Annotated in this window: 80 protein-coding genes; 41 read left to right on the top strand and 39 right to left on the bottom strand. The window is 60.1% G+C overall.

Features of this window, described 5'->3' with window-relative positions:
* The first annotated feature begins 83 nt into the window (after nucleotides 1–83).
* Entirely contained in the window at nucleotides 84–1,160 is a 1,077-nt protein-coding gene (locus tag ORL50_RS10900) for an RHS repeat-associated core domain-containing protein (RefSeq protein WP_266013956.1), read from the top strand.
* 102 nt (nucleotides 1,161–1,262) lie between these two features.
* Entirely contained in the window at nucleotides 1,263–2,339 is a 1,077-nt protein-coding gene (locus ORL50_RS10895) for an RHS repeat-associated core domain-containing protein (protein ID WP_266013953.1), read from the top strand.
* Nucleotides 2,340–2,400: 61 nt separating this feature from the next.
* On the opposite strand, the gene ORL50_RS10890 is transcribed toward ORL50_RS10895, so the two are convergent.
* Nucleotides 2,401–3,294 (bottom strand): LysR substrate-binding domain-containing protein, encoded by an 894-nt coding sequence (locus ORL50_RS10890; RefSeq protein WP_266013950.1) that lies wholly within the window; start codon nucleotides 3,292–3,294, stop codon nucleotides 2,401–2,403.
* Nucleotides 3,295–3,412: 118 nt separating this feature from the next.
* On the opposite strand from ORL50_RS10890, the gene ORL50_RS10885 reads away from it, so the two are divergent.
* The 5 genes from ORL50_RS10885 (at nucleotide 3,413) to ORL50_RS10865 (ending at nucleotide 9,208) form a co-directional block, all read left to right on the top strand.
* Nucleotides 3,413–3,877: a (2Fe-2S)-binding protein gene (locus ORL50_RS10885; protein WP_266013947.1), complete on the top strand. Its 465-nt coding sequence runs from the start codon at nucleotides 3,413–3,415 to the stop codon at nucleotides 3,875–3,877.
* Nucleotides 3,877–6,081 (top strand): xanthine dehydrogenase family protein molybdopterin-binding subunit, encoded by a 2,205-nt coding sequence (locus tag ORL50_RS10880; protein ID WP_266013944.1) that lies wholly within the window; start codon nucleotides 3,877–3,879, stop codon nucleotides 6,079–6,081. Before ORL50_RS10885 ends, ORL50_RS10880 begins: the two co-directional genes overlap by 1 nt.
* Nucleotides 6,082–6,087: 6 nt before the next feature.
* On the top strand, nucleotides 6,088–6,981 hold the full coding sequence (locus ORL50_RS10875; protein ID WP_266013940.1) for a LysR substrate-binding domain-containing protein: 894 nt from the start codon (nucleotides 6,088–6,090) through the stop codon (nucleotides 6,979–6,981).
* 286 nt (nucleotides 6,982–7,267) lie between these two features.
* Nucleotides 7,268–8,764, top strand: coding sequence for a helix-turn-helix transcriptional regulator (locus tag ORL50_RS10870; protein ID WP_266013937.1), 1,497 nt, complete (start codon nucleotides 7,268–7,270; stop codon nucleotides 8,762–8,764).
* Nucleotides 8,765–8,959: 195 nt separating this feature from the next.
* On the top strand, nucleotides 8,960–9,208 hold the full coding sequence (locus ORL50_RS10865) for a DUF1652 domain-containing protein (protein ID WP_266013934.1): 249 nt from the start codon (nucleotides 8,960–8,962) through the stop codon (nucleotides 9,206–9,208).
* Between the two features lie 510 nt (nucleotides 9,209–9,718).
* Here ORL50_RS10865 and ORL50_RS10860 read toward each other — a convergent pair.
* The 4 genes from ORL50_RS10860 to ORL50_RS10845 all read right to left on the bottom strand — a co-directional run bounded on the left by ORL50_RS10860 (nucleotide 9,719) and on the right by ORL50_RS10845 (nucleotide 13,418).
* The gene (locus ORL50_RS10860) at nucleotides 9,719–10,486 is read right to left on the bottom strand and encodes an SDR family oxidoreductase (RefSeq protein WP_247287849.1); all 768 of its coding nucleotides are present in this window, start codon (nucleotides 10,484–10,486) and stop codon (nucleotides 9,719–9,721) included.
* A 43-nt stretch (nucleotides 10,487–10,529) separates the two neighbouring features.
* On the bottom strand, nucleotides 10,530–11,597 hold the full coding sequence (locus tag ORL50_RS10855) for a phosphotransferase family protein (RefSeq protein WP_266013927.1): 1,068 nt from the start codon (nucleotides 11,595–11,597) through the stop codon (nucleotides 10,530–10,532).
* Between the two features lie 143 nt (nucleotides 11,598–11,740).
* Nucleotides 11,741–12,706: a 2-hydroxyacid dehydrogenase gene (locus ORL50_RS10850; protein ID WP_266013925.1), complete on the bottom strand. Its 966-nt coding sequence runs from the start codon at nucleotides 12,704–12,706 to the stop codon at nucleotides 11,741–11,743.
* Between the two features lie 127 nt (nucleotides 12,707–12,833).
* Nucleotides 12,834–13,418 carry a TetR/AcrR family transcriptional regulator gene (locus ORL50_RS10845; RefSeq protein ID WP_266013923.1) on the bottom strand — a complete coding sequence of 195 codons (585 nt, stop codon included), beginning with the start codon at nucleotides 13,416–13,418 and terminating at the stop codon, nucleotides 12,834–12,836.
* A gap of 260 nt (nucleotides 13,419–13,678) precedes the next feature.
* Here ORL50_RS10845 and ORL50_RS10840 point away from each other — a divergent pair, with 260 nt between their 5' ends.
* Nucleotides 13,679–14,959, top strand: coding sequence for a serine/threonine transporter (locus tag ORL50_RS10840; protein WP_266013921.1), 1,281 nt, complete (start codon nucleotides 13,679–13,681; stop codon nucleotides 14,957–14,959).
* Nucleotides 14,960–15,120: 161 nt separating this feature from the next.
* On the opposite strand, the gene acnB is transcribed toward ORL50_RS10840, so the two are convergent.
* Nucleotides 15,121–17,730 (bottom strand): bifunctional aconitate hydratase 2/2-methylisocitrate dehydratase, encoded by a 2,610-nt coding sequence (gene acnB, locus ORL50_RS10835; protein WP_266013981.1) that lies wholly within the window; start codon nucleotides 17,728–17,730, stop codon nucleotides 15,121–15,123.
* Between the two features lie 408 nt (nucleotides 17,731–18,138).
* Between acnB and ORL50_RS10830 the strand changes: the two genes are divergently transcribed.
* Nucleotides 18,139–18,609, top strand: coding sequence for a DUF1289 domain-containing protein (locus ORL50_RS10830; protein ID WP_010459705.1), 471 nt, complete (start codon nucleotides 18,139–18,141; stop codon nucleotides 18,607–18,609).
* Between the two features lie 107 nt (nucleotides 18,610–18,716).
* Here the strand turns inward: ORL50_RS10830 and ORL50_RS10825 are convergent, their stop codons facing one another.
* The gene (locus ORL50_RS10825) at nucleotides 18,717–19,580 is read right to left on the bottom strand and encodes a universal stress protein (RefSeq protein ID WP_266013906.1); all 864 of its coding nucleotides are present in this window, start codon (nucleotides 19,578–19,580) and stop codon (nucleotides 18,717–18,719) included.
* Between the two features lie 160 nt (nucleotides 19,581–19,740).
* Here ORL50_RS10825 and ORL50_RS10820 point away from each other — a divergent pair, with 160 nt between their 5' ends.
* On the top strand, nucleotides 19,741–20,349 hold the full coding sequence (locus ORL50_RS10820; protein ID WP_266013903.1) for a MiaE family protein: 609 nt from the start codon (nucleotides 19,741–19,743) through the stop codon (nucleotides 20,347–20,349).
* A gap of 350 nt (nucleotides 20,350–20,699) precedes the next feature.
* Here ORL50_RS10820 and ORL50_RS10815 read toward each other — a convergent pair whose 3' ends face one another.
* Nucleotides 20,700–21,317 carry a DNA-3-methyladenine glycosylase family protein gene (locus ORL50_RS10815; RefSeq protein WP_266013900.1) on the bottom strand — a complete coding sequence of 206 codons (618 nt, stop codon included), beginning with the start codon at nucleotides 21,315–21,317 and terminating at the stop codon, nucleotides 20,700–20,702.
* Between the two features lie 5 nt (nucleotides 21,318–21,322).
* Nucleotides 21,323–22,426 (bottom strand): bifunctional transcriptional activator/DNA repair enzyme AdaA, encoded by a 1,104-nt coding sequence (locus ORL50_RS10810; RefSeq protein WP_266013898.1) that lies wholly within the window; start codon nucleotides 22,424–22,426, stop codon nucleotides 21,323–21,325.
* A 149-nt stretch (nucleotides 22,427–22,575) separates the two neighbouring features.
* On the opposite strand from ORL50_RS10810, the gene ORL50_RS10805 reads away from it, so the two are divergent.
* Nucleotides 22,576–23,163, top strand: a complete 588-nt coding sequence (locus tag ORL50_RS10805; protein ID WP_266013896.1) for a LysE family translocator — start codon at nucleotides 22,576–22,578, stop codon at nucleotides 23,161–23,163.
* On the opposite strand, the gene ORL50_RS10800 is transcribed toward ORL50_RS10805, so the two are convergent.
* Nucleotides 23,145–23,987: a helix-turn-helix transcriptional regulator gene (locus ORL50_RS10800; RefSeq protein WP_266013893.1), complete on the bottom strand. Its 843-nt coding sequence runs from the start codon at nucleotides 23,985–23,987 to the stop codon at nucleotides 23,145–23,147. The two genes, ORL50_RS10805 and ORL50_RS10800, sit on opposite strands and share 19 nt — an antisense overlap.
* Before the next feature lie 223 nt (nucleotides 23,988–24,210).
* Between ORL50_RS10800 and ORL50_RS10795 the strand changes: the two genes are divergently transcribed.
* The 6 genes from ORL50_RS10795 (at nucleotide 24,211) to ORL50_RS10770 (ending at nucleotide 29,614) form a co-directional block, all read left to right on the top strand.
* A complete protein-coding gene (locus ORL50_RS10795; protein ID WP_266013890.1) occupies nucleotides 24,211–24,459 on the top strand; it encodes a transmembrane sensor/regulator PpyR in 249 nt (82 codons plus the stop codon).
* Nucleotides 24,459–25,613 carry an NnrS family protein gene (locus ORL50_RS10790; RefSeq protein WP_266013887.1) on the top strand — a complete coding sequence of 385 codons (1,155 nt, stop codon included), beginning with the start codon at nucleotides 24,459–24,461 and terminating at the stop codon, nucleotides 25,611–25,613. Before ORL50_RS10795 ends, ORL50_RS10790 begins: the two co-directional genes overlap by 1 nt.
* A 99-nt stretch (nucleotides 25,614–25,712) precedes the next feature.
* On the top strand, nucleotides 25,713–26,168 hold the full coding sequence (locus tag ORL50_RS10785; RefSeq protein WP_008038243.1) for a (2Fe-2S)-binding protein: 456 nt from the start codon (nucleotides 25,713–25,715) through the stop codon (nucleotides 26,166–26,168).
* A 20-nt stretch (nucleotides 26,169–26,188) separates the two neighbouring features.
* Nucleotides 26,189–28,357 carry a xanthine dehydrogenase family protein molybdopterin-binding subunit gene (locus ORL50_RS10780; RefSeq protein ID WP_266013880.1) on the top strand — a complete coding sequence of 723 codons (2,169 nt, stop codon included), beginning with the start codon at nucleotides 26,189–26,191 and terminating at the stop codon, nucleotides 28,355–28,357.
* Between the two features lies 1 nt (nucleotide 28,358).
* Nucleotides 28,359–28,937 carry a hypothetical protein gene (locus ORL50_RS10775; RefSeq protein WP_266013877.1) on the top strand — a complete coding sequence of 193 codons (579 nt, stop codon included), beginning with the start codon at nucleotides 28,359–28,361 and terminating at the stop codon, nucleotides 28,935–28,937.
* 74 nt (nucleotides 28,938–29,011) lie between these two features.
* On the top strand, nucleotides 29,012–29,614 hold the full coding sequence (locus ORL50_RS10770) for a GGDEF domain-containing protein (protein WP_266013874.1): 603 nt from the start codon (nucleotides 29,012–29,014) through the stop codon (nucleotides 29,612–29,614).
* Nucleotides 29,615–29,668: 54 nt separating this feature from the next.
* Here the strand turns inward: ORL50_RS10770 and fabI are convergent, their stop codons facing one another.
* From fabI to gloB, 8 genes are all read right to left on the bottom strand, one after another.
* On the bottom strand, nucleotides 29,669–30,463 hold the full coding sequence (gene fabI / locus ORL50_RS10765; RefSeq protein WP_266013871.1) for an enoyl-ACP reductase FabI: 795 nt from the start codon (nucleotides 30,461–30,463) through the stop codon (nucleotides 29,669–29,671).
* Nucleotides 30,464–30,484: 21 nt separating this feature from the next.
* A complete protein-coding gene (locus tag ORL50_RS10760; RefSeq protein WP_266013868.1) occupies nucleotides 30,485–32,095 on the bottom strand; it encodes an ABC transporter ATP-binding protein in 1,611 nt (536 codons plus the stop codon).
* A 1-nt stretch (nucleotide 32,096) separates the two neighbouring features.
* The gene (locus ORL50_RS10755; protein ID WP_045061610.1) at nucleotides 32,097–33,116 is read right to left on the bottom strand and encodes an ABC transporter permease; all 1,020 of its coding nucleotides are present in this window, start codon (nucleotides 33,114–33,116) and stop codon (nucleotides 32,097–32,099) included.
* 1 nt (nucleotide 33,117) lies between these two features.
* On the bottom strand, nucleotides 33,118–34,191 hold the full coding sequence (locus ORL50_RS10750; protein WP_266013865.1) for a microcin C ABC transporter permease YejB: 1,074 nt from the start codon (nucleotides 34,189–34,191) through the stop codon (nucleotides 33,118–33,120).
* Nucleotides 34,192–34,195: 4 nt separating this feature from the next.
* Nucleotides 34,196–36,037 carry an extracellular solute-binding protein gene (locus tag ORL50_RS10745; protein WP_266013863.1) on the bottom strand — a complete coding sequence of 614 codons (1,842 nt, stop codon included), beginning with the start codon at nucleotides 36,035–36,037 and terminating at the stop codon, nucleotides 34,196–34,198.
* On the bottom strand, nucleotides 36,034–37,866 hold the full coding sequence (locus ORL50_RS10740; protein ID WP_266013861.1) for an extracellular solute-binding protein: 1,833 nt from the start codon (nucleotides 37,864–37,866) through the stop codon (nucleotides 36,034–36,036). The genes ORL50_RS10745 and ORL50_RS10740 overlap by 4 nt, the downstream gene beginning before the upstream one ends.
* Before the next feature lie 277 nt (nucleotides 37,867–38,143).
* Nucleotides 38,144–39,577, bottom strand: coding sequence for a transglycosylase SLT domain-containing protein (locus ORL50_RS10735; RefSeq protein WP_266013859.1), 1,434 nt, complete (start codon nucleotides 39,575–39,577; stop codon nucleotides 38,144–38,146).
* Between the two features lie 99 nt (nucleotides 39,578–39,676).
* Nucleotides 39,677–40,444: a hydroxyacylglutathione hydrolase gene (gene gloB, locus ORL50_RS10730; RefSeq protein WP_266013857.1), complete on the bottom strand. Its 768-nt coding sequence runs from the start codon at nucleotides 40,442–40,444 to the stop codon at nucleotides 39,677–39,679.
* Between the two features lie 65 nt (nucleotides 40,445–40,509).
* Between gloB and ORL50_RS10725 the strand changes: the two genes are divergently transcribed.
* The 5 genes from ORL50_RS10725 (at nucleotide 40,510) to ORL50_RS10705 (ending at nucleotide 45,674) form a co-directional block, all read left to right on the top strand.
* Complete coding sequence (locus tag ORL50_RS10725) at nucleotides 40,510–41,268, top strand: class I SAM-dependent methyltransferase (protein WP_266013855.1); 759 nt, start codon at nucleotides 40,510–40,512, stop codon at nucleotides 41,266–41,268.
* Between the two features lie 90 nt (nucleotides 41,269–41,358).
* Nucleotides 41,359–41,811 carry a ribonuclease HI gene (rnhA, locus tag ORL50_RS10720; RefSeq protein WP_008028618.1) on the top strand — a complete coding sequence of 151 codons (453 nt, stop codon included), beginning with the start codon at nucleotides 41,359–41,361 and terminating at the stop codon, nucleotides 41,809–41,811.
* A 58-nt stretch (nucleotides 41,812–41,869) separates the two neighbouring features.
* Complete coding sequence (gene dnaQ / locus ORL50_RS10715; protein WP_266013842.1) at nucleotides 41,870–42,628, top strand: DNA polymerase III subunit epsilon; 759 nt, start codon at nucleotides 41,870–41,872, stop codon at nucleotides 42,626–42,628.
* 161 nt (nucleotides 42,629–42,789) lie between these two features.
* Nucleotides 42,790–45,045, top strand: coding sequence for an Orn/Lys/Arg family decarboxylase (locus tag ORL50_RS10710; protein WP_266013840.1), 2,256 nt, complete (start codon nucleotides 42,790–42,792; stop codon nucleotides 45,043–45,045).
* 14 nt (nucleotides 45,046–45,059) lie between these two features.
* The gene (locus ORL50_RS10705; RefSeq protein ID WP_266013837.1) at nucleotides 45,060–45,674 is read left to right on the top strand and encodes a GNAT family N-acetyltransferase; all 615 of its coding nucleotides are present in this window, start codon (nucleotides 45,060–45,062) and stop codon (nucleotides 45,672–45,674) included.
* Here ORL50_RS10705 and ORL50_RS10700 read toward each other — a convergent pair.
* Nucleotides 45,640–46,533: a LysR substrate-binding domain-containing protein gene (locus ORL50_RS10700; protein ID WP_266013834.1), complete on the bottom strand. Its 894-nt coding sequence runs from the start codon at nucleotides 46,531–46,533 to the stop codon at nucleotides 45,640–45,642. The genes ORL50_RS10705 and ORL50_RS10700 overlap by 35 nt on opposite strands.
* Nucleotides 46,534–46,621: 88 nt before the next feature.
* A complete protein-coding gene (locus ORL50_RS10695; protein ID WP_140679053.1) occupies nucleotides 46,622–46,882 on the bottom strand; it encodes a hypothetical protein in 261 nt (86 codons plus the stop codon).
* A 175-nt stretch (nucleotides 46,883–47,057) separates the two neighbouring features.
* On the opposite strand from ORL50_RS10695, the gene ORL50_RS10690 reads away from it, so the two are divergent.
* On the top strand, nucleotides 47,058–47,618 hold the full coding sequence (locus ORL50_RS10690; RefSeq protein ID WP_266013825.1) for an NADPH-dependent FMN reductase: 561 nt from the start codon (nucleotides 47,058–47,060) through the stop codon (nucleotides 47,616–47,618).
* 216 nt (nucleotides 47,619–47,834) lie between these two features.
* Nucleotides 47,835–49,118 (top strand): arsenic transporter, encoded by a 1,284-nt coding sequence (locus tag ORL50_RS10685; protein ID WP_266013822.1) that lies wholly within the window; start codon nucleotides 47,835–47,837, stop codon nucleotides 49,116–49,118.
* Between the two features lie 115 nt (nucleotides 49,119–49,233).
* Here the strand turns inward: ORL50_RS10685 and ORL50_RS10680 are convergent, their stop codons facing one another.
* A complete protein-coding gene (locus ORL50_RS10680; RefSeq protein ID WP_266013819.1) occupies nucleotides 49,234–50,184 on the bottom strand; it encodes a DUF1853 family protein in 951 nt (316 codons plus the stop codon).
* Between the two features lie 111 nt (nucleotides 50,185–50,295).
* Here ORL50_RS10680 and ORL50_RS10675 point away from each other — a divergent pair, with 111 nt between their 5' ends.
* The 8 genes from ORL50_RS10675 (at nucleotide 50,296) to ORL50_RS10640 (ending at nucleotide 60,630) form a co-directional block, all read left to right on the top strand.
* A complete protein-coding gene (locus ORL50_RS10675) occupies nucleotides 50,296–51,186 on the top strand; it encodes an NAD(+) kinase (RefSeq protein ID WP_162436772.1) in 891 nt (296 codons plus the stop codon).
* On the top strand, nucleotides 51,183–52,157 hold the full coding sequence (locus ORL50_RS10670; RefSeq protein WP_416236018.1) for a metallophosphoesterase: 975 nt from the start codon (nucleotides 51,183–51,185) through the stop codon (nucleotides 52,155–52,157). The genes ORL50_RS10675 and ORL50_RS10670 overlap by 4 nt, the downstream gene beginning before the upstream one ends.
* A complete protein-coding gene (locus ORL50_RS10665) occupies nucleotides 52,154–53,023 on the top strand; it encodes a rhomboid family intramembrane serine protease (RefSeq protein WP_266013804.1) in 870 nt (289 codons plus the stop codon). Before ORL50_RS10670 ends, ORL50_RS10665 begins: the two co-directional genes overlap by 4 nt.
* A gap of 34 nt (nucleotides 53,024–53,057) precedes the next feature.
* Nucleotides 53,058–53,318, top strand: coding sequence for a YeaC family protein (locus tag ORL50_RS10660; RefSeq protein WP_122839673.1), 261 nt, complete (start codon nucleotides 53,058–53,060; stop codon nucleotides 53,316–53,318).
* The gene (locus ORL50_RS10655; protein ID WP_266013799.1) at nucleotides 53,315–54,145 is read left to right on the top strand and encodes a DUF2797 domain-containing protein; all 831 of its coding nucleotides are present in this window, start codon (nucleotides 53,315–53,317) and stop codon (nucleotides 54,143–54,145) included. Before ORL50_RS10660 ends, ORL50_RS10655 begins: the two co-directional genes overlap by 4 nt.
* Nucleotides 54,146–54,155: 10 nt before the next feature.
* Nucleotides 54,156–56,813, top strand: a complete 2,658-nt coding sequence (pepN, locus tag ORL50_RS10650) for an aminopeptidase N (protein WP_266013796.1) — start codon at nucleotides 54,156–54,158, stop codon at nucleotides 56,811–56,813.
* Between the two features lie 363 nt (nucleotides 56,814–57,176).
* Nucleotides 57,177–58,229, top strand: a complete 1,053-nt coding sequence (locus ORL50_RS10645) for a WD40/YVTN/BNR-like repeat-containing protein (protein WP_266013793.1) — start codon at nucleotides 57,177–57,179, stop codon at nucleotides 58,227–58,229.
* A gap of 25 nt (nucleotides 58,230–58,254) precedes the next feature.
* Nucleotides 58,255–60,630 carry an efflux RND transporter permease subunit gene (locus ORL50_RS10640; protein ID WP_416236017.1) on the top strand — a complete coding sequence of 792 codons (2,376 nt, stop codon included), beginning with the start codon at nucleotides 58,255–58,257 and terminating at the stop codon, nucleotides 60,628–60,630.
* 183 nt (nucleotides 60,631–60,813) lie between these two features.
* Here the strand turns inward: ORL50_RS10640 and ORL50_RS10635 are convergent, their stop codons facing one another.
* Together ORL50_RS10635 and ORL50_RS10630 are read right to left on the bottom strand one after the other, a co-directional pair.
* Nucleotides 60,814–61,533, bottom strand: a complete 720-nt coding sequence (locus ORL50_RS10635) for a FadR/GntR family transcriptional regulator (protein WP_266013787.1) — start codon at nucleotides 61,531–61,533, stop codon at nucleotides 60,814–60,816.
* Nucleotides 61,534–61,702: 169 nt separating this feature from the next.
* A complete protein-coding gene (locus ORL50_RS10630; RefSeq protein WP_266013784.1) occupies nucleotides 61,703–63,439 on the bottom strand; it encodes an IlvD/Edd family dehydratase in 1,737 nt (578 codons plus the stop codon).
* Nucleotides 63,440–63,632: 193 nt separating this feature from the next.
* Between ORL50_RS10630 and ORL50_RS10625 the strand changes: the two genes are divergently transcribed.
* From ORL50_RS10625 to ORL50_RS10590, 8 genes are all read left to right on the top strand, one after another.
* Nucleotides 63,633–64,955, top strand: a complete 1,323-nt coding sequence (locus tag ORL50_RS10625; protein ID WP_266013780.1) for an MFS transporter — start codon at nucleotides 63,633–63,635, stop codon at nucleotides 64,953–64,955.
* A gap of 159 nt (nucleotides 64,956–65,114) precedes the next feature.
* Nucleotides 65,115–66,107: an AraD1 family protein gene (gene araD1 / locus ORL50_RS10620; protein ID WP_266013777.1), complete on the top strand. Its 993-nt coding sequence runs from the start codon at nucleotides 65,115–65,117 to the stop codon at nucleotides 66,105–66,107.
* Nucleotides 66,108–66,117: 10 nt separating this feature from the next.
* Nucleotides 66,118–67,698, top strand: a complete 1,581-nt coding sequence (locus ORL50_RS10615) for an aldehyde dehydrogenase (NADP(+)) (RefSeq protein WP_266013774.1) — start codon at nucleotides 66,118–66,120, stop codon at nucleotides 67,696–67,698.
* Nucleotides 67,699–67,822: 124 nt separating this feature from the next.
* Entirely contained in the window at nucleotides 67,823–68,119 is a 297-nt protein-coding gene (locus tag ORL50_RS10610) for a DUF5629 family protein (protein WP_266013978.1), read from the top strand.
* Nucleotides 68,106–69,281 carry a lactonase family protein gene (locus ORL50_RS10605; RefSeq protein WP_266013771.1) on the top strand — a complete coding sequence of 392 codons (1,176 nt, stop codon included), beginning with the start codon at nucleotides 68,106–68,108 and terminating at the stop codon, nucleotides 69,279–69,281. The genes ORL50_RS10610 and ORL50_RS10605 overlap by 14 nt, the downstream gene beginning before the upstream one ends.
* Before the next feature lie 156 nt (nucleotides 69,282–69,437).
* Nucleotides 69,438–69,617: a hypothetical protein gene (locus ORL50_RS10600; protein WP_266013768.1), complete on the top strand. Its 180-nt coding sequence runs from the start codon at nucleotides 69,438–69,440 to the stop codon at nucleotides 69,615–69,617.
* Between the two features lie 256 nt (nucleotides 69,618–69,873).
* A complete protein-coding gene (locus ORL50_RS10595) occupies nucleotides 69,874–70,086 on the top strand; it encodes a hypothetical protein (RefSeq protein WP_266013765.1) in 213 nt (70 codons plus the stop codon).
* A complete protein-coding gene (locus ORL50_RS10590) occupies nucleotides 70,083–70,340 on the top strand; it encodes a hypothetical protein (protein ID WP_266013762.1) in 258 nt (85 codons plus the stop codon). The genes ORL50_RS10595 and ORL50_RS10590 overlap by 4 nt, the downstream gene beginning before the upstream one ends.
* Before the next feature lie 159 nt (nucleotides 70,341–70,499).
* Here ORL50_RS10590 and ORL50_RS10585 read toward each other — a convergent pair whose 3' ends face one another.
* The 12 genes from ORL50_RS10585 to ORL50_RS10530 all read right to left on the bottom strand — a co-directional run bounded on the left by ORL50_RS10585 (nucleotide 70,500) and on the right by ORL50_RS10530 (nucleotide 87,212).
* Entirely contained in the window at nucleotides 70,500–71,096 is a 597-nt protein-coding gene (locus tag ORL50_RS10585; protein ID WP_266013759.1) for a glutathione S-transferase, read from the bottom strand.
* Nucleotides 71,093–74,734, bottom strand: coding sequence for an AAA family ATPase (locus ORL50_RS10580; protein WP_266013756.1), 3,642 nt, complete (start codon nucleotides 74,732–74,734; stop codon nucleotides 71,093–71,095). Before ORL50_RS10580 ends, ORL50_RS10585 begins: the two co-directional genes overlap by 4 nt.
* Nucleotides 74,731–75,975, bottom strand: a complete 1,245-nt coding sequence (locus tag ORL50_RS10575; protein WP_266013753.1) for an exonuclease SbcCD subunit D C-terminal domain-containing protein — start codon at nucleotides 75,973–75,975, stop codon at nucleotides 74,731–74,733. Before ORL50_RS10575 ends, ORL50_RS10580 begins: the two co-directional genes overlap by 4 nt.
* 356 nt (nucleotides 75,976–76,331) lie before the next feature.
* The gene (locus ORL50_RS10570; RefSeq protein WP_266013750.1) at nucleotides 76,332–77,972 is read right to left on the bottom strand and encodes a BatD family protein; all 1,641 of its coding nucleotides are present in this window, start codon (nucleotides 77,970–77,972) and stop codon (nucleotides 76,332–76,334) included.
* A complete protein-coding gene (locus tag ORL50_RS10565) occupies nucleotides 77,969–79,720 on the bottom strand; it encodes a VWA domain-containing protein (RefSeq protein ID WP_266013747.1) in 1,752 nt (583 codons plus the stop codon). The genes ORL50_RS10570 and ORL50_RS10565 overlap by 4 nt, the downstream gene beginning before the upstream one ends.
* The gene (locus ORL50_RS10560; protein ID WP_266013744.1) at nucleotides 79,717–80,796 is read right to left on the bottom strand and encodes a vWA domain-containing protein; all 1,080 of its coding nucleotides are present in this window, start codon (nucleotides 80,794–80,796) and stop codon (nucleotides 79,717–79,719) included. Before ORL50_RS10560 ends, ORL50_RS10565 begins: the two co-directional genes overlap by 4 nt.
* Entirely contained in the window at nucleotides 80,789–81,283 is a 495-nt protein-coding gene (locus ORL50_RS10555; protein WP_266013741.1) for a DUF4381 domain-containing protein, read from the bottom strand. The genes ORL50_RS10560 and ORL50_RS10555 overlap by 8 nt, the downstream gene beginning before the upstream one ends.
* Complete coding sequence (locus ORL50_RS10550) at nucleotides 81,280–82,224, bottom strand: DUF58 domain-containing protein (RefSeq protein ID WP_266013738.1); 945 nt, start codon at nucleotides 82,222–82,224, stop codon at nucleotides 81,280–81,282. The genes ORL50_RS10555 and ORL50_RS10550 overlap by 4 nt, the downstream gene beginning before the upstream one ends.
* Nucleotides 82,225–82,229: 5 nt before the next feature.
* Entirely contained in the window at nucleotides 82,230–83,189 is a 960-nt protein-coding gene (locus tag ORL50_RS10545; protein WP_122839725.1) for an AAA family ATPase, read from the bottom strand.
* 171 nt (nucleotides 83,190–83,360) lie between these two features.
* On the bottom strand, nucleotides 83,361–85,076 hold the full coding sequence (locus ORL50_RS10540; protein ID WP_266013731.1) for an ATP-binding cassette domain-containing protein: 1,716 nt from the start codon (nucleotides 85,074–85,076) through the stop codon (nucleotides 83,361–83,363).
* A 33-nt stretch (nucleotides 85,077–85,109) separates the two neighbouring features.
* Nucleotides 85,110–86,285, bottom strand: coding sequence for a YcaO-like family protein (locus ORL50_RS10535; protein ID WP_266013729.1), 1,176 nt, complete (start codon nucleotides 86,283–86,285; stop codon nucleotides 85,110–85,112).
* A gap of 573 nt (nucleotides 86,286–86,858) precedes the next feature.
* On the bottom strand, nucleotides 86,859–87,212 hold the full coding sequence (locus ORL50_RS10530; RefSeq protein ID WP_266013726.1) for a hypothetical protein: 354 nt from the start codon (nucleotides 87,210–87,212) through the stop codon (nucleotides 86,859–86,861).
* Between the two features lie 503 nt (nucleotides 87,213–87,715).
* Here ORL50_RS10530 and ORL50_RS10525 point away from each other — a divergent pair.
* On the top strand, nucleotides 87,716–92,617 hold the full coding sequence (locus tag ORL50_RS10525; RefSeq protein WP_266013724.1) for an NAD-glutamate dehydrogenase: 4,902 nt from the start codon (nucleotides 87,716–87,718) through the stop codon (nucleotides 92,615–92,617).
* A gap of 179 nt (nucleotides 92,618–92,796) precedes the next feature.
* On the opposite strand, the gene ORL50_RS10520 is transcribed toward ORL50_RS10525, so the two are convergent.
* The 4 genes from ORL50_RS10520 to pdxR form a co-directional block, all read right to left on the bottom strand.
* Nucleotides 92,797–93,507 (bottom strand): ATPase, encoded by a 711-nt coding sequence (locus ORL50_RS10520; protein ID WP_266013721.1) that lies wholly within the window; start codon nucleotides 93,505–93,507, stop codon nucleotides 92,797–92,799.
* 225 nt (nucleotides 93,508–93,732) lie between these two features.
* A complete protein-coding gene (locus tag ORL50_RS10515) occupies nucleotides 93,733–94,152 on the bottom strand; it encodes a cupin domain-containing protein (protein ID WP_266013718.1) in 420 nt (139 codons plus the stop codon).
* Between the two features lie 98 nt (nucleotides 94,153–94,250).
* On the bottom strand, nucleotides 94,251–94,544 hold the full coding sequence (locus tag ORL50_RS10510) for a putative quinol monooxygenase (protein WP_266013716.1): 294 nt from the start codon (nucleotides 94,542–94,544) through the stop codon (nucleotides 94,251–94,253).
* Nucleotides 94,545–94,668: 124 nt separating this feature from the next.
* Nucleotides 94,669–96,102: a MocR-like pyridoxine biosynthesis transcription factor PdxR gene (gene pdxR / locus ORL50_RS10505; protein WP_266013714.1), complete on the bottom strand. Its 1,434-nt coding sequence runs from the start codon at nucleotides 96,100–96,102 to the stop codon at nucleotides 94,669–94,671.
* Nucleotides 96,103–96,308 lie beyond the last annotated feature (206 nt).

Here is a 96,308-nt window from a genome sequence, read left to right as displayed (position 1 = left end):
TTGTACTAACAGATCTGATAGTTACCGGTTCTAGTGACCCGGTCGATACTCAAGCTCCCAGACCTTGACGCTCGGAGCCACCGATGTCTACTCAGCAACAGCACCTCCTTTGCCACTATGGCTACGATCCATTGGATCGTTTGATCAATCACACCCAGCCTGATACGCCCAGTCTTCAACGGCTTTACTGCAAAAGCCGGTTGTCCACCGAGATCCAGGGGGCGATACAGCATTCGATGTTCCAGCATGACGACCGCCTGTTGGCGCAGCAACGAAGTGAGGCTGATAAACACGCCAACGCGCTGCTGGCAACCGATCAGCAACGCTCGGTACTGAATGCCCTAGATGGAGGTACTGCGCCACAGACCATCGCTTATTCACCCTACGGTCATCGCCATGGCGAAAGTGGTTTGAGCTGTTTGTTGGGCTTTAATGGTGAACGACCAGACCCCGTGACCGGGCATTATCATTTGGGTAATGGATATCGGCAGTACAACCCGGTGTTGATGAGATTCAACAGCCCGGATAGCTGGAGTCCGTTTGGCGACGGTGGTTTAAATGCGTATGCCTATTGCGAAGGGGATCCGACAAACTGGGGTGATGAGACCGGGCGAGGTCGAGTCCCTGTCTTGAGAAACGTTGTGCCAAAGCGTTCGGTAGTGGGGATTTCCAGTAAATCAAAAGCAATTTCTAAAAATGTTGCGGTAAGCGAATCTACACCCGTTACTGCGAATGCCGTGGATGGAATGAAAAGAATAAGTAAAGAAGATAAATATGCACAAAAAATAGCTTATAGGAGAAATCTCACAGCGACTGCAAAAACGATTAAAAAAAATGAAGCTCTAGGACTAGATATCGATCAATATAACGTTAGCACTCCTCCAAAAAACTTTGATGGAAGTGTGGCTGCTTACAATCTGGCGCGAGAAGGGTATGGGTTTGAACTGTACCCAGATCCAAAGATATGGCACGGATGGAAAAATCCGGCGGGTAAAGTGATTTTAGATGTGGCTCACTTTGATGCGACGATAGCTTACACAAGGAGATATGCAATGCTCATACGCAGTAGCTATCATGACGTTCATAGGGTGCAGATTTTGCGAGCTAAGTATATAAAAAACTTCACAGAAATTGACTTGATGGCTGTTCGCCGTCAGTAGAGGTTGAACCGAAAGCCGCTGAACCTATCAGATCTGATAGTTCCAGGTTCGAGTGACCCGGTCGATACTCAGGCTCCCAGACCTTGACGCTCGGAGCCACCGATGTCTACTCAGCAACAGCACCTCCTTTGCCACTATGGTTACGATCCATTGGATCGTTTGATCTATCACACCCAGCCGGATACGCCCAGTCTTCAAAGATTTTACTGTAAAAGCCGTTATGCCAGCGAGATTCAGGGGCCGATACAGCATTCGATTTTCCAGCATCACGGCCAGCTGTTGGCGCAGCACCGAAGTGAGGCTGATAAACACGCCAACGCGCTGCTGGCAACCGATCAGCAACGCTCGGTACTGAATGCCCTGGATGGAAGTACTGCGCCACAGACCATCGCTTATTCACCCTACGGTCATCGCCATGGCGAAAGTGGTTTGAGCTGTTTGTTGGGCTTTAATGGTGAACGACCAGACCCCGTGACCGGGCATTATCATTTGGGCAATGGATATCGGCAGTACAACCCGGTATTGATGAGATTCAACAGTCCGGACAGCTGGAGTCCGTTTGGCGACGGTGGTTTAAATGCGTATGCCTATTGCGAAGGGGATCCGACAAACTGGGGTGATGAGACCGGTCGTGGTCGAGTTCCTCTCTTGAGAAACGTTGTGCCAAAGCGTTCGGTAGTGGGGATTTCCAGTAAATCAAAAGCAATTTCTAAAACGGTTGCAACAAGTGATGAAGCACCAGTTAATAATATACTAGATGAAACGAGTCTAACAAATAAGCGAAGGATATATGCGCAGCAGAGTCTTTATAGGGCGGATCTTCGCAGAAAAGCAAAAGCGATTAAAGAAAATGAAGCATTACAGTCAATGAAAGGAAAGTACAATGTTAGCAGTCATATAAAAGACCTTGATGAAAGTGAAAAAGCTTACAGTATGGCGCAGCAAGTATATGAATTTAAGCGGTACCCGGATCCAAATATTCAACACGTATGGGAAGATTCGAACGGTAACGTTCTTTTAGATGTAGCCCATTTTGATGCGACAATATCTCGTTTTCTAAATTATTCAAGAAAAGTAAACCATGATATCTATTCACTTTATAGAGTGCGGATTTTGCGGGCTGAGTATATAAAAAAATTCACGAAGATCGATCTAATGGCTATTCGCCAGCAGCCGTAGCGGTTGAATTCGATCCATCACCTGAGTCCAACCGATAAGCAGTTGCCCCCTCATGGGGGCATCAAATGTTTTGAGTGTGTAAAGCCAATTGCTTGATCACCTCAACCACAGGCGCCACCCGTTCGCCATGCCCGACCGGCCACACCGCATACAGGTTGTAATGCGCCGGGATCTGCGCCGCGTTCAGCTCCACCAGCCGGCCCGCACGCAACGCATCCGCGGCCAACAACCCGCGCACAAGCCCTGCACCGACGCCAGCTTCGGCGGCCGCAATCAGGTTCGCGGCGTTATCGAAAATCACTCGTGCCGCTGGCTCGGTCGGGGTCATTCCGGCAGCGTCCAGCCACGGAATCCATGACCTGCGCGTGTACCCCAGCAACGGTAATTCCAGCACCTGCGCCGGTGTAATCGGCACCTGCAGGCCATGCCGTTGCAGCAGCGCCGGCGATGCCACGGCCATGACCCGGTCACCACAGATCTGCGTCATCTCGCAGTCTTCCCAATCGCCATAGCCATAGCGCAGCGCCAGGTCCACGCGCTCGAACGAGGTGCGATCCGAGCGCGGCATCGACAGCAGCACTACTTCATGCCCTGGCAGTAAATCAAGCAGCTCGGGCAAGCGTGGATTGAGCCAGCTCTGGGCCAGTTCGCTGTCCACGTCAATCGTCAGCCGTTGCGCCACGCTGCGGTTTTTGACCGAGGACAACGCCCGGTCGATCTGGGCCAGCCCATCGGACAACACGCTGGCGAACAGCTGCCCGGCGTCGGTCAGGTTGCTGCCGCCGCCTTCGCGCACGAACAGCGGCTGGCCGATGAAGTCTTCCAAGGAACGGATCTGCTGGCTGATGGCGCTGTGCGTCAGATCGAGCTTACGCGCCGCGCTGGAGAAGCTGCCGCTGCGCGCCGCCTGGATGAAGGCACTCATGGACTGCACCGAAGGGTATCGCTTGTACATGCTGTTAGTCCTACTGACAGAACATGGCAGAAATCGTCGCTGGCCCGATTGGCCTCCTGTTCCCACTATTCGATCACCAGGCCTGCACAAAGACGGGCCGCTCTTTTGGAGCCTGACAATGATCGAATTCACGGTAAACGGCGAACGACACGAGCTGGTAGAGCCTTCGCCCTCCATGCCCTTGTTATGGGTGTTGCGTGACCACTTGAAACTGACCGGCACCAAGTTCGGCTGTGGCATGGGCCTGTGCGGCGCCTGCACGGTGCACCTGGACGGGGTCGCAGTGCGTTCCTGCCAGTTGCCGGTCGCCGCTGCGGCGGGGCACAGCATCACCACCATCGAAGGCTTGTCACCCACCGAGCAGCATCCGCTGCAACTGGCCTGGGTTGCCGAAGATGTCCCGCAATGCGGCTACTGTCAATCCGGCCAGATCATGTCAGCGGCGGCGCTGCTCAACACCGGGGCGGCGGTGACCGATGAGTCGATCCGTAATGCGATGTCCGGCAACCTGTGCCGCTGCGGCACATACGGGCGCATCAACAAGGCGATCAAGCGCGCGGCGAATGCGCCGAAGGAGGCGTGATGACCAGCACTCGGATCGAACTGCCGCGCCGGCAGTTTCTCAAGCACTCCGCCACCGTTGCCGCAGGATTGGCCGTTGCGTTCTACCTACCCGCCGGCATGAGCGCCACTGACCCGAAAGCTCCGGCGCAGGCCGCGGCTTTCGAGCCGAATGCCTGGGTGCGGGTGTTACCCGATGGCACGGTGAAACTGGTGGTGCACAAACACGATTCCGGGACCGGCACCCAGACCGCGCTGGCCACCTGCGTAGCGGAGGAGCTCGACGTCAACCCGATGACCGTACAGGTGATCACCCCGGAGAATCCATTCTTCGAGACCTACATTCATCCAGTGTGGAAAGTCTTCTCCACCGGCGGCAGCACCAGTGTGTCGCTGGAATACGAGCGCCTGCGCATGGCCGGAGCGACTGCACGGGCGTTGTTGATCACGGCGGCGGCGCGGCAGTGGAAAGTCAGCCCTGACAGCTGCACCACCGAGGAAGGCCATGTCATCCACCGCGCCAGTCAGCGCAGCCTGGGTTACGGCGAACTGGTTAGCGTCGCAGCGCACCTGCCGGCGCCCACGGCGGTCAAACTCAAGGACCCGGCACAGTTCAAGTACATCGGCAAACTGCGCCATAAACGCGATGCCGCAGCCAAGGTGTGCGGGCGTTTCAAATACAGCATCGATGTGCAAATGCCCGACCTGCTGGTGGCGGTGATCCTGCGTACTCCCGTGGTCGGGGCGAAGGTCTTGCAGGTCGATTCGACCGCAGCGATGCAGGTGCCGGGGGTGCGCAAGGTGATCGCGATACCCGGTCGTCCCGACGTCCTGGGCGGCAACCAGGAGGGTGTCGCGGTGTTGGCCGACACCTGCTGGGCCGCACAGCAGGGCCGCGCGCTGCTGGAAGTGCAGTGGAGTGACTCGCCCCTTGGGGGCTTCGACAGCGAACAATTGTTCGCCGCCCAGGCAGCGGCCATCACCGATAAAACTGCGCAGCGGGTGACCGCGATGCAGGCCGGCGATGTCAACGCGCAATGGCCCATGGCGGCGCAGCTGCTGGAAGCCGATTACCAAATGCCCTACAAGGTCCAGAACCCATTGGAACCGGTGTGCATCACCGCCCAGGTCAAGGACAACGCCATCACCTATTGGGGCGGCGTGCAGGTGCCGTCGTCGGCATTGGAGGCAGCGCAAGCGGTGTGTCGCATCGCCAAGGATAAGGTCACCATCAACGAGATGGTTTCCGGCGGCAGCTTCGGCGCACGGGAGGCCAAGTACTGGTTGTTCGAAGTGGCGTACCTGGCGCAGCAGGCCAAGGTCCCGGTGAAGCTGATGAACAGCCGCGAAGATGAAATGCGCTCGTTGTTCATGCACCCGGCCACGTTGCACAGGGCCAAAGGCGCCCTCGACGCCCAAGGTCGGCTGACTGCCCTGAGGCTCGAAGCAGTGTCGCCAGCTTCACCGGAGCAATGGGAACCTGGCTATTTTGAACGACCGGACCACATGGACTACAGCACCACCGAAGCGATTACCGCGTGGGACTTTGCTTATCGTGCGGCGAACCTGGATCTGGTCTGGGTCAAACACGAAAGCCAGGTGCCCAGTGGCTGGTATCGCTCGGTGAGTTTCATCCCAAACGTGTTTGCGGTGGAAAGCTTTATGGACGAGCTTGCACGGCGAGCCCGGCAGGATCCCCTGGCCTTCAGGCTTGCGCACATGCACGAGCGACCGCGCCACGTCGCGGTGCTGAAAAGTGCGGCCGAGCGTGCGGGCTGGGGTCAGCCATTACCGCCAGGCACGGCGCTGGGGATCGCCACCAACCAGGGCTACACCAGCTTTATCGCAGTGGTGGCGCGGGTGGCCCAGAAGGACGGAGTCGTCCAGGTGCAGAAGCTCACCTGCGTGGTCGATTGTGGCCTGGCAGTCTCGCCCGGTGGCGTCGAGGAACAAATCTACGGCGGCCTGATGTGGGGGCTTGGTCACGCGCTGTTCGACCGCATGGACATCAAGCAGGGCAGGGTGATGCAGAGCAACTTCCATGATTACCGCGTGCCGCGCATGTCGGACATGCCGGAGATCGACATCCTGGTGCTCGACGGCGAGCCGGGCAAACCGGGCGGAGTCGGTGAGCTGGGTAGCCCGTCGGTGGCCCCGGCCATTGCCAACGCACTGTTCAGCCTGACGGGCGTGCGTCAGCGCTCGACGCCACTGACCCTCGGGTAAACCGCCATGGACTTGCGCTTGCTGCGTTACTTCATGGCCTTGGCCGAAGAGCTGCATTTCGGCCGGGCCGCCACCCGCTTGCACATTTGCCAGCCGCCACTGAGCCAGCAGATTCGCTTGCTGGAGGAGGAGCTCGGGACACCTTTGTTCGAGCGCAGCCACCATCGGGTCGAGCTGACGGCGGCGGGGCAGATGCTCAAGGAGCAGGCACCACTGGTCTTCGAGCAACTGAACCGCGCGCTGGACCTGACTCGCCAGACCGGTCGCGGACAGTTGGGTGAGCTGGAGATCGGCATGATCAGCTCGGTGATGGTGGGCGTACTGCCGCGCGCCCTGCATCTATTTCGTGAGCGTTACCCGCAGGTGTCCTGGCGCTTGCATGAGATGACGCCGGCGGCGCAGGTCAAGGCGCTGAAGGAGAAGCGTATCGACGCCTGCGTGTTCCGGGTCGGATATGACGATCCGCAGTTGCGCAACGAGTTGTTGATTTATGAGCCGATCCGGGTGGTGATGCCGGTCGATCACCCGTTGGCGGCAAAACAGATTCTGGCGCCGGCGGATCTCGCGCCCGAACCGTTTGTGGCGCTGGAGCTCAAGCAATCGAGGTTTGCCGACTTTCTCTATCAGTGCTGCATCCAGGCCGGCTTCACCCCGCAGATCCGCCAGCAGGTGATCGAAGTACAGACCCTGCTCAGCCTGGTCCGCGCAGGTTTCGGGGTGGCCTTGCTGCCCGCATCGATCGAACAGCTGGCACCGGCCGGGCTGGTGTTTCGTCGGTTGAGCCCGGCATTGCCGGAGGTGCCGTTGTACGCCACCTACCGCGCCGACGACGAATCGCCGGTGCTGAAACTGTTCCTCGATACGCTGCGCGAGTTGGTGGTGAAAGGCACACCCGAGTAGCAACCTGTGGGAGCAAGGCTTGCCCGCGATGAGGCACCGCCGTACATCTGGAAGAAATGCGATGTATTCATCGCGGGCAAGCCTTGCTCCCACAACTTTCGGCAGAGATCAGCCACTGCGGTGTGCCAGGACGACCGAGGACACAGGCTTACGACGACTGCGTCGCCGAACGCAGGCTTCGCCAGCTGCTACAAAGGACTGGGCGCTCCTGCACTTACGCAGGTGGCTGCGGTCGACATCTTCACAGAGCACCGCGGGTTGGTGCGGATATATCAGTGGAGATCCAATGAGCCAGGACGTCCTGACCACCGAAACCAATCGCCGCCATCTCCAGCAAATCATCGCTGGCCTGTCCGATGGGGTGATTTTGCTGGAGCTAGACCAGACCATCCTCTGGGCGAACGAAGCCGCACTGTCCATGCATGGCGTCGAGCAACTGAGTGACCTGGGTGCCAATGCCCGGGAGTACGCCAAACGCTTCGCCCTGCGTTACCGCAACAACCACCCGGTCGTGTTCGAAAACTACCCCATCAGCCGAGTAGGCCGCGGCGAGACCTTCAGTGACGTGCTGGTCGAGGTGACCCCCACCGGCGATGAGGAGCGCACCTGGGTGCACAATGTGCGTAGCCGGGTCCTGACCAACAGCCGCGGTGATCCTGAATCGCTGGTGCTGATCATGGACGACGTCACCGAATGGGCCAGCGCCGAACAGCGCTTCGAAAAAACCTTTAACGCCAACCCGGCCCCGGCGGTCATCTGCCGTCTGAGCGATCTGCGCTACATCAAGGTCAATGCAGGCTTTCTGGAAATGACCGGTTATACCCGGGATCAGGTGATCGGTGCGTCGACCTACGAGCTGGACATCCTCGAAGGCGTTGAACGCAGGGACTTGGCCATCGAGCGCCTGCGCGAACACGCCACTATTCCGCAAATGCAGGCTGAGCTGAAATTGCCGGAGGGCGGCAGCAAGCAGGTGATCGTCGCTGGCCAGCCGCTGGAGTTCAACGAAGAAGACTGCATGCTGTTTTCCTTCGTCGACATCGAGCCCCGACACAAGGCCGAGGTCGCGTTGCGCCAGAGTGAGGAACGGTTTGCCAAGGCGTTTCGTCTGTCGCCCGTGCCCATCCTGGTGTGTGGCGCTGCCGACCAGGTCGTGATGGATGTCAACGAAGCCTTCCTCGACACTTTTGCCTATCCGAGTGAAGAAGTACTCGGCAAAACCGTTGCCGAAATTGGTTTTATTCATGACAAGGGCGCACAGACTCGTCTGTTTGCCGCCCTGGAAAAATCCGCAAGGCTGGACCGCGTCGACGTCGGCATGCGCAAGAAGAGCGCTGAACTGCTCGACTGCGCCGTCTCCGCCGATACCGTGAACATCCAGGATCATCCGTCCTACTTGCTGGTGATGATGGACATTACCGAACGCAAGCGCACCGAACTGGAGCTGGTGGCAGCGATCGAGGAAGTCATGAAGGACGCCTCGTGGTTCAGTCGGACGCTGATTGAAAAGCTCGCCAACGTGAAGAGCGTCAATTCGCCGAAATTGCCCAGTGTTTCATTTGCCGAGCTCACCGCCCGGGAACGCGATGTCCTGGGCCTGATCTGTGAGGGGCTGGCGGACAAGGAAATCGCTTCACGATTAAAGCTGGCCCCCAACACGGTGCGCAACCACGTCTCGACCATCTATTCCAAGCTGGACGTGCACAGCCGCAGCGAGGCGATTGTCTGGGCGCGCGAGCGTGGTTTGTTCTCCGGAGAATGGCGTACCAAGGGACAGCGCTAGGGGTGCAAATGCACTAGGCGATCCGGTGCAAATGGATGTGTCTGGCGACACGTCCTGTTCGTAGTCTGGGACGGTGCGAAACAGGTCTGGAACCGGCCTGTGGTGTCCTTTCGATATATCTCAAGGAACAGCAACATTGATAGTGAAAACATCGACATATCGATCCATTTTGCGCCAGCGCCAAGGTGAATCCCTATGATTTCTCTCGTGCAATTGCGTACTCAGCTGGAGCGCAGTTTTCCTCCGCTGGCCTGTGACTGCAGCTTGACCGGCGACAATTCGCTCACGGTGAAGCTGTATCACCCGACGTCAGGGCAGGTCGACCTGGTGGTAAGCGGGCTGAGCGTGGTCAATCTGCGCACACCCGATGCGGTGGCGGCATTGGTCGAAGAGCTGCGTTATGAGCTCGAGAGTAACAATCTGCGGCAGTTGGGCCCTTTATAGGGATACGTGGCCGTTTACTGGCATTGGCCGCAGGCTAGGCTATAAGAAATGCGAAGGTATTATTTTCTGTAACCGGTCCGCGGCTTCGCGGAGTTGTCGTCAGGTTGCCGAAAGTGTCGATTACTTACCGCAGGTCAGCCTATGAACAGTCTTGGGAAACGTGTTTTTTCGCCGCTGTCGCTTGCCCTTTGCGCACTGATCCTTGGCGGTTGCGCCAGCCCGCCACCGCCGCCACCTCCACCCGCTCCGCCGCCCCTTGAACGTACGTGCGAAACGATAGAGAGCACCGATGTGCAGGGGGAAGTGCGCGGTGAGAACGGACAGGTTACCCGGGTGACCGAGCTGACTCGGTGCGTGACCCAATAACCCGACCCTCGATGCGGGTGTACGCGGGATTTGGCTTACCACATACCCGTAGGAGCCCGGCTCGCCGGCGATGGCGATCTTGAGGGCCTCATCGCTGGCAAGCCAGGCTCCTACAGGAATGGGGGGGTACGCGGCCAGGTCTGGTCAGGACAAGAAACCGCCGTCCACATTCAGCGACACACCCGTGGTGTAGCTCGACGCGTCACTCGCCAGGTACAGCACCGCACCCGCCATTTCACTCGGGTCGGCTACACGCTTGAGCGGAATCTGCTGCAGCGCGGTCTTGAGGATCGCATCGTTTTTCACCAGTGCCGAGGCAAACTTGGTGTCGGTCAGCCCTGGCAGCAGGGCGTTGCAGCGGATGCCGAACTGCGCACATTCCTTGGCGAACACCTTGGTCATGTTGATCACCGCAGCCTTGGTCACCGAGTAGATGCCCTGGAACACACCCGGGGAAATGCCGTTGATCGATGCCACGTTGATGATGCTGCCGCCGCCGTTCTCGCGCATCAGCTTGCCCGCTTCCACCGACATGAAGAAGTAGCCACGGATGTTAACGTCCACGGTTTTCTGGAATGCCCCAAGGTCGGTGTCCAGGACGTTGCAGAACTGCGGGTTGGTCGCGGCGTTGTTGACCAGGATATCGAGACGACCGAACTGTTCCTTGATGCCGGCGAATACCTGGCTGATCTGTTCCATTTCGCCGATGTGACAGGCGATCGCCGTGGCCTTGCCGCCGTCGGCAATAATGGCGTCGGCGACGTGCTGGCAGCCTTCGAGTTTGCGGCTCGACACGATCACGTGGGCGCCTTGCTGGGCCAGGAGTTTGGCAATGGCTTCACCGATACCGCGGCTGGCGCCGGAGACGAAGGCGATTTTTCCATCGAGGTCGAACAACTGAGTCTTGGACATGGGATTCCCTTATAAAGAGTCTTGTTATTGGGCCAGGGCGCAATCAGAGGCTGGATTTGGCAATCACCTGCAGGCTCATTTGCTCCAGCAGTTTGTTCATGTGGATGAACTGTGCGAAGCGCTTGTCCTGGGTCTGGCCATGGAAGAAGCGGTAGTAGATCTGTTGCACGATGCCGGCCAGGCGGAACAGGCCGTAGGTGTAGTAGAAGTCGAAATTGTCGATCTGCAGGCCGGCTCGCTCGGCGTAGTAGTCGACAAATTCACGCCGGGTAAGCATGCCGGGGGCATGACTCGGCTGGCGGCGCATCAGTTGTACGGGCGGCGGATCGCCGGCTTCGATCCAGTAGGCGAGGGTGTTGCCCAGGTCCATCAGCGGGTCGCCGAGGGTGGTGAGCTCCCAGTCCAGCACGCCGATGATCTGCATCGGATTGTTCGGGTCGAGGATCACGTTGTCGAAGCGATAGTCGTTGTGCACGATGCTTGAGGTCGGGTGATCAGCTGGCATCTTGTCGTTGAGCCAGGCCTTCACCGCTTCCCATTTTGGTGCGTCCGGGGTCAGGGCTTTTTCATACCGATCGCTCCAGCCGCGAATCTGCCGCGCCACATAACCTTCTGGTTTACCCAGGTCACCCAGGCCGCAAGCCTGGTAATCGACTCGATGCAGCTCGACGAATTTGTCGATGAAGCTTTTGCACAGGGCCTCGGTCCTGGCTGAATCCAGTCCCAGTTCCGCCGGTAACTCGGAACGCAGGATGATGCCCTTGACCCGCTCCATCACATAGAACTCGGCGCCTATCACCGATTCGTCGACGCAATGCACATAAGCCTTGGGGCAGTACGGAAAACCGTCGCGCAGTTGATTGAGGATGCGAAACTCGCGCCCCATGTCGTGGGCGGACTTGGCCTTATGGCCAAACGGCGGGCGCCGCAGGACGAACTCCTGCCCGGGGTATTCCAGCAGGTAAGTGAGGTTGGAGGCGCCACCGGGGAACTGGCTGATGGTGGGCAGGCCACTCAGGCCCGGAATGTGGGCCTTGAGGTAAGGATCGATCAGGCTGGCATCGAGTTCTTCGCCGCTGCGAATAGGTGTGGATTGGTCAGTAAGCGCCATGCTTATCCCTTCTGCTTATTCTGGAGGCCTGAAACTATTGGCTAATCTAATCCGCACTCCTGACGCCCACAACCACGAACCGCCCTTATAGGTGAGCGTGTTGCCGGGCAATCATTGTTTTTGATACACCTGTTTGAATTGTCTCAAAGCACCGCAATGCTCAGGCCGCTGGGCAGGTTGATGGGCGTCAGCACCGGCTCGCCGGAGAAAAATGCCACCAGGTTGCGCCCGACCAGCTCCACCGTGCCTTGGGTCGCTTCCGGGGACAGCCCGGCGACATGTGGGGTGAGGATCACGTTGGCCAGGGACTTGAGCGCATCGGGGACCCGGGGTTCGGCGTCGAATACATCCAGCGCAGCCCCGGCAATCCTGCGTTGCTCAAGCGCGCTGATGAGGTCGGCCGTGGCGACCACACTGGCCCTGGCGATATTGACGAGAAAACCATTGGCGCCCAGGGCATCGAGCACCTGCCGGTTGATCAGATGCCGGGTGCCGATTCCTCCTGGCGTCGCGACGACTAGAAAGTCGCAGTCACGGGCCAGCTCGGTCGGCGTCGAGCAAAAGTCGTAGGGCACATCCTTGCGGTTCTGGCGGTTGTGATAGCTGATGGTCATGTCGAAGCCATTGGACGCGCGCTTGGCGATAGCCATGCCGACGGCGCCGAGGCCGAGGATGCCCAAGCGTTTTCCCGCAAGCGACGGACGCATGACCTTGGGCCACTCGCCCCGACGCACGGCGGCGTCGCAGCGCGGGATGTCGCGGACCAGCGCCAGCAACATCGCCATGGCATGGTCGGCCACCGAAGACGCATTCACCCCGGCACCGTTGGTGACAGTGATGCCGCGGTCGGCCGCTGCCTGCAGGTCGACGTGTTCGTAGCCGGCGCCAATCACGCAAATGATCTTCAGGGCGGGCAGGGCGTTGATTTCATCGGCATACAGGCCCAGCGGACCGCGCGTCAGCACGGCGTCGATCTGCGCGCCATGACGGCTGATGGCGGCGGAGCGTTCGGCAGGGGTAGGGGCCAGAATCAGGTGAAAGCCCTGTTGTTCGAGAATGGGAAGGTAGTCATTGATGGTTTCGACCAGTACCAGAACGGTTGCGGGCATGCTTGGCTCCTTTGGGCATCATGAAGTCGGGGGCTCGAACGTCGCTTGAGGCTGCGGGCGCCGGGACACTTTGGTTTGACCGAAGGTCACGGTCCTTCATTGATCATAGCGGAGCGTCAGGGGAAGGCTATGACGTTGTGAGAAAGGATGTGGCCGCCTGCAGGATTTCATCCGACAGCGGATCGCCGCGAGTTGCACGGGCCAGCGTCAGGGCGCCGACCATGAGCGAATATTGCATCAGTGCCTGTTGGCGTTTTTGCTCATCATCACTGCCATCGACCAGCGTCACGAGGGTCTCGAGCAGGGACTCGAGGCCTTCGATGAAGGTGGCGCGCACGGGACTCTCAACGGGTTCGTGGCACATGTCGCCGACGAACGCCGCGACCGGGCAGCTGTCCCCCGGATTGTCGCGGCTGGCGGCAGACAGGTAGGGCTCGATCACTGCCCGGCGTGCGGCAGTCTTGTCGGGCTGGGCGGCCATGCGCTCTTGCCAGCGCAGCAGCGACTGTGCAAACGCCCGGCCGCTGGCTTCTTGCGCCAGGGCCTCCCTGGATTCGAAATGCCCGTAGAACCCGCCATGGGTGAGGCCCGCCGCTGCCATTACGTCGATCACGCTGACCCCATGCAAACCGCGCTCGCGCAACAGGTGGGTGGCGGCTTCCACGATTATTTCGCGATTGAGTTCGGCTTGCTTGCGGGAAACTCGGGGCATGGGCGGCTCGCACGGTTAAGGCGGTAGACTTAGGGCAAAATACATGACGGCAGAACTTTAAATATAGTGTTTCAAGCCGTTGAGGGCGAGGAATATCCGTCCAAGCGTCTGATCCGCACCACCGCTCCTCAGCTAAGTCTTTGCTTCTGTTCATTAATCCCGGACAATCGCGCCCCTGTTTCGGCCAGGGCGCTGCCTGTCGGGTTTTTCCGACTCGCCCTGACCGGGTAGCAACTGACCGGAATGCGGAGATCCACCGGATGAATGATCAGGCCAATAGCGTCAACGAGCGCTATGTAGCGGCGAAACCCACCAGCCTTGAAGGCTGGAATCGCCATGACACCACCTGGATGCTGGGCCTGTTCGGCACGGCGATCGGTGCCGGCACACTGTTTTTGCCGATCAACGCGGGGCTGGGCGGCTTCTGGCCGCTGCTGATTCTTGCGGTATTGGCATTCCCCATGACCTTCTACGCGCACCGTGGCCTGACCCGCTTCGTATTGTCCGGGCGCGAAGGCGCCGACATCACCGAGGTGGTTGAAGAGCATTTCGGGATCAAGGCTGGCGCGCTGATCACCTTGCTGTACTTCTTCGCAATCTTTCCGATCCTGCTGATCTACAGTGTGGCGCTGACCAACACCGTGGGCAGTTTCCTCGAGCATCAACTGCACATCATGCCGCCACCGCGCGCGGTACTGTCGCTGGTGCTGATTCTCGGTCTGCTGGCGGTCGTGCGTTGCGGCGAACAGGTGATCGTCAAGGCGATGAGCCTGATGGTGTATCCGTTCATCGTCGCGCTGCTGTTCCTGGCGGTGTTCCTGATTCCGCACTGGAATGGCGGCATCCTTGCGACCGCCACCACAGTGCCGGCGCCTTCGGCACTGCTGCATACCCTATGGCTGGCCATTCCGGTGATGGTGTTCTCGTTCAATCACTCGCCGATCATCTCGGCTTTTGCGGTCGATCAGAAACGCCGCTACGGTGAACACGCCGAAGAGCGCAGCTCGCAGATCCTGTCCCGCGCGCATGCCTTGATGGTGCTGATGGTGCTGTTCTTCGTGTTCAGCTGCGTGCTGACGCTGTCGCCGGCACAATTGGCCGAAGCCAAGGCGCAGAATCTGTCGATCCTGTCGTACCTGGCCAACCATTTCAGCAATCCGACCATCGCCTTTGCTGCGCCACTGATTGCCTTCGTGGCGATCTCCAAGTCGTTCCTGGGCCATTACATCGGCGCGAGTGAAGGGCTCAAGGGGCTGATCGTCAAGAGCGGCAAGCGTCCGGCGCCCAAGACCCTGGACCGTATGACGGCGGCATTCATGCTGGTGGTCTGCTGGATTGTGGCCACGTGGAACCCGAGCATCCTGGGGATGATCGAGACCCTCGGCGGGCCGATCATTGCAGCGATTCTGTTCCTGATGCCGATGTACGCGATTCGCAAGGTGCCGGCAATGGCGCGCTATCGTGGGCAGGCGTCGAACGTGTTTGTGACAGCGGTGGGCCTGGTGGCTATTTCGGCGTTGATCTATTCGTTGAGTGCCTGACAAGCAAGGTCAAAAGATCGCAGCCTCGTTTCTCTCGACAGCTCCTACAGAGATTTGCGCGCACGGGTAGGAGCTGCCGAAGGCTGCGATCTTTTGATTTCAGGGCATAAAAAAACGCCGCTCATCTCACGATGGGCGGCGTTTTTTATTGCGTTGCAACGTTAGGCTTGAACGACCGGGATGTTGGCGTTCGCTGCAGCTTCACGGAACTCGGCGATCTGGTCGAAGGACAGGTAGCGGTAAACATCAGCCGCCATGCTGTCGATCTTGCCAGCGTATTCCATGTACTCCTCGACGGTCGGCAGGCGACCCAGGATGGAAGCAACGGACGCCAACTCAGCCGAAGCCAGGTAAACGTTCGCGCCGTCACCCAGACGGTTCGGGAAGTTACGGGTCGAAGTCGACACAACAGTCGAATTTGGCTCTACACGTGCCTGGTTACCCATGCACAGCGAGCAGCCCGGCATTTCCATGCGTGCGCCAGCCTTGCCGTAGATGCCGTAGTAGCCTTCTTCGGTCAGTTGGTGGGCGTCCATCTTGGTCGGCGGCGACAGCCACAGGCGAGTTGGCAGCTGACCCTTGACCTGATCCAGCAGCTTGCCGGCAGCGCGGAAGTGACCGATGTTGGTCATGCACGAACCGATGAACACTTCGTCGATCTTCTCGCCAGCAACGCTGGACAGCAGACGGGCGTCATCCGGATCGTTTGGCGCGCAGAGCACAGGCTCCTTGATGTCGGCCAGGTCGATCTCGATGATTTCAGCGTATTCGGCGTCAGCATCGGCAACCATCAGCTCAGGGTTGGCAACCCAGGCTTCCATCGCTTGAGCGCGACGTTCCAGGGTACGCGCATCGCCGTAGCCTTCGCCGATCATCCAGCGCAGCAGGGTGATGTTGGAGTTCAGGTACTCGGTGATCGACTCTTTCGACAGCTTGATGGTGCAACCGGCAGCCGAACGTTCGGCCGAGGCGTCGGACAGCTCGAAAGCCTGTTCGATGCTCAGGTCGTCGAGGCCTTCGATTTCCAGGATGCGGCCGGAGAAAGCGTTCTTCTTGCCTTTCTTTTCAACGGTCAGCAGGCCAGCCTGGATCGCGAAATAAGGAATGGCGTGAACCAGGTCACGCAGGGTGACGCCTGGTTGCATTTTGCCTTTGAAGCGCACCAGGATCGATTCCGGCATGTCCAGCGGCATGACGCCGGTGGCAGCGGCGAACGCTACCAGGCCAGAACCGGCCGGGAACGAAATGCCCATTGGGAAACGGGTGTGCGAGTCACCACCGGTACCGACGGTGTCCGGCAGCAACATGCGGTTCAGCCAGCTGTGGATGATGCCGTCGCCCGGACGCAGGGAAACGCCGCCGCGGGTCATGATGAAGTCTGGCAGGGTGTGGTGGGTGGTCACGTCGATCGGCTTTGGATAGGCCGCGGTGTGGCAGAAGGACTGCATCACCAGATCGGTCGAGAAGCCCAGGCACGCCAGGTCTTTGAGTTCATCACGGGTCATTGGACCGGTGGTGTCCTGGGAGCCGACGGTGGTCATCTTCGGTTCGCAGTAAGTACCTGGACGAACGCCTTTGCCTTCTGGCAGGCCGCAGGCCTTGCCGACCATTTTCTGTGCCAGGGTGAAACCCTTGCCGGTGTCGACAGGTGCTTCAGGCAGTTTGAACAGGTCGGTTGGGCCCAGGCCCAGCTCGGCACGCGCCTTGTCGGTCAGGCCGCGACCGATGATCAGCGGGATACGGCCGCCGGCGCGAACTTCGTCCAACAGTACCGGAGTCTTCATTTCGAAGGTGGTCAGGACTTCGTCAGTGCCGTGCTTGCAGACTTTGCCAGCATGCGGATACAGGTCGATCACGTCGCCCATGTGCATGTTGGTGACGTCGAATTCGATTGGCAGTGCGCCGGCATCTTCCATGGTGTTGTAGAAGATCGGAGCGATCTTGCTGCCGAAGCAGAAACCGCCAGCACGCTTGTTCGGAACATAAGGAACGTCGTCGCCGAAGAACCACAGTACCGAGTTGGTAGCGGATTTACGCGAAGAACCGGTACCGACCACGTCACCGACGTAGGCGATCGGGAAGCCTTGACCGCGCATTTCTTCGATCTGCTTCATCGGGCCGGTAACACCCTGGACGTCCGGCACGATGCCGTCGCGGGCCATTTTCAGCATGGCGAGGGCGTGCAGCGGGATGTCTGGGCGCGACCACGCGTCCGGAGCAGGGGACAGGTCGTCGGTGTTGGTTTCGCCGGTAACCTTGAACACGCGCAGGCTGATCTTGTCGGCCAGGGTCGGACGGTTGCGGAACCACTCGCCGTCAGCCCAGGACTGGATCACGCCTTTGGCGTGTTCGTTGCCGTTACGGGCTTTTTCCGCGACGTCGTGGAACGCATCGAACATCAGCAGGGTGTGCTTGAGTTGGGCGGCAGCGACAGGGGCCAGTTCGGCGCTGTCGAGCAGGTCGACCAGGGTCACGATGTTGTAGCCGCCTTGCATGGTGCCGAGCAGTTCAACAGCGCGCTTCTTGTCGATCAGGGGGGAAGTGGCTTCGCCCTTGGCAAGGGCAGACAGGAAACCGGCTTTTACATAGGCCGCTTCGTCCACGCCTGGTGGAATGCGATTGGTGATCAGGTCAACGAGGAAAGCTTCTTCGCCAGCCGGGGGATTCTTCAGCAGCTCGACCAGGCCTGCAGTTTGTTCGGCGTTTAGCGGCTGGGGAACGATACCCAGTGCTGCACGCTCTTCGATATGTTTGCGGTAGGCTTCAAGCACAGTTATTACCCTCATCAGTGGTCCCAAATGGGTGTCCGGGACGCTCATCCCGAAATTGCCGTACTCATGCGCTGCGTGGCGTTGTGGGCCGCTTAGCCAGAATTACCGACAATTCCTTACAGAAGCTGCTTTCAAAGTTTTACGCCTGCAGAACGGGGAGCTGATGAGGGTTGGCGTTAGGCTTTTCCCCGCTGGAAAAACCCTTCGCCAACACCGCTCTGAAGGAACGACTGTGCTCGTGACGCTTTGAAAACAGCTTCTAACGGACATTGGCGCCTTAAAAGGCTGGCTGATTCTACGGCAAAAAAAAATTAAAGGTAAGTTGGCTCGGGAACTTTGAGGGGTGATGAATGTTAGACAAAGGGCTAACATGCCGACCTGTTCTGCTTTCCCGTGTTCTTCTTACCTATGCCCAATCAGACCATCAAGACCCCTTGCGTCGGCCTCTGCTCCACTGTTTACGGTGATCTGGTGTGCCGTGGCTGCAAGCGTTTCCACCACGAAGTGATCAACTGGAACGGTTACAACGAGGAGGAGAAACGCGCAGTGTGGCTGCGTCTGGAGCAGCTGTTGTCCCAGGTGATGGCCAGCAAACTGGAGATTTTCGACCCCCAGCGCCTGCGCCTGCAGCTGGAACAGCGCAAGATTCGCTTCGTGCCGCACCAGTCGGAATATTGCTGGGCCTATCAGCTGATCGCCCGGGGCGCCCGAGTGATCAACAACCTGGAGGCCTACGGAATGGTGCTGATGCCGGAATTTCGCGACTGGAACCTGCCGGAACTGCGCGATGCGATTGATCGGGAGTTCTTTTTGCTGTCGGAGGCGCATTACCAGCGCTACATCGCGCCCGGTTTCCTGAAGGACGCCTTCGGCGGCTAAGCCGGAAAAGCATCGCGTGCAAGCCTTGCTCCCACAATGATCTTCAGCGAACGCAATGTGGGAGCAAGGCTTGCCCGCGATGGCAATCGTCCAGGCGCTGCTAAGGCTCAGTGATGGGACACCATCTCCTCCAGATGATCCTCAATCTCCCGCGGCTTGAGCACCAGTACATCACTCTCAAGCGAGTCCAGCACCACCTCGGCGGTGTTGCCGATCAACGCCCCGGATAACCCCGACCGCGCTACCGTGCCAATCACGGTGACTGCCGCGTGCAGCTTGTGCGCCATGAACGGTATGAGCACATCCGCCGGTCCTTCCTCGATATGCAGGCGATCGTCCTCGATCTCGAACTCGGCCTGGAATGCCCGGCACTGTTCGCGATAGCGCGCCTCGATGGTTTCGCTGAGCTGAAACGTCGGGTCCGCCGACGACAGCATGGGTGACGGATGGGCGCTGATCACATGCAGGCGGGCCTTGGCCAGGCTGGCGATGTCGTAGCCATAATCAATGATGGTGGCATGCAGGTGCCGGTGTTCAAGATCGGTATTGCCGACATCAATCGCCGCGAGCACTACCCCGTCCTTCCACGGGTTGGCGGTTTTAACCAGCAGCACCGGGGTAGGGCAGTGACGCAGCAGTTTCCAGTCTGCCGGCGTCAGCAGGGCTTTTTTCAGTGGGCTGTCGGGGAAATGTTGCTTGATCACCAGGCCGCACCCTTCAGCCTGCTGCACTTCGATGATGGTTTCATGCAGGCTCTCATTCCACGCCTGCTCGGTGGTGACGCTGTAGCCATCCTCCAGCAATGCCGCCTTGAGCACCCCGAGCATGCCGCCATGATCGTGCTTGCGGTCGCACACCAGCAGGTGCAGGTGCGCTTGGGTCACGCCCGCAATCAATTTGGCGCGTTTGAGTGCCAGGCTTTCCGAGTGCTCAGGCTCGATGACCACCAGGATGCTGCGAATGGCTTGCATGATCGGGATCTCCGCGAAAGGAAAAATACTGCGTTGGACAACTATAGTTGCTGCCCGCGTATCCGGGACTTGATGCATATCAACGGTAAGCGACTGGTGGTCTGGCGGCAGGCCGGTATAATCGGCGCCCTTCGTTTTGTACCTTCTATCCGTGAGCCCCATGATCCTTCCCGAAATTCACGAGTTCCTCGGCTGCCGCACCCCCGACGGCTGGGTTCAAGCCGCGCTGGCCGATCAGGAAACCCTGTTGATCGACCACAAGAACTGCGAATTCAAGGCGGCCAGCACAGCGTTGAGTCTGATCGCCAAGTATCACTCCCACGTCGACTTGATCAACCTGATGTCGCGCCTGGCCCGGGAAGAGCTGGTGCACCACGAGCAGGTCATGCGCCTGATGAAAAAGCGCAAGATCGAGTTGCGTCAACTGTCCGCCGGGCGTTATGCCTCGGGTTTGCGCAAGGTGGTGCGCAGCCATGAACCGGTGAAACTGGTGGACACCCTGGTGGTGGGGGCTTTCATCGAAGCGCGCAGCTGCGAACGGTTTGAAGCCCTGGTGCCACATCTGGACGAGGAGCTGGGCAAGTTCTATTTCGGCCTGCTGAAAAGCGAAGCGCGGCATTTCCAGGGTTATCTGAAACTGGCTTACCAGTATGGGGATGCCAAGGATGTTGCACAGGTGATCGACCGAGTGCGGACTGCGGAGCAAGAGCTGATCGAATCGCCGGATGTGGAATTCCGCTTTCACAGCGGCGTGCCGGCTAGCTTATAGACCTGGGCGCAGTTAGACCGCCATCGCGAGCAGGCTCACTCCTACAGGATTTGTGCCTGACGCCGAACTCCTGTTGGAGTGAGCCTGCGATGGCGTCCGCAAAATCGCCATCGCCGGCAAGCCAGGCTCATACGGAGTTGCGCCGTACCCAAATCCCGCCTACACCCGAATCCGTGTAGGAGTGAGCCTGCTCGCGATGAGGGCAGCACCACCGAATACCTCAAAGCTTCAGTCAGTGCGTTTCGACCGGCACCAATATCGCGTCGCCAGTGGCGACCAACTTCAATTGATCACCGATCTGCGCAAACAATTCGGGCTGCGGGCTTGCCTGCGATCAACGATGACGCGGTCTACCTGGCAGGCACTCGCCACAGATACCACGATGCCACGGTCCGGTATGGACTCCACGCCAAGCCAATCTCGATCATCTGCTTGCGGGTCGGTTGCAATTCAAGCCGCTTCAACCGCCGGTATCCCTCACGCACGCCAAAATCATCGGCGGGCAGGATATCCGGTTTTTCCAGGCCATAGATCAGCAGCATCTCGACCGTCCAGCGGCCGACTCCGCGCAAGGTGATCAGGCGCTCAATCAGTTCCTCGTCGTCCATCGTCATTGCGGTGGCGTAATCCGGCACCACGCCACTCAATGCGGCGTGGGCAATGCCCTGAATGGTCGAGATCTTGCTGGCTGAAAAACCACAGCTGCGCAGCGCATCGAACTCAGTGGCGATGATCTGCTGCGGACGCGGAAAAGTCCCCGAGGGAAACAGCGCCAATAACCGCCCGATGATCGCGTCACCGGCCCTGGCATGCAGTTGCTGATAGGCGATCGAACGCACCAGCGATTCATAGGGATCGCGCGCCGGATGCGGCTGATGCAGGCAAGGGCCGATGGCATCGATATGTTGACGCCAGTCGTCGTCGATACCGGCGAGAAATTCGGTGGCAGCGGTCCAGTTTTCGTGCATCGCCCTCATGCCTCTTCGCGTGTCATGCCCGGCAGGCTTAACTGGCTGAGCTGCAGTGCGGCGTTCTCCAGGCGCAGCAGGAACGCCTTGCGCGGTTGACCGCCGCCATAGCCGGTCAACGAGCCATCGGCGCCAATCACCCGGTGGCAAGGCACTACGATCGACACCCGGTTACGTCCGTTGGCCAAGCCAACAGCGCGGCTGGCGCCGGCTTTGCCCAGGGTTGCGGCAATGGCGCCGTAAGTACTGGTCTGGCCGTAGGGGATCTTGACCAGCTCGGCCCACACTTGGCGGAAAAATTCACTGCCTGGCAAATGCAGCGCCACCTTGAATTCGCACAGCGTGCCGGCGAAATAGTGCGCCAGTTCGGCTTCGATCTGGCGCAAGTGCGCGTTATGCCCAGGGGCTACTGCGTAACCGTAACGGTTTTGCAGGGATTCGACCTCCCGGGTCAGCGCCGGTCGGTCAAGAAACTCAAGCAGCACCAGCCCGCGCCGCTCGGCCATGGCGATCATCGGTCCCAGTGGCGTCGTCAACCGGGTGAAGAGCAGCGGCTCGCTGTTGGCCGCTCGGCCTGGGGTGATGTTGAATGACTTTTGAAAAGCCTCGCGAAAGCCGCTCAAAGACTCGTAACCCGAATCGAACGCGGCGTTGTCGATGGATTCCCCCTGCCGGATACCGCCGAGCGCCATGCCCAGGCGACGAGTGCGCAGCCAGGCGTGGAAGGTCATGCCGAAATGCTGTTTGAACCAGCGCCGCAGCTTCAGCGGCTCGATGCCTTCAGCTTGCAGCTGCGCGTCGGACCATTGCCGATCCGGGGTAGCGTCCACCGCAGTCAGCAGCTGTTGCACCCAGTCCGGCGCAATGGCAGCGGCGTCCAGTGGCTTGCAGCGCAGACAGGCACGGTAGCCTGCCGACAGGCATTCATCGGCATGGGCGAAGAACTCGACATTCTCCGGTTTCGGTTTGCGTGCCGTGCAACTGGGGCGACAAAAGATCCCGGTGGTCTTGACCGCAGTGAAGAACACGCCTTCATAGGCCGTGTCACGTTCAAGCATGGCGCGGACCATCTCGTTGTGTGGCGGTAGCGATGTGTTTTGTAGGTTCATGGAGTGAGCATAGGGCGCGCCGGGCGGCTGCTCCACCGGTAAATCGACAAAGAATTCGTTCGTACCGGGCGTGAGGGGTGTTTTGTTCAATACTCGCTGGCAGCGCTTTTTTACTCTGGGGCTAATTCAACCGAGTGAAGAGGTTTGCGATGAGTCTGCTTGTTTCCATGGCCGCGTTTGCGCTGGTGGCTTCGATCACCCCGGGACCGGTAAATATTGTGGCCTTGAGTTCCGGTGCGCAATTTGGCCTGCTCGCCAGTCAGCGTCATGTGCTGGGCGCGACGCTGGGTTTTGTGTTGTTGCTGGTGTTGATGGGGCTGGGTTTGCACGAGGTGCTGCAGCAATGGCCGGCTTTGACGCAAGTGGTGCAGATGGCGGGCGTAGCTTTCCTATTGTTCATGGCGTGGAAGCTGGCCACTGACGATGGTCGACTGGATGCCAGTAATTGCGCCCGCGCGCCCTCGATGCTCTACGGAGCGGTTATGCAGTGGCTCAATCCGAAAGCCTGGCTGGCCTGCGTGGCTGGCATGGGGGCGTTTGTCGCTGATGGTGAGGCGCGTCTGGTCTGGCAATTTGCGGCGGTGTATCTGGTGGTTTGTTATCTGTCGGTCGGGTGCTGGGCCTATGCCGGGACGTTTCTGCGCGGGTATTTGAATAACCCGCGAGGCATGCGTTTGTTCAATCGGGGAATGGCTGCGTTGTTGGCGGTGAGTGCCGGTTATCTGTTGTTGCCTTGATACTGGCCAGGGGTCGCGGCCAGATGTTGTTTAAATGCCCGCTGAAAATGCGCCTGGTCGGCAAATCCCGCTTCAAGCGCGACATCGGCAATCAGCTGGCCTTTGCGCAGGCGGTCCTGGGCGAACTGGATCCGGCGATTGATCAGGAAGGAGTGCGGCGTCATGCCGTAATGCTGCTTGAAGGCGCGGATCAGATAGGACGGCGATAACTGAGCGGCCGCGCATATCTCATCCAGCTTGAGCAGTTGAGTGCAGTTGTCGCTAATGAAATCGGCTGCCCGCTCCAGTTTGAAATTGGGTTCACGCACTGGTTGGCCTGCCGGGTTCAGCCGCAACTGCAGCTCGCTGAAAAATTCGATCAGAGCGCTGTGCTTTTGCAGGTTGTCCTGTTGGGTGTCGAGCAACAACTCGTACAACCCGACCAGCCCCTCAAACAGTTTGGCATCGCTTGAATGCGTCAGGCCAAAGCGGCGGAACGCCAGGTTCGGGCTGAAGCCCAATTGGTGCTGCAGGTCGGTGAGCCAGGCGGTATCGACATAAAACATCAGGTACGACCAGGGCTGGTTGTCGATCGGATTACAGGCGTGCACATCGCCAGGATTCATCAACACCACGGTCCCGACGCTGACCTCGAACTGCGCCTGTTCGTGGAGATAGGTGCTGCGCCCGGCTGTGATTGCGCCAATCGAAAAATGCTCGTGGGAATGGCGCGAGTAACACACCTCGCGGCCGTCGGCGATGGAGCGCGCCTCGATAAAGGGCAGGGCGTCGTCGCGCCAGAATTGAGGGGCTTGAGCGGCATTCCTGGCAGCTGCGCGTTTCATGTTCGAATCCTTGGCAGGTCAGCCTACGAGTTTAATGTCTCATGCAAATAAGGCCGACAATTTTTATGCAGTCCTTTCGACTATTCTTCGAGTCATAATGACCTATCGGTAAATTGTCATTATGACCCGATCAGCCGTAGCCTATTGATTTTCAAAGCGGGAAAAACTGGCACGACCCTTGATACATCCCCGGTACCCAGAACAACTTCAGGAGTACCGGAAAATGTTCACTTTCTTCAGCAATCCACACAATGTCCTGCACTTGTCGAGCCGAATCCTCGGCGCCGGCCTGGCCCTGTTGCTGGCCGGCATCTATGGCGCTTATCTGTACCACGGGCCCTTGCCAATCCCGGTCCTCGTGTTGATGCATGCCATGACCATTGTTGGACCCACCTTGTTGAAAATTGGCTACGTCATGCGCCTGTTGTCCCAGCATCGCCTGGGTCAGCGCCTGGCGGCGGTAGCTGCTTGATGCGCCCACAGACCTCGGCACCGCTGTTCAGCCTCGGGTTTCGCCCGTTTTTTCTCGGTGGCGCCGTTTTTGCGACCATTGCCGTCGCGGTCTGGGCCTTGTGGCTGTATGGCCGGCTGCCCGGGGCCCAGCCCGTGGGCGGGATGTTGGCCTGGCATCGGCATGAGATGCCGTTCGGCTTCGCCTCGGCAATTATCGCCGGATTCCTGCTGACCGCGGTGCCCAACTGGACCGGTCGCCCAGGCCTGCACGGTTGGCCCCTGATCGGCCTGGTTCTGGTGTGGCTGCTGGCGCGACTGGCGTGGTTGATACCGCTTTTGTCCCCACTGTTGGTCATTCTTCAGATTCCCTTCCTGCCATTGCTGGCCTGGTTCATCGGCCTGGACCTGGTGAAGGCTGGCAAGCGCGACAACTATCCGATCCTGCTGGTGATCGCGCTGCTGGCAGGCTGCCAATGGATGACGTTGGCAGGCATGTCGACTGACAACATCGAACTGCAACGGCGCGGAGCATTGGCTGCACTGTGGCTGGTCGGGGCACTGATGACTGTGATTGGCGGACGTGTAATTCCGTTCTTCATCCAGCGTGGTTTGAATCGTCCGCCGGTGCCGGTGACCAGCCCCTGGCCCACTCGCGTCCTGCTCGTTGCAGGGTTGCTTGCCGCCCTGTCATACGCTGCTGGCCTGAACGACCAGCCCAGGCCCTGGCTGGCAGGCCTGTTCCTGCTGATCACGGGTTTGCATCTGCTGCGCCTTTGGCGCTGGCATGATCGGGGTATCTGGCGGGTGCCGTTGCTCTGGTCGTTGTACCTGGCCTATGCCTGGCTGCTAGTCGCTGCAGCCGCCATGCTGCTGTGGCATGCCGGTGTGCTGGCGCAGCAGAGTCTTGCCAGCCATTCCCTGGCAGTCGGGGGTATCGGCGGATTGATCCTGGCGATGATTGCGCGAGTCAGCCTGGGGCATACGGGGCGTGCGCTCAAACCTGCAAAAAGCATTGTTGCAGGGTTTGCCCTGTTGATGGTTGCGGGCGTCTGCCGCGTGCTGGTCGTACCGTTTTCCGTCAACGGCCTTGGCCTGTCAGCGCTGTTCTGGTGCGCGGCCTTCATGCTGTTTCTGCTCAGCTACACCGGCATATTGTTGCGGGCCAGGGTTTAGCTCAGTGGCATGACCGGTGGTCGATGCGCCGGTCTCGCGCGCTATTTTGCGCTTAGCTGTAGGGATAACCCGAGTGCGCTGACACTGAGGAAATCCGCGATGCTGACGCTGAACATCAATGGCAAGGACCAGGCCCTGGATGTCCCTGCAGACATGCCGTTGCTCTGGGTGCTGCGGGACGTCGCGCACCTGACAGGCACCAAATTCGGCTGTGGCATGGCGCAATGCGGCGCCTGTACCGTGCACGTCGACGGCGCGCCGCTGCGCTCCTGCATTACCCCCGCCACAGCGGTGGCCCACGGGCAGAAGATCCTCACCATCGAAGGCTTGTCCACTGACGGCTCCCATCCGGTGCAGCAAGCCTGGGCCGAACTCGATGTGGTCCAGTGCGGCTACTGTCAGTCCGGGCAGATAATGTCTGCTGCGGCCCTGCTGGCAAAAATCCCCAAGCCCACCGACAGCGATATCGACCAGGCGCTGTCCGGCAATATCTGCCGCTGTGGCACCTATCCGCGAATCCGCGCGGCAGTCAAACGTGCAGCCGACATTGGTTGATGAACTGGGGAGGGCAGGACATGAACGGTAACCACACGCTGTCCCGTCGCGGGTTTCTCAAGGGCAGTGCCATGCTGGGTGGCGGGCTGGTGGTGGCATTTGTCATTCCTGGCGCGCATCGCTTCGCCATGGGCGCGGAAAATCAGGGCAACGTGTTCGCTCCAAATGCGTTCTTGCGAATCGGCAATGACAACAGGGTTACCGTGCTGCTCGGTCACTCGGAAATGGGCCAGGGCATCTGGACCGGCCTGACCATGTTGATCGCCGAGGAGCTGGACGCCGACTGGTCGAAAATCCTGGTCGAGCATTCCCCGGCGTCGGCCGCCGATTACGGCTTGGCCGGCTTTGGCGGGATGCAGATCACCGGCGGCTCGACCTCGACCTGGATGGAATTCGATCGCTACCGCCAAGCGGGTGCGGCGGCGCGCTTGATGCTGATTGACGCGGCGGCCAAGCGATTTAACGTCGCGCCTTCGACGATCCGTACCGAATCGGGCGTGGTCATTGCCGGTGACAGCCAGGCCACTTACGGCGAGCTGGCCGATGAGGCCGGCAAGTTGCCGGTGCCGGACCCCGCTTCGATCAAACTCAAGGAACCCAAGGACTGGAAACTGATCGGCAAGCCCACCAAGCGCCTGGATACACCTGAGAAAATCACTGGCCGGGCCCGATTCGGTATGGACGTGCAGTTCGAGGGCCTGATGACGGCCATGGTGGCGCGGGCGCCGGTGTTCGGTGGCAGCGTCAAATCTTTCGAGGGCGCCGAGGCGCTGGCGATACCGGGCGTGCATAAGGTGGTGCAGGTGCCCAGCGGAGTCGCGGTCATCGCCGAGCACTATTGGGCGGCGAAGCTGGGGCGCGATGCGCTGAAGATCGATTGGGACCTGGGGCCCCACACCGGCTTGGACAGCCAGCAGCTGCTGGAGAGTTTCCGCAAACTGGCGGCGACCCCCGGCTTGCCCGCCAGCAAAGCCGGGGATGCCAAGGGCAGCTTGACCAAGGCGACGAAAACCATCGATGTCGAGTACAGCGTGCCCTACCTGGCCCACGCGCCGATGGAACCGCTCAATTGCACAGTTAAAATCACCCAGGACAAGTGCGAGATCTGGACCGGTACGCAGTTCCAGACCCTGGACCAGATGATCGCCGGGAAAATCACCGGGCTGAAGCCCGAGCAGGTCGAGATTCATACCGAGTTCCTCGGGGGTGGCTTTGGCCGAAGGGCCAATCCGACTTCGGATTTTGTCGCTGAGGCGGTCGAGGTGGCGAAGGCGGCAGGCTCGCCGGTGAAGACCGTGTGGTCCCGCGAAGACGATATCCGTGGCGGCTATTACCGTTCGGCATTCCTGCATCAGGCGCGCATCGGCCTGGACTCGCAAGGGTTGCCCATGGCCTGGCAGCATGTGCTGGTCGGCCAGTCGATCATGGCCGATACCATGCTTGCGGCGAGCATGGTCAAGGACGGCATCGACAAGACCTCTGTCGAAGGCGTGGCGGACAGTCCTTATCTGGCGAACCTGGCCAACCATCAGGTTGAACTGCACTCGCCCAAGACCGGGATCAATGTGCTGTGGTTGCGCTCAGTCGGGCATACCCATACCGGGTTTGTCATGGAGTCGCTGATCGACGAACTGGCCGAAGCGGCGGACAAGGATCCGGTGGAATATCGACGAGCCCTGCTCAAGGACCATCCGCGGCATCTTGGCGTGCTGAACCTGGCGGTGGAAAAAGCCAACTGGAACGCGCCGCTGCCGGATGGCCACGCTCTGGGAGTGGCAGTGCACGAGTCATTCGGCAGTTATGTCGCCCAGGTAGCTGAGGTGTCCCAGGACAATCTGGCAATTCGTGTGCATCGGGTGGTCTGCGCAGTGGACTGCGGGATTGCGGTCAACCCGCAGAGCATCGCGGCGCAGATGGAGTCCTGTATCGCCTTCGGCCTGGGCTTCGCCTTGCACAGCAAGCTGACCTTCAAGAACGGCAAGGTGCAGCAATCCAATTACCACGACTACCAGGTGCTGCGGCTCAATGAAATGCCCAGGGTGGAAGTGCATATCGTGCCCAGTACCGATAAGCCTGGAGGCATCGGCGAAGCGGGGGTGCCACCGACAGCGCCGGCGGTGGCGAACGCGGTGTTCGCCCTGACCGGGCAACGCCTGCGGGAACTGCCGCTGCAACTGTCGGGGGTGTGAGATGAAACGACATCTGGTGCTGGGCGTGGTGATGCTGGTTGGTCTGGTGGCCTATGCCGAGGACCTGTTTGCCGATGACAAGGAGGCAATCAAGGCCTTCGAAACCGTGCAGAAAGTCTTCCAGAGCTCGCGTTGCCAGAACTGCCACATTCCGGGGGATTCACCTCTGCAATTTGACGCTGGAACTCCCCATGCGATGAATGTCGTGCGCGGTCTGGACGGCAAGGGGGCGGCAGGTTTACCCTGCGCCACCTGCCACGCCGAGTCCAACCCGCCGGCCAGCTACGGCCCCAACACGCCGCCTGGTGCGCCCCATTGGAGCTTGCCGCCCGCTGCTCACAAGATGGCCTGGATCGGCCTGCCCGCCGATCAGCTGTGCGCAATGATCAAGGATCGTTCCGCCAACGGTGATCGTGATTTCGCCGCGTTGATCAAACATGTCAGCGACGACAAGCTGGTGCTCTGGGGCTGGAATCCAGGAGCCGGCCGGGCGCCGGTGCCGGTGCCGCACGATATTTTTGTCGCGCAGTTCAAGTTGTGGGCTGAAGCGGGAGGGCCGTGCCCGGCTCAGGGCATCTGACCGTCGGTCACATAACGGGGAGTCAATCCGGGTAAGGGTGCCTCTAATGAACATACCCTTCAACGGAGCGACTGATGGTTGTTTCAGGCAAGCCGGGTAAATCCGGGCCCAGCGTAGATTCTGCGCGAGGGCACAAGGTCCTCGATATTGCCGTTCAGCACCGCGAACGGATGCGCGAACTGGCACGTGAGTTCGAGCAACAGCTAACAGCGGTGCAGATGGCGAGCATGGATGAGCTGACCCTGCTGCCTAACCTGCACGGCTTTAAGGTGCTGGCGCAGTTGTGGCTGGATGAATGCCAGCGGCAGGAACAGCCTGTGACTCTGCTGTATTTCGACCTCGGGTATTTCCAACAGACTAGCCGTGAAGAAGGCGACAAAGCCTTGAAAACCTTCGCCGACGTGCTGCGCATTGCCTTTCGCGAAAGTGATGTGGTTGGACGCGTCGGTGGCGCCGAGTTTGCGGTGCTGTTGACCGGTTCCAGTGCAGTTGAAGTGGCGGGCATTCGGGCCCGCCTGCAGGAGATGCTCGATGAGCGTGTCGCCCCGGCCCGTGGCGGCTACGATATTTGCTTCAGTATCGAACAGGTCGAATTTGCCTCAGGCATCCACAGGACCATGGCGTGTCTGATGGCTGCGCTTGAGGGATTGCAGCGTCAAGGACGTTGCTGTGCTTGAGTACACAAAAAAAACCCGCCTGAACAGGCGGGTTTTTTAATGGCTGACCGAAGATTACTCTTCCAGGCTGCCCATCGCGGTAGTGTTGAAACCACCATCGACATACATGATTTCGCCGCTGATCCCGGACGCCAGGTCCGAGCACAGGAAGGCGCCGGCGTTGCCGACTTCGTCGATGGTGACGTTGCGACGCAGCGGGGTTTGCGCTTCGTTGGCGGCCAGCATCTTGCGGAAGTTCTTGATGCCGGAAGCGGCGAGGGTGCGGATCGGGCCGGCCGATACGCAGTTGACGCGGGTGCCGTCCGGGCCCAGGGAGCCGGCCAGGTAACGTACGCCAGCTTCCAGGGAAGCCTTGGCCATGCCCATTACGTTGTAGTTCGGCATGGTGCGCTCGGCGCCCAGGTACGACAGGGTCAGCAGGCTGCCATTGCGGCCTTTCATCATTTCGCGACCGGCTTTGGCCAGGGCTACGAAGCTGTAGGCGCTGATGTCGTGGGCAATGCGGAAACCTTCACGGGTGGTGGCTTCGGTGAAGTCGCCATCCAACTGGTCGCCCGGGGCGAAGCCGACGGAGTGCACGATGCAATCCAGGCCGTCCCACTTCTTGCCCAGCTCAACGAAAACCTTGGCGATTTCTTCATCGCTGGCCACGTCGCACGGGAAGCACAGGTCCGGTTTGGAACCCCAGCTTTGGGCGAATTCTTCGACACGACCCTTGAGTTTGTCGTTCTGATAAGTGAAGGCAAGCTCAGCGCCCTCGCGATGCATGGCGGCAGCGATGCCGGATGCGATGGACAGCTTGCTGGCGACACCGACGATCAGTACGCGCTTACCGGCGAGAAAACCCATGTGTTGCTCCTCTCTTTCAGGTTATTGCGCAGTGGCTGGAGCCAGGAAAGCGGCTTCCAGCAACTGCTGTGTATACGGATGTTGGGGGGCGGCAAAAATGCTTTGCGCGTCTCCCTGTTCGACCACTTGGCCATGCTTGACCACCATCAGCTGGTGGCTCAGCGCTTTGACGACAGCCAGGTCATGGCTGATAAACAGATACGTCAGGTTGTACTTGGTTTGCAGTGAACGCAAAAGCTCCACCACCTGGCGTTGCACGGTGCGGTCGAGGGCCGAAGTCGGCTCGTCCAGCAAAATCAACGCCGGTTTTAGCACTAAAGCCCGGGCAATGGCGATTCGCTGCCGCTGCCCACCGGAAAATTCGTGGGGGTAGCGGTGCCGGGTGTCCGGGTCCAGGCCTACCTCCTTCAATGCCGCAATAATCGCTTGTTCCTGTTCCGCTTCGGTACCCATCTTGTGGATCCGCAGGCCTTCGCCAACTATCTGGCTTACGCACATCCGCGGACTCAGGCTGCCAAACGGGTCCTGAAACACCACCTGCATCTCCCGCCGCAGCGGTCGAACCTCAGCCTGCGTCAGGCAGTCTAGCTGTTTGCCTTCAAAACGGATCGCGCCTTTGCTACCGATCAGCCGCAAGATCGCCAACCCGAGGGTCGATTTGCCGGAACCGCTTTCTCCGACGATCCCCAGGGTCTGTCCCTGGGGCAGGCTGAAATTGATGCCGTCGACCGCCTTGATATGGTCAACCGTCTTTTTCAGCAAGCCTTTCTTGATCGGGAACCAGACTTTCAGGTCCTCGACCTGCAGCAATGGCGGGCCAATTACGTTGGTCGCCGGCTTGCCGCTGGGCTCCGCTGCCAGCAGTTCCCGAGTGTAAGGATGCTGCGGCGCGCGGAACAATTCTTCGCACGATGCCTGTTCGACGATGCAACCGCGCTGCATGACACATACTCGGTGCGCAATTCTTCGCACCAGGTTCAAATCGTGACTGATGAGTAACAGCGCCATGCCCAGCCGGGCCTGCAATTCCTTGAGCAATTCGAGGATTTTCAGCTGCACCGTGACGTCCAGCGCCGTAGTGGGTTCGTCGGCGATCAGCAGTTCCGGCTCGTTGGCCAGGGCCATGGCGATCATCACCCGCTGGCGCTGGCCGCCGGACAATTCATGGGGCAGGGCTTTGAGGCGCTTGTGCGGCTCGGGAATGCCGACCATCTCCAGCAGTTGCAGGGTGCGCTTGGTCGCGATCTTGCCGACCAGGCCCTTATGGATGCCCAGCACTTCATTGATCTGCTTTTCAATGGAATGCAGCGGATTGAGCGAGGTCATCGGCTCCTGGAAGATCATCGCAATCCGGTTGCCGCGAATATGCCGGATGGTTTTTTCCTTCAGGCTCAGCAGGTCCTGGCCCGAGTATTCGATGGTGCCCGACGGATGCCGGGCGAGCGGGTAGGGCAGCAGCCGCAGGATCGAATGGGCGGTGACCGATTTGCCCGAGCCGCTTTCGCCAACCAATGCCAGGGTCTCGCCGCGTTTGATGTCGAAACTGACACCTTCGACTACTCGCTGGACTCGCTCGCCGACGACAAACTCCACGGCCAGGTCGCGCACTTCGATCAGATTGTCCTGATTCATTTCACTTCCTCGGGTCGAAGGCATCGCGAGCGGACTCGCCGATGAACACCAGCAAACTCAACATCAGCGCCAGCACCGCAAACGCACTCATACCGAGCCACGGCGCTTGCAGGTTGGATTTGCCCTGGGCCACCAGTTCACCCAGGGACGGCGCGCCAGGTGGCAGTCCGAAGCCCAGGAAGTCGAGGGCGGTGAGGGTGCCGATGGCGCCGGTCAGGATGAACGGCATGAAGGTCATGGTCGAGACCATGGCGTTGGGCAGGATGTGGCGGAACATGATCGCGCCATTCTGCATCCCTAGCGCCCGGGCCGCGCGCACATATTCGAGGTTGCGCCCACGCAGGAACTCGGCACGGACCACGTCCACCAGGCTCATCCAGGAGAACAGCAGCATGATCCCCAGCAGCCACCAGAAGTTGGGCTGGACGAAACTGGCGAGGATGATCAGCAGGTAGAGCACCGGCAGTCCCGACCAGATTTCCAGGAAGCGCTGCCCGGCCAGGTCCACCCAACCGCCATAGAAACCCTGCAAGGCCCCGGCGATCACGCCGATGATCGAGCTGAGAATGGTCAGGGTCAGGGCGAACAGCACCGAGATGCGAAAGCCGTAGATCACCCGGGCCAGCACATCGCGGCCCTGGTCGTCGGTGCCTAGCAGGTTGTCTGCTGAAGGCGGCGCCGGTGCCGGGACTTTCAGGTCATAGTTGATGCTTTGGTAGCTATAGGGGATCGGCGCCCAAAGCACCCAGGCATCCTTGGCCTTGAGCAGTTCGCGGATGTAAGGACTCTTGTAGTTGGCTTCCAGGGGGAATTCGCCGCCAAAAGTGGTTTCCGGGTAGCGCTTGAGTGCCGGGAAGTACCAGCCATCGTCGTAGTGCACCACCAGCGGTTTGTCGTTGGCGATCAATTCGGCGCCGAGGCTCAAGCCGAACAACACCAAAAATAGCCACAGCGACCACCAGCCACGCTTGTTGGCCTTGAACAGTTCAAATCGCCGGCGATTGAGCGGGGACAGATTCATCTCAATGCTCCCGGCTTTCGAAGTCGATGCGCGGATCGACAAAGGTGTAAGTGAGGTCGCCGATCAGCTTCACCACCAGCCCCAGCAGGGTGAAGATGAACAACGTGCCGAATACCACCGGATAGTCGCGGTTGATCGCGGCTTCGAAGCTCATCAGGCCTAATCCATCGAGCGAGAAGATCACTTCCACCAGCAATGACCCGGTGAAGAAAATCCCGATGAACGCCGATGGGAAACCGGCAATCACCAGCAGCATGGCGTTGCGGAATACGTGCCCGTACAGCACGCGGTGGTTGGTCAGGCCCTTGGCCTTGGCGGTCACTACATACTGTTTGTTGATTTCGTCGAGGAAGCTGTTCTTGGTCAGCAGGGTCATGGTCGCGAAGTTGCCGATCACCAGCGCCGTCACCGGCAGCGCCAGGTGCCAGAAGTAGTCGAGGATCTTGCCGGCGGTGGTCAGTTCATCAAAATTGTTGGAAGTCAGGCCCCTGAGCGGGAACCAGTCGAAGTAGCTGCCGCCGGCAAACACCACGATCAGCAGGATTGCGAACAGGAAGGCCGGGATCGCGTAACCAACGATGATCAGCGAACTGGTCCATACGTCGAAATGGCTGCCGTGCCGCGTGGCCTTGGCGATTCCCAGGGGGATCGACACCAGGTACATGATCAGGGTGCTCCACAGCCCCAGGGAGATCGAGACCGGCATCTTTTCCTTGATCAGGTCGATGACCTTGGCGTCGCGAAAAAAACTGTCGCCGAAATCCAGCTTTGCGTAGTTCTTGATCATGATCCACAAGCGTTCCGGCGCCGATTTGTCGAAGCCGTACATGTGCTCGATTTCCTTGACCAGCGCCGGGTCCAGGCCCTGGGCGCCGCGATAGGCGGAGCCGGCCACCGAGACTTCGGCGCCGCCGCCGGCAATGCGGCTGGTGGCGCCTTCGAAGCCCTCGAGCTTGGCGATCATCTGCTCTACCGGTCCGCCGGGGGCGGCCTGGATGATCACGAAATTGATCAGCAGAATGCCCAGCAAGGTCGGGATGATCAGCAGCAGTCGCCGAAAAATGTACGCCAGCATCTGATTACTCCGTGCCCGTAGCGTCGGTTTGCAGTTTGGTTTCGACTTCTATTGCCGGCTTGGCATCCGGCTTGATCCACCAGGTGTTGATGCCGACATCGTAGGTAGGTGAGATTTTCGGGTGACCGATATGGTTCCAGTAGGCCACGCGCCAGGTCTTGATGTGCCAGTTGGGGATCACGTAATACCCCCATTGCAGCACGCGGTCCAGCGCCCTGGCGTGGGCCACCAGGCTTTTGCGCGAATCGGCGTTGATCAGTTGCTCGACCAACTGGTCGACCACCGGATCCTTGAGGCCCATGGAGTTGCGACTGCCCGGCTTGTCCGCGGCGGCAGACATCCAGAACTCCCGTTGTTCATTGCCCGGCGAGTTGGACTGCGGGAAGCCGCCGACGATCATGTCGAAGTCCCGTGAGCGCACGCGGTTGATGTACTGCGAGACGTCGACCCGGCGGATCACCAGGTCGATCCCCAGATCGCTGAGGTTGCGCTTGAACGGCAGCAGCACCCGCTCGAATTCGGTCTGGGCCAGGAGGAATTCAATGGTCACGGGCTTGCCGTTGGCGTCGACCATCTTGTCGTCGACGATGCGCCAGCCAGCGTCCTGCAGCAGTTGATAGGCCTGGCGCTGCTGGGCGCGGATCATGCCGCTGGCATCGGTGCGCGGATTCTCGAACGCCTCGCTGAACACCTGCTCGGGGATCTTGCCGCGAAAGGGGTCGAGGATGGCCAGTTGATCGGCATCCGGCAGGCCGGTGGCAGCCATCTCCGAGTTTTCGAAATAGCTGCGGGTGCGCACGTAGGCGCCATTGAACAGCTGCTTATTGGTCCATTCGAAGTCCAGCAACAGGCTCAGGGCATGACGCACTCGAATATCCTGGAACACCGGGCGCCGCAGGTTGAACACAAAGCCCTGCATGCCGGTCGGGTTGCCGTTGGGGATCTGTTCCTTGATCAGGCGGCCTTCGGTGACTGCCGGAATGTTGTAGGCATTGGCCCAGTTCTTGGCAGTCATCTCCAGCCAGTAATCGAATTGGCCGGCTTTGAGGGCTTCCAGGGCGACGGTGTTGTCGCGGTAGTAGTCGGTGGTCATGACATCGAAGTTGTAGAAGCCACGGTTGACCGGCAGGTCCTTGCCCCAGTAATCCTTGACCCGCTCGTAACGCACCGAGCGCCCGGCCTTCACTTCGCTGACCCGATAAGGGCCGCTGCCGAGAGGAATTTCCAGGTTGCCCTTGTTGAAGTCGCGGTCGGCCCACCAGTGTTTGGGCAGTACCGGCAGTTGGCCAAGGATCAGCGGCAGTTCGCGGTTGTTGCTGTGCTTGAACTTGAACAGCACGGTCAGCGGGCCTTCAGCCACGACTTCGGCGACGTCGCTGTAATAGCCGCGATAGAGGGGCGCACCTTCCTTGGTCAGCATGTCGAAACTGAAAATCACGTCCTCGGCCTGGATCGGGTGCCCGTCGTGGAAGCGTGCTTGCGGGCGCAGGTAAAAACGCACCCAGCTGTTGTCAGGGGCCTTTTCGATCTTGCCGGCGACCAGGCCGTACTCGGTGAAAGGTTCGTCCAGACCTTGCCTGGCCAGGGTGTCGTAGATCATGCCGACGTCGTCGGCGGGCACGCCTTTGCTGATAAACGGGTTGAGGCTGTCGAAGCCACCGAAACCCGCCTGGCGGAAGGTCCCACCCTTGGGCGCGTCCGGGTTCACGTAATCGAAATGCTTGAAGTCGGCCGGGTATTTTGGCGGTTCGTTGTACAGGGTCAGCGCATGTTGCGGAGCGGCGCAGGCCAGCCCGGCGAACATCAGGCCGCTGACCTGCAAGAGCAGGGCACGTACAGGTTTCATCGATCCTTCTCCGAAGATTTCAGCCACCACGCACTCAGGCCCAGGGTATAGGGCGGCGTCGTGACAAAGGCGAACCGGTTGCGGTAGGCCAGGCGGTGATAATTGAGGTACCAGTTGGGAATGATGTAGTGCTGCCACAGCAGCACCCGATCCAGTGCCTTGCCGGCGGCCACCTGCTCGTCGCGGGTCTGGGCGGCCAGCAACTGGTCGAGCAGATGGTCAACCACCGGGTTGGCAATGCCTGCGTAATTCTTGCTGCCCTTGACCGCCACCTGGCTGGAGTGGAAGTACTGCCATTGCTCCAGCCCAGGACTAAGCGTCTGGTTGAGGGTCATCAGGATCATGTCGAAATCGAATTGATCCAGGCGTTGCTTGTACTGGGCGCGATCGACCGTGCGCAGCCGGGCATCGACTCCGATACTCGCGAGGTTCTCGACGTAAGGCTGCAGGATGCGCTCCAGGTTCGGATTGACCAGCAGGATTTCCAGGCGCAATGGCTGGCCGGCGGCGTTCTGCAGGCGCTGGCCATTGAGTTTCCAGCCCGCTTCGGCGAGCAGCCCCAGGGCATTGCGCAGAGTCTGCCGGGGGATGCCGCGACCATCAGTCTGGGGCAGGCTGAAGGGTTCGGTAAACAGCTTGGCCGGCAGCTGGTCGCGATAGGGCTTGAGCATCAGCCATTCATGGCCGACCGGCAGCCCGGTGGCCGAGAATTCGCTGTTGGGGTAGTAGCTGATGGCGCGTTTGTAGGCGCCGCTGAACAGGGTGCGGTTGGTCCATTCGAAGTCGAACATCAACCCCAGCGCTTCGCGAACCTTGGGGTCGGCAAACGTGGCCCGGCGGGTGTTCATGAACAGGCCCTGGCTCTGGGTCGGAATCTGGTGCGCAATCTGCGCCTTGATTACCTCGCCACGCCTGACCGCCGGGAAGCGATAGCCGTTCTCCCAGTTTTTCGCCTGGTGCTCGATGTAGATGTCGAATTCACCGGCCTTGAAGGCTTCGAAGGCGACGTCGCTGTCGCGGTAGAACTCGACCTCCATGCGGTCAACGTTGTATTTGCCGCGGTTGACCGCCAGGTCCTTGCCCCAGTAATCCTTGACCCGTTCGAAAACGATCTGCCGGCCCGGCGTGACCGAGGTAATGCGATAGGGCCCGCTGCCCAGGGGCGGTTCGAAGGTGGTGGCCTTGAAGTCGCGATCTTTCCAGTAATGCTGGGGCAGTACAGGCAATTCGCCCAGGCGCAGGATCAACAAGGGGTTGCCCGCGCGCTTGAAAACGAAGCGGATGCGATGAGGGTTGAGGATGTCGACCCGCAGCACTTCCTGGAGGTTGGTGCGGTATTGCGGATGGCCTTCCTTGAGCAGCAGGCGATAGGAAAACGCTACGTCGTAGGCGGTAATGGGCGCGCCATCATGGAACTTCGCCTCGGGACGCAGGTTGAACACCACCCAGCTGCGATCTTCGCTGTACTCCACCGACTGGGCGATCAGGCCGTAGCTGGACGTCGGCTCATCGCCGGACGGCGCGTACTGGCCGGTGCCCACCATCAGCGGTTCGTTGAGTTCGTTGATGCCGTATTGCAGGAAATTTGGCGTGGAAACCGGGCTCGAACCCTTGAACGTGTAGGGGTTGAGCGTATCGAAGGTGCCGAATGCCATTACCCGCAACGTACCGCCTTTGGGCGCTTGCGGGTTGACCCAGTCGAAGTGGGTAAATCTGGCCGGGTACTTGAGCGTGCCGAACTGCGCATAACCATGGCTTTCGCTGATCGTCGCGCTTGCGGGGGAGCTCAAGGCCAGGCTGATCAGGAGCAGGAGGAGGGGACGCTTCAAGTCAGAGATCCGATCCAGGCGGCTTGGGCTTTATGGGCCGTACAGTAACAGCTTGTCTGGGCAGGAAAAAGATGGGGGTACTCGGCTACTCTACGCATAACGCTCGGTGCTGCTGATGCGTGGGAGCAAAGCTTGCTCGCGATTGGGGTCCTGCATTCAATATTGATTGTGTCTGACACATCGTAATCGCGAGCAAGCTTTGCTCCCACGCTTCGCCAGCTGCTACACGGCAGGTGTTCTCTCGAAATAAAAAAGCCCCTGAATTCAGGGGCTTTTTTTAGTGCGGCGAGTAGACCGTGAGCATCTGGCCGGGCTTGAGGGCTTGGCCCAGGCGTGGATTCCAGCGCTTGAGGTGCTGCATTTCGACGTTGAAGCGCTTGGCGACCATATACAGCGAGTCCCCTTGCTTGACCTTGTACTTGGTCTGCTGCTTCTTGCTATTGGCCGCAACGACCGTGTTGACTCGCCCGCTGCTGCGTTTGCTGGTGTCCTGCATCACCAGCGTCTGGCCGACTTTCAGATTCTTGCCAGTCAGCTTGTTCCACTGCTGCAGATCCTTGACGTCGACCTTGTTGGCCTTGGCGATGGTGCCGAGGCTGTCGCCGCGCTTGACCCTGTAGGAGCGCTTGGCGCCGGCAATCGCCGGGCTGTTGGCGCCCTCGAATACTGGTTTGAGCGGCCGCTTGCTGATCAGTTCTTCCGGTCGCATGGTCGAAAGACTGGTGGTCAGCAGCTGCGCCTTCGAGGTGGGCACCAGCAAATGCTGAGGGCCATCGAGGGTGGTGGTGCGCTGCTTGAATGCCGGGTTGAGCTGGAACAGTTCGTCTTCGTCGATGTTGGCTACTGCAGCGACTTTGGACAGGTCCATGCGCTGGTTGATTTCGACAACCTTGAAATACGGTTCGTTGGCGATCGGGCTGAGGTTCACCCCGTAGGCCTCCGGCGCCAGCACCACTTGCGACAGCGCGAGCAGCTTGGGCACGTACGCCTGGGTTTCCGCCGGCAGTGGCAGGTTCCAGTAATCGGTCGGCAAGCCAAGCTTTTCGTTACGCTCGATCGCCCGGCTGACCGTACCTTCGCCGGCGTTGTAGGCCGCGAGAGCCAACAGCCAGTCACCGTTGAACATGTCATGCAGGCGGGTCAGGTAGTCCATCGCCGCAGTGGTCGAGGCGGTGATATCGCGACGGCCATCGTAGAACTGGTTCTGACGCAGGTTGAAGTAACGCCCGGTGGACGGAATGAATTGCCAAAGCCCCACCGCATGGGCCCGGGAGTAGGCCATCGGGTTGTAGGAGCTTTCAATCACCGGCAACAGCGCCAATTCCAGCGGCATGTTGCGTTCTTCGAGGCGTTCGACGATGTAATGAATGTACAGGCTGCCGCGTTCACCGGCGCTTTCAAGGTAGGACGGGTTGCTGGCGAACCACAGGCGCTGTTGCTCGATGCGCGGGTTGACGCCCAGGCTGTCCTGCAACTGGAAGCCCTGGCGCATGCGCTCCCAGACATCCTGCGGAATTTGCGGAACCGGTTTTTCGCTGAGCCAGACAGGTTTCTGCTTGGCTCGCGCGGCGATGTTGGGAGTGTGTGTCGCTTCGGTCTGCGGCACATGGCTTGAACAGCCCGCCAGCGTGGCGGACACAGCCACCGCTATGGCTTGAGCCAGGCGGGTCAATGCGTCTGAATTGATGGACTTACGAATAGATGACGACATTGGCTGGAAGTAAGTTCCGGGCAAAAATGTCGGGCGATTCTAGAAAGCGCACCCCCCGAGGTCAACCATTCAGAATTCCTGTACCGCCCAGTAGCCTCCCTAGAACTTGTCTTTCCAGGCACGCAAGGCAGCAAAGACCGCACTCGGACTGCTGTTATCGGTGCCGCTCCGTTCGTCCACTTTTTCTTTAATAGATGTTTCGCTAGCACGCAAGAAGGGGTTGGTGAGCTTTTCCAGGGCCAATGTCGAAGGCAGCGTCATGATCCCCGCTTCGCGCATTTGCGTGACTTTGCCCAGGCGTTCGACAATGTGCGGATTGCCGGGCTCGACCGCGACCGCAAAGCGCAGATTGCTCAGGGTGTATTCGTGAGTGCAATACACCAGCGTATCCTCGGGAAGGGCTGCAAGCCGGTTCAGCGAGGTATACATTTGCTCTGGCGTGCCCTCGAACAGGCGCCCACAGCCGGCAGCAAACAGGGTGTCGCCGCAGAACAGCAGGCCATGATGGTAGAACGCAATATGCCCCAGGGTGTGTCCCGGAACGGCAAATACATCGAACTCCCAGCCCAGCACGCTGACTTTGTCGTTGTCCTTGAGCGCCACGTCGCGCGCCGGGATGCGTTCGCTGGCGGGGCCGTAGACGGTCGCATCGGTCGCGCTCTTGAGCAGCTCCACGCCGCCGACGTGATCATGGTGGTGATGGGTGATCAGGATGTCACTCAACACCCAGCCCGGATGGGCTGCAAGCCAGGCCTGCACGGGCGCGGCGTCTCCGGGATCGACCACGGCGCAGCGCTGGGTGCTGTGGTCCTGTAACAACCAGATGTAGTTGTCGGTAAAGGCAGGCAGGGCACTGATCTGTATCATCGTCGGATTCGCCAAGCGGAAAACATTGGCGCATCTTAGAACTTCCTGGCGCGTTGGAGAATGCAATGACTGATAAAGCGTTCGCTCAGGCCGATCCTGACTGGCTGGATTTGATCAGCGCAGCCCGTGAATGGCTGTCCGGTCCGATCGGGCAATTTCTCCTGGATGAAGAACGGCGCATGCTCGAAGACGAGCTGGGGCGCTTCTTCGGTGGCTATCTGGTGCACTACGGCCCGTCCGCCGAAACACCTCCGTCGGCGCCCCAGGTGCAGCGCAATGTGCGCCTTGGCGCGCCGTTGCCTGGCGTGGAGATCGTCTGCGAGGAACAGGCCTGGCCCTTGAGTGAACACGCCGCCGACGTAGTGGTGCTGCAGCATGGGCTGGATTTCTGCCTGTCACCCCATGGCCTGTTGCGTGAAGCCGCCAGCAGCGTGCGCCCCGGCGGGCACCTGCTGATCATCGGCATCAATCCCTGGAGCACCTGGGGATTGCGGCATGTGTTCGCCCATGACGGCTTGCGCAAGGCTCGTTGCATTTCGCCCTCGCGAGTCGGCGACTGGTTGAACCTGCTGGGCTTCGCGCTGGAGAAACGCCGCTTCGGGTGCTATCGTCCGCCGCTTGCTTCCCCGGCATGGCAGAACCGTCTGGCCGGTTGGGAACGCAAGGCCGGTGACTGGCAACTGTCCGGTGGCGGCTTCTATTTACTGGTGGCACGCAAGATCGTGGTCGGTTTGCGCCCCCTGCGCCAGGAACGCCGCGAACCCATGGGCAAGCTGATTCCGTTGCCGATGGCCAAGGTCAACCGTCGCCGCATCGAACCGTAATACACTCTTTTATTCCTGGTCGGGTTAACCCGGCCTCGGGCATCGTCGATCACGGATCGGCGAGCTACGGCATTTTCTGGAAAGGTTGGCATGAGCGATAGCGTAGAACTCTTCACCGACGGCGCCTGCAAGGGCAACCCCGGCCCTGGTGGCTGGGGTGCACTGCTGGTGTGCAAGGGCGTGGAAAAAGAACTCTGGGGTGGCGAAGCCAACACCACCAACAATCGCATGGAGTTGATGGGGGCGATCCGCGGCCTCGAAGAATTGAAACGCTCCTGCGACGTGCTGCTGGTGACTGACTCGCAGTACGTGATGAAGGGCATCAACGAGTGGATGGACAACTGGAAGAAGCGCGGCTGGAAGACGGCAGCCAAAGAACCGGTAAAAAACGCCGACCTGTGGAAGCTGCTCGATGAGCAGGTCAATCGCCACAACGTCACCTGGAAATGGGTGCGTGGGCACATCGGCCATCACGGTAACGAACGTGCTGACCAATTGGCCAACCGTGGCGTGGATGAAGTGCGCGGCTACAAACAGGCGTGACGCGAGCGTGTTAACATCGCCGCCTTTTCAAGATCGACCCGTTGAGAGCTGAGCACTGATGGCCACCAGATCCGTTGTACTCGATACCGAAACCACCGGCATGCCGGTGACCGATGGCCACCGGATTATCGAGATCGGCTGTGTCGAGTTGCTCGGTCGGCGCCTCACTGGCCGGCATTTTCATGTCTACCTGCAACCTGATCGCGAGAGTGACGAAGGCGCCATTGGCGTCCACGGCATCACCAACGAATTCCTGGTGGGCAAGCCGCGCTTCAACGAAGTGGCCGATGAATTCTTCGAGTTCATCAAGGGCGCGCAGCTGATCATCCATAATGCGGCGTTCGACGTTGGCTTCATCAACAACGAATTTGCCTTGATGGGCCAACACGATCGCGCAGACATCACGCAACACTGCTCGATCCTCGACACCCTGATGATGGCCCGGGAACGTCACCCGGGGCAGCGCAACAGCCTGGATGCCCTGTGCAAGCGCTATGGCGTCGACAACTCGGGCCGTGAGCTGCACGGCGCCTTGCTCGACTCCGAGATCCTGGCAGACGTCTACCTGACCATGACCGGCGGCCAGACCAGCCTGTCCCTGGCCGGTAATGCTTCCGATGGCAATGGATCGGGTGAAGGGGCGGATAACTCGGCGACCGAAATCCGCCGTCTGCCCGCCGATCGCCAGCCCACGCGGATCATCCGCGCCAGCGAGGACGATCTGGCGCAGCATGTTGCGCGGCTGGAAGCGATTGCCAAGGCGGCGGGGGCTCCGTCGTTATGGCAGCAGATGGTTGAGGCTGAGGCTTCGGCGTAGGAGCTGTCGAGACAAACGAGGCTGCGATCTTTTGATCTTCGCGGTGCATCGCATCCCCCGATGACCCATTTCAGGGCATCCCCACTCGCCACATCCGCTCCAACCCTCTACCCTGAGGAGATTGGCAGACCCAGGGCTGCCGCCTCAGGATTCTGGGCTCAATGTATAAAGACTTGAAATTCCCGGTATTGATTGTCCATCGCGACATCAAGGCGGACACCGTCGCCGGTGATCGCGTGCGCGGCATTGCCCGGGAGCTGGAGCAGGAAGGCTTCAGCATTGTCTCGGCGATGGACTACACCGAGGGGCGCCTGGTCGCCTCGACTCATCACGGCCTTTCCTGCATGTTGATCGCCAGTGAAGACGCCAGCGCCAACTCGCATTTGTTACAGAATATGGCCGAATTGATCGGCCTCGCCCGGGTTCGTGCGCCGGATCTGCCGATCTTTGCCCTGGGTGAACAGGTGACCCTGGAAAACGCCCCGGCCGATGCCATGGCCGAGCTCAATCAACTCCGCGGCATTTTGTATCTGTTCGAAGACACCGTGCCATTCCTGGCACGCCAAGTGGCCCGCGCCGCGCGCAAATACCTCGACGGCCTGTTGCCGCCGTTCTTCAAGGCGCTGGTGCAGCATACCGCCGACTCCAATTATTCATGGCACACCCCCGGGCATGGCGGGGGCGTGGCTTATCACAAGAGCCCGGTAGGGCAGGCGTTTCATCAGTTCTTCGGGGAAAATACCCTTCGATCGGACTTGTCGGTATCGGTGCCCGAACTGGGCTCCCTGCTGGACCACACCGGCCCGCTGGCTGAAGCCGAGGCGCGCGCTGCGCGTAACTTTGGCGCCGATCACACTTTCTTTGTCATCAACGGCACCTCCACTGCCAACAAGATCGTCTGGCATTCAATGGTCGCCCGGGATGACCTGGTGCTGGTGGACCGCAATTGCCACAAGTCGGTGCTGCATTCGATCATCATGACCGGTGCCATTCCTCTGTACCTGTGCCCGGAACGCAATGAGTTGGGGATTATCGGCCCGACTCCACTCAGCGAATTCAGCCGCGAGGCGATCCAGGCGAAGATCGATGCCAGCCCCCTGACCAAGGGCCGGCCGCCCAAGGTCAAGCTGGCGGTGGTGACCAATTCGACCTACGACGGCCTTTGCTACAACGCTGAGCTGATCAAGCAGAGCCTGGGCAACAGCGTCGAAGTGTTGCATTTTGACGAAGCCTGGTACGCCTACGCGGCCTTCCACGAGTTCTTCGCCGGACGCTACGGCATGGGCACTTCGCGCAGCGAAGACAGCCCGCTGGTGTTCACCACCCATTCCACGCACAAGCTGCTGGCGGCCTTCAGCCAGGCCTCGATGATTCATGTGCAGGACGGTGGCGCCCGCCAACTGGACCGCGATCGCTTCAACGAAGCCTTCATGATGCATATCTCCACTTCTCCGCAATACAGCATCATCGCCTCGCTGGATGTGGCGTCGGCAATGATGGAAGGGCCATCGGGGCGCTCGCTGTTGCAGGAAATGTTCGACGAGGCCCTGAGCTTTCGTCGCGCCCTGGCCAACCTGCGCCAGCACATTGCCGCCGATGACTGGTGGTTTTCGATCTGGCAGCCGCCTTCGGTGGAAGGCATCAACCAGGTGGTCACCCAGGACTGGTTGCTCCAGCCTGACGCCGACTGGCACGGCTTTGGTGGGGTGACCGACGATTACGTGTTGCTCGACCCGATCAAGGTGACCCTGGTAATGCCCGGTCTCACGGCGGGAGGCGCCTTGAGCGAGCGCGGAATTCCGGCGGCGGTGGTCAGCAAATTCCTTTGGGAACGCGGCCTGGTGGTGGAAAAGACCGGTCTGTACTCATTCCTGGTGCTGTTTTCCATGGGGATTACCAAGGGCAAATGGAGCACCTTGCTCACTGAATTGCTCGAGTTCAAACGCAGCTACGATGCCAACGTCAGCCTGGCGAGCTGCCTGCCCTGCGTAGCGCAGGAGGATGTCGGGCGCTATCGAGGCATGGGCCTGCGTGACTTGTGTGACCAGCTGCACGCCTGCTACCGCAGCAACGCCACGGCCAAGCACCTCAAGCGCATGTACACGGTCCTGCCACAAGTCGCCATGAAACCTTCTGACGCCTATGATCACCTGGTACGCGGCGACGTTGAAGCGGTGTCGATCGATGCCCTGGATGGGCGGATCGCTGCCGTGATGCTGGTACCCTATCCGCCAGGAATCCCGTTGATCATGCCCGGTGAGCGTTTCACCGACGCCACCCGCTCGATCATCGATTACCTGGCATTTGCCCGTACATTCGACAGCAGCTTTCCGGGCTTTGTCGCCGATGTGCATGGCTTGCAACACGAAGATGAGGGCAATGGACGGCATTACACCGTCGATTGCATCAAGGAATGAGGACCTTTCCCAGTATGCAACCGGTTATGAATCCGAAATACCCAGGGCTGTCGGTGCGAGTCGCCGACAATGGATTTGCCGCCTATATCTGGGGCAGCGATTTCAGTTTCGAAGTCAGCGCTTATGTTGCCGCGGAGGTCGGCAAACCTGTGGAACAGTGGCCCGTGACGCCGATCACGCCCTATCGCAAGTGCTACGGAATAGACCCCGAGGAGTTCAGCAGTTTTCGCGATGCCCCCGACAGCGCGGTGTTTATGGCGTATCTGGACGATGAGCCCGTGGGCCATCTGGTGGTCAGTACCAACTGGAACGGCTTCGCCCATATCGACGAACTGGCGGTGCACGCACCGGCCCGTCGACACGGCGTGGCCAAGGCGCTGCTGGACATAGCGCAGTTCTGGACACGGAAAAAGAAACTGCCAGGCATCATGCTCGAAACCCAGAACAACAACCTCGGCGCCTGTCGACTCTACGAGCGCTGCGGGTACGTAGTGGGTGGCATTGATTACCTGCGTTATCGCGGGATCGATCCCAACACTGCCGAAGTCGCGCTGTTCTGGTATCGACTGTTTGATGATCCGCTGGTCATGCCGCTCAATTCGCCAACATCGCCACGGCTTGTTCCGTGATGATATCCAGCAGGGCCTGAGCGGCGGGTGAGGGCTCGGCTTTTTCCAGGCGCAGGGCATACAGGCTGATCGGCACCGCCGGGGCCAACGGGCAGCAATCCAGTTCGGCAGTCCTAGCGCCCAGGGCGGTGAACGGATCAACCAGCGCCAGGCCTTCTCCGGCTTCGACCATGCTGCGCATCATCTGGTGCGTCTGCACCCGGGTGTGGATGACCGGGGCCGGGCGCAGGGCGTGCAGTTTGTGTTCCAGCGCCGGGCTCAGCGGATCATGCCCCTCCAGACCGACCATCGACTGGCCTGCCAGGTCCTGCAGCGAGATGTATTTCTGCTTTGGTTGCAGCCAGCCATGGGGCGCCAGCAACTGGACTTTGCCCTGGGCGATCACCTGGCAAGCAATATCGGCGTGGCCCGGGTCATGCAGGCTCAGGCCCAGGTCGGCTTCACGCAGGAGCAGGCTCTTGACGATGTCACGGGTTGGTTGAGTTAACAGCGAACAGAGTGCATCGGGATGACGCCGGCGCAGGGCGGCAATGCTGTGCGGTAATAATTTGTGCGCCAAGGGCGGGGTGCAGATGATTCGCAGGGGAGGCGCCTGATACTGCTTGAGGCTGCTGGCTAGACGCTGGACCGGCTCAAGTGCTGCATAGACGTGGGCGATTTCAACCTGCAACTCCCGCGCCTCACGCGTGGCCTGCAGGCGACCACGCACGCTGGAAAACAGCATGAAACCCAGCTGATCCTCAGCGTCGCGCAGCGTGCGTTCCACCTCGGCCACCGGCAACTGCAACCACTCGGCTGCGGTGCCCAGATGACCGGTCTGCAACAGCGCCTGGATTACTTCGATATGACGTAAACGCATGCGTGAAGTCCATGTTCAGCAGATGAAGGATTCAGTGGCTGAATCCTAACCCATGTCCGCCGATCTGACTTCTGCTCATAACGGCAGGTTATGAGGCGACGTTCGTTTCCGGCAACTTACCGACGTAGGTATCCGGCTCGCGAACGATGGTCACGTCCGACTGCACCAGCAGGAACTGGTTGTCATCGAGCTTTTTGACCCGGTCGCCGATGGCCAGCTTGTAGGTGGTGACAGGCACGGAGCCGGTGAGGCCGTCTGCTGACGGGGTGGATTCCTGGAACTCATGCACCGAATAAACGCGGCCTTCCGCGTCTCTTGCATGGAACTGACCGACAAGTACTGCTGCCATCTGCTTAGAACCTCTGGAGATAAATCACTCAATTTGCGGTGTTCAGACCGTGGTTGGGCGAAGTAAGTTTTCTTGCAAGAAAAAAATAGTCGCGGGCGCGAATTTTCGGTCGCGCCCTGGATGAATCGTCATCTATAACTACAAGTTCTTTCCGTTGAACAGTCGAGAATCTTCCATGAGCAATGTCTATTCGGTCGCCGTAGTGGTCGGCAGCTTGAGAAAGGAATCGATCAATCGCAAGGTTGCACTGGCCCTGGCTGATCTGGCTCCGGCGAATCTCAAGCTGGAAATCGTCGAAATCGGCGACTTGGCGCTTTATAACGAAGACATTGATGGTGAATCACCGCCGGCAGCCTACAGTACTTTCCGACAACACGTGAGCTCATCCGACGCGGTGCTGTTCGTCACTCCGGAATACAACCGCTCCGTGCCGGCTCCACTGAAAAACGCGATTGACGTGGGTTCGCGTCCTTACGGCCAAAGCGCCTGGAGTGGCAAGCCCGGTGCGGTGATCAGCGTATCGCCGGGGGCGATCGGCGGATTTGGCGCTAATCATCACCTGCGCCAGTCCATGGTGTTTCTTGACGTACCGCTGATGCAGCAACCGGAAGCCTACCTGAGTGGGGCGGGGTCGGCGTTTGATGAAGCGGGGAAATTGTCCGATTCGGTGAAGCCGTTTTTGCAGAAATTCATTAATGCCTACGGGAAGTGGGTGGAGCAGCACAAGAAGGTTTGACGCGGACCCTTGTAGCAGCTGTCGAGCCTGCGAGGCGGCGTTCGGCGGCCCAGCAGTCAGGCGAGGACTTCGTCCTCGAACTCAGCCTCGCAAGCTCGACAGCTGCTACGGGGCATAGTGCAGGCTCGACAGCTGCTACGGGGCTTATGCAGCTTCGACGTTGGAGCAGTCTTCGGGATCCTGTATGTTGCTTCGATTTTTGAAGGCTGCTCCCAGATGCTCACCGCCTCGCTGATATTCCTGCTGACCATTACCCTGGTGATCTGGCAACCCAAAGGCCTGGGTGTTGGCTGGAGTGCGGTGCTGGGTGCCGTACTGGCGCTGGTTTTCGGCGCGGTGCACTGGAGTGACATCCCGCTGGTGTGGCAGATCATCTGGAACGCCACCGGGACGTTCATTGCGCTGATCATCATCAGCCTGTTGCTCGACGAGGCCGGATTTTTTGCCTGGGCGGCGCTGCATGTGGCTCGTTGGGGGCGCGGTAGCGGGCGCAAACTGTTTGCCTTCATGGTGTTGCTTGGCGCGCTGGTCTCGGCGCTGTTCGCCAATGACGGGGCCGCGCTCATCCTCACGCCTATCGTGATTTCCATGTTGCTGGCGCTGCGATTCTCGCCCGCCGCGACGTTGGCGTTCGTGATGGGCGCCGGTTTTATTGCCGACACGGCCAGCCTGCCGCTGGTGGTGTCGAACCTGGTGAACATCGTCTCCGCAGACTTCTTTCACATTGGCTTCAACCGCTACGCCGCGGTGATGATCCCGGTCAACCTGGTGAGCGTCGCGGCGACCCTGGGGGTGTTGCTGTGGTACTTCCGCCGCGACATTCCCAAGGCCTACGACCCCGAACAGCTGGATGAGCCGGCCAGTGCGATCCACGACAAGGCCACCTTCTATGCCGGTTGGCTGGTGTTGGTCATCTTGCTGGTGGGATGTTTTGCCCTGGAACCGCTGGGTATTCCAATCAGCGCCATCTCCGCCGCCTGCGCGGCTTTGCTTTGGGTGATTGCCGCGCAAGGCCACAAGATCTCCACGCGCAAGGTGCTCAAGGAAGCACCCTGGCACATCGTGGTTTTTTCCCTGGGCATGTACCTGGTGGTGTATGGCCTGCGCAATGCCGGGCTCACCGGTTATCTGGCTGGTTGGCTGGACGGCTTCGCCGGGTACGGCATCTGGGGCGCGGCCATGGGTACCGGCGTGCTGACGGCGCTGCTGTCCTCGATCATGAATAACCTGCCGACGGTGTTGATCGGCCTGCTGTCGATCGATGCCAGCCAGGCGACGGGTGTGGTGAAGGAGGCGATGATCTACGCCAACGTGATCGGCAGCGACCTGGGCCCCAAGATCACGCCGATCGGCAGCCTGGCTACTCTGCTGTGGCTGCATGTACTGGAGCGCAAGGGAATCAAGATCGGTTGGGGGTATTACTTCAAGGTGGGGATTGTGCTGACGGTGCCGGTGTTGCTGGTGACGTTGGCGGCATTGGCGGTGCGGTTGTCTCTTTAAACCGTGGGGACCCTATCGCGAGCCGGCTCACTCCTACAGGGATATTCGCCAGAATGAATGCCTCTGTAGGAGTGAGCCTGCTCGCGATGAGGCCCGACCTGCCAGCACACACATTTCAGCCACCACCCGGCACATTCGGCCAAAGATCCGCCACCAGAAATAACCGCTCGGCTTCCTCCCAATCCCCCTCGGCATTTTCCACCAGCCGCACCAGCAACTGCGCCGGCGCCTGCGGTTCCAGCGCGCTTAACCAGGCATCCAGCTGCGCCACGCTCCAGGTCTGGTCTGCCGGATAGTGCGCCGGCGCAAGCCAGGCATGGCGGGGCAGGGGCTGCCAGCGTCCGCCAGGGCGCTGGGTAACGAATGTCTTCCAGTCTTTCTGATGCAGCCAGCTGCCACGCAGATGCTGCGGGTGTGCGCCACTGGGTGGCGCGGCTTGTCCCGGCCACGGGTAAAGCAGATACCCGCCGAGCCACAGGTGGGCGCTGAACTGCTGGATATCCAGAGCCGCCAGCACTTCGCGACTTTCCGGGCGGGCCGAAATAGGCAGCTGGTGCTGGCTCAGGTGCGCCAGTTTGCGGTCGAGTCGATCGTGACAGCCGGGCCCCAGCCATTGCCCGGCATCCAGGCCGTCGCCCTGTTGCGGGCCGAGGTACAGTTTGATGGCCAATTCCAGGTGATGCACGCCGTCGCGGTCACGCAACAGCATGTCGAGCTCGCCCAGGGTGTGGCCTTCACGGCGAATCGGCAGGTTCGCCGCGATCAGCTCGATCCCCGGCGCATGACGCACCGCGTACTGCCACAGGCGCTCGTAGTACAAACCCAGGCGCCGGGTCCGGGCCTGGGCCAGCCAATGCAGCAGGTCATAGCTGTCGCGGTCGAGCTGACGCAGCCAGTTTTCCAGCAGATGCGGTGCCTGCACCCAGTCGCTGCCGGCCAGGGGATGGCGCTGCGGCCACGGTGTGTCGCTGAGCATCGGCGGCGCGAGGATGACCCACGCGAGGTCACGCACCTCGGGATGGCGTAGCTGGTGGGGCAGCTGCAGCAAATCTGGAAATAGGATCATCTTGCGAGCATAGCCTGAAACACGAGTAGACCCTTGTGGCTGAAAGGATTTTGTCTCCAGCCAGGTTTCGCCCATAATCGTGTTTTTCGCCGGCACAGACCCAGGGGCCCCATGGAGCAATTTCGTAATATCGGCATCATCGGTCGCCTCGGCAGTTCGCAGGTGCTGGACACCGTTCGCCGACTGAAACGGTTCCTGCTCGATCGCCACCTGCACGTGATCCTTGAAGACACCATCGCCGAAGTACTGCCTGGCCACGGCCTGCAGACCTCGTCGCGCAAGATGCTCGGCGAGGTGTGCGACATGGTGATTGTGGTCGGCGGTGACGGCAGCCTGCTCGGCGCCGCACGGGCGCTGGCCCGGCATAATATTCCGGTACTGGGCATCAACCGTGGCAGCCTGGGTTTCCTGACGGATATCCGCCCCGACGAGCTGGAAGTGAAAGTCGCCGAAGTGCTCGACGGCCACTACCTGGTGGAAAACCGCTTTCTGCTCCAGGCCGAAGTCCGCCGCCATGCCGAGGCCATAGGCCAGGGCGATGCGCTCAATGACGTGGTGCTGCACCCGGGCAAGTCCACGCGAATGATCGAATTCGAGCTGTATATCGACGGCCAGTTCGTCTGCAGCCAGAAAGCCGACGGCCTGATCGTCGCTACGCCGACAGGTTCGACGGCCTACGCGCTGTCCGCGGGCGGCCCGATCATGCACCCCAAGCTCGACGCTATTGTGATTGTGCCGATGTACCCCCATACCTTGTCAGGACGGCCAATTGTGGTCGATGGCAATAGTGAGCTGAAAATCGTCGTGTCCAAGGATATGCAGATCTATCCGCAAGTCTCCTGTGATGGGCAGAACCACTTTACCTGCGCGCCGGGTGACACCATCACCGTCAGCAAGAAAGCCCAGAAGCTGCGGCTGATCCACCCACTTGACCATAACTACTATGAAGTCTGCCGGACCAAGCTCGGCTGGGGCAGCCGGCTGGGTGGTGGAGGCGACTGATGCTCGATCCCGCGCGTAGCTACGACCTGATCGGTGACGTGCACGGTTGCGCTCTGACCCTTGAGCACTTGCTCGACCGGCTCGGTTATCACAAGCAAGGCGGCGTCTGGCGGCACCCGTCGCGCATGGCGGTGTTCGTCGGCGACATCATCGACCGCGGCCCGCGCATCCGCGAGGCCCTGCACATCGTCCACGACATGGTCGAGTCGGGGCAGGCGCTGTGCATCATGGGCAATCACGAGTTCAACGCCCTGGGCTGGAGTACCCCGGCACCGCCCGGGAGCGGCAAGCAGTTCGTGCGCGAGCACACCCCGCGCCACGCGCGATTGCTGCACGAAACCTTGACCCAGTTCGAGGACCATCCGGCGGACTGGCATGACTTCCTGCAGTGGTTCTACGAAATGCCGCTGTTCGTCGATGCCGGGCGTTTCCGGGTGGTGCATGCCTGTTGGGATGCCGGCCTGATCGAGCCGCTGCGGGCGCAGTTCCCCAACGGCTGTGTCGATGAGCATTTCCTCCAGGCCTCGGCCGTGCCCGGCAGTTTTGCCTGCACCGTGTTCGATCGCCTGTTGCGCGGCACTGACATGCGCCTGCCCGATGGCTTGACCATGACCAGCGGCGATGGCCTGACGCGTTCGTTCTTTCGTACCAAATTCTGGGAAGACGATCCGCAAACCTACGGAGACATTGTGTTCCAGCCTGACGCCTTGCCTGACCCAGTGGCCCGGACGCCGCTGTCCTCTTCCGAAAAAACCACCTTGCTGCGCTATGGTGCCGACGAGCCGCTGTTGTTTGTCGGCCATTACTGGCGCAGCGGTAAACCCGCGCCTATTCGCCCGAACCTGGGCTGCCTGGATTACAGCGCGGTGCTCTACGGCAAACTGGTCGCCTATCGCCTGGACCAGGAAACCCGCCTCGATCCGCACAAGTTCGTCTGGGTCGATGTCGAGCGGCCGGAGGTGCTGCAATGAGTACCGTTGCCGTATTGCGCCTGCCCTTGGCGGTGGACCTGAGCGGATTCGTCAAGCTGCTGCAACGCATGCAGGTGCCGCACCGGGTCAGCGAAGAGGCGGGCGAGCAGGTGCTGTGGGTGCCGGCCAACATCAGCGAGGACGTGCGCTCGCTGTACGAGCGCTTTCCCGCCGGTGACCCGGATCAGCAACTGGACATCCCTGTGGCGCAAACCAGTCATCGCCCCGGTTTTGCCGAGCAGCTGCGCTACGCCAAGGCCACTGCACTGGTGTTGATGCTGAGCATCATCGTCGGCGCGGTCACGCTGCTCGGGGAAAACCTCGACACGATGCGCTGGCTGACATTTCTCGATTATCGCATCGTCGGTGAGTACATCCACTTCGTCCCCTTGGCTGACAGCCTGGCGGCGGGTCAGTGGTGGCGCCTGGTCACGCCGATGCTGATCCATTTCGGCATCTTGCACCTGGCCATGAACGGCATGTGGTACTGGGAACTGGGGCGGCGCATCGAGTCGCGCCAAGGCAGCATCAACCTGGTCGGCCTGACGCTGCTGTTCAGCCTGGTGTCCAATTATGCGCAATACCTGTTCAGCGGCCCGAGCCTGTTCGGTGGTTTGTCGGGCGTCTTGTATGGCCTGCTTGGACACTGCTGGATCTTCCAGGTGCTGTCGCCCAACCCGGCGTACCGCCTGCCACGCGGCGTGCTGGTGATGATGCTGGTGTGGCTGGTGCTGTGCCTGTCCGGGCTGGTCTCGATGATCGGCTTCGGCGAAATTGCCAACGCTGCCCACGTTGGCGGGTTACTCATCGGATGCTTCACAGGCCTGTTGGGCGGTTTGTACAACCGCCGTAAACTGGCTGCCTGAATTTTTTGCTGTGAATAAAGAGCGCGGAGACCCAATGTCCTCTTTTAACGAAATGATCAAGAACATCACCCCCGATATCTACGAAAGCCTGAAACTGGCGGTGGAAATCGGCAAATGGTCCGACGGTGGCAAACTCACCGCCGAACAGCGGGAGCTGTCCCTGCAGGCGATGATTGCCTGGGAAATCCAGAACCTGCCGGAAGACCAGCGGACCGGCTACATGGGCCCGCAAGAATGCAGCTCCAAGTCGATTGAAGTGCCTAATATCCTGTTCAAGTCGGATGCCATCCATTGATCGAGATTGGCCGCGGTGCAATCAGCAAGATGTCGGCGCGCCTGGACGGGCCGAATGTGCAGTACGCGTTTCGTCTGGGTGAAGTCGAGGTACCGGTCAATCCATTGATCGGCACCACGGTGCGCCTGGAATACCTGGGCGCCATCCATTGCTCCCATTGCGGGCGCAAGACCAAGACCAGTTTCAGCCAGGGTTACTGCTACCCGTGCATGACCAAGCTGGCCCAGTGTGACCTGTGCATCATGAGCCCCGAGCGCTGCCACTTCGACGCCGGCACCTGCCGCGAGCCGGAGTGGGGCCAGACGTTCTGCATGACCGATCACATCGTCTACCTGTCCAACTCGTCGGGGGTGAAAGTCGGGATTACCCGTGCCACCCAGCTACCGACCCGCTGGATCGACCAGGGTGCGCGCCAGGCATTGCCGATCATGCGCACCTCGACCCGCCAGCAGTCGGGGTTTGTCGAAGACCTGTTCCGCAGCCAGGTGGCGGACAAGACCAACTGGCGTGCTTTACTCAAGGGCGAGGCGACTTCGGTGGACCTGGCGCAAGTTCGCGACCAGCTGTTCGACAGTTGCGCCGAGGGCCTGCAAGGCTTGCAGGAGCAATTCGGCCTGCAGGCGATCCAGACCATTGCCGACGTCGAGCCGATTGAAATCTGTTATCCGGTCGAGCAGTACCCGGCCAAGATCGTCAGCTTCAACCTGGACAAGAACCCGATTGCCGAAGGCACGCTGCTGGGGATCAAGGGCCAGTACCTGATCTTCGACACCGGCGTCATCAATATTCGTAAATACACGGCTTACCAGCTCGCCGTGCATCAGTAAGGACTCCAGCATGCGCACCGAACAACCGAAGATGATCTACCTGAAGGACTATCAGGCGCCTGAGTACCTGATCGACGAGACGCACCTGACCTTCGAGTTGTTCGAGGACCACAGCCTGGTCCATGCGCAACTGGTGATGCGCCGCAATCCCGAGCGTGGCCCTGGCCTGCCGCCGCTGGTGCTGGATGGCCAGCAGCTGGAATTGCTGTCGGTGACCCTGGCTGACCGCGAGCTGGGCGAAGCCGATTACCAGCTGACTGAAAATCACCTGACCCTGCACCCGACCAGCACCACGTTCACGGTCGATACTAGCGTCAAGATCCACCCGGAAACCAACACCGCGCTGGAAGGCCTGTACAAGTCCGGCACGATGTTTTGCACCCAGTGTGAGGCCGAAGGTTTCCGCAAGATCACCTATTACCTCGACCGCCCGGACGTGATGAGCACGTTCACCACCACGGTGGTCGCCGAGCAGCACAGCTATCCAGTGTTGCTGTCCAACGGCAACCCGATTGCCTCAGGTCCTGGCGAAGACGGCCGGCACTGGGCGACCTGGGAAGACCCGTTCAAGAAACCGGCGTACCTGTTTGCGCTGGTGGCCGGTGACTTGTGGTGCGTCGAAGACACCTTCACCACCATGAGCGAACGTTCGGTGGCGCTGCGCATTTACGTCGAGCCGGAAAACATCGACAAGTGCCAGCACGCCATGAACAGCCTGAAGAAGTCCATGCGCTGGGACGAAGAGGTCTATGGTCGCGAGTACGACCTGGACATCTTCATGATCGTCGCGGTCAACGATTTCAACATGGGCGCCATGGAGAACAAGGGCCTCAACATCTTCAACTCCAGCGCCGTGCTGGCCCGCGCTGAAACCGCGACCGACGCTGCTCACCAGCGGGTAGAAGCGATCGTCGCCCACGAATACTTCCACAACTGGTCGGGCAACCGCGTGACCTGCCGCGACTGGTTCCAGCTGTCGCTGAAAGAAGGCTTCACGGTGTTCCGCGATTCCGGTTTCTCCGCCGACATGAACTCGGCCACGGTCAAGCGCATCCAGGACGTGGCGTACCTGCGCACTCACCAGTTCGCCGAAGACGCAGGCCCCATGGCCCATGCCGTGCGCCCGGACAGCTTTATCGAGATTTCCAACTTCTACACCCTGACCGTTTACGAAAAAGGTTCGGAAGTGGTCGGCATGATCCACACCTTGCTCGGCGCCGAAGGCTTCCGTAAAGGCAGCGATCTGTACTTCGAGCGCCATGACGGCCAGGCCGTGACCTGCGATGACTTCATCAAGGCCATGGAAGACGCCAACGGTGTCGACCTGACCCAGTTCAAGCGCTGGTACAGCCAGGCCGGCACGCCGCGCCTGGCGGTGAGCGAGTCTTACGATGCCGCCGCGAAAACCTACAGCCTGACCTTCCGCCAGAGCTGCCCGGCGACCCCGGACAAAGTCGAGAAGCTGCCGTTCGTGATTCCGGTCGAACTGGGCTTGCTGGACAGCCAGGGCGGCGAGATTGCCCTGCGCCTGCAGGGTGAAGACGCTGCCCAAGGCACCTCGCGGGTTATCTCGGTGACCGAGGCCGAACAGACGTTCACCTTCGTCGACATCGCCGAACAACCCTTGCCTTCGTTGCTGCGCGGATTCTCGGCGCCGGTGAAATTGAACTTCCCCTACAGCCGCGACCAGCTGATGTTCCTCATGCAGCATGACTCCGATGGTTTCAACCGTTGGGAAGCCGGCCAGCAATTGTCGGTGCAGGTGCTGCAGGATCTGATTGCCGATTACCAGAAGGGCGAAGCACTGGTGCTCGACCAGCGCCTGATCACGGCCTTGCACAGCGTGCTGACCGACGAGACGCTGGACCAGGCCATGGTCGCCGAAATGCTCTCGTTGCCCGGCGAAGCCTACCTCACGGAAATCAGCGAAGTGGCCGACGTCGACGCCATTCATGCGGCCCGCGAGTTTGCCCGCGAGCAGTTGGCGGACAACCTGTTCGAGCCGCTGTGGCTGCGTTATCAGGCCAACCGTGACCTGTCGAAGAAAACCCCTTACGTTGCCGAAGCCGAGCACTTCGCTCGCCGTGCACTGCAGAACATCGCACTGTCCTACCTGATGCTCAGCGAGAAGGCCGAAGTGTTGGCAGCGACCCTGGAGCAGTTCGAGGCCAGCGACAACATGACCGAGCGCCTGACTGCGCTGGCGGTGCTGGTCAACTCGCCATTCGAAGAACAGAAGGCCCAGGCCCTGGCGACTTTTGCCGAGCACTTCAAGGACAATCCCCTGGTCATGGATCAGTGGTTCAGCGTCCAGGCGGGCAGCCCGTTGCCGGGCGGCCTGGAGCGGGTCAAGGCGCTGATGCAGCACCCGGCATTTAATATCAAGAATCCGAACAAGGTGCGCGCACTGATCGGCGCATTCGCCGGGCAGAACCTGAGCAACTTCCACGCGGCCGACGGTTCCGGCTATCGCTTCCTGGCGGATCTGGTCATCGAGCTCAACGGCTTCAACCCGCAGATCGCTTCGCGGCAACTGGCACCGCTGACCCGCTGGCGCAAATACGACGACGCCCGCCAGGCACTGATGAAAGGCGAGCTGGAGCGCATTCGCGGTTCAGGGCAGCTGTCGAGCGATGTGTTCGAGGTGGTCAGCAAAAGCTTGGCTTAATGCATCGCACCTGTGGGAGCAAAGCTTGCTCGCGATTACGATTTGGCATTCAGCAGCAATGTTGGCCGGCATGACATAATCGCGAGCAAGCTTTGCTCCCACAGGAGACCTCCGCTCCCACAGGGGCGATCACCCCTCCTGATACCCCATCATTCAGATGTACCCCATCCGCCCCAGGTTAACAAAACATAACGTGGCGTCGATTGTCAGACCTTTCCAAACCCCGATAGGATAAGCCAGCTTCCGAAGGGGCTCTAGATTGCGCGTTTCAGGACTATGCTCCAGGACAGGCAATCAGCGCGAGCACCCTTGCGGCGCCCTGAAAGGTTGAACGACCTAACAATAATAATGGGGGAAAGGTCTATGAGTGAGCCTGTCATGGGTGTGGGTACCTGCCGCCCGCCGGCATTACGCAAAATCGCGTTGCTGGCTACAGCGCTCTCGCTGTTGGGCTGTGCCGTGTTGTCGGCGCCTGTGCTGGCCGCTGCAGCGCCGGCATCCGACGTTGTTTATTCCGTTGAATCGGCCAAGGCCAGCAAAAGCCTGATGCTCGACGTCGTCCACGCCGGCAAGCGCCTGGTGGCCGTTGGCGATCGCGGGCACATCCTGTATTCCGATGACCAGGGCGCCACCTGGACCCAGGCCAAGGTGCCGACCCGGCAGCTGTTGACCTCGGTGTTCTTCGTCGACGACCAGCATGGCTGGGCGGTCGGCCATGACGCACAGATCCTCGCCAGTGAGGACGGTGGGTTGACCTGGACCAAACAATTCGAAGACCTCAAACGTGAATCGCCGCTGCTCGACGTCTGGTTCCAGGACGCCAACAGCGGCTTTGCCGTGGGCGCTTATGGCGCGCTGCTGGCGACTACCGACGCCGGCAAGCATTGGGAAGACGTCAGCGATCGCCTGGACAACGAAGACCAGTTCCACCTCAACGGCATTGCCGCCGTCAAGGACGCCGGGCTGTTCATCGTCGGCGAGCAGGGCAGCATGTTTCGCTCTGCCGACTGGGGCCAGACCTGGGAAAAGCTTGAAGGCCCCTATGAAGGTTCGTTGTTTGGCGTGATTGGCACCGCTCAAGCCAACACCCTGTTGGCCTACGGCCTGCGCGGCAACCTGTTTCGCTCCACCGATTTCGGCAGCACCTGGGAGCCGGTTGAACTGCGGGCCACCCGCGGCGCGTTGGAATTTGGCCTGTCGGGCGCGACCTTGCTCGACGACGGCTCCATCGTCATCGTCGGCAACGGCGGCAGTGTGGTGCGCAGCACCGACAACGGCGAAACCTTCAGTGTGTTCAATCGCCCGGATCGCATCTCCGTTGCAGCGGTGACGGCGGCGGGCAACGGCAATCTGATTCTCGCAGGACAGGGCGGCGTTCGCGCTACTTCGCTAACCGGCGCCGAGCTGGGCAAATAATAAGAAGGGCGGAGCTATGACATCCATGACAAGTCATCACCAGGACAAGGCGACGTTTCTCGAACGCCTGATTTTCAACAACCGCCCGGCAGTGATCACGATCTGCCTGCTGGTCAGCATCTTCCTGTTCTGGCAGGCCACGCTGATCCGGCCATCCACCAGTTTCGAAAAGATGATTCCCCTGGAACATCCTTTCATCCAGAAAATGATGGAGCATCGCAACGACCTGGCCAACCTGGGCAACACGGTACGAATTTCCGTCGAAGCCACTGACGGCGACATCTTCTCCAAGGAATACATGGAGACCCTGCGCCAGATCAACGACGAGGTGTTCTACATTTCCGGCGTCGACCGTTCCGGTCTCAAGTCATTGTGGAGCCCCAGCGTACGCTGGACCGAAGTGACGGAAGAAGGCTTTGCCGGCGGTGAAGTGATCCCGCAGAGCTACAACGGGTCCCAGGAAAGTCTCGACCTGCTGCGCAACAACGTGCTCAAGTCAGGGCAAGTCGGACGCCTGGTGGCCAACGACTTCAAGTCCAGCATCGTTGATATCCCGCTGCTGGAGTCCTACCCGGATCCTGCAGACCAGGGCAAGCTGCTGGCGCTCGACTACCGCAAGTTCTCCCACGAGCTCGAAGACAAGATCCGGGACAAGTTCGAGAAACAGAACCCCAACGTGCAGATCCATATCGTCGGTTTCGCCAAGAAGGTCGGCGACCTGATCGACGGCCTGGTGATGGTGGTGATGTTCTTCGGCGTGGCGTTTGTCATCACCCTGATCCTGCTGTACTGGTTCACCAACTGCATGCGCAGCACCGTGGCGGTGTTGAGCACGACGCTGGTGGCGGTGATCTGGCAGCTGGGGTTGATGCACTTCTTCGGCTTCGGGCTTGACCCCTATTCCATGCTGGTACCGTTCCTGATCTTCGCCATCGGGATCTCCCATGGTGTGCAGAAGATCAACGGCATCGCCTTGCAGTCGAGCGAGGCGGATAACGCCTTGACCGCCGCCCGGCGCACCTTCCGTCAGCTGTTCCTGCCAGGGATGATCGCGATCCTCGCGGATGCGGTGGGTTTCATTACGCTGCTGATCATCGACATCGGGGTTATTCGCGAGCTGGCGATTGGCGCTTCCATCGGCGTCGCGGTAATCGTGTTCACCAACCTGATCCTGCTGCCGGTGGCCATTTCCTACGTCGGCATCAGCAAGCGCGCCGTGGAGCGCAGCAAGAAAGACGCCCACCGCGAGCATCCGTTCTGGCGCCTGCTGTCGAACTTCGCCAACCCGAAAGTCGCGAAGATTTCCGTGGTGCTGGCGCTGATCGCCTTCGGTGGCGGCCTCTGGTACAGCCAGAACCTGAAGATCGGCGATCTCGACCAGGGTGCTCCAGAGCTGCGTCCGGACTCGCGCTACAACAAGGACAACAACTTCATCATCAGCAACTATTCCACCAGCTCCGATGTATTGGTGGTAATGGTCAAGACCAAGTCCGAGGGCTGCTCGCGCTATGAAGCCATGGCGCCAATCGACGAACTGATGTGGAAGATGCAGAACACCGAGGGCGTGCAATCGGCGATCTCGCTGGTGACCGTGTCCAAGCAGATGATCAAGGGCATGAACGAGGGCAACCTGAAATGGGAAACCCTGTCACGCAACCCGGATGTGTTGAACAACTCCATCGCCCGAGCGGATGGTTTGTACAACAACAGCTGCTCCCTGGCGCCGGTGCTGGTGTTCCTCAACGATCACAAGGCCGCGACCCTCGACCGAGCGGTGCATGCGGTGCAGGAGTTCGCCAAGGAAAACAACAAGGACGGCCTGGAATTCATCCTCGCGGCAGGTAACGCCGGCATCGAGGCGGCCACCAACGAGGTGATCAAGGAATCCGAGCTGACCATCCTGATCCTCGTTTACATCTGCGTCGCGACCATGTGCATGATCACCTTCCGCTCTTGGGCCGCGACCTTGTGCATCGTCTTGCCACTGGTGCTGACGTCGGTGCTGGGCAACGCCCTGATGGCGTTCATGGGCATCGGCGTGAAAGTCGCGACCCTGCCGGTGGTGGCGCTTGGGGTGGGTATCGGGGTGGACTACGGGATCTACATCTACAGCCGCCTGGAAAGTTTCCTGCGCGCCGGCTTGCCGTTGCAGGAAGCCTACTACCAGACGCTGAAGTCTACCGGTAAAGCCGTGCTGTTCACCGGCCTGTGCCTGGCGATCGGCGTGTGCACCTGGATCTTCTCGGCCATCAAGTTCCAGGCCGACATGGGCCTGATGCTGACCTTCATGCTGCTGTGGAACATGTTTGGTGCGCTGTGGCTACTGCCGGCACTGGCACGGTTCCTGATCAAGCCGGAGAAGCTGGCGGGGCAGAAGGGCAATTCGTTGTTTGCTCACTGATCCATCATCAAACAAAAAAGCCGCAACCTTGGTTGCGGCTTTTTTACATCCCGAATTTTACGCTGCCCCCGTGTAGGAGTGAGCCTGCTCGCGATAGCGGTCGTACATTCAACATCGGTGCCGACTGACACCAAGCCATCGCGAGCAGGCTCACTCCTACAGCAGCAGTTGCATGGTGTTTAGTCAGTCGGGATCGCCGCCCAGCACCACATTCAGCGCGCTGCGCGCATCGTCCAGCTGCACCAGCGTGGCATGCCGCGCACCCAGGGCATCACGGTTCTCGATAGCCGTGAGAATCGCCTTGTGCCGCGGCAGTGCCAGTTCATGCAGGTTCGGTCGCTGGTTGGAATGCTTCAACGCTTCGCCTATTGCCACCGACAGCATGTTGCACAAGTTCGCCAGCAGGTCATTGTGAGTGGCGTCGGCGATGCGGCTATGAAAATCCAGGTCGGGTTGCAACAACGCTTCGGGGGTTGGCGCAGCTTCCATACGTTGGTACGCCTCGCCGATGGAAGCGATGTCGGCGTCAGTTGCGTGTTGAGCGGCGAGTGCGGCTGCCGCCGGTTCGATGATGCTGCGCACGCTGGTCAGCAGGTCGAAGAATTCATTTTGCGGGCTGCTTTGCATCAACCAGTGCAAGACGTCCGGGTCGAGCATGTGCCATTCCTTGCGCTGCTTGACCACCGTACCGACCCGCGGCCGCGAGTACACCAGGCCTTTGGCAACCAGCACCCGGGTGGCCTCGCGTAACACCGGCCGGCTGACCGCATACTCTTCGCACAGCAGGGCTTCGGCGGGCAATTTGTCGTCCGGCTTGAAGCGCCCCGAGACGATCTGCATGCCCAGTTCCTGGACGATGCGCGAATGCATGCTTTTGCGGTCGGAGGGTTTACGGTAATCCATGGGAAACGGCGCGATCCTGGGCGATGGAGATGCCGCGCATGATAGCAGGCGCGGCGTCTGCGGTCAGATCACCTGTAGGAGCGAGCCTGCTCGCGATGGAGTGTCAGGCACCGCTGCGTCAACTGAATCTCCATCGCGAGCAGGCTCGCTCCTACAGGAGGCAGTAGTGTTAGTGCGAGTGGCGGGGCACTTCAGCCCCGCGGCAACCGACCAGGAAGTCGAAGTCACAGCCCTGATCCGCCTGCAGCACATGATCAATGTACAGCTGGCGATAGCCGCCCAGGATCATCTGCTGGGGTGGTTGCAGATCCGCCATGCGCGCGGCCAGTTCGGCGTCCGGAATATCCAGGTGCAAACGGCCGTTGGCGCAGTCAAGTTCGATCCAGTCACCTTCTTTCACCGTTGCCAGCGGGCCGCCAGCCGCCGCTTCCGGCGCGACGTGCAGCACCACCGTGCCATAGGCCGTGCCGCTCATGCGCGCATCGGAAATTCGCACCATGTCCGTCACACCCTGCGCCAACAACTTGGCCGGCAAACCCATATTGCCGACTTCGGCCATGCCCGGATAACCTTTCGGGCCGCAGTTCTTCATCACCAGGATCGAGTTGGCATCCACCTCCAGTTCCGGATCGTTGATGCGTGCCTTGTACATGTCGAAATTCTCGAACACCACTGCACGGCCCCGGTGCTGCATCAACTCTGCGGTGGCGGCGGACGGTTTGAGCACGGCACCCAGTGGCGCCAGATTACCGCGTAACACACAGATGCCGCCGTCGGCGCGGATCGGGTTATCCAACGTGCGGATGACTTCGTCCTGGCCATAGATCGGCGCGTCCTTGGTGTTCTCGCCGAGGGTCTTGCCGTTGACGGTCAGGGCGTGCGGATGCGGAATCAGGTTGGCTTCGCCAAGGCGGCGCAACACTGCTGGCAGGCCGCCCGCGTAGTAGAACTCCTCCATCAGAAAACGTCCGGAGGGTTGCAGGTCGACGATAGTCGGCATACCGCGACCGATGCGCGTCCAGTCATCCAGGTCAAGTTGCACGCCAATGCGCCCGGCGATGGCTTTCAAATGGATCACCGCGTTGGTCGAACCGCCGATGGCGGCGTTGACCCGAATAGCGTTCTCGAAGGCTTCCTTGGTCAGGATTTTCGACAGTTTCAAGTCTTCGCGCACCATCTCCACCGCGCGCATGCCGGACATGTGCGCCAGCACATATCGGCGTGCATCCACAGCCGGAATCGCCGCGTTGTGGGGCAGGGAAGTGCCCAGTGCTTCAGCCATGCAGGCCATGGTCGAGGCGGTGCCCATGGTGTTGCAGGTACCGGCCGAGCGGGACATGCCGCCCTCGGCCGCGAGGAAATCGTCAATCGTGATGGTGCCGGCCTTGACCTGCTCGCTGAGCTGCCAGACCACAGTTCCCGAACCGATGTCCTGGCCCTTGTGCTTGCCGTTGAGCATCGGCCCGCCGGTGACAACGATGGCCGGCACGTCGCAGCTGGCCGCGCCCATTAGCAGGGCCGGGGTGGTCTTGTCGCAGCCGGTGAGCAAAACCACGCCGTCAATCGGGTTACCGCGAATGGCTTCCTCGACGTCCATGCTCGTCAGGTTGCGGGTGAACATGGCGGTGGGACGCAGGTTCGATTCGCCGTTGGAGAACACCGGAAACTCCACGGGAAAACCACCGGCCTCGATCACGCCGCGTTTGACGTGGTCGGCAATCTGGCGGAAATGCGCGTTGCACGGCGTCAGCTCGGACCAGGTGTTGCAGATGCCGATGATCGGCTTGCCGTGGAACTGGTGGTCGGCGATGCCCTGATTCTTCATCCAGCTGCGGTACATGAAGCCATTCTTGTCGGCAGTGCCAAACCATTGGGCGGAGCGCAGGGTGGGCTTTTTATCAGACATGATCGATTCTCTTATTGTATGACTATATTGTTCGAGCTGACGCCTAACATAAGCGCAAAATCGGCTGTTTGGAAGAGTTGTTGTGCAAATAGTATTACTATATAGTCGCTTTCAACGGAGGGATGGCCCTGGCGGTTTTCTGCGAGAGGCGTCCCCCGAGGTTCTATAACAACAACAATCGGAGACCGATCTCATGAGCCAGGAACTGCGGCTTATTCGTCGCATCACACTCAAACTGATTCCCTTCCTGATCCTGCTGTACCTGATCGCCTATGTGGATCGCTCCGCCGTGGGCTTCGCCAAGCTGCACATGGGCGCCGATATCGGCATTGGCGACGCGGCCTACGGGTTGGGCGCCGGCCTGTTCTTCATCGGCTATTTCCTCCTGGAAATCCCCAGCAACCTGATGCTCGAGCGATTTGGCGCGCGGCGCTGGTTCGCCCGGATCATGCTGACCTGGGGCGCTATCACCATCGGCATGGCATTCGTCCAGGGACCGCACAGCTTCTACGTGATGCGTTTCCTGCTCGGCGCTGCCGAGGCCGGCTTCTTTCCTGGCGTCCTGTACTACATCACCCAATGGTTCCCGGTGCGCCATCGCGGCAAGATCCTCGGGCTGTTCATCCTGTCGCAACCGATCGCGATGATGATCACCGGTCCGGTGTCCGGTGGCCTGCTCGGCATGGACGGAGTGCTGGGGCTGCACGGCTGGCAATGGCTGTTCATCGTCATCGGCACTCCGGCGATCCTGCTGACCTGGCCGGTGTTGCGCTGGTTGCCGGACGGTCCGCAGCAAGTCAAATGGATGGACCAGGCGGAAAAAGACTGGCTGACCGGTGAGCTGCAAAAAGACCTGCAGGAGTACGGCCAGACCCGCCACGGTAATCCGCTGCACGCACTCAAGGACAAACGGGTGTTGCTGCTGGCGCTGTTCTATCTGCCGGTGACCCTGAGCATCTACGGCCTGGGGTTGTGGCTGCCGACGCTGATCAAACAATTTGGCGGCAGCGACCTCACCACTGGTTTTGTGTCATCGGTGCCGTACATCTTCGGCATCATCGGCCTGCTGATCATTCCGCGCAGTTCCGACCGCCTGAACGACCGTTATGGTCACCTGGCGGTGCTCTATGTGCTGGGTGCCATCGGCCTGTTCCTCAGCGCTTGGCTAACACTGCCGGTAGCGCAGCTGGCGGCACTGTGCCTGGTGGCATTTGCGCTGTTTTCCTGCACGGCGGTGTTCTGGACTTTGCCGGGACGATTCTTCGCTGGCGCCAGCGCGGCGGCCGGGATTGCGCTGATCAATTCGGTGGGCAACCTGGGCGGCTACATAGGGCCTTTCGTGATTGGAGCGTTGAAGGAGTACACCGGGAATCTGGCGTCGGGCTTGTACTTCCTGTCGGGTGTGATGGTGTTCGGCCTGGTGCTCACTGGCGTGGTTTATCGCTTGCTGGAGCGCAAGCACGTGTTGCCGGCCGATCAATTTGCCGCAAGCGCTCGCGGCGCGACGCGCACCTGAGTCCGAGGATTCACACGGATTAACACTGTGGGAGCGGGCTTGCTCGCGAAGGGGCCATCACTTTCAACATTGATGGTGACTGACACTCCGCCTTCGCGAGCAAGCCCGCTCCCACATTGTTTTTGCGGCGTGTTCGAATTTTGCCTGAAGGAGAAAATCATGCGTTTAGTTCAGTTCGAATTGAGTAACGGCGAGCGCCGGGTGGGCGTCGTCGAAGACAGTCTGGTGCGCGAAGTGCAAGGCGCACTTAGCGTGCGCGACCTGGCGCTGGCGGCAATCGAGGCAGGCGTTAACCTGGAGCAACAGGTCAAATCCCTGGGCCTGGGCGCCAGCCATGACTACGCAGAGCTGCTGGCATCCCTGCGTATCCTGCCACCGCTGGATCACCCAGACCCGGCGCATCTGCTCGTCAGCGGCACCGGCCTGACCCACCTGGGCAGCGCTTCGGCGCGGGACAAGATGCACCAGCAGGCAGGCGATGAAGCGGCGATGACCGACACCATGCGCATGTTCAAATGGGGCGTGGAGGGCGGCAAGCCGGCAGCGGGGCAGGCCGGTGTGCAACCGGAGTGGTTCTACAAGGGGGACGGCAGCATCGTCGTGCGCCCGGGCCAACCGTTCCCGCTGCCGCCATTTGCCGAGGACGCCGGAGAAGAACCCGAGCTCAGCGGCCTCTACGTGATCGGCCACGACAGCAAGCCTTATCGCCTGGGGTTCGCCGTGGGCAACGAATTCTCCGACCATGTGATGGAGCGCAGGAATTATCTGTACCTGGCGCACTCCAAATTGCGCAGCTGCAGCTATGGCCCCGAACTTCGGGTCGGACAATTGCCTCAACACCTGGCGGGCACCAGCCGCATCCTGCGCGACGGCCAAGTGTTGTGGCAGAACGAGTTTCTCAGCGGCGAGGCCAACATGTGCCACAGCCTGGAAAACCTCGAGTATCACCACTTCAAGTACAGCCAGTTCCTGCGCCCCGGGGATGTGCACATCCACTTTTTCGGTACGGCGACCCTGTCCTTCGCCGACGGTATCCGCACTCGGCCGGGCGACGTTTTCGAGATCAGCCAGGCCGAGTTCGGCGCGCCGTTGATCAATGGCATTGCGCCCGTCGAAGCGTCATTTACACCCGGCACCATTGGCACTCTTTAAGGAGATCTTCATGACCAGCATCCTTGGCCACAACTACATCGGCGGCCAGCGCAGCGCCGCCGGCACCGTGAAACTGCAGAGCCTAGACGCTACCACCGGTGAGCCGCTGCCCCATGAGTTTTACCAGGCCACGCCAGAAGAAGTCGATGCCGCCGCCCGGGCCGCTGCTGCTGCCTACCCGGCGTATCGCAGCCTGAGTGCCGAACGTCGTGCACAATTTCTGGATGCCATCGCCGATGAGCTGGACGCATTGGGCGACCATTTCGTCGCAGTGGTCTGCCGCGAAACCGCACTTCCCGCTGGGCGCATCCAGGGTGAGCGCGGGCGTACCAGTGGCCAGATGCGCCTGTTCGCCAAGGTGTTGCGTCGCGGTGATTTCTACGGCGCACGAATCGATCAGGCGTTACCGGATCGCCAGCCATTGCCGCGCCCGGACCTGCGTCAATATCGCATCGGCCTGGGGCCGGTTGCCGTGTTTGGCGCGAGCAATTTTCCCCTGGCGTTTTCCACCGCCGGCGGCGATACCGCCTCAGCCCTGGCCGCCGGTTGTCCGGTAGTGTTCAAGGCGCACAGCGGTCACATGGCAACGGCCGAGCTGGTGGCGTGTGCGTTGATTCGCGCGGCCGAGAAGACCGCCATGCCCGCTGGCGTATTCAACATGATCTACGGTGGTGGAGTGGGTGAAGCACTGGTCAAGCATCCGGCGATCCAGGCGGTGGGCTTTACCGGTTCGCTCAAAGGCGGACGAGCACTGTGCGACATGGCCGCAGCGCGCCCACAGCCGATTCCGGTATTTGCCGAGATGTCGAGCATCAACCCGGTGATCGTCCTGCCCCAGGCGCTGCAAGTGCGTGGCGAAAACGTCGCCCGTGACCTCACCGCCTCGGTGGTCCAGGGTTGCGGCCAGTTCTGCACCAACCCTGGCCTGGTGATCGGCATCACCTCGGCGCAGTTCACTGCCTTCATGCATCAGGTTGCCGGGCTCATTGCTGAGCAACCGGCGCAAACCATGCTCAACGCCGGCACCTTGAGCAGCTATGGCAAGGGGCTGGAGAAACTGCTCGCGCATCCGGGCGTGACCCACCTGGCAGGTCAGGCGCAGCAAGGCAACCAGGCGCAGCCGCAATTGTTCCAGGCCGAGGCCAGCCTGCTGATTGAAGGTGATGAAGTCCTGCAGGAAGAAGTGTTTGGCCCGACCACGGTGTTTGTCGAAGTGGCGGACCCGTTGCAACTCAACGCCGCATTGAATGGCCTGCGCGGCCAGCTGACGGCGACGATCATTGGCGAGCCCGCTGACTTCGAGCAGTTTGGTGAGCTCACGGCGCTGCTGGAACAGAAGGTCGGACGGATCCTGCTCAACGGTTATCCGACCGGTGTGGAGGTTTGCGATTCGATGGTGCATGGCGGGCCGTATCCGGCGACTTCGGATGCCCGTGGTACCTCGGTCGGAACGCTGGCCATCGACCGCTTCCTGCGGCCGGTGTGCTTCCAGAATTACCCGGACAGCCTGCTGCCGGATGCGCTGAAAAATGCCAACCCGCTGGGTATCCAGCGCCTGGTGGACGGCCAGCCGAGCCGCGACGCGCTGTAACGTCCACTCACTGTAGGAGCCTGGCTTGCCAGCGATGGCGGGCGTTAGGTCGCCATCGCCGGCAAGCCGGGTTCCTACAGGGAATTGTGGCGTGCGCTATGATTGCGTCTTCCCTTGCAAAAGATTGACTGCCATGACGACTCTTCTCAACGCCCTCGAAAACGCTGACATGCTGGAAATCGACGGGCTGCATGCCTTCGATTTCTCCCTCGATGAAGACGATAACCTGCACATCGAATGCATGGATGGCCGTGCCCTCAAGCGGTGGACATTCAGCATGGCGCAAATTGAGGCCGCAACCTTTGATTCCGACCTCAAGAGCTGGGTCATCACCGGCGACTCCGGTGAGCACCGCCTGCTGCCGCTCGACGCCATCGGCGGTGACAACGACGACGAGGAAGATGTGAATGCGGATGCGTAATTTCTGGCCGCTGCTGATGGCCGGCAGTGTCGGCGCCATGGGTGTGCAGGCGGCACCGACCGATGCTCACCAACTTCTGGTGGGCAGCTACACCGCTGGCCAGAGCCAGGGCATCTATCGCCTGAATTTCAACAGCGCCACCGGCCAGATCGACGCCAAGCCGCTGCAGGTGGTCAAGAGTGAAAACCCCTCTTGGCTGACCCTGTCCCCGGACCTGCGTTACCTGTTTGTGGTCAACGAAAACGGCCCTGGCCAGAAAGACCCGGTCGGGCGCGTGAGCAGCTACTCTATCGATCCGAAAACCCAGGCCCTGAGCCTGATCAACCAGGTGCAGAGCCTGGGCAACGAGCCGACTCATTCGAGCCTGAGCGGCGATGGCAGTCACCTGTTCGTCAGCAATTACTCCGTGGTCGAAGACCCGGGTGGCACCCTGGCGGTGTTGCCGGTGGGTGCCGACGGCAAGCTGAAAACCGTGGTGCAGCTGAGTAGTCATGCCTCCAGCCGGGTCAACCCCGAGCGGCAGATGTCGGCGCACGTGCATTCGACGGTGTCCTCGCCAGACGGCAACTATGTGTTTTCCAATGACCTGGGCGCCGACAAGGTGTTTGTCTATCGCTTCGACCCCAAGGCCAATCCGGACCTGCCCCTGGTGCCAGCCACCCCCGCGTCGGTCCAGCTGCCACCCGGCAGCGGGCCGCGGCATTTGCTGTTCAGCGGCGATGGCAAGCATGCCTGGCTGACCATGGAAATGAGCGCGCAAGTGGCCGTGTTTGATTACCAGAACGGCAAGCTTGAACAGACCCAGATGGTCGAGCTGGCTGCCGGTCAACCGGCATCGGATAAAGCCGCTGCTGCGCTGCATGCCTCGGCTGATGGCAAGTTCCTTTATGTCAGCAACCGTGGCACCGCCAACCAGCTGCTGGTGTTCGCCATTGATCCTGCAAGTGGCCAGCTCAAGGAGCTGCAGCGTCGCTCGGTGGAAGGTGATCACCCGCGCGAGTTCGCCCTCGATCCAAGCGGCAAGTTCTTGCTGATTGCCAATCAGAAGAGCAACCAGATTGTCGTAGTGGAACGCGATGCGAAAAGCGGTCTGCTGGGTAAAACCGTGCAGAAGCTGCCAATGGATGCCCCCAGCGATCTCAAGTTCATGGTGCGTCAATAGGCCGCAGGCCCCGGTTGATGGGGCCTGCGCTGTTCTATCAATGAGGCTGATATCTGGAAGTGCTACAAAGCATTTCAAGGCGACAACCCTCGGAGGTTAAGTTTGCTTCACGGCCCCACCGGGCAAGCAAGCCAACTGACTCCGAGGACTACCGCCATGAACTTCAATCTCTTCTCCGTGATCGCCGCCTCCGCCATTTCCGCTACCGTCGCCTTGCCTACCAACGCCAGCGTCGAAATCAACAGCAAAAAATCCCACACCCAGAGCTACACCCAGAAATACCTGCAGCAGAGCGCCAACTTCTACGCCGCCCTGGATCACAAAACCCAAGCCTGAAATACGATTTCATCGCGCTCCCCCGTAGGAGCTGCCGAAGGCTGCGATCTTTTGCTTTTATAAAGTCAAAAGATCGCAGCCTTCGGCAGCTCCGACGCGCGTGTGTGTTTTCGATGGTCATTGGTTTTATCAAGCGTCGCGATAGACGGGTTTAATGATCAAGCAAGCTGATGATCACTATGGAAAACCCTGAGTGGTTGGCCCGGGTTTTCTGATTGATCCTGTGGGCTCTGAAACATGCCCACGGGAGAACACCATGGCCAGCACAATCCTCATCTCCGCCAAACGCGGCGCCTACCTGGCCATTGGTCTCTACGTGGCCCTGGTATTGGTGGTCAGCATCTCGGCGAACACCCAGCACGAATTCGAAGCGCCGATTCAGGTCGCGCATCCTGGTATCCAGTTTGAACACCGCGTGCAGAACGCCATGGTCGATCACGCTGATGTGGCGGGAGTGGCGGGATCATGAAAGGCGTTAGACTCTGGGTCATCGCCGCTCTGGCATTCATGACCAATGGCGCGTCGTTGGCGGGAATCGGGCAAGGCTCGGCAGGCTCCGTGGCACGCTCCATCGAAGCCAATCACAACATGGCGCACAATATCCAGACGGCCAAGGCCTTGGGGTTGTTGGCCGGTAATCCACCCATCGAACGCCAGGACGATTTCTTCGGACCGTTCCAGGTGGATTGCTCGGCGTTGCAGATGTGTGAAGCGTTGGCGTGAGTCGCCTGAACGCGCACCCTGTAGCAGCTGGCCAAGCCTGCGTTCGGCTCGGGCCGCGATCGGCGCTGTTGCAGGCGATTGAGTCTGTGCCTTGGAAACCTGGGGGCCGCTTCGCGACCCAACGCAGGCTTCGCCAGCTGCTACAGGGAATCAGCGCGGCTACTTGGCCATCACGCCAATAAACAGGTCGGACTCCAGAAACCGCTGCAACCAGCCCTGCAAACGGTGGTAGGGCGTCTGCCCGAACCACTCGCGATCGACATGGGCGAACTGCCGTACAAACGGCATCAATGCCACATCCGCCAGGCTCGGATGTTCGGCCAGCAAGTAGTCGCGTCCCTCTAGCAACTCATCAAGCCTGCGCAAAAACACCTCACCCTCGGCTCGATAAAACGCCATTGGCTGCTCGGGGTATCGCTCGGCGTACTTGTAGCGATTCAGGTGCACCTTGAACACCTGATCGTTTTCTTCGATCAGCTCGGCGATGAGTTGCTGCCCGACAGGATCATCCTTGAGCAACCAGTCCTGCGGATCACTCTGCGCCAGGGCCCAGTGCATGATCGCCAGGCTTTCATCGATCACCTGACCGTCGACACTCAGCACCGGCACCGTGCCCTTGCTCGACAGCGCCAGCATTTCGGCAGGTTTGGCTTTCAGGCTGACCTCGACAATATTCACCGCAACGCCGCAGTAGCGCAGGGCTATGCGCGCCCGCATCGCGTAGGGGCAGCGGCGGAAGGAGTACAGCGTATTCATTTCACCTCCAGGGTACTCAGACCGTTGCCCTGGCGGTGAACCTGGATCTGCACAGGAATCCGCTCATGCATTTCCTGCACGTGGGAAATCACCGCGACTTTTCGGCCCTGCGCTTGCAAGCCGTCGAGAGCGTCCATGGCCAGTTGCAGGGACTCCGGATCAAGGCTGCCGAAGCCTTCATCGATGAACAACGATTCGATTTTCAGCGTGCTCGATGCCATGGACGCCAAACCGAGCGCCAGAGCCAGCGACACCAGGAACGTCTCACCGCCGGACAACGAATGCACCGAGCGCAGTTCATCGCCCATCTCGGTGTCCATCACCAATAGACCGAGCATGCTGCCGCCGCGTTTGAGGCGATAGCGCCGCACCAGTTGGCGCAGTTGCACGTTGGCATGGTGCACCAGCAGGTCGAGATTGTAGGCCTGGGCGATCTTGCGGAAAGTGTCGCCGGTGGCCGAGCCGATCAGTGCATTCAAACGTGCCCAGCGCTGGTATTCGGTGTAGGCGTCAGCGATCAGCTGCGCGAGGGCCTGATTGGCGTTTTGCCGGCGCTGATCCTCGGCCTGTTCGGCGCGCAGTTCGGCGCAACGGTGTTCGCTGGCGGTGAACAGATTTTGCAATTCGGCAAGCGCCGTCGCCAGTTGTTCGGCGTCGAGATTGCCGTTGTGTTGTGCCTGGTGATTGAGCAGACGCTGATCGCGCTCCTGCAACAGAACCTTGGTCTGTTCAATGGCTTTTTCGCTTTGCTGCAATTGCTGACGCAGTTCGCTGACCTGCTGGTCGTCGACACTCAGCAGATCTTCCAGGCCACCGTCATCCAGTTCCGGATGCAATGCGCGCCAGTCGGCAATCTTGCCGCTCAGCTCGCGATCTTCGGTGTCCAGTGCCTGGGAACGTTCCTGCTGGGCCTTGAGTTCGGCGCCCAGCTGCACCAGCCGCGTACGCACGGCTTGCAGTTCCTGATTGGCCGTCGCTTCAGCATTGCGCGCTTGTTCGACGGCTTGATCCAGTTGCTGCTGCCACTGCTCGGCGCTGGCGTGTTCGCCGAGCAATTGCGCGAGTTTTTGCTGGCAGGCTTGTTGCTGGTCGGCGAGGGTGGTGAACTGCTGGCGAGCCGTTTCCAACTGCTGGAGGCGAGTCAGTTGGCGGTCCTGTTCTTTTTCCAGCGTCTGCTGCCGCTGTTGCTGTTCGCTGAGTTCATCGCGTTGCTGGTCGAGTTGTTCCAGGCGCTGGCTGATCTGCCGGTCCAATTGCATGAAGGTCGCGGCCGGTTCGTTGCGCAGCGCTTGCAGCGTGTCGGCCGGGAGCAGGGTGCTGAACGCCGTCAGCTCTTCGTCCAGACGCTGGCGATCGCTGCGCAACTCACGTTGCTGGTTTGCCAGGTGCTGGGACGCTTGCTGGCTCGCCGTTTCAGCGCTACGCAGTTGCTGTTGAAGGCGCGCAGCGTCCTGTTGCAGGGAGAGCAGGGCGGTCTGCCGTTGTTCGTCCTGAGTGATGCTTTGGTTCAACTGGTTGTTTTGCTGCACCAGCCAGGCATCGCGTTTAGCCGCATCTTGCGTGAGCAACTGCGCAGATAACGGATGTGCTTCAAGGCTCGGTGCCAGGCTCTGTTGCTGGATCGCGAGGTGTTCTTGTTGTTGCAGCAATTCCTTTTGCTGCGCAATCACGCCGCCCACTTCAGCGCGCAGTTCAGTGAGCCTTTCTTTCAGCAGGTCGACGGTTTTTTGTGCGTTGGCCTGTTCGCTTTCATCATGCCGGCCAAGGCTTTGCAGCAGGGCTTCGGGCTGATGATAGGGATGGTCGGGGCTGCCACAGACCGGGCACGGCTGATCGTCCTGCAACTGCTCGCGCAGTTCTTCGACGCTGGCGCTGCGGGCCAGGCGCTGGCGTTCCAGCAGTTCGCGGGTGACGGTCAGGGTCTGTTCGGCAACGACCAATTCATTCTTGGCTTTCACGCCGTCCTGGGTCAGACGTTCTCGTTCTTGCTGAGCGGTGAGCTGGCGCTGCTGGAGTTCGGAGGCGCGCTTGTCCAGTTCCTGCTGACTGGCCCACAGGCGCGTCAGTTCCTCAAAAGCACGCTGCTGCTTGCGGTTGTCCTGCAATAGACTCCCGAGAATCTGAATCTGCTCGGCCACCGCTTCCGGTTCGGCGCCGGCCTCCTTGTACAGCACTTCGAGGCTCTGGCGCTGAGTGGACAGGTCCTCGGCAGCGCGAGCGGCGCTCTGTTCCAGGGCGGCCAGTTCGGCCTGGCCCTTGTTCAGGCGATTGCCGATCAGCATCAGCTGTTGCAGGCGATCACGGTAGGCGTTCCAGGCATCGCTCAAGGGCGCCAGAGGGGTGCTTTGCTCAAGCTCCTCGGCAATCCGCTGCAAACGTTCGGCGACCTGTTTCTGTTGGTCGAGCAAACCTTGAATCGTGTGTTGGCCGTGTGTGCAGGCCAGTTCCGCCTGCTGCTTGAGGTCGGCACTGAGACTGGCGTCCTTGACCAGACGAGCGAGGGTGCTTTGCTCTTCGAAGGCCTGACGCAGCAATGGAGCGCTGGTGGTGTGCAGGCTTTGGGCTTCGACGAGCGCGGTCTGCGCAGCGCTCAGGCAGTGTTCGAGTTGCGCCTGGCGCTCATTCAGTTCGGTTTGCTGTCGGGTGTGCTGCTGAATCTGCGCGGCCAGCGGTGTCAGCTGGGCAGTGAGTTCAGTCTTGCGGGCGAACTGGTGCCGTTGCGGGGCCAGTTGCTCCAGGCGAGTCAGCTTCAAACGTTCGCCGGCCAGACCTTCCCAACGCTGCTGGGCCGATTGCAGTTGCTCGGTGGCGCTCTGCTGCTCGTCCTGCAACTGGCGCAAGTCCTTGAGCCAGGTGTGTTGCAGTTCTAGTTGCTTGAGTTGCGCTTGCTGGGTCTTGAGTTGTTGCTGAGCCTCGCTGAAGCGTTCATCGAGTTCCGCCCGAGCTTCTGGCGACAACGGCGTCACGCCAGTGGCCTGGTCCTGCAACAGCTTGTGGGTTTCGCGAGCCTCTTTGGTTTTGTCGAACGCCCGGCGACCGAGGCGCGTATAGAGTGCGGTGTCGGTGAGTTTTTCCAGCAGTTCGCTACGTTCGTTGTCGTTAGCCTTGAGGAACGCACTGAATTCACTCTGGGCCAGCAGCACCGCGCGGGTGAATTGCTCAAAGTTCAGGCCCAGTACGGATTCGAGCTGGGTTTTGAATTCAACTTTCTGACTGGCTAGCAGTTGATCCAGGTCGATGTCACGCAAACTCTGGCGGCTGGCTTGCAGCTTGCCGCCGGCCTTCTCGCGGGCGCGATTAGCCTCCCAGCGAGCACGGTAACGGCGGCCGTCGATGCCGACGAAGTCGACCTCGGCGTAACCTTCACCGGTGCCACGGCGTAGCAGCGTGCGCGGGTCACCGGTGCTGATCTCGCCGTCGGCATCTGGCGCTTTGGCCGACACCTGGGCATTGCTCAGCCGAGGCACAGCCCCGAACAGCGCCAGGCACAAGGCGTCGAGCAAGGTGCTTTTACCGGCACCGGTCGGCCCGGTGATCGCGAACAGACCGGCGCTGGCCAACGGCTCAGCGGTAAAGTCGATTTCAAAAGGCCCGGCCAGTGAGGCGAGGTTCTTCAGGCGGATCGCGAGAATCTTCATGGCTGTTCGCTCTCCATCTGCACGTCGTGCAATAACTCGGCGAAGTCTTTCAGCGTCTGCTCGTCAACCTCACTGCCGTAGTTGTCCTGCCAGGCGCGGCTGAACAGTTCCTGAGGTGAGAGCTGGTCGAGTTCGATCAAGGTCGTGCCGTCATCGACGCCATCGCGGCTGCCGTTGCCGGCATATTCAGCGGCGATCCGCACCAGGCGCACGGCCTTGCCTTGCAGGGCGGTTTCCACTTGATAACGCAAGTCGGGTTGCGGCTCATCGAGGCGTACCCGCACCTCCAGCCACGGCTGGCGCTGGATATCGGCCAGCAGGTCGATGTTCGGCAAGTCGGCCAGTTGCAGCAGGATTTCCGCCAATGGCGCGGGACCGATGCGTTGCAGATTCACAGCCCGGGGGATCAGTTTGGGTTCGACGCTGACCAGGGTTTCGCCATCCAGGGTGATGTCGAGAATCTGATGCCGGTAGCCGATTTCGGAGAATGACAAGGGGATCGGCGAGCCGCTGTAGCGGATTCGCTCTTCGCCATTGACCTTCTGCGGCTTGTGCAGATGCCCCAGTGCCACATAGCTGATGCTTGGACCGAACAGGCTTGCCGGCAGCGCTTCGGCATTGCCGATGATCAGGCTGCGCTCGGAGTCTTCGGACACCGAGCCCCCGGCCATGTGGGCGTGGCTGATGGCGATCAGTGCCTGGCCCGGCTTGCGCTTGGCGTTGGCGGCAGCGATCAGCCATTCGTGCACCTGGCCAATTCCGCGCAGATAGTTGTCGCCCAGCTGCGCACCGGTGACTTCCGCCGGACGCAGGAAGGGTAGCGCAAGACACCAGCCAACCACTTTGCCCTTGGCATTCGGTAGCGGCAGCAGCAGGCGCTCGGCGTCGAGTTGACCGTCGTCGAGCCACAGCACACGACCCAGCGCATGCGTGCGCAAACGCCGCATTAACGGCGCGGGCAGTTCGATCCGTGAACCGGAATCGTGGTTGCCGGCGATCATCACGATGGTCAGCTTGGGTTGCTGCTCATGGGCGCTGACGATGAAGTCGTAGAGGCGTTCCTGGGCTTTCACCGGCGGATTGACCGTGTCGAAGATATCGCCGGCAATCAGCAGCACGTCTGGCTGGTCCAGCTTCAGCTGGCGCAGCAGCCATTCGAGGAAGCAGCCATGTTCGAAATCGCGTTCCTGGCCGTGCAGGTTCTGCCCAAGATGCCAGTCGGAGGTGTGAAACAGACGCAAGGCATACTCCGTTGAAAATAAGGTGATGGCCGCGTGAACAATGAAAGCGGCGAAAGGTGGAGAGTTTACTGGCAAACAGGCTGGATGTGCGTGGCAACACTTTCCCGTAGCAGCTGGCGCTGTTGCAGGCGACTGGGTTTGTGCATTGGAAACCCGGGGGGGCGCTTCGCGACCCAACGCAGGCTTCGCCAGCTGCTACAAAAAACTGCGCTGACCTTGTAGCAGCTGCCGAAGGCTGCGTCCGGCTCGGGCCGCGATCGGACGGAGCAGGCGCTGTTGCAGGCGATTGAGTTTGTGCGTCGGAAACCTGGGGCCGCTTCGCGACCCAACGCAGGCTTCGCCAGGTGCTACAAGGGTTATTTCGGGTACAGCGGTGGAAGACCACTGTCGCCCACCGGATCTTGCGTCCGCTCGGCAACCGGGATGGCCTTGATCGCGCGCCATAGATCCTCCCCCTGCCAATACTGGCCGGATTCGCTGTACAAGGCGCCGTTCAACCCATCCAGGGCATCCGACAGCGGGACGAAGCGCGCTGCCATGTCGGCCAGGGTTTCCGGTTGTTGGCGAGCCCAGGCATCCAGTGCCTGGCGGGTGGCGTGGGAGTCGTTGGCCTGGCAGGCACGCTTGAGCTCGTCGAGCACTGTGCGCGGGCTCGGGCCAGTCTGCGCCGCCCGCAGGATTGCCGGCTGCCAGCGGGCGCGCCACCACAGGCCGAATCCCAGGAAGGTGGTGCAGGCCAGGATCAAGGTGCTGAGTTTCCACCACCACAGGCTTTCGCTGTCAGCGTTGCTCACGGCTTGTGGGCTGCTCGCCGGCGTATCGACCACCAGGCTTGGATTGTTTGCCACCTGCAGGGTTTGTGCAGGCAGGCTGGTGTGTTCCAGGTGGTCTTCGAACGTGTTCCACCAGACCACGTCGACCGCAGGCAACTCGATTGCCCCGCTGCGGGTCGGTACCAGGGCTTCGCGCTCCTCACGGCTGCCGATCAGGCCGCGGTCACCGTTCTGATTGGCCAGCACCGGTTGATCGGGATAGCGGCGCAACCCGCTGATCTCGGTCGCAGGCAGCGGCGGCAGTTGCGAACTGGCCAGGCCTTCGACTTTCAGCGTCAGGCTGCGGGTCAGTGAATCGCCCACCTGAGCCTGGTCGGCTGGTGGATTCCAGCTCTCGCTCAGGCTGACGCTGCGCGCGGGTAACCACGGTACGTCGGCGGGCCAGGTCGCGGGTTTGGCCTTGACGTCGAGCAAAATCGCGGCGGAACCCACACGCATCAGCTTGCCGGATTTCGGCGCCTGGGCTTCACCTTCCTGGGCCGGTTGGGTATCGACCAGCGTGGCGCTGAACTCCTGCGCTGGGATGGTCAATTCGCCGCTGTGTTGCGGGTAGATGGCGTAGCGCATCTCGATCACGCCATGGCGCAGGTCATTGATGACTTTCTCGTAGGTCCGCGACTCGCCCAATTGTTCGATGCGCGCATCGGGTATCTGCAAGGGCGTCAGGCTACTGTCATCGTACAGCGACACCGAGTGATAAATGCGCAAGGTCAGGATCGCCTGGGCCTGCACGTACACGCTGGTCTGGTCCAGGCTGACTTCAAGGAACACCGGTTGCAGCTTCTTCGCGCCGTCCTGGGTTTCGCTCTCGACCACTTGCACGGTGAGAGGCTCGCTGTGCGCATCACCGAGCTGCAACGACGGGATGATCACGCTGCCGTTCTGGCGCGGCAGCAGGGTGACGATCCAGCGCGTAGTGGCCTGGTTATCACCGTTGAGGGTATTCAACTGGTTGACCTGGCGAGTACCGCGTACTTCGAAGAACGCCTCCAGTGGTGCCAGGTCCGGCTTGCCGAATTGGGTCACATCGTCCGATTCCAGGGTCAGCTCCACGGTTTCACCGGAGCTCAGGCGACCGCGATCGACGCTGGCAACCAGGCTCGCCGCCTCGGCCTGAACAGTGCAGCACAGCAGTGCGAGTAACGTGACGGTGCAGCGGTTCATCGAGTGGTTCCCTGATCCTGATGTTGTTGCTGTTCGTACCAGAATTTACGCCTGAGTAACTCTGCCGGGTCATCCGGGATCTTGCGCAGCCATTGTTCGAGGGCCTGGCGTTGCTCGCCGTCAATCGCCTCGGAAGTCGGGCGCAGTGGCGGGATAGTGTGCTGCTCATCTCCCAGCTCGCTGCCGGGAACTTCATTGGTCCCGGGTTTTGGCACAGTGGTGGGCTCTTCCTCGCCAGGCTCGGCGTTGGCCTGAGGCGCTTCGTTTGGCGGTTCACCTTCGCTGGTCGCCTGAGTGGGCTGGGTCGCTGCGCCAGGGACCGGCTCGGCTTCGGCAGCCGCTGGCGGATCCTCCGGTGCCTGCTGTGATTGGACCGGCGGCGGGGCGTTTTTCTGCTTGAGCAGGTCTTCCACCAATGCCTTGTTGGTCAACGCCGGACGCAAATCCGGCTGGCGTTCCAACGCCTGTTCATAGGCGTCCAGCGCTGCTTCGAGTTCACCGCTGCGCGCCAGGGCATTGCCTCGATTGTAGTGGGCATGGGCGTCGTCGCCCTGGGCAAACCGCTGGGCGGCGCCACTGTAGTCGCCGGCTTCATAGAGCGCCACACCTTGCCACTGCGGATCTTCGAAGTGCTGCGCAGCCTCGGCTGGGTGTTTTTGCTTGAGCAGGTGCAGGCCTTGCTGGTCCGGGCGCAGCCACAGGTCTTCAAAATCGAAGGCGTAGCTGGGCTGCGGCAGCAGGAACAGCAGCGGCAGGCAGAACAACCAGCCGCGCCGCCCGGCGCAGGCCGCCAGTAACAGAAGTGGCAATAACAGCCAGTAACCCTGATCCGCCCAGGTATCGAGGCGCAGGGTCTGGCCGTCATTGCGCAGTGACCGCGGGCCGTCAAACAGTCCCAGGGCGCGCAGGTCGGTATCTGCCAGGCGAGCATGCCGATAGCGGCCATCCAGGGCGTTGGCGAAGGCCTTGAGGCTGGGCTCGTCAAGCCGTGGCACGAGGATCGCGCCCTGGTCGTCCTTGAGGAAACTGCCGTCTTCCTGGGTGATCGGCGCGCCTTCGGCGGTGCCGATACCGAGCATCAGGAACTGCGTGGACTTACCGCCCAGTGCCTGGCGAATACCCTGGCGTTCCTGCTCGGTGAGGTTTGAGCCGATCAGCAGAATCCGCCCGTCGCCAAGCGCGGCCTGTTCGAGCAGTGTCAATGCCTTGGCCACCGCCAGGTCAGCGCGGTGCCCGGCCTGGGGCATCAGCGAGGGCTTTAGGGCATCCAGAAGATTGCGACTGGTGGCCAGGTCATCGGACAGCGGTACCAGGGTGTGAGCGCTGCCGGCATAGACGACGATCGCGGTTTGCGCATCGCTGCGATGTTGCAACAGATCGAGCAGCTTGCGCCGGGCTTGTTCCAGACGGTTTGGCGACACGTCGGTGGCAAGCATTTCCGGGGTCAGTTCCAGCAACACCACCAGAGGGTCAGCCGGCTTCTGGCTGGTTTGCTCGACGCGCTCCCAGCCTGGCCCCAGCAAGGCCAGAAGTCCCAGCGTCCAGGCCAGGCCCAGGGCGACCCAGGGCAGCTTGCTGTCGCGTCCACTGCCGCCGCTGAGCAGCGCCGCATGGAAGGCGGGGGGCAATATCATCTGCCAGCGCCCGGCACGTTTTTGCCGGTGCCATAGCTGCCACAGCAACCAGGCCAGCAGCGGCAATACCAGCAGCCAGGCAGGACGAAACCAGAAGGGCCAGAGCGCGCTCATCGACGTCTCCGCAGGCGCAGGCGCTCGAGTCGCTTGCGCCAGTCGGGCAGTGGCGATTGCATGAACAGATCCTTGGTCAACAGGCGTTGCAGCAGGTTATTCGGCCAGCGTTCGCGCACCACCAGCAACATGCTCAACACCAGGGCCAGCGCCAGTGGCCAATGATAAAGCGATTGGGCGGGGCGGGCCTGGGTCGGCTGCTGAGTCACCGGCTCCAGCTGATCGAGAGTGTCCTTGATGGCCTCCAGCTCCTGGCCGTCGCGCGCGCGGAAATAGCGACCCCCCGTGACTTGGGCGATCGCCTTGAGGGACGGCTCGTCCAGGTCCAGGCTCGGGTTGACTCCGAGGAAACCTGCAGTGCCGCTTTCCTCGGGATCGGCGCCAATGCCGATCGGGTAGATCTTCACGCCCTCGTTGGCAGCCAGGCGCGCGGCAGTCAGTGGATCGATCTCGCCGCCATTGTTGGCGCCGTCCGTGACCAGGATCAGCACGCGGCTGTGGGCCGGACGCAAGCGCAGGCGTTTAAGGGCGAGGCCGATCGCATCGCCGATGGCGGTGTTTTTGCCGGCGATGCCAATGCGCGCCTCGTCGAGCCACACCCGGACGGTGCGTCGGTCAAAGGTCAGCGGGGCCTGCAAGTAGGCCTGGCTGCCAAACAGGATCAGGCCGACCCGATCACCCTCGCGTCCTTCGAGGAAGTCCCCCAGCAGGTGCTGGACCAGGTCGAGACGACTGACGTCTTCGTCCTGCCAGCGCATGTCAGGGAAATCCATGGAGCCGGAGACGTCGACCGCCACCAGCAGGTCCCGGCCACTCGCGGCGATCGGCAGCGGTTCGCCGAGCCACTGCGGGCGCGCCGCCGCTATCAGCAACAACAGCCATAACAGAATGAACGGTGCCTGCTGGCGCCACGCCGGAAGATTGGCCCGGGCGCGGCGTCGGGCCAAGCCTTCGAGATCATTGAGGAAACTGACTTTCAGTGCGGGCTCGCCACTGTCGGCCACGGGCAGCACCACCCGCATCAACCAGGGCAGCGGCAGCAGGACAAATATCCACGGCCAGGCGAACTCAAACATGTTTGCGAATCCAGGTGTCGATGGCCTGGGTCAGACCGGCGATGGCCTTGTCGTCCAGTTTGCACTCGGGTTTGTAGGCGCCTTCGACCAGCACCATCCAGCGCGTCAGGCCGGCAGCCGGGCAACGGTTATCGAGGAACGCCAGCCATTTGCGCCCGTTGAGCGTGTGGCTCTGGCTGTAGGGGTAATGGTTGCGGCACAGACGCTTGAGCAGTCCGTTGAGTTGCTGCAGCCAGGCGCCGGCCGGGGCGCCATCGTAGGGTTTGGGCATGAGGGCGAGCTCGGCCAGGGCGGCGACGCGCACTGGGTCCAGCGGTTGTTCGGCACGCACGATCGGGCGCTTGCGCACAATCCACCGGCGCAGCTGCCACAGGCCGAAGCCGATCAGTGGCAACAGCAACAACATGAGCCACCAGCCGGGCGCCGGCGGCCAGAAACCAATCGGTGAGGGGGTGATCAGCGGTTGCAATTGATCGAGGCTGCTCATCGACCTTTCCCCGGTTTCTGCGGGTTGAGGTACTCGCGCAGTTGTTCGACCATCTCGCTTTGGGTGCTCAGCGGCATCAGCAGCACCCGCAACTTCTGCGCCAGCAGTTCCCAGCGGGCGATGCGTGCGTCAGCCTGGGCTCGATAAGCCTGGCGCAGGTCAAAATTCAGCGTGTCGAGCTCCAGTTGCGCACCGCGCTCGGCGAAGCGCAGCAGCCCGGCGGCGGGCAGCGCATGATCAAGGGGGTCGGACAGCGGGAGCAGCAACAGGTCGCAATGACGCGATAACAGGCTCAGCTGTTGCTCGGAGCCTTCCGTCAAGGCGCGCTCGTCACAGATCACGATCACCAGGCTGCCCGGGCGCAGCACTTCCCGGGCGCGGCGCAGGGCCAGGTTAAGGGCGTCGCGATTGGTCTCGCCTTCGGTGTGCAGCGACTGGTTGACCCGTACCAGGCGGTTGAGCAGTTGCAGCAGGCTCTGCTTGCTGCGTCGCGGCTTGATCTCGTAGTGCTCGTTGTCGCCGAACACCAATCCGCCCACTCGATCGTTATGGCCCAGCGCCGCCCAGCCGATCAGGCTCGCGGCCTGGGCGGCGAGTACCGACTTGAACATCAGGCCGGAGCCGAAAAACAGCCGGCGACTCTGCTCCACCATGATAAAAATCGGCCGCTCGCGCTCTTCGTGGAACAGCTTGGTGTGGGGCTCCTGGGTGCGCGCGGTCACGCGCCAATCGATGGTGCGAACATCGTCACCGGCCTGGTACACCCGCACCTGATCGAAGTCCACGCCACGGCCGCGCAACTTGGAATGGTGCAGGCCGATCAGCGGGCTGCGCTGGCTCGGTGTGGAAAACAGCTGCACTTCGCGCACGCGGTGGCGCATCTCGATCAGCTCGGCAAGGCTGACTCGAATGCCCGGCTCGGGTAGCGGGAGGCTGTTCATCAGGGTCAAGCGACGGCTACGACGTCGAGGATCCGCTGGACCACCCGGTCCTGGTCAATGCCTGCGGCTTCGGCTTCGAAGGACAGAATGATGCGGTGACGTAACACGTCGAACAGTACTGCCTGGATATCTTCCGGGCTGACGAAATCGCGACCTGCCAGCCACGCGTGAGCCCTGGCGCAGCGGTCAAGAGCGATCGAACCCCGGGGGCTGGCGCCATAGGCGATCCATTCGGCCATTTCCGGATCGAACTTGCCTGGGGTGCGAGTAGCCATGACCAGTTGCACCAGGTACTCCTCCACGGCGTCAGCCATGTACAGCCCGAGGATTTCCTTGCGCGCAGCGAATATCGCCTGCTGGCTGACCCGGCGTTCGGGCTTGGTTTCGCCGTTGAGCGCTTCGCCGCGGGCCTGCTGCAGGATACGGCGCTCGACTGCGGCATCGGGGAAGCCAATCTTCACGTGCATCAGGAAGCGGTCAAGCTGGGCTTCGGGCAGCGGATAGGTGCCTTCCTGCTCGATGGGGTTTTGCGTCGCCATCACCAGGAACAGCGGCGACAGGTCGTAAGTGCTGCGCCCAACACTCACCTGGCGCTCGGCCATGGCCTCCAGCAACGCCGACTGCACCTTGGCCGGTGCGCGGTTAATTTCGTCCGCCAGCACCAGGTTGTGGAAGATCGGCCCTTGCTGGAACACAAAACTGCCGGTTTCCGGACGATAGATTTCCGTGCCGGTGATATCGGCGGGCAACAGGTCGGGGGTGAACTGGATGCGGTGAAACTGCGCTTCAATGCCTTCGGCGAGTTCCTTGATGGCCTTGGTCTTGGCCAGTCCAGGAGCGCCCTCGACCAGCATGTGGCCGTCGGCGAGCAAAGCAATGAGCAAGCGCTCGATGAGTTTTTCCTGGCCGAGAATCTGCGTTGAAAGAAAGGTTCGCAGCGCTAGCAGCGCTTCACGATGTTCCATCGATGACTGTTCCTGGAAAGGGCGACCGCAAGCGTTCCGATAACGCCGAGGGCTGGGGGCGTTACTTTAATGCATGGCGGGGGGTGGCGACTAACGGCTTTTTGCGTGAAGTGAGTGGATTTGAACTCGCTTTGGCCTCTTCGCTAGAAAATAAGCACAACCGTGCCGATGCTACTGCTCGGTTTGAAGGTCGCTCAATATCCGCTTGATCGCTGTTCGGTTGACCAGTTCACTCCAAGGCCCGTCACCAACAATCACGCCATCCTTCATGACGATCACTCGATCAAAGCGGTACAGATGGGGTAGGTCATGGGTTACGCAAATCAATCCGCGCTGGGCAAACGTGTCGAACAGGAGGTCCCACACCGCGTTGGTCATTTTTGGTTCAATCGAAGCGCTTGGCTCGTCGAACAAATTGAAACGCCCAGGCTTGTTGATAAGGCGTAGCAGTGAAAGGCGTTTGGCTTCGCCACCGGAAATGTTGGAAGCGTTTTCGCTAATGCTCCGATGAGACACGATTTTCTCCAGGCGCAACCGTGATATCGCTTGCAGCAGATCGGGTATGACCTGCGCTCCGAATAGAACCGACTCTTCAAAGGTTCCCTCCAAAAAACGAGGCTGTTGGGGGCAATATCTCAAAGCATTCAGATGGGTTTGCGCGGTCAGATTGGAAATGGGCACTCCGTCAAGGGTCAGCTGATTTCTGATCGAGCTATCCAGTCCAGCGATAGCTTCCAGTAACGTCGATTTCCCCGCACCGCTGGGGCCTGTAATTGCCACGGATTGAGCTTGCCTGAAGGTGAGGCTTTGCCTGATAGATAATCGAGCCTCAGCATTGTCAGCCGGCAAGCGCGGGCGCAGTACGAGTGTCGAAGGGGCGCTAAATGTGGCATTTGTCTGTCGTTCACAGTGATCGAAGTTGGGTAGTGACAACAGTCCCTGCAGCCGGCGCTGGTCTGCAAGGAACTGATCCAGAACCCTATAACCTTCCGTCAATGCAGCAATATTGAGAAGATAACTTCCTGCAATGGAAAAAATAGCCACCAATTGCCCGACACTGATGCTCGGCTGGTTCGACAGATGGTCGACGACACCCCATCCCAGCAATCCGCCCGTGGACAGGCTAATGAACAGAATCCTGGCTGCGCTCAAAAGTCCGCTGGAGGTCGTCGCGGTAACTGCGGCCTGGGCGTAGCGCTCAAAGGCTTGGTTTAACGGCCGCATTGCCATGCGCGCGGCATTTTCCAGCTTTATAGCTTTGCCAGCGTTAAGTGTGTTGAACAGAAGGGCGCTGAGTTCGTCTTCTTGCTCATTGACCGCATCGATATGTTTCCTGCGCCACCTAATAATTTTGTGGGTGGCTAAAAGATAGACAATGCCAAGTCCGGTCATCGCGAGGAACACTTCCATGCCCCCCATGTAAAGGAAGGCACCGCCGACAATCAAAAACTCGATGCACATTGGAAAGGCTGCGGTGACAAAGAACGTCAGCAGCTGCTCGTGAGCTGTTATTCCACGCTCAACTGATTTTATGAAAAGCCCGACGCGCCACGAGCTGAATTGCGAAAACTCCTTGCGCATCAGATCTGCCATCCACATGACGGAGGCATTCATCACAATGTTCTGCACCAGTCTTGAAAGAAAAAACATTTGCAATGGGCTAATAACGGCATGAGCGATGCCAGCGAGAACCAATCCTGCAGTTAGTCCCAGTAGCGTATTCTGGTTTGCATCGATAGCGCTGTACAACGCGTCGACTATTTTTCCTAATAGGAGAGGAGGGGCGAGCACTATTAGCTTTAGTGCTATAAGAGTGGCTATTGTTGATATTAGTAGCATCGGATGCTTTGCATAAGCGGTTTTGATCAGGTTTTGCATTGGGTGCATGTTGGCTGTCCGTGGATTTTTTCGTTGATTGAATCAAACTCCTCGTAAGATATGTTGCGGTGCAACAAGTAATCCATTTCTGATGATGTTGAACCGCTCAAGCCCAGGTATATAAGTTTGGCTGACAATGCTGTTTTTCGAAAAGCGCGCAACCGTTCTGCGAAATATTTTTTTATTTGTATTTAGTAGGGTTTTACTCAATGCATATATTTGCTCTGGCACAGTGCTTTTTGCGCTTGGTAAGTCTTCATTAATCGTAGGTAGCTTTAAATTTTTAATGGGTGAGAAGTCGATAAGATGCTTGAGGTTTTTTGAGCCGGAAAGAATTTCAAGGGTTTTTCTATCGCTGGCCTCCTCGGTAGTGTCATAAAGTAGATCGGATTGCAGTTGCTCGGTAACCGCCCTCTGGATGGCAGTGCAGATATCTAAAGAGCAACCTGAGCCTATAGGTGACAAATGCAGATCTCCAGGGCCGTTTTTAGGGAACGCCACCGAGAAATAGACGGACATTAAATCTTTTATGATAATGATTTGTAACTTGTCCGCCAGTTCTAGTGCGCTTTCATTGTTCTGAAGCGATTTTCGCAGCAAAGCTTTGGAGGGCTTATACAATCTAATTTTCGGGCCGATTGCGCATACGGCCATGAAAAAGAGAGATAGGATGTGTCGTTCAATAATCTCAAGGGTTCCATGCAGCAAGGCTTCGGCCTCTGTGCAGCCGTAAGCAATGCCCGAGTTGGAAGAGTAGCGATTCAGGAATTTTGTCGCTGAACTGTTTTTGCTGGGGGTATTGTTCGCTGTTTGAGGGGAAAGAAGAATGCTCGGAATAAAAATGGTTTCATTGTTGTCGAGTGTTGTAAGTTTGACGCACTCGATCAGCTCGTCGGTCAGTGGTAGGTTTGTTAAAAGCCCGTCGTGTGTGGCGGCTTTCTGAGTTGCAATAATATCGGAGCGCTGCCATACCCTATCGTCTGTAGGTAAGTGAAATGTGCTGAAATGCTCAATGCTTTCAGCCAATGCACCTACCAGCGCATCCGGCCCCTTTCCTGAGCCCGACTCAACAAGGTTGTTGTGTTTGTCAAAGAGCTCGGCTGTTGCCACAAGGTTAGTCGGATCCGCGTAGTGCGCAACGGGATGGAGGCCTAGTGTATGAATTGTAGACATGATAGTAAACAGGGCTTCGGACGATGTTATTTCGCGCTCGAACATAAAAAGCCTCTTGAAGTGATGAATGCCGAAGGGGCCCCTTCGGCATTGTTCTGCGGCTACTATTAACCGCGAGCTTTAGTCAGCCAGGGATTGGAAAAAGTCAGCTTCAGACAACAGCCAATCTTTCGGGCCCCAAGGCGGTCCAGTCATCGTGTTTATTTCAGAACGTTTTTTGCCCATGTTAACCAACTCCTTTGTTATTGATTTTCAAGCGCTGCGTCAGCGAGCGCTTCACTTGCGCGGTTTGTTTCGCAAGTCACTAATTAATAGCAGGGAGGCTATTGGTGGGGAAGATTAAAACGTCCGATACTGGTGTAGGTGGCGTCTTGTCATTAGGTAGGAAAAAAGTCGTTACATTTCTATTTTTGTTGATATGCGCGTGTTTTTATTTTTTATTCAGTAGCTTGAGGTGTTTAAAGTATTTTGAGCTGGGTGGGTGAGTTGGTTGATTTGACTTGGAGGTGGGGGGCAGTCATTGAGAGTGGAAGCGCGCGACAGAGTGGAAGATCGCGAGCAGGCTCACTCCTACAGGGAGTGAGCCTGCTCGCGATGAGGCCGGTAAAGCGACTGAAGTTACAACTCGCTCACGTAAGTGCCCGTCCCCTTGAGAATATTCTGCAAAGTCTCCTCCACCTCAGCCAAATCACCTGCCGCAGTGCTGTGAGTGATCTCCAGCGAATCATCCCCATTCAGTGCGTCGGCATCGCCTGGCGCAATCTCGATCAGCAGCCGGGTTGGGCTCAGCGTGACTTTCACCCCATCCAAAGTCGAAGGCTCACCGTCCAGGGTGATATCCAGCGCGTCTTCGTCCGGGTAACGAGTCATCAGGAACATTTCGCCCTGGTCGCTGTGGCAGGCGAGCATGGCCATGTTGTCTTCTTCGTCATCGCATGGGTTGACGATCAAGAGAGAGGTGGTCATTTGCATGGGGAAATCCTGGCTCGGCGAGCGTTGTGGAGGCGAACAAAGGGCGATTCTGCCAGTCGGCGGGAATTTCTGCTCGCCTGAGTGTCAGAGGATGTGTCGTGAACATCCGGGGTGTTACTGGTCATTTCTGGTACGGATGTACCGCAAAAACGGGCTTAAACCTGCCGTTTTGGCGTGCGGCTGCTAGTGTTGTTCGATGCACAAGGCGCAAGCTGCGTACCGATGACCGAATATGTCGCAGCACCGCAAGCAGGCACATTGTCGCACTCGTTAAGCTGCGCATCGAATGGATACCTGTAAAGACATTGCGCAATCGATCGCCAGTGGTTTTTGCAGATGCCCATTCATGGAAGGTGAATGTGACCCGAGTGTCTCGTCCAGCTTCACCCACCTGTCTCCCTGTTTCCTCTGCCCGAGAATCAGGAACAGGGTGACGGATCGCCCCGAAAGGGGTTTTGCACGCGACGCTTCCATCAATAACAAGCCCAAGCGGAGTACCACAGATGGCGTTCTTCACCGCAGCCAGCAAAGCCGACTTCCAGCACCAACTGCAAGCGGCACTGGCGCAGCACATCAGTGAACAGGCACTGCCACAAGTGGCGCTGTTCGCTGAACAATTCTTCGGCATCATTTCCCTGGACGAGCTGACCCAGCGTCGGCTGTCCGACCTCGCTGGCTGTACCCTCTCGGCATGGCGCCTGCTTGAGCGCTTCGATCACGCGCAGCCGCAAGTGCGCGTCTACAACCCAGATTACGAACGCCACGGCTGGCAGTCGACCCACACCGCGGTCGAAGTGCTGCACCACGACTTGCCGTTCCTCGTGGACTCGGTGCGCACCGAGCTGAACCGTCGCGGCTACAGCATCCATACCCTGCAAACCACTGTGCTGAGCGTGCGTCGCGGCAGCAAGGGCGAGTTGCTGGAAATCCTGCCAAAAGGCACTCAGGGCGAGGGGATCCTGCAAGAATCCCTGATGTACCTGGAAATCGACCGCTGCGCCAATGCGGCCGAAATGAACGTGTTGAGCAAAGAGCTGGAACAGGTGCTCGGTGAGGTCCGCGTAGCGGTCGCCGATTTCGAGCCGATGAAAGCCAAGGTCCAGGAAATCCTGACCGGCCTCGACAACAGCCAGTTCGCTGTCGACGCTGAAGAAAAGAGCGAAATCAAAAGCTTCCTGGAATGGCTGGTGGGCAACCACTTCACCTTCCTCGGCTACGAAGAATTCGTGGTGCGTGACGAGGCCGATGGCGGCCACATCGTCTACGACCAGGACTCGTTCCTCGGCCTGACCAAATTGCTGCGCACCGGCCTGACCTACGATGACCTGCGCATCGAAGACTACGCCGTGAACTACCTGCGCGAACCGACCCTGCTGTCGTTCGCCAAGGCCGCGCACCCAAGCCGTGTACACCGTCCGGCGTACCCGGACTACGTGTCGATCCGTGAGATCGATGCCGACGGCGAGGTCATCAAGGAATGCCGTTTCATGGGCCTGTACACCTCTTCGGTGTATGGCGAGAGCGTGCGGGTAATTCCGTACATCCGCCGCAAGGTCGAGGAAATCGAACGCCGTTCCGGCTTCCAGGCCAAGGCTCACCTGGGCAAGGAACTGGCGCAGGTGGTTGAAGTACTGCCCCGCGACGACCTGTTCCAGACCCCGGTCGACGAGCTGTTCGCCACCGTGATGTCGATCGTGCAGATCCAGGAACGCAACAAGATCCGCGTGTTCCTGCGCAAAGACCCGTACGGTCGTTTCTGCTACTGCCTGGCCTACGTGCCGCGTGACATCTACTCCACCGAAGTGCGCCAGAAGATCCAGCAAGTGCTGATGGATCGCCTGAAGGCCTCGGACTGCGAGTTCTGGACCTTCTTCTCCGAGTCCGTGCTGGCCCGTGTCCAGCTGATCCTGCGGGTTGATCCAAAGAACCGCCTGGATATCGACCCGGTGCTGCTGGAAAAAGAAGTGGTGCAGGCTTGCCGCAGCTGGCAGGACGACTACGCCAGCCTCACCGTCGAAAGCTTCGGCGAAGCCAGCGGCACCAATGTGCTGGCGGACTTCCCGAAAGGCTTCCCGGCCGGTTATCGCGAGCGTTTCGCGGCGCATTCGGCTGTGGTCGACATGCAGCACCTGCTGAGCCTGAGCGAAAAAAATCCACTGGTGATGAGCTTTTATCAGCCTCTGGGCCAGGTCTCCGGCAAACGCGAGCTGCACTGCAAGCTGTATCACGCCGATACCCCGCTGGCCCTGTCCGACGTGTTGCCGATCCTGGAAAACCTCGGTCTGCGCGTGCTGGGTGAGTTCCCGTACCGCCTGCGTCACAACAATGGCCGCGAGTTCTGGATTCACGATTTCGCCTTCACCGCCGCCGAAGGCCTGGACCTCGACATCCAGCAACTCAACGACACCCTGCAGGACGCCTTCGTCCACATCGTGCGTGGTGATGCCGAGAACGATGCGTTCAACCGCCTGGTGCTGACCGCCGGCCTGCCATGGCGCGATGTCGCGCTGCTGCGTGCCTACGCTCGCTACATGAAGCAGATCCGCCTGGGCTTCGACCTGGGCTATATCGCCAGCACCCTGAACAACCACACCGACATCGCTCGCGAGCTGACGCGGTTGTTCAAGACCCGTTTCTACCTGGCGCGCAAGCTCACCGGCGACGATCTGGAAGACAAGCAGCAGCGCCTGGAACAAGCCATCGTCACCGCCCTGGACGACGTCCAGGTGTTGAACGAAGACCGCATCCTGCGTCGCTACCTGGACCTGATCAAGGCCACTTTGCGCACCAACTTCTACCAGACTGACGCCAACGGCCATAACAAGTCGTACTTCAGCTTCAAGTTCAACCCGCACCAGATTCCCGAGCTGCCGAAGCCAGTACCGAAGTTCGAAATCTTCGTCTACTCGCCACGGGTCGAAGGCGTGCACCTGCGCTTCGGCAACGTCGCTCGCGGCGGCCTGCGCTGGTCTGATCGTGAAGAAGACTTCCGTACCGAAGTCCTGGGCCTGGTAAAAGCCCAGCAAGTGAAGAACTCGGTCATCGTGCCCGTGGGCGCGAAGGGCGGCTTCCTGCCGCGTCGCCTGCCACTGGGCGGCAGCCGTGACGAGATCGCGGCCGAGGGCATCGCCTGCTACCGCATCTTCATCTCGGGCCTGTTGGATATCACCGACAACCTGAAAGACGGCGCGCTGGTTCCGCCGGTCAACGTCGTTCGCCATGACGATGATGACCCGTACCTGGTGGTGGCTGCGGACAAGGGCACTGCGACCTTCTCCGACATCGCCAACGGCATCGCCATCGACTACGGTTTCTGGCTGGGTGACGCGTTCGCGTCGGGTGGTTCCGCCGGTTACGACCACAAGAAAATGGGCATCACCGCCAAGGGCGCGTGGGTCGGTGTACAGCGCCACTTCCGCGAGCGCGGCATCAACGTCCAGGAAGACAGCATCACCGTGGTGGGCGTCGGCGACATGGCCGGCGACGTGTTCGGCAACGGCTTGCTGATGTCCGACAAGCTGCAACTGGTCGCAGCGTTCAACCATCTGCACATCTTCATCGATCCGAACCCGCAACCGGCCAACAGCTTCGCCGAGCGTCAGCGTCTGTTCGACCTGCCGCGTTCGGCCTGGTCGGACTACGACACCAGCATCATGTCCGAAGGCGGCGGGATCTTCTCCCGTAGCGCGAAAAGCATCGCGATTTCCCCGCAGATGAAAGAGCGCTTCGACATCCAGGCCGACAAGCTGACCCCGACCGAACTGCTGAATGCCTTGCTCAAGGCGCCGGTGGATCTGTTGTGGAACGGCGGTATCGGCACCTACGTCAAAGCCAGCAGCGAAAGCCACGCCGATGTCGGCGACAAGGCCAACGACGCACTGCGCGTGAACGGCAACGAACTGCGCTGCAAAGTTGTGGGCGAGGGCGGTAACCTCGGCATGACCCAGTTGGGTCGTGTGGAATTCGGCCTCAATGGCGGCGGCTCCAACACCGACTTCATCGACAACGCCGGTGGTGTGGACTGCTCCGACCACGAAGTGAACATCAAGATCCTGCTGAACGAAGTGGTTCAGGCCGGCGACATGACCGACAAGCAGCGCAACCTGTTGCTGGCGAGCATGACCGACGAAGTGGGCAACCTGGTACTCGGCAACAACTACAAGCAGACTCAGGCGCTGTCCCTGGCTGCCCGCCGTGCCTTGCCGCGGATTGCCGAATACAAGCGTTTGATGAACGACCTGGAAAGCCGCGGCAAGCTGGATCGTGCCATCGAGTTCCTGCCGGCTGAGGAAGCGATCAACGAGCGCATCGCCGAAGGCCACGGCCTGACGCGTGCCGAGCTGTCGGTGCTGATCTCCTACAGCAAGATCGACCTCAAGGAACAGTTGCTGGGCTCCCTGGTACCGGACGACGAATACCTGACGCGCGACATGGAAACCGCTTTCCCGCCAAGCCTGGTGAGCAAGTTCTCTGCCGCCATGCGCCGTCACCGCCTGAAGCGCGAAATCGTCAGCACCCAGATCGCCAACGACCTGGTCAACCACATGGGCATCACCTTCGTTCAACGACTCAAAGAGTCGACCGGCATGAGCCCGGCGAACGTCGCGGGCGCCTATGTCATCGTTCGGGATATCTTCCATCTCCCGCACTGGTTCCGCCAGATTGAAGCGCTGGACTATCAGGTGTCCGCTGACGTGCAGCTGGAGCTGATGGACGAGTTGATGCGTCTGGGCCGTCGGGCTACCCGCTGGTTCCTGCGTGCTCGTCGCAACGAGCAGAATGCTGCGCGCGACGTTGCCCACTTCGGGCCGCACCTCAAAGAGCTGGGTCTGAAGCTCGACGAACTGTTGAGTGGCGAAATCCACGAGAACTGGCAGGCGCGCTACCAGGCGTACGTCGAAGCCGGTGTGCCGGAGTTGCTCGCGCGCATGGTGGCTGGTACTTCGCACCTGTACACGCTGCTGCCGATCATCGAGGCTTCCGACGTGACCGGGCAGAACGCTGCCGACGTGGCCAAGGCCTACTTCGCCGTGGGCAGCGCCCTGGACATCACCTGGTACCTGTCGCAGATCAGTGCCTTGCCGGTTGAAAACAACTGGCAGGCCCTGGCCCGTGAAGCGTTCCGCGACGACGTCGACTGGCAACAACGTGCGATCACCATTTCGGTCCTGCAACAGGGCGACGGTTCCCAGGACGTGGAAACACGCCTGGCGCTGTGGATGGCAGAGCACGTGAGCATGATCGAGCGCTGGCGCGCGATGCTGGTGGAAATCCGCGCCGCCAGTGGCACGGACTACGCCATGTACGCGGTGGCCAACCGTGAGTTGCTGGACCTGGCCTTGAGCGGGCAAGCGGTAGTGCCTGCTCCTGCGACGGCCAGCGAGGAGCTGGAACCGGCGGCCTGATTAGGCGCTGAATGAAAAAACCCCGCATTGAGAGATGCGGGGTTTTTTTATACCTGATGCATTTATTGTGTCTGTATTGGCCTCATCGCGAGCAAGCCCGCTCCCACAGTGGACCGCATTCTAATGGAAAGACTCGGTCACCTGTGGGAGCGGGCTTGCCCGCGAAGAGGCCCTCTATGTCAATACAACTTCTGACCCTTGCTATTTTCCAGTATCGACACTTTTTCTGTCGGACTAGTCAATAAATTACTGAGCGACAGGTCAAACTTCTGCAATGCCCGAACTTGCACTTCCTGCTGCTCATTGATATCCGCCACTATCTCTTCGCTGCGCTTGTAATCAGCCCACAACGGGCTCAATGACTTGGCGTCGTACCCGCGTGCAGTGCCAATATAGTTAAGGTGACGGTCATAGAAGTGCGCACTGACATCCGCCTCCACATCCGAACTGCGCGAAGTAATCAACTGGCTGCGGGCATCAACGACTGCCGCCACATCCGGCTTGGCCGCGCGCAGGCTTTGCATGTCCGGATATTCCGTCACCGAGCCAAACTGACGTTGCAACGATGCCTTGACCCAATCCACGGCCATATCCGGCGCGGAGGTGGCCACGTAGGCGTCATGAATTGACTGCATTAGCAGGCTCTGGCCGAAGCCCGTCCCCGCGTTGGCGCGGTAGTCGTTGAGGTAAGCGCGGTTGGCCTGGGTATTGCCACTGTAGACAATGCCCACGGATTTGTCGGGCCCGCTGGGCACTCGCGTGGCAGCGCTGCGACCTACCGGTTGCGAGAATATCCCATCCAGGGACGCTACAGATTCGGGTGCAGTTGGAACAGAGCATCCGGTTATAACAAGTGTCATTGTCAGGGGCAGGGCCAGTGCAAGTTTCATGGTGTTACTCCAGTGAAACAACTTAATTCATGAAGTTCATCGCCGGCATCAATCCGGCAGTCATTCAAAGATTAAACCTGTGAGCTTTTTATGAAATAGCACTGGTGCCACCACGGAGGCACTCATTAGTTTTGTTCGGCGTAAAGATCGGAGATTTATCACCTGGGGAAATAAAAAGGCCCAATCAATTAAAATGGGCCTGATTATTTATACATCGCTGCGCAGCTATCCGTTTTTCAATGGGATCAACACTTGCTCTTCCGGCGACAACACCATGAACACCAACAGCTTGGCGGGTTGAGTCGCACTGGCGTTTTTTGACACAAGGTGTTCGGAGCCTGCCGGCTCATACCAGTATTCACCGGCCTTGTAGTTCACTGCCTTTTCGCCTTTCACCTGTGAAATGATCTCGCCGGAAAGGACATAGGCCATGGCGGTGCCTTCATGCTTGTGGGCGATGGAAGACTGGCCAGGTTGGTAGTCGACCTCGATCATCAAGGCTTTTTTTCCGGGTACGTTCTTCAGCATCTGGTCTTGCAGCACCGTGACCTTCTCCGATGGGTCGGCGTCGTGGGCCTGCGCAGCAGCGCAAATAGTCAGGGCCAGGGCAGCAAGGGGTGCAGCAAGGTAATTCAAGGCTTTCATGGTCGGTCACCTGAGGGTAGTGGGTTGTCCGAACCCACATTAGTGCGCAGGTGCACTCAAGCAAACAGCCAATTCCCGATAAGGTCAGGGGACCAATTTCAACGGATGGGGAAACTGTTGAAATCCACCGCATTAGCCAACTGGTTGTCGATCAGGCCGATAAAGCCCTGTACTTCGGGGCAGTTGAAGTGCGAGTGCATGGCGGCTTCCGATTGCCAGCGGGCGCTGACGTTCCAGCGGTTGCTGTCCTCGGGGCAGCGGTCGACCATATACGACTCGCAGCCTGGTTGCTGACGCAAGGTTTCGACAATTTTCTGCAGTTGCTTGCCCAGCTCTTCGGAGCAGCCGGCGGCAGCCTGCACTTGTACGGTATTGATCACTTCGGTAGACATTGCTCACACTCCTGAATCAGGCCGGACGAATCCTGCTCATTGAGGGAAAAACGCCTTAGCAGGATAGGCCTGTGTCCAGGGACCGCCAATAGCCAATCGCCGGATAAACCACTGTGCCAATCGATCAGGCGATCTGCTGCAGAATGTCGCGCACACGGTTTAGCGCAAGGTCGATGTCCAGCGTTTCAATGGCGCCAAAACCCATGAGCAGTCCATCCCTGGGCGCCCGTTGGTAGTAAAAGCCCTCAATCGGATAAAGCCCGACCTCGACTTTTTTCGCCAATTCCACCAGCAACGGCATATCGATAGGCACCTTGAACATCAGCACCATGTGAAATCCTGCGGTGGACGGCACCGCTTCGAGCCACGGCGCAAGATCCGTGGCAGCACGTTCGAGCAAGCGCTCACGACGCCCGGCATAGATCGTGTGGCAGCGCCTGATGTGCTTGAGCAGGCAGCCCTCGGCGATAAACTTGGCCAGCGCCCACTGGGGCAGGGTGGAGGTGTGCAGGTCAGTGAGCTGCTTGGCGCGAATCACCGCTTCCAGCAGGGCCGGTGGCAGGATCGTGTACCCCAGGCGCAACTCCGGTAACAGGGTCTTGGAGAACGTCCCGACGTAGGCCACGATGCCGCGCTCGTCCATGCTTTGCAGCGAGTCGGTTGGCCGGCCCTCGTAGCGGAATTCGCTGTCGTAATCGTCTTCGATGATGATCGCCCCCAGCTCGTGGGCGCGCTCCAGCAACGCGATCCGCCGTTGTGCACTCATGGGGATGCCGAGCGGGAACTGATGGGAGGGCGTGACGTAGATCAGCCGGGTGCCCAAGGGAATCTTGTCCACTTGAATACCTTCGCCGTCTACCGGCACCCCGATCACCGTCGCGCCGTGGCTGCCAAACAGCAGGCGCGCCGGGGGATAGCCGGGATCCTCCATGGCCACCAGGCTGCCAGGGCGGGTCAGCACCCGGGAGATCAGGTCCAGTGCCTGTTGCGCGCCGTTGCACACCACCACATCCTCATCCTGGCAGTTGACCCCGCGGGAAAAAGCGATGTGCCGGGCAATCGCGTTGCGCAGCGCCGGCAGGCCTTCGGCCTGGCTGTAGAAACCCTTGGAACCGGACATCTGGCGCAAGGCATGGGCCGTGCACCGCCGCCAATCGTCCTGGGGAAATTGGCCCTTGCTGGTGGCGCCGCCAATGAAGTCGTAGCGCAGCGAGCCTTCGAGCGTCGGGTGACGCAGGAACACCGGCAAATTGCGCCAGGACTCAATGACTTCGGCGCTCGCCAGGTCCGAGTGGCTCTGCTTGCGGGTGATTTTGGCCGGCCGGGCGTTGACATAGGTGCCCTTGCCGATGACCCCGGTGAGGAAGTTTTCGTAGGTCAGCTGGGCATAGGTATCGGAGATGGTCTTGCGCGAAATGCCCAACTGCTCCGCCAGCAAGCGGCTGGGCGGCAGCTGGGTGCCAGCGGCCAGGCGACCGGACTCGATGGCGCTGCGCAGTTGCTTGTACAACTGGCCGGCCAGGTCCTTGCGGCCGTTGATGACGACATGCAGTTCCATACCGGCAAGGCTCCGGGGCAATTTGTTGGGGGCGGATGCGATCGCGCAAGATTACCTGCATGAGCGCACCAGCAGTAGTTGCGTGGGTGAAAAAGCCCGGATTGGCCTGGCACCGGGTGGTCCACCGGAAATTCGCCGAATTGGACCTGTAACGCCCGGCGGTTCGCGCCTACCGTAAGGCGTATTTATCGGCCCGCGAGGCACGT

This window comes from Pseudomonas sp. RIT-562 (assembly GCF_026241895.1).
Lineage (GTDB): Bacteria > Pseudomonadota > Gammaproteobacteria > Pseudomonadales > Pseudomonadaceae > Aquipseudomonas > Aquipseudomonas mandelii_F.
Note: the sequence above shows the minus strand (reverse complement) of the source record. Positions and strands in the feature narration are given on the sequence as shown.

Excerpts from the sequence above, each read along its gene's own strand:
- ORL50_RS10900 (WP_266013956.1), top strand. The coding sequence starts at position 84 with ATGTCTACTCAGCAACAGCACCTCCTTTGCCACTATGGCTACGATCCA.
- ORL50_RS10895 (WP_266013953.1), top strand. The coding sequence starts at position 1,263 with ATGTCTACTCAGCAACAGCACCTCCTTTGCCACTATGGTTACGATCCA.
- ORL50_RS10890 (WP_266013950.1), bottom strand. The coding sequence starts at position 3,294 with ATGTACAAGCGATACCCTTCGGTGCAGTCCATGAGTGCCTTCATCCAG.
- ORL50_RS10885 (WP_266013947.1), top strand. The coding sequence starts at position 3,413 with ATGATCGAATTCACGGTAAACGGCGAACGACACGAGCTGGTAGAGCCT.
- ORL50_RS10880 (WP_266013944.1), top strand. The coding sequence starts at position 3,877 with ATGACCAGCACTCGGATCGAACTGCCGCGCCGGCAGTTTCTCAAGCAC.
- ORL50_RS10875 (WP_266013940.1), top strand. The coding sequence starts at position 6,088 with ATGGACTTGCGCTTGCTGCGTTACTTCATGGCCTTGGCCGAAGAGCTG.
- ORL50_RS10870 (WP_266013937.1), top strand. The coding sequence starts at position 7,268 with ATGAGCCAGGACGTCCTGACCACCGAAACCAATCGCCGCCATCTCCAG.
- ORL50_RS10865 (WP_266013934.1), top strand. The coding sequence starts at position 8,960 with ATGATTTCTCTCGTGCAATTGCGTACTCAGCTGGAGCGCAGTTTTCCT.
- ORL50_RS10860 (WP_247287849.1), bottom strand. The coding sequence starts at position 10,486 with ATGTCCAAGACTCAGTTGTTCGACCTCGATGGAAAAATCGCCTTCGTC.
- ORL50_RS10855 (WP_266013927.1), bottom strand. The coding sequence starts at position 11,597 with ATGGCGCTTACTGACCAATCCACACCTATTCGCAGCGGCGAAGAACTC.
- ORL50_RS10850 (WP_266013925.1), bottom strand. The coding sequence starts at position 12,706 with ATGCCCGCAACCGTTCTGGTACTGGTCGAAACCATCAATGACTACCTT.
- ORL50_RS10845 (WP_266013923.1), bottom strand. The coding sequence starts at position 13,418 with ATGCCCCGAGTTTCCCGCAAGCAAGCCGAACTCAATCGCGAAATAATC.
- ORL50_RS10840 (WP_266013921.1), top strand. The coding sequence starts at position 13,679 with ATGAATGATCAGGCCAATAGCGTCAACGAGCGCTATGTAGCGGCGAAA.
- ORL50_RS10830 (WP_010459705.1), top strand. The coding sequence starts at position 18,139 with ATGCCCAATCAGACCATCAAGACCCCTTGCGTCGGCCTCTGCTCCACT.
- ORL50_RS10825 (WP_266013906.1), bottom strand. The coding sequence starts at position 19,580 with ATGCAAGCCATTCGCAGCATCCTGGTGGTCATCGAGCCTGAGCACTCG.
- ORL50_RS10820 (WP_266013903.1), top strand. The coding sequence starts at position 19,741 with ATGATCCTTCCCGAAATTCACGAGTTCCTCGGCTGCCGCACCCCCGAC.
- ORL50_RS10815 (WP_266013900.1), bottom strand. The coding sequence starts at position 21,317 with ATGCACGAAAACTGGACCGCTGCCACCGAATTTCTCGCCGGTATCGAC.
- ORL50_RS10810 (WP_266013898.1), bottom strand. The coding sequence starts at position 22,426 with ATGAACCTACAAAACACATCGCTACCGCCACACAACGAGATGGTCCGC.
- ORL50_RS10805 (WP_266013896.1), top strand. The coding sequence starts at position 22,576 with ATGAGTCTGCTTGTTTCCATGGCCGCGTTTGCGCTGGTGGCTTCGATC.
- ORL50_RS10800 (WP_266013893.1), bottom strand. The coding sequence starts at position 23,987 with ATGAAACGCGCAGCTGCCAGGAATGCCGCTCAAGCCCCTCAATTCTGG.
- ORL50_RS10795 (WP_266013890.1), top strand. The coding sequence starts at position 24,211 with ATGTTCACTTTCTTCAGCAATCCACACAATGTCCTGCACTTGTCGAGC.
- ORL50_RS10790 (WP_266013887.1), top strand. The coding sequence starts at position 24,459 with ATGCGCCCACAGACCTCGGCACCGCTGTTCAGCCTCGGGTTTCGCCCG.
- ORL50_RS10785 (WP_008038243.1), top strand. The coding sequence starts at position 25,713 with ATGCTGACGCTGAACATCAATGGCAAGGACCAGGCCCTGGATGTCCCT.
- ORL50_RS10780 (WP_266013880.1), top strand. The coding sequence starts at position 26,189 with ATGAACGGTAACCACACGCTGTCCCGTCGCGGGTTTCTCAAGGGCAGT.
- ORL50_RS10775 (WP_266013877.1), top strand. The coding sequence starts at position 28,359 with ATGAAACGACATCTGGTGCTGGGCGTGGTGATGCTGGTTGGTCTGGTG.
- ORL50_RS10770 (WP_266013874.1), top strand. The coding sequence starts at position 29,012 with ATGGTTGTTTCAGGCAAGCCGGGTAAATCCGGGCCCAGCGTAGATTCT.
- fabI (WP_266013871.1), bottom strand. The coding sequence starts at position 30,463 with ATGGGTTTTCTCGCCGGTAAGCGCGTACTGATCGTCGGTGTCGCCAGC.
- ORL50_RS10760 (WP_266013868.1), bottom strand. The coding sequence starts at position 32,095 with ATGAATCAGGACAATCTGATCGAAGTGCGCGACCTGGCCGTGGAGTTT.
- ORL50_RS10755 (WP_045061610.1), bottom strand. The coding sequence starts at position 33,116 with ATGAATCTGTCCCCGCTCAATCGCCGGCGATTTGAACTGTTCAAGGCC.
- ORL50_RS10750 (WP_266013865.1), bottom strand. The coding sequence starts at position 34,191 with ATGCTGGCGTACATTTTTCGGCGACTGCTGCTGATCATCCCGACCTTG.
- ORL50_RS10745 (WP_266013863.1), bottom strand. The coding sequence starts at position 36,037 with ATGAAACCTGTACGTGCCCTGCTCTTGCAGGTCAGCGGCCTGATGTTC.
- ORL50_RS10735 (WP_266013859.1), bottom strand. The coding sequence starts at position 39,577 with ATGTCGTCATCTATTCGTAAGTCCATCAATTCAGACGCATTGACCCGC.
- gloB (WP_266013857.1), bottom strand. The coding sequence starts at position 40,444 with ATGATACAGATCAGTGCCCTGCCTGCCTTTACCGACAACTACATCTGG.
- ORL50_RS10725 (WP_266013855.1), top strand. The coding sequence starts at position 40,510 with ATGACTGATAAAGCGTTCGCTCAGGCCGATCCTGACTGGCTGGATTTG.
- rnhA (WP_008028618.1), top strand. The coding sequence starts at position 41,359 with ATGAGCGATAGCGTAGAACTCTTCACCGACGGCGCCTGCAAGGGCAAC.
- dnaQ (WP_266013842.1), top strand. The coding sequence starts at position 41,870 with ATGGCCACCAGATCCGTTGTACTCGATACCGAAACCACCGGCATGCCG.
- ORL50_RS10710 (WP_266013840.1), top strand. The coding sequence starts at position 42,790 with ATGTATAAAGACTTGAAATTCCCGGTATTGATTGTCCATCGCGACATC.
- ORL50_RS10705 (WP_266013837.1), top strand. The coding sequence starts at position 45,060 with ATGCAACCGGTTATGAATCCGAAATACCCAGGGCTGTCGGTGCGAGTC.
- ORL50_RS10700 (WP_266013834.1), bottom strand. The coding sequence starts at position 46,533 with ATGCGTTTACGTCATATCGAAGTAATCCAGGCGCTGTTGCAGACCGGT.
- ORL50_RS10695 (WP_140679053.1), bottom strand. The coding sequence starts at position 46,882 with ATGGCAGCAGTACTTGTCGGTCAGTTCCATGCAAGAGACGCGGAAGGC.
- ORL50_RS10690 (WP_266013825.1), top strand. The coding sequence starts at position 47,058 with ATGAGCAATGTCTATTCGGTCGCCGTAGTGGTCGGCAGCTTGAGAAAG.
- ORL50_RS10685 (WP_266013822.1), top strand. The coding sequence starts at position 47,835 with ATGCTCACCGCCTCGCTGATATTCCTGCTGACCATTACCCTGGTGATC.
- ORL50_RS10680 (WP_266013819.1), bottom strand. The coding sequence starts at position 50,184 with ATGATCCTATTTCCAGATTTGCTGCAGCTGCCCCACCAGCTACGCCAT.
- ORL50_RS10675 (WP_162436772.1), top strand. The coding sequence starts at position 50,296 with ATGGAGCAATTTCGTAATATCGGCATCATCGGTCGCCTCGGCAGTTCG.
- ORL50_RS10665 (WP_266013804.1), top strand. The coding sequence starts at position 52,154 with ATGAGTACCGTTGCCGTATTGCGCCTGCCCTTGGCGGTGGACCTGAGC.
- ORL50_RS10660 (WP_122839673.1), top strand. The coding sequence starts at position 53,058 with ATGTCCTCTTTTAACGAAATGATCAAGAACATCACCCCCGATATCTAC.
- pepN (WP_266013796.1), top strand. The coding sequence starts at position 54,156 with ATGCGCACCGAACAACCGAAGATGATCTACCTGAAGGACTATCAGGCG.
- ORL50_RS10645 (WP_266013793.1), top strand. The coding sequence starts at position 57,177 with ATGAGTGAGCCTGTCATGGGTGTGGGTACCTGCCGCCCGCCGGCATTA.
- ORL50_RS10640 (WP_416236017.1), top strand. The coding sequence starts at position 58,255 with ATGACAAGTCATCACCAGGACAAGGCGACGTTTCTCGAACGCCTGATT.
- ORL50_RS10635 (WP_266013787.1), bottom strand. The coding sequence starts at position 61,533 with ATGGATTACCGTAAACCCTCCGACCGCAAAAGCATGCATTCGCGCATC.
- ORL50_RS10630 (WP_266013784.1), bottom strand. The coding sequence starts at position 63,439 with ATGTCTGATAAAAAGCCCACCCTGCGCTCCGCCCAATGGTTTGGCACT.
- ORL50_RS10625 (WP_266013780.1), top strand. The coding sequence starts at position 63,633 with ATGAGCCAGGAACTGCGGCTTATTCGTCGCATCACACTCAAACTGATT.
- araD1 (WP_266013777.1), top strand. The coding sequence starts at position 65,115 with ATGCGTTTAGTTCAGTTCGAATTGAGTAACGGCGAGCGCCGGGTGGGC.
- ORL50_RS10615 (WP_266013774.1), top strand. The coding sequence starts at position 66,118 with ATGACCAGCATCCTTGGCCACAACTACATCGGCGGCCAGCGCAGCGCC.
- ORL50_RS10605 (WP_266013771.1), top strand. The coding sequence starts at position 68,106 with ATGCGGATGCGTAATTTCTGGCCGCTGCTGATGGCCGGCAGTGTCGGC.
- ORL50_RS10600 (WP_266013768.1), top strand. The coding sequence starts at position 69,438 with ATGAACTTCAATCTCTTCTCCGTGATCGCCGCCTCCGCCATTTCCGCT.
- ORL50_RS10595 (WP_266013765.1), top strand. The coding sequence starts at position 69,874 with ATGGCCAGCACAATCCTCATCTCCGCCAAACGCGGCGCCTACCTGGCC.
- ORL50_RS10590 (WP_266013762.1), top strand. The coding sequence starts at position 70,083 with ATGAAAGGCGTTAGACTCTGGGTCATCGCCGCTCTGGCATTCATGACC.
- ORL50_RS10585 (WP_266013759.1), bottom strand. The coding sequence starts at position 71,096 with ATGAATACGCTGTACTCCTTCCGCCGCTGCCCCTACGCGATGCGGGCG.
- ORL50_RS10580 (WP_266013756.1), bottom strand. The coding sequence starts at position 74,734 with ATGAAGATTCTCGCGATCCGCCTGAAGAACCTCGCCTCACTGGCCGGG.
- ORL50_RS10570 (WP_266013750.1), bottom strand. The coding sequence starts at position 77,972 with ATGAACCGCTGCACCGTCACGTTACTCGCACTGCTGTGCTGCACTGTT.
- ORL50_RS10565 (WP_266013747.1), bottom strand. The coding sequence starts at position 79,720 with ATGAGCGCGCTCTGGCCCTTCTGGTTTCGTCCTGCCTGGCTGCTGGTA.
- ORL50_RS10560 (WP_266013744.1), bottom strand. The coding sequence starts at position 80,796 with ATGTTTGAGTTCGCCTGGCCGTGGATATTTGTCCTGCTGCCGCTGCCC.
- ORL50_RS10555 (WP_266013741.1), bottom strand. The coding sequence starts at position 81,283 with ATGAGCAGCCTCGATCAATTGCAACCGCTGATCACCCCCTCACCGATT.
- ORL50_RS10550 (WP_266013738.1), bottom strand. The coding sequence starts at position 82,224 with ATGAACAGCCTCCCGCTACCCGAGCCGGGCATTCGAGTCAGCCTTGCC.
- ORL50_RS10545 (WP_122839725.1), bottom strand. The coding sequence starts at position 83,189 with ATGGAACATCGTGAAGCGCTGCTAGCGCTGCGAACCTTTCTTTCAACG.
- ORL50_RS10540 (WP_266013731.1), bottom strand. The coding sequence starts at position 85,076 with ATGCACCCAATGCAAAACCTGATCAAAACCGCTTATGCAAAGCATCCG.
- ORL50_RS10535 (WP_266013729.1), bottom strand. The coding sequence starts at position 86,285 with ATGTTCGAGCGCGAAATAACATCGTCCGAAGCCCTGTTTACTATCATG.
- ORL50_RS10530 (WP_266013726.1), bottom strand. The coding sequence starts at position 87,212 with ATGCAAATGACCACCTCTCTCTTGATCGTCAACCCATGCGATGACGAA.
- ORL50_RS10525 (WP_266013724.1), top strand. The coding sequence starts at position 87,716 with ATGGCGTTCTTCACCGCAGCCAGCAAAGCCGACTTCCAGCACCAACTG.
- ORL50_RS10520 (WP_266013721.1), bottom strand. The coding sequence starts at position 93,507 with ATGAAACTTGCACTGGCCCTGCCCCTGACAATGACACTTGTTATAACC.
- ORL50_RS10515 (WP_266013718.1), bottom strand. The coding sequence starts at position 94,152 with ATGAAAGCCTTGAATTACCTTGCTGCACCCCTTGCTGCCCTGGCCCTG.
- ORL50_RS10510 (WP_266013716.1), bottom strand. The coding sequence starts at position 94,544 with ATGTCTACCGAAGTGATCAATACCGTACAAGTGCAGGCTGCCGCCGGC.
- pdxR (WP_266013714.1), bottom strand. The coding sequence starts at position 96,102 with ATGGAACTGCATGTCGTCATCAACGGCCGCAAGGACCTGGCCGGCCAG.